The sequence below is a fragment of the Shewanella sedimentimangrovi genome, assembly GCF_017354965.1.
GTDB classification, from domain to species: Bacteria; Pseudomonadota; Gammaproteobacteria; order Enterobacterales; family Shewanellaceae; genus Shewanella; species Shewanella cyperi.
The window spans coordinates 2,061,673-2,177,015 of sequence record NZ_CP071502.1 but is presented as its reverse complement, the minus strand read 5'-3'; the positions used below and the strand labels follow the sequence as shown (position 1 = coordinate 2,177,015).

At 54.5% G+C, this 115,343-nt stretch carries 100 protein-coding genes and 5 tRNA genes (1 of these 105 running past the window's edge); 64 read left to right on the top strand and 41 right to left on the bottom strand.

Annotated features, from left to right (window positions below; genetic code table 11):
* Positions 1–20 precede the first annotated feature (20 nt).
* The 5 genes from JYB85_RS09450 (at position 21) to mdoH (ending at position 8,615) form a co-directional block, all read left to right on the top strand.
* Positions 21–1,577 carry a fumarate hydratase gene (locus tag JYB85_RS09450; RefSeq protein WP_207323919.1) on the top strand — a complete coding sequence of 519 codons (1,557 nt, stop codon included), beginning with the start codon at positions 21–23 and terminating at the stop codon, positions 1,575–1,577.
* 99 nt (positions 1,578–1,676) lie between these two features.
* Complete coding sequence (locus JYB85_RS09445) at positions 1,677–3,725, top strand: dipeptidyl-peptidase 5 (RefSeq protein WP_207379118.1); 2,049 nt, start codon at positions 1,677–1,679, stop codon at positions 3,723–3,725.
* Positions 3,726–3,843: 118 nt separating this feature from the next.
* Positions 3,844–4,494 carry a hypothetical protein gene (locus tag JYB85_RS09440; RefSeq protein WP_207379117.1) on the top strand — a complete coding sequence of 217 codons (651 nt, stop codon included), beginning with the start codon at positions 3,844–3,846 and terminating at the stop codon, positions 4,492–4,494.
* A gap of 280 nt (positions 4,495–4,774) precedes the next feature.
* Positions 4,775–6,421 carry a glucan biosynthesis protein G gene (locus JYB85_RS09435; protein ID WP_207379116.1) on the top strand — a complete coding sequence of 549 codons (1,647 nt, stop codon included), beginning with the start codon at positions 4,775–4,777 and terminating at the stop codon, positions 6,419–6,421.
* A gap of 13 nt (positions 6,422–6,434) precedes the next feature.
* Entirely contained in the window at positions 6,435–8,615 is a 2,181-nt protein-coding gene (mdoH, locus tag JYB85_RS09430; RefSeq protein ID WP_207379115.1) for a glucans biosynthesis glucosyltransferase MdoH, read from the top strand.
* Positions 8,616–8,700: 85 nt separating this feature from the next.
* Here the strand turns inward: mdoH and adhE are convergent, their stop codons facing one another.
* Positions 8,701–11,301, bottom strand: coding sequence for a bifunctional acetaldehyde-CoA/alcohol dehydrogenase (adhE, locus tag JYB85_RS09425; protein WP_207379114.1), 2,601 nt, complete (start codon positions 11,299–11,301; stop codon positions 8,701–8,703).
* Between the two features lie 348 nt (positions 11,302–11,649).
* Between adhE and JYB85_RS09420 the strand changes: the two genes are divergently transcribed.
* The 8 genes from JYB85_RS09420 (at position 11,650) to JYB85_RS09385 (ending at position 17,819) form a co-directional block, all read left to right on the top strand.
* Entirely contained in the window at positions 11,650–12,282 is a 633-nt protein-coding gene (locus JYB85_RS09420) for a YchE family NAAT transporter (protein ID WP_207379113.1), read from the top strand.
* Between the two features lie 717 nt (positions 12,283–12,999).
* A complete protein-coding gene (locus tag JYB85_RS09415; protein ID WP_207379112.1) occupies positions 13,000–13,680 on the top strand; it encodes a hypothetical protein in 681 nt (226 codons plus the stop codon).
* Between the two features lie 69 nt (positions 13,681–13,749).
* Positions 13,750–14,118, top strand: a complete 369-nt coding sequence (locus tag JYB85_RS09410; protein ID WP_207379111.1) for a hypothetical protein — start codon at positions 13,750–13,752, stop codon at positions 14,116–14,118.
* An 835-nt stretch (positions 14,119–14,953) separates the two neighbouring features.
* Positions 14,954–15,448 (top strand): hypothetical protein, encoded by a 495-nt coding sequence (locus JYB85_RS09405; protein ID WP_207379110.1) that lies wholly within the window; start codon positions 14,954–14,956, stop codon positions 15,446–15,448.
* A complete protein-coding gene (locus tag JYB85_RS09400; protein ID WP_207379109.1) occupies positions 15,441–16,103 on the top strand; it encodes a hypothetical protein in 663 nt (220 codons plus the stop codon). Before JYB85_RS09405 ends, JYB85_RS09400 begins: the two co-directional genes overlap by 8 nt.
* 82 nt (positions 16,104–16,185) lie before the next feature.
* Positions 16,186–16,812, top strand: a complete 627-nt coding sequence (locus JYB85_RS09395; protein WP_207379108.1) for a transposase — start codon at positions 16,186–16,188, stop codon at positions 16,810–16,812.
* Between the two features lie 127 nt (positions 16,813–16,939).
* Positions 16,940–17,281 carry a hypothetical protein gene (locus tag JYB85_RS09390; protein ID WP_207379107.1) on the top strand — a complete coding sequence of 114 codons (342 nt, stop codon included), beginning with the start codon at positions 16,940–16,942 and terminating at the stop codon, positions 17,279–17,281.
* A gap of 100 nt (positions 17,282–17,381) precedes the next feature.
* Positions 17,382–17,819 carry a hypothetical protein gene (locus tag JYB85_RS09385; protein WP_207379106.1) on the top strand — a complete coding sequence of 146 codons (438 nt, stop codon included), beginning with the start codon at positions 17,382–17,384 and terminating at the stop codon, positions 17,817–17,819.
* Positions 17,820–17,876: 57 nt separating this feature from the next.
* On the opposite strand, the gene JYB85_RS09380 is transcribed toward JYB85_RS09385, so the two are convergent.
* The 3 genes from JYB85_RS09380 to JYB85_RS09370 form a co-directional block, all read right to left on the bottom strand.
* Positions 17,877–19,205 (bottom strand): anti-phage deoxyguanosine triphosphatase, encoded by a 1,329-nt coding sequence (locus tag JYB85_RS09380; protein ID WP_207379105.1) that lies wholly within the window; start codon positions 19,203–19,205, stop codon positions 17,877–17,879.
* Positions 19,206–19,213: 8 nt separating this feature from the next.
* Positions 19,214–19,801: a 5'-deoxynucleotidase gene (gene yfbR, locus JYB85_RS09375; protein WP_207379104.1), complete on the bottom strand. Its 588-nt coding sequence runs from the start codon at positions 19,799–19,801 to the stop codon at positions 19,214–19,216.
* A gap of 347 nt (positions 19,802–20,148) precedes the next feature.
* Positions 20,149–21,363, bottom strand: coding sequence for a pyridoxal phosphate-dependent aminotransferase (locus tag JYB85_RS09370; protein WP_207379103.1), 1,215 nt, complete (start codon positions 21,361–21,363; stop codon positions 20,149–20,151).
* 610 nt (positions 21,364–21,973) lie between these two features.
* On the opposite strand from JYB85_RS09370, the gene JYB85_RS09365 reads away from it, so the two are divergent.
* Positions 21,974–23,353, top strand: coding sequence for a Na+/H+ antiporter NhaC family protein (locus JYB85_RS09365; RefSeq protein WP_207379102.1), 1,380 nt, complete (start codon positions 21,974–21,976; stop codon positions 23,351–23,353).
* 188 nt (positions 23,354–23,541) lie between these two features.
* A complete protein-coding gene (locus JYB85_RS09360) occupies positions 23,542–24,663 on the top strand; it encodes a GGDEF domain-containing protein (RefSeq protein WP_207379101.1) in 1,122 nt (373 codons plus the stop codon).
* A gap of 78 nt (positions 24,664–24,741) precedes the next feature.
* Here JYB85_RS09360 and efp read toward each other — a convergent pair whose 3' ends face one another.
* The 6 genes from efp to JYB85_RS09330 all read right to left on the bottom strand — a co-directional run bounded on the left by efp (position 24,742) and on the right by JYB85_RS09330 (position 28,595).
* Complete coding sequence (efp, locus tag JYB85_RS09355) at positions 24,742–25,305, bottom strand: elongation factor P (protein WP_207379100.1); 564 nt, start codon at positions 25,303–25,305, stop codon at positions 24,742–24,744.
* A gap of 39 nt (positions 25,306–25,344) precedes the next feature.
* Positions 25,345–26,502, bottom strand: a complete 1,158-nt coding sequence (earP, locus tag JYB85_RS09350; RefSeq protein WP_207379099.1) for an elongation factor P maturation arginine rhamnosyltransferase EarP — start codon at positions 26,500–26,502, stop codon at positions 25,345–25,347.
* 108 nt (positions 26,503–26,610) lie between these two features.
* Positions 26,611–27,138 (bottom strand): flavodoxin FldA, encoded by a 528-nt coding sequence (gene fldA / locus JYB85_RS09345; protein WP_207379098.1) that lies wholly within the window; start codon positions 27,136–27,138, stop codon positions 26,611–26,613.
* 54 nt (positions 27,139–27,192) lie between these two features.
* Positions 27,193–27,465 carry a LexA regulated protein gene (ybfE, locus tag JYB85_RS09340; RefSeq protein WP_207319806.1) on the bottom strand — a complete coding sequence of 91 codons (273 nt, stop codon included), beginning with the start codon at positions 27,463–27,465 and terminating at the stop codon, positions 27,193–27,195.
* Between the two features lie 9 nt (positions 27,466–27,474).
* Positions 27,475–27,696 carry a DUF2788 domain-containing protein gene (locus JYB85_RS09335; RefSeq protein ID WP_207379097.1) on the bottom strand — a complete coding sequence of 74 codons (222 nt, stop codon included), beginning with the start codon at positions 27,694–27,696 and terminating at the stop codon, positions 27,475–27,477.
* Between the two features lie 128 nt (positions 27,697–27,824).
* On the bottom strand, positions 27,825–28,595 hold the full coding sequence (locus JYB85_RS09330; protein ID WP_407695889.1) for an alpha/beta fold hydrolase: 771 nt from the start codon (positions 28,593–28,595) through the stop codon (positions 27,825–27,827).
* Positions 28,596–28,869: 274 nt separating this feature from the next.
* Here JYB85_RS09330 and seqA point away from each other — a divergent pair, with 274 nt between their 5' ends.
* A complete protein-coding gene (gene seqA, locus JYB85_RS09325; protein ID WP_207379095.1) occupies positions 28,870–29,409 on the top strand; it encodes a replication initiation negative regulator SeqA in 540 nt (179 codons plus the stop codon).
* 31 nt (positions 29,410–29,440) lie between these two features.
* Positions 29,441–31,087, top strand: a complete 1,647-nt coding sequence (pgm, locus tag JYB85_RS09320; RefSeq protein ID WP_207379094.1) for a phosphoglucomutase (alpha-D-glucose-1,6-bisphosphate-dependent) — start codon at positions 29,441–29,443, stop codon at positions 31,085–31,087.
* A gap of 93 nt (positions 31,088–31,180) precedes the next feature.
* Here pgm and msrA read toward each other — a convergent pair whose 3' ends face one another.
* A complete protein-coding gene (msrA, locus tag JYB85_RS09315) occupies positions 31,181–31,675 on the bottom strand; it encodes a peptide-methionine (S)-S-oxide reductase MsrA (RefSeq protein WP_207379093.1) in 495 nt (164 codons plus the stop codon).
* A 244-nt stretch (positions 31,676–31,919) separates the two neighbouring features.
* Between msrA and astE the strand changes: the two genes are divergently transcribed.
* From astE to JYB85_RS09280, 7 genes are all read left to right on the top strand, one after another.
* The gene (astE, locus tag JYB85_RS09310; RefSeq protein ID WP_207382022.1) at positions 31,920–32,954 is read left to right on the top strand and encodes a succinylglutamate desuccinylase; all 1,035 of its coding nucleotides are present in this window, start codon (positions 31,920–31,922) and stop codon (positions 32,952–32,954) included.
* Between the two features lie 154 nt (positions 32,955–33,108).
* The gene (locus tag JYB85_RS09305) at positions 33,109–34,287 is read left to right on the top strand and encodes a thiamine pyrophosphate-dependent dehydrogenase E1 component subunit alpha (RefSeq protein WP_207323909.1); all 1,179 of its coding nucleotides are present in this window, start codon (positions 33,109–33,111) and stop codon (positions 34,285–34,287) included.
* A gap of 3 nt (positions 34,288–34,290) precedes the next feature.
* The gene (locus JYB85_RS09300; RefSeq protein ID WP_207379092.1) at positions 34,291–35,268 is read left to right on the top strand and encodes an alpha-ketoacid dehydrogenase subunit beta; all 978 of its coding nucleotides are present in this window, start codon (positions 34,291–34,293) and stop codon (positions 35,266–35,268) included.
* Positions 35,269–35,277: 9 nt separating this feature from the next.
* The gene (locus JYB85_RS09295; protein WP_207379091.1) at positions 35,278–36,843 is read left to right on the top strand and encodes a dihydrolipoyllysine-residue acetyltransferase; all 1,566 of its coding nucleotides are present in this window, start codon (positions 35,278–35,280) and stop codon (positions 36,841–36,843) included.
* Positions 36,844–37,019: 176 nt separating this feature from the next.
* A complete protein-coding gene (gene nadA / locus JYB85_RS09290) occupies positions 37,020–38,087 on the top strand; it encodes a quinolinate synthase NadA (RefSeq protein ID WP_207379090.1) in 1,068 nt (355 codons plus the stop codon).
* Positions 38,088–38,215: 128 nt separating this feature from the next.
* Entirely contained in the window at positions 38,216–40,228 is a 2,013-nt protein-coding gene (locus JYB85_RS09285) for a methyl-accepting chemotaxis protein (RefSeq protein WP_207379089.1), read from the top strand.
* 134 nt (positions 40,229–40,362) lie between these two features.
* A tRNA-Ser gene (locus tag JYB85_RS09280) sits at positions 40,363–40,450 on the top strand.
* A 313-nt stretch (positions 40,451–40,763) separates the two neighbouring features.
* Here JYB85_RS09280 and JYB85_RS09275 read toward each other — a convergent pair.
* Both JYB85_RS09275 and JYB85_RS09270 read right to left on the bottom strand, forming a co-directional pair.
* Positions 40,764–41,378 (bottom strand): RES family NAD+ phosphorylase, encoded by a 615-nt coding sequence (locus JYB85_RS09275; RefSeq protein ID WP_207379088.1) that lies wholly within the window; start codon positions 41,376–41,378, stop codon positions 40,764–40,766.
* Between the two features lie 34 nt (positions 41,379–41,412).
* Positions 41,413–42,111 (bottom strand): hypothetical protein, encoded by a 699-nt coding sequence (locus JYB85_RS09270; protein WP_207379087.1) that lies wholly within the window; start codon positions 42,109–42,111, stop codon positions 41,413–41,415.
* Positions 42,112–42,458: 347 nt separating this feature from the next.
* Between JYB85_RS09270 and JYB85_RS09265 the strand changes: the two genes are divergently transcribed.
* The 4 genes from JYB85_RS09265 to JYB85_RS09250 all read left to right on the top strand — a co-directional run bounded on the left by JYB85_RS09265 (position 42,459) and on the right by JYB85_RS09250 (position 46,184).
* Positions 42,459–44,243, top strand: a complete 1,785-nt coding sequence (locus tag JYB85_RS09265) for a DUF885 domain-containing protein (RefSeq protein WP_207379086.1) — start codon at positions 42,459–42,461, stop codon at positions 44,241–44,243.
* A gap of 196 nt (positions 44,244–44,439) precedes the next feature.
* Positions 44,440–45,567 (top strand): M14 family metallopeptidase, encoded by a 1,128-nt coding sequence (locus JYB85_RS09260; RefSeq protein WP_207379085.1) that lies wholly within the window; start codon positions 44,440–44,442, stop codon positions 45,565–45,567.
* A gap of 9 nt (positions 45,568–45,576) precedes the next feature.
* A complete protein-coding gene (locus JYB85_RS09255) occupies positions 45,577–45,894 on the top strand; it encodes a zinc ribbon domain-containing protein (protein WP_207323903.1) in 318 nt (105 codons plus the stop codon).
* Positions 45,891–46,184 (top strand): YeaC family protein, encoded by a 294-nt coding sequence (locus tag JYB85_RS09250; protein ID WP_207379084.1) that lies wholly within the window; start codon positions 45,891–45,893, stop codon positions 46,182–46,184. The genes JYB85_RS09255 and JYB85_RS09250 overlap by 4 nt, the downstream gene beginning before the upstream one ends.
* A 52-nt stretch (positions 46,185–46,236) precedes the next feature.
* Here JYB85_RS09250 and ansA read toward each other — a convergent pair whose 3' ends face one another.
* Both ansA and sppA read right to left on the bottom strand, forming a co-directional pair.
* Positions 46,237–47,262: an asparaginase gene (ansA, locus tag JYB85_RS09245; protein ID WP_207379083.1), complete on the bottom strand. Its 1,026-nt coding sequence runs from the start codon at positions 47,260–47,262 to the stop codon at positions 46,237–46,239.
* Positions 47,263–47,380: 118 nt separating this feature from the next.
* Positions 47,381–49,234: a signal peptide peptidase SppA gene (sppA, locus tag JYB85_RS09240; protein ID WP_207379082.1), complete on the bottom strand. Its 1,854-nt coding sequence runs from the start codon at positions 49,232–49,234 to the stop codon at positions 47,381–47,383.
* 163 nt (positions 49,235–49,397) lie between these two features.
* On the opposite strand from sppA, the gene JYB85_RS09235 reads away from it, so the two are divergent.
* Entirely contained in the window at positions 49,398–51,416 is a 2,019-nt protein-coding gene (locus tag JYB85_RS09235) for an NADPH-dependent 2,4-dienoyl-CoA reductase (RefSeq protein WP_207379081.1), read from the top strand.
* A 100-nt stretch (positions 51,417–51,516) separates the two neighbouring features.
* Positions 51,517–51,981 (top strand): YciI family protein, encoded by a 465-nt coding sequence (locus tag JYB85_RS09230; protein ID WP_228730071.1) that lies wholly within the window; start codon positions 51,517–51,519, stop codon positions 51,979–51,981.
* 18 nt (positions 51,982–51,999) lie between these two features.
* Here the strand turns inward: JYB85_RS09230 and yfaE are convergent, their stop codons facing one another.
* From yfaE to ubiG, 5 genes are all read right to left on the bottom strand, one after another.
* Positions 52,000–52,359, bottom strand: a complete 360-nt coding sequence (yfaE, locus tag JYB85_RS09225) for a class I ribonucleotide reductase maintenance protein YfaE (protein WP_207319787.1) — start codon at positions 52,357–52,359, stop codon at positions 52,000–52,002.
* On the bottom strand, positions 52,328–53,458 hold the full coding sequence (nrdB, locus tag JYB85_RS09220) for a class Ia ribonucleoside-diphosphate reductase subunit beta (RefSeq protein WP_207379079.1): 1,131 nt from the start codon (positions 53,456–53,458) through the stop codon (positions 52,328–52,330). The genes yfaE and nrdB overlap by 32 nt, the downstream gene beginning before the upstream one ends.
* A 66-nt stretch (positions 53,459–53,524) precedes the next feature.
* On the bottom strand, positions 53,525–55,813 hold the full coding sequence (gene nrdA / locus JYB85_RS09215; RefSeq protein ID WP_207379078.1) for a class 1a ribonucleoside-diphosphate reductase subunit alpha: 2,289 nt from the start codon (positions 55,811–55,813) through the stop codon (positions 53,525–53,527).
* A 408-nt stretch (positions 55,814–56,221) separates the two neighbouring features.
* Positions 56,222–56,896 carry an HAD family hydrolase gene (locus JYB85_RS09210; RefSeq protein ID WP_207381933.1) on the bottom strand — a complete coding sequence of 225 codons (675 nt, stop codon included), beginning with the start codon at positions 56,894–56,896 and terminating at the stop codon, positions 56,222–56,224.
* On the bottom strand, positions 56,889–57,602 hold the full coding sequence (gene ubiG, locus JYB85_RS09205) for a bifunctional 2-polyprenyl-6-hydroxyphenol methylase/3-demethylubiquinol 3-O-methyltransferase UbiG (RefSeq protein WP_207381932.1): 714 nt from the start codon (positions 57,600–57,602) through the stop codon (positions 56,889–56,891). The genes JYB85_RS09210 and ubiG overlap by 8 nt, the downstream gene beginning before the upstream one ends.
* 409 nt (positions 57,603–58,011) lie before the next feature.
* On the opposite strand from ubiG, the gene gyrA reads away from it, so the two are divergent.
* Complete coding sequence (gyrA, locus tag JYB85_RS09200; protein WP_207382021.1) at positions 58,012–60,717, top strand: DNA topoisomerase (ATP-hydrolyzing) subunit A; 2,706 nt, start codon at positions 58,012–58,014, stop codon at positions 60,715–60,717.
* Positions 60,718–60,800: 83 nt separating this feature from the next.
* Complete coding sequence (gene serC / locus JYB85_RS09195) at positions 60,801–61,892, top strand: 3-phosphoserine/phosphohydroxythreonine transaminase (protein ID WP_207381931.1); 1,092 nt, start codon at positions 60,801–60,803, stop codon at positions 61,890–61,892.
* Between the two features lie 89 nt (positions 61,893–61,981).
* Here serC and JYB85_RS09190 read toward each other — a convergent pair whose 3' ends face one another.
* Positions 61,982–63,172: an amino acid aminotransferase gene (locus JYB85_RS09190; RefSeq protein WP_207381930.1), complete on the bottom strand. Its 1,191-nt coding sequence runs from the start codon at positions 63,170–63,172 to the stop codon at positions 61,982–61,984.
* Positions 63,173–63,593: 421 nt separating this feature from the next.
* Between JYB85_RS09190 and aroA the strand changes: the two genes are divergently transcribed.
* The 12 genes from aroA to JYB85_RS09130 all read left to right on the top strand — a co-directional run bounded on the left by aroA (position 63,594) and on the right by JYB85_RS09130 (position 76,123).
* Entirely contained in the window at positions 63,594–64,877 is a 1,284-nt protein-coding gene (aroA, locus tag JYB85_RS09185) for a 3-phosphoshikimate 1-carboxyvinyltransferase (protein ID WP_207381929.1), read from the top strand.
* A 156-nt stretch (positions 64,878–65,033) separates the two neighbouring features.
* Positions 65,034–65,729, top strand: a complete 696-nt coding sequence (gene cmk, locus JYB85_RS09180) for a (d)CMP kinase (RefSeq protein ID WP_207381928.1) — start codon at positions 65,034–65,036, stop codon at positions 65,727–65,729.
* Positions 65,730–65,831: 102 nt separating this feature from the next.
* The gene (gene rpsA, locus JYB85_RS09175) at positions 65,832–67,499 is read left to right on the top strand and encodes a 30S ribosomal protein S1 (protein ID WP_207323043.1); all 1,668 of its coding nucleotides are present in this window, start codon (positions 65,832–65,834) and stop codon (positions 67,497–67,499) included.
* A 75-nt stretch (positions 67,500–67,574) separates the two neighbouring features.
* The gene (gene ihfB, locus JYB85_RS09170) at positions 67,575–67,862 is read left to right on the top strand and encodes an integration host factor subunit beta (RefSeq protein WP_207323042.1); all 288 of its coding nucleotides are present in this window, start codon (positions 67,575–67,577) and stop codon (positions 67,860–67,862) included.
* 124 nt (positions 67,863–67,986) lie between these two features.
* A complete protein-coding gene (locus tag JYB85_RS09165) occupies positions 67,987–68,283 on the top strand; it encodes a LapA family protein (protein WP_207323041.1) in 297 nt (98 codons plus the stop codon).
* Between the two features lies 1 nt (position 68,284).
* Entirely contained in the window at positions 68,285–69,445 is a 1,161-nt protein-coding gene (gene lapB, locus JYB85_RS09160; protein ID WP_207323040.1) for a lipopolysaccharide assembly protein LapB, read from the top strand.
* Positions 69,446–69,485: 40 nt separating this feature from the next.
* On the top strand, positions 69,486–70,187 hold the full coding sequence (gene pyrF, locus JYB85_RS09155; RefSeq protein WP_207381927.1) for an orotidine-5'-phosphate decarboxylase: 702 nt from the start codon (positions 69,486–69,488) through the stop codon (positions 70,185–70,187).
* 65 nt (positions 70,188–70,252) lie between these two features.
* A complete protein-coding gene (locus tag JYB85_RS09150) occupies positions 70,253–71,047 on the top strand; it encodes an SDR family oxidoreductase (protein WP_207381926.1) in 795 nt (264 codons plus the stop codon).
* Between the two features lie 32 nt (positions 71,048–71,079).
* Positions 71,080–71,622, top strand: a complete 543-nt coding sequence (locus JYB85_RS09145; RefSeq protein WP_207381925.1) for a DUF2058 domain-containing protein — start codon at positions 71,080–71,082, stop codon at positions 71,620–71,622.
* Positions 71,623–71,811: 189 nt separating this feature from the next.
* Positions 71,812–73,566, top strand: a complete 1,755-nt coding sequence (locus tag JYB85_RS09140) for an acyl-CoA dehydrogenase C-terminal domain-containing protein (RefSeq protein ID WP_207381924.1) — start codon at positions 71,812–71,814, stop codon at positions 73,564–73,566.
* A gap of 292 nt (positions 73,567–73,858) precedes the next feature.
* The gene (pssA, locus tag JYB85_RS09135) at positions 73,859–75,172 is read left to right on the top strand and encodes a CDP-diacylglycerol--serine O-phosphatidyltransferase (protein WP_207381923.1); all 1,314 of its coding nucleotides are present in this window, start codon (positions 73,859–73,861) and stop codon (positions 75,170–75,172) included.
* 168 nt (positions 75,173–75,340) lie between these two features.
* Positions 75,341–76,123: a tRNA-uridine aminocarboxypropyltransferase gene (locus JYB85_RS09130; RefSeq protein WP_207381922.1), complete on the top strand. Its 783-nt coding sequence runs from the start codon at positions 75,341–75,343 to the stop codon at positions 76,121–76,123.
* Positions 76,124–76,125: 2 nt separating this feature from the next.
* Here JYB85_RS09130 and JYB85_RS09125 read toward each other — a convergent pair.
* Positions 76,126–76,202 (bottom strand) — tRNA-Pro (locus JYB85_RS09125).
* Positions 76,203–76,321: 119 nt separating this feature from the next.
* Positions 76,322–78,382, bottom strand: coding sequence for a PhoX family protein (locus JYB85_RS09120; RefSeq protein ID WP_207381921.1), 2,061 nt, complete (start codon positions 78,380–78,382; stop codon positions 76,322–76,324).
* 161 nt (positions 78,383–78,543) lie between these two features.
* On the opposite strand from JYB85_RS09120, the gene JYB85_RS09115 reads away from it, so the two are divergent.
* Positions 78,544–78,873 carry a hypothetical protein gene (locus JYB85_RS09115; RefSeq protein ID WP_207381920.1) on the top strand — a complete coding sequence of 110 codons (330 nt, stop codon included), beginning with the start codon at positions 78,544–78,546 and terminating at the stop codon, positions 78,871–78,873.
* A 6-nt stretch (positions 78,874–78,879) separates the two neighbouring features.
* On the opposite strand, the gene JYB85_RS09110 is transcribed toward JYB85_RS09115, so the two are convergent.
* The 4 genes from JYB85_RS09110 to eco all read right to left on the bottom strand — a co-directional run bounded on the left by JYB85_RS09110 (position 78,880) and on the right by eco (position 82,189).
* The gene (locus tag JYB85_RS09110) at positions 78,880–79,551 is read right to left on the bottom strand and encodes a chitosanase (protein ID WP_207381919.1); all 672 of its coding nucleotides are present in this window, start codon (positions 79,549–79,551) and stop codon (positions 78,880–78,882) included.
* 96 nt (positions 79,552–79,647) lie between these two features.
* On the bottom strand, positions 79,648–80,673 hold the full coding sequence (locus tag JYB85_RS09105; RefSeq protein WP_207381918.1) for a DUF3080 family protein: 1,026 nt from the start codon (positions 80,671–80,673) through the stop codon (positions 79,648–79,650).
* Positions 80,674–80,845: 172 nt separating this feature from the next.
* On the bottom strand, positions 80,846–81,550 hold the full coding sequence (locus JYB85_RS09100; RefSeq protein WP_207381917.1) for a tRNA/rRNA methyltransferase: 705 nt from the start codon (positions 81,548–81,550) through the stop codon (positions 80,846–80,848).
* Positions 81,551–81,622: 72 nt separating this feature from the next.
* Positions 81,623–82,189 carry a serine protease inhibitor ecotin gene (gene eco / locus JYB85_RS09095; protein WP_207381916.1) on the bottom strand — a complete coding sequence of 189 codons (567 nt, stop codon included), beginning with the start codon at positions 82,187–82,189 and terminating at the stop codon, positions 81,623–81,625.
* Positions 82,190–82,421: 232 nt separating this feature from the next.
* Between eco and dmeF the strand changes: the two genes are divergently transcribed.
* From dmeF to JYB85_RS09075, 4 genes are all read left to right on the top strand, one after another.
* Positions 82,422–83,447, top strand: coding sequence for a CDF family Co(II)/Ni(II) efflux transporter DmeF (gene dmeF / locus JYB85_RS09090; protein WP_207381915.1), 1,026 nt, complete (start codon positions 82,422–82,424; stop codon positions 83,445–83,447).
* The gene (locus JYB85_RS09085; protein WP_207381914.1) at positions 83,431–83,880 is read left to right on the top strand and encodes a MarR family winged helix-turn-helix transcriptional regulator; all 450 of its coding nucleotides are present in this window, start codon (positions 83,431–83,433) and stop codon (positions 83,878–83,880) included. Before dmeF ends, JYB85_RS09085 begins: the two co-directional genes overlap by 17 nt.
* Before the next feature lie 62 nt (positions 83,881–83,942).
* Positions 83,943–86,018: a prolyl oligopeptidase family serine peptidase gene (locus tag JYB85_RS09080; protein WP_207381913.1), complete on the top strand. Its 2,076-nt coding sequence runs from the start codon at positions 83,943–83,945 to the stop codon at positions 86,016–86,018.
* 185 nt (positions 86,019–86,203) lie between these two features.
* Positions 86,204–87,823, top strand: a complete 1,620-nt coding sequence (locus JYB85_RS09075) for a phosphoethanolamine transferase (RefSeq protein ID WP_207381912.1) — start codon at positions 86,204–86,206, stop codon at positions 87,821–87,823.
* Between the two features lie 64 nt (positions 87,824–87,887).
* Here JYB85_RS09075 and JYB85_RS09070 read toward each other — a convergent pair whose 3' ends face one another.
* The 5 genes from JYB85_RS09070 to JYB85_RS09050 all read right to left on the bottom strand — a co-directional run bounded on the left by JYB85_RS09070 (position 87,888) and on the right by JYB85_RS09050 (position 94,195).
* Positions 87,888–90,596, bottom strand: a complete 2,709-nt coding sequence (locus tag JYB85_RS09070; protein ID WP_207381911.1) for a bifunctional acetate--CoA ligase family protein/GNAT family N-acetyltransferase — start codon at positions 90,594–90,596, stop codon at positions 87,888–87,890.
* A gap of 126 nt (positions 90,597–90,722) precedes the next feature.
* Positions 90,723–92,354: a methyl-accepting chemotaxis protein gene (locus JYB85_RS09065; RefSeq protein ID WP_207381910.1), complete on the bottom strand. Its 1,632-nt coding sequence runs from the start codon at positions 92,352–92,354 to the stop codon at positions 90,723–90,725.
* Positions 92,355–92,495: 141 nt separating this feature from the next.
* A tRNA-Val gene (locus JYB85_RS09060) sits at positions 92,496–92,572 on the bottom strand.
* Positions 92,573–92,609: 37 nt separating this feature from the next.
* Positions 92,610–92,686, bottom strand: a tRNA-Val gene (locus JYB85_RS09055).
* Between the two features lie 141 nt (positions 92,687–92,827).
* Positions 92,828–94,195 (bottom strand): MATE family efflux transporter, encoded by a 1,368-nt coding sequence (locus JYB85_RS09050; protein ID WP_207381909.1) that lies wholly within the window; start codon positions 94,193–94,195, stop codon positions 92,828–92,830.
* 30 nt (positions 94,196–94,225) lie between these two features.
* On the opposite strand from JYB85_RS09050, the gene JYB85_RS09045 reads away from it, so the two are divergent.
* Positions 94,226–94,840, top strand: coding sequence for a riboflavin synthase subunit alpha (locus JYB85_RS09045; protein WP_207381908.1), 615 nt, complete (start codon positions 94,226–94,228; stop codon positions 94,838–94,840).
* Here JYB85_RS09045 and JYB85_RS09040 read toward each other — a convergent pair.
* Positions 94,834–95,034, bottom strand: a complete 201-nt coding sequence (locus tag JYB85_RS09040; RefSeq protein WP_207323161.1) for a CPXCG motif-containing cysteine-rich protein — start codon at positions 95,032–95,034, stop codon at positions 94,834–94,836. The genes JYB85_RS09045 and JYB85_RS09040 overlap by 7 nt on opposite strands.
* Positions 95,034–95,768, bottom strand: coding sequence for an SDR family oxidoreductase (locus JYB85_RS09035; RefSeq protein WP_207381907.1), 735 nt, complete (start codon positions 95,766–95,768; stop codon positions 95,034–95,036). The genes JYB85_RS09040 and JYB85_RS09035 overlap by 1 nt, the downstream gene beginning before the upstream one ends.
* A gap of 242 nt (positions 95,769–96,010) precedes the next feature.
* Between JYB85_RS09035 and thrS the strand changes: the two genes are divergently transcribed.
* The 4 genes from thrS (at position 96,011) to rplT (ending at position 99,139) form a co-directional block, all read left to right on the top strand.
* Positions 96,011–97,939: a threonine--tRNA ligase gene (gene thrS, locus JYB85_RS09030; RefSeq protein ID WP_207323019.1), complete on the top strand. Its 1,929-nt coding sequence runs from the start codon at positions 96,011–96,013 to the stop codon at positions 97,937–97,939.
* 3 nt (positions 97,940–97,942) lie between these two features.
* Positions 97,943–98,482 carry a translation initiation factor IF-3 gene (infC, locus tag JYB85_RS09025; protein ID WP_207323160.1) on the top strand — a complete coding sequence of 180 codons (540 nt, stop codon included), beginning with the start codon at positions 97,943–97,945 and terminating at the stop codon, positions 98,480–98,482.
* A gap of 85 nt (positions 98,483–98,567) precedes the next feature.
* Entirely contained in the window at positions 98,568–98,762 is a 195-nt protein-coding gene (gene rpmI / locus JYB85_RS09020; RefSeq protein WP_207323018.1) for a 50S ribosomal protein L35, read from the top strand.
* Positions 98,763–98,779: 17 nt separating this feature from the next.
* Entirely contained in the window at positions 98,780–99,139 is a 360-nt protein-coding gene (rplT, locus tag JYB85_RS09015; protein ID WP_011637486.1) for a 50S ribosomal protein L20, read from the top strand.
* Between the two features lie 126 nt (positions 99,140–99,265).
* Here the strand turns inward: rplT and trxB are convergent, their stop codons facing one another.
* Together trxB and ald are read right to left on the bottom strand one after the other, a co-directional pair.
* Positions 99,266–100,219 (bottom strand): thioredoxin-disulfide reductase, encoded by a 954-nt coding sequence (gene trxB / locus JYB85_RS09010; RefSeq protein WP_207381906.1) that lies wholly within the window; start codon positions 100,217–100,219, stop codon positions 99,266–99,268.
* Between the two features lie 164 nt (positions 100,220–100,383).
* Positions 100,384–101,496, bottom strand: coding sequence for an alanine dehydrogenase (gene ald, locus JYB85_RS09005; protein ID WP_207381905.1), 1,113 nt, complete (start codon positions 101,494–101,496; stop codon positions 100,384–100,386).
* Positions 101,497–101,675: 179 nt separating this feature from the next.
* On the opposite strand from ald, the gene lrp reads away from it, so the two are divergent.
* From lrp to serS, 6 genes are all read left to right on the top strand, one after another.
* Positions 101,676–102,179, top strand: a complete 504-nt coding sequence (gene lrp, locus JYB85_RS09000) for a leucine-responsive transcriptional regulator Lrp (RefSeq protein ID WP_207323015.1) — start codon at positions 101,676–101,678, stop codon at positions 102,177–102,179.
* 166 nt (positions 102,180–102,345) lie between these two features.
* Positions 102,346–104,883: a DNA translocase FtsK gene (locus JYB85_RS08995; protein ID WP_207381904.1), complete on the top strand. Its 2,538-nt coding sequence runs from the start codon at positions 102,346–102,348 to the stop codon at positions 104,881–104,883.
* An 18-nt stretch (positions 104,884–104,901) separates the two neighbouring features.
* Positions 104,902–105,513: an outer membrane lipoprotein chaperone LolA gene (gene lolA, locus JYB85_RS08990; protein WP_228730240.1), complete on the top strand. Its 612-nt coding sequence runs from the start codon at positions 104,902–104,904 to the stop codon at positions 105,511–105,513.
* A 47-nt stretch (positions 105,514–105,560) separates the two neighbouring features.
* The gene (locus tag JYB85_RS08985) at positions 105,561–106,838 is read left to right on the top strand and encodes a replication-associated recombination protein A (protein ID WP_207382019.1); all 1,278 of its coding nucleotides are present in this window, start codon (positions 105,561–105,563) and stop codon (positions 106,836–106,838) included.
* On the top strand, positions 106,831–107,205 hold the full coding sequence (gene crcB / locus JYB85_RS08980) for a fluoride efflux transporter CrcB (protein WP_207381903.1): 375 nt from the start codon (positions 106,831–106,833) through the stop codon (positions 107,203–107,205). The genes JYB85_RS08985 and crcB overlap by 8 nt, the downstream gene beginning before the upstream one ends.
* A gap of 17 nt (positions 107,206–107,222) precedes the next feature.
* Positions 107,223–108,509: a serine--tRNA ligase gene (gene serS / locus JYB85_RS08975; RefSeq protein ID WP_207381902.1), complete on the top strand. Its 1,287-nt coding sequence runs from the start codon at positions 107,223–107,225 to the stop codon at positions 108,507–108,509.
* Between the two features lie 256 nt (positions 108,510–108,765).
* On the opposite strand, the gene JYB85_RS08970 is transcribed toward serS, so the two are convergent.
* The 5 genes from JYB85_RS08970 to punR form a co-directional block, all read right to left on the bottom strand.
* A complete protein-coding gene (locus JYB85_RS08970) occupies positions 108,766–109,104 on the bottom strand; it encodes a TusE/DsrC/DsvC family sulfur relay protein (RefSeq protein WP_207323009.1) in 339 nt (112 codons plus the stop codon).
* On the bottom strand, positions 109,098–109,379 hold the full coding sequence (tusB, locus tag JYB85_RS08965) for a sulfurtransferase complex subunit TusB (protein WP_207381901.1): 282 nt from the start codon (positions 109,377–109,379) through the stop codon (positions 109,098–109,100). The genes JYB85_RS08970 and tusB overlap by 7 nt, the downstream gene beginning before the upstream one ends.
* Positions 109,379–109,750: a sulfurtransferase complex subunit TusC gene (gene tusC / locus JYB85_RS08960; RefSeq protein WP_207381900.1), complete on the bottom strand. Its 372-nt coding sequence runs from the start codon at positions 109,748–109,750 to the stop codon at positions 109,379–109,381. The genes tusB and tusC overlap by 1 nt, the downstream gene beginning before the upstream one ends.
* Positions 109,751–109,758: 8 nt before the next feature.
* A complete protein-coding gene (gene tusD, locus JYB85_RS08955; RefSeq protein WP_207381899.1) occupies positions 109,759–110,148 on the bottom strand; it encodes a sulfurtransferase complex subunit TusD in 390 nt (129 codons plus the stop codon).
* Positions 110,149–110,212: 64 nt separating this feature from the next.
* On the bottom strand, positions 110,213–111,115 hold the full coding sequence (gene punR / locus JYB85_RS08950) for a DNA-binding transcriptional activator PunR (RefSeq protein ID WP_207381898.1): 903 nt from the start codon (positions 111,113–111,115) through the stop codon (positions 110,213–110,215).
* A gap of 369 nt (positions 111,116–111,484) precedes the next feature.
* Between punR and JYB85_RS08945 the strand changes: the two genes are divergently transcribed.
* From JYB85_RS08945 to JYB85_RS08930, 4 genes are all read left to right on the top strand, one after another.
* Positions 111,485–111,575 (top strand) — tRNA-Ser (locus JYB85_RS08945).
* A gap of 219 nt (positions 111,576–111,794) precedes the next feature.
* Entirely contained in the window at positions 111,795–112,352 is a 558-nt protein-coding gene (locus tag JYB85_RS08940; RefSeq protein WP_207381897.1) for an NAD/FAD-utilizing enzyme, read from the top strand.
* A 249-nt stretch (positions 112,353–112,601) separates the two neighbouring features.
* Positions 112,602–114,014, top strand: coding sequence for a c-type cytochrome (locus JYB85_RS08935; protein WP_207381896.1), 1,413 nt, complete (start codon positions 112,602–112,604; stop codon positions 114,012–114,014).
* 2 nt (positions 114,015–114,016) lie between these two features.
* On the top strand, positions 114,017–115,343 hold the 5' portion of the coding sequence (locus tag JYB85_RS08930) for a cytochrome c oxidase subunit I (RefSeq protein WP_207381895.1). The gene runs 458 nt beyond the window's last position; only the first 1,327 of its 1,785 coding nucleotides appear in the window; its start codon is at positions 114,017–114,019; the stop codon falls past the right edge of the window.

The following is a 115,343-nucleotide window of genomic DNA, read 5'->3' as shown; positions in this document are numbered from 1 at the left end:
CGGGTACACCCATTCAATCAATGAAAGTGTCGGAGCAGAAAGTGTCAGAACATCAGTCAGCGGTCGTCATTAAACAGGCCGATTTCATCGAAAGTATTGCCGATGCCTTGCAATACATCTCCTACTACCATCCCAAAGATTTCGTTGATGCCATGGCCGAAGCCTACGAGCGCGAGCAAAGTGCCGCCGCCAAGGACGCCATAGCCCAGATCCTCATCAATTCGCGCATGTCGGCCGAAGGCCACCGCCCCCTGTGTCAGGACACTGGCATTGTCACCTGCTTCGTTAAAGTGGGCATGGCGGTGCAGTGGGACAAGACCGATATGACGGTGCAGCAGATGGTGGATGAAGGTGTGCGCCGCGCTTACAGCAATCCAGACAATCCGCTGCGGGCCTCCATAGTGGCCGATCCCGCCGGTGCCCGCACCAACACCAAGGATAACGCGCCCGCCGTGGTGCATATTGACATGGTGGCCGGTAACCATGTGGAAGTGGCCATTGCCGCCAAGGGCGGTGGCAGTGAGAACAAATCCAAGATGGTGATGCTGAACCCCTCAGACGATATCGCCGCCTGGGTAGAAAAGACCCTGCCCACCATGGGTGCCGGCTGGTGTCCTCCAGGCATGCTCGGCATAGGCATAGGTGGTACCGCCGAGAAAGCCGCGGTACTGGCCAAGGAATCCCTGATGGAGAGCGTGGACATCCACGAACTCAAGGCCCGTGGTGCTCAAACCGCCGAAGAAAAACTTCGTCTGGACATTTTTGAGCGCGCCAATGCCCTGGGTATAGGTGCCCAGGGTCTGGGTGGTCTCACCACAGTACTGGACGTGAAAATCAAGTCCGCGCCGACCCACGCCGCTTCCAAGCCTGTGGTGATGATCCCCAACTGTGCCGCCACCCGTCACGTGCATTTCCACCTGGACGGCACAGGTCCTGCGGATCTGACCCCGCCAAGCCTGGCCGACTGGCCCGAAATCACCTGGGAAGTGGGCGAGAACGTGCGCCGCGTTAACCTGGACACAGTGACCCAGGCCGAAATTGAAACCTGGAACAGCGGCGACACCCTGCTGCTGTCCGGCAAAATGCTCACCGGCCGTGATGCTGCCCACAAGCGCATCCAGACCCTGATCGAATCAGGCGAAGGCCTGCCGGCGGGCGTGGACTTCACCGGTAAGTTCATCTATTACGTGGGCCCGGTTGACCCCGTGGGGGATGAAGTGGTGGGACCTGCCGGCCCAACTACCGCCACCCGTATGGACAAGTTCACCGATCTGATGCTCGACAAGACAGGTCTGATGGGCATGATTGGCAAGGCCGAGCGTGGCCCGGCCACGGTTGAGTCCATCAAGCAGCACAAGGCCGTGTACCTGATGGCCGTTGGTGGCGCCGCCTACCTGGTGTCCAAGGCCATCAAGAAGGCCCGCGTGGTGGCCTTTGAAGATCTGGGTATGGAAGCCATCTACGAGTTTGATGTGCAGGACATGCCGGTGACAGTAGCAGTGGACTCCAAGGGCGTTAACGCCCACGAGACCGGCCCTGCCATCTGGAAGGTCAATATAGAAAAAGCCCGCGCCTAAGGGGTTAACGCCCGTCCGCCACTGGAAATACAGTGGGGACGGGCGGTTTTTCAGGAAATAACAATAACAAGTTCAACTCAACATCGGACGACAAGAATAATGAACAAGCATAACGCTTTGGCGCTCGCTCTGGCATTGGCCGGATTCAGCGCTTCCGCCTTGGCTGCACCTCAACCATTCAACGTGCAGCAACTGGTGAATCTCAACAAACTCCACTCCGCCACCTTGTCCAATGACGGTACCAAGCTGGTGTATGGCCTCAAGATTATCGACGATGCCGGCAAGGGCGAATCCGATCTCTACCTGCTGGATCTGACCTCAGACAAGGCCGCAGTTAAGCTGACCTCCGCCAAGGGCACAGAGCACGATGCCGCCTTCAGCCCCGATGGCAAGAGCCTGTATTTTATCGCCGCCCGTGACGGTTCCAGCCAGCTGTACCGCCTGCCGCTCAATGGCGGTGAAGCGCAGCAGATCTCCAACCTGCCGCTGGACATCGACGGCTTCAAGCTGTCCGCCGATGGCAAGCAGGTGGTCATGAGCATGCGGGTGTTCCCCGAGTGCGAGACCCTGGAGTGCTCCAAGGAAAAATTCGATGCCGAGGCCGCCCGCAAGAGCACCGGCCGCGAATACAGCCAGCTGATGGTGCGTCACTGGGACACCTGGTTCGATCACGCCCGCAATCACCTGTTTGTTGCTTCGCTGGACGAGGCCGGTTTGGGCACGCCGGTGGACATCACTGCCGGCCAGGATACCGAAACACCGCCCAAGCCATTTTCCGGCATGGAAGAGGTGACCTTCAGCCCCGATGGCAAGACTGTGGTTTACAGCGCCAAGGCGCCGTCAAAAGATCAGGCCTGGACCACCAACTATGATCTGTGGCAGGTGCCTGTGACCGGCGGCAAGGCGGTTAACCTGACCGAAAAGAACATTGCCTGGGACGCCCAGCCAACCTTCTCCGCCGATGGCCGTTACCTGGCCTATCTGGCGATGAAGAAGCCCGGTTTTGAAGCCGATCGCTACGCCATCATGATGCGCGATCTGGTGACCGGCCAGGAAAAGGAAGTGGCGCCCCTGTGGGACAGAAGCCCATCCTCACTGCAGTTCGGTGCCGATCATCGCACCCTGTACGTGACCGCCCAGGATCTGGGGCAGGTGTCGATTTTTGAAATCAACACCCAGTTCGGTGATGTGCGTCCCATCTACAACGATGGCAGTAACAGCCTGGTGGGTTTGGCCGGTGACAAGCTGGTGTTCAATCACAAGAGCCTGTCCGAGCCCGGTGACTTTTACAGCATAGGCCTTGACGGTGACAAGCTGACCCGCCTGACCGAGTCCAACAAGGACAAGCTGGCGGAAATTCAGTTCGGTGAATACCAGCAGTTCAGTTTCAAGGGCTGGAACAACGAAGAAGTCTATGGCTACTGGATCAAGCCCGCCAACTATGAAGAAGGCAAGAAGTACCCCGTGGCTTATCTGGTGCACGGTGGTCCTCAGGGCTCCTTTGGCAACAGCTTCAGTGGTCGCTGGAACGCCCAGCTGTGGGCCGGCGCCGGTTACGGCGTGGTCATGGTGGACTTCCACGGTTCCACCGGCTACGGTCAGGCCTTTACCGATTCCATTTCCCAGGACTGGGGCGGCAAGCCGCTGGAAGATCTGCAAAAGGGGCTGGCTGCCGTCGGTAAGCAACAGAAGTGGCTGGATGTGGACAACGCCTGCGCGCTCGGCGGTTCCTACGGCGGCTACATGATGAACTGGATCCAGGGTAACTGGAACACAGGTTTCAAGTGTCTGGTGAACCATGCCGGTCTGTTCGATATGCGCTCCATGTATCATGTGACCGAGGAACTCTGGTTCCCCGAGCATGAGTTCGGCGGCAGCTACCAGGAAGCCCAGAAGCTGTATGAGAAGTTCAATCCGGTCAACTACGTGGAAAACTGGAAGACGCCCATGTTGGTGATCCACGGGGAGAAGGATTTCCGCGTGCCCTACGATCAAGGGCTGGCGGCCTTCAGTTACATGCAGCGCAACAACATTCCTTCGGAACTGCTGATTTTCCCCGACGAGAATCACTGGATCCTCAATCCCGACAACCTGCAGCAATGGTATGCCAAGGTGCTGGGTTGGATGGATCGTTGGACCGCCAAGTAAGCGCTGAAAAGCAATCCCCGAAAAAGCCGGCCTATGCCGGCTTTTTTTATCTAAGATGTTGAATTCTTCACACCAGCTGCAATAGTAATAGCGTCTCTAACAGCAAAAGGAGCTTGCCATGACAGCCATTCAAATAGGTTACGAAGACGCCAGGGCGCGGATGCGGCCCGGTGACGTCATTGCCTTCGGCGGCAAGGCCGCATTTTCCAATCTGACCAAGTTCGCCACCCGCTCCCACGTGTCCCATGTGGGGGTGATACTGCAAACCAGGGTGGTCAATGACACGAGTGGCCGGTTCTTCAATCAGATCATTGAGTCCACCGAACTCAATGATTTCACAGGGGTGCAGATTTCCCGCTTCAGCGACCGGCTGGATTATGACGGTGAGATCTGGTGGCTGCCGCTGGATCCCGAATTGCGGGAAACCCGTTTCAACGAAGCGGCGTTTTACGAGTTCCTGTTCAACCAGGCCAAGGCGCGTAAACCCTTCGATGTGCCCCAGGCGCTGTTATCGGCCTTTGACCTGTTCGACGACTTCAACGGGCCGGGCTACAACCAGGAAGATTTTGCCAAATTCTTCTGCTCCGAGCTGGTGGCCGCGGGCTTTGAAGCGGCGGGTATGACGGGCACCATCAATTGCTCGGAAGTGACCCCCATAGACCTGTGTCGCTGGCGCATCTATCAGGACAACTACTACCAACTCAAGGGCGCACCTGACAAAGGCATCAGCCGCTTCAACAGTTTGGCACCTGCGCTTTGGGACAGATGATCCCGCGCCTTAATCCACTGAAATAAAAACGTTTCTGTCCCGGAATGGCGCTAAAATTCCGGGGCAGAAATTCGCCTTAAACTTTAGTTATAACCTTATACCTAAACGGTATAATTTTGTTTGCCCATAAGCACACATATCTTGTGCATTTTTTTACTGTTCTGCTATCTTTCGCGCAATGTGAGCCGCTAACTTTCCCGTCACGCCGTCCGGCAGACAAAGTTTAACGAAACTCCATAAAAAACATCCGTTTCTCTACTTTATTCAGGTCATCTCCACTATGGTTAGCTTTCTGAGTTGCCACCCCAATCGTTCAAAATTGGCCCCCTTGCTGGCGTCCGGGTTTGCCGCCGCGTCCTTGTTGTGCAGTGCTGCCGTCAATGCGGCCGACATCAAGGGCAGCGATGCCAAACCCGCCACCGAGGTCAAGCCCGCAGATATCCAGCCCAAGCCGGTCAAGACAGATACCCGGGCTCAGGTGCGCTTTGCCAGGAACGGCCAGTTTGATTCAGATACTGTGGTACGGATAGCCCGCAATCTGGCGCAAAAGCCCTATGTGGCCCTGAAAGATCCTTTGCCCGCCAGCCTGGCGAAGATCAACTACGACGAATACCGTGATATTCGTTTCAAACCGGAAGCGGCCATCTGGCGCAGCGAAGCCTTGCCTTACCAGATGCAACTGTTCCATCGTGGCTTTTACTTCCAGGATCTGATTGAAATCGCCCTGGTGGAAGGCAATAAGGCGACCCATTTGGCCTACGATCCCAATTTTTTCAGTGCCGGTGAGGTGCTCAGGGAAAAACTGCCGACCCAGGACATAGGTTACAGCGGCCTGCGGGTCCATTACCCGCTCAATACCGCCCAATACTTTGACGAACTGTTTGTGTTCCAGGGTGCCAGCTACTTCCGTGCCCTGGGCAAGGGCAATGCCTACGGTCTGTCCGCCCGCGGCCTGGCCATCAATACCGCCGAGCCTGCCGGTGAGGAATTCCCGGTGTTCCGCGCCTTCTGGATAGAAAAGCCTAACGCCGAAACCAACCTGATTGTGGTGCACGCGCTGCTGGACAGCCCCAGCGTGGCCGGTGCCTACCGCTTCTCCATCCGTCCCGGTGACAATACCCGCATGGACGTGGAAGCGACCCTGTTCCCGCGGGTTGAACTGGCCAAGGTGGGTCTGGCTCCCAGCACCAGTATGTATATGCACTCCGCCAACGGCCGCCAGAATGCCGATGACTTCAGGCCCTCGGTCCATGACTCCGACGGTTTGCTGATGATCAACGGTCGCGGCGAACGCCTGTGGCGCCCACTGGCCAACCCCAGCAACCTGCAGATCAGTGCCTTTATGGACAACTCGCCCCAAGGCTTTGGCCTGATGCAGCGCGAGCGCAATTTCGATGCCTATCAGGATCTGGAAGCCAATTACGAGCGTCGCCCCAGTCTGTGGGTGGAGCCGGTTGGCAATTGGGGCCCTGGCGCCGTGGTGCTGACCGAGATCCCGACCCAGTCCGAAATCCACGACAACATAGTGGCCTTTTGGAAACCCCGTCATCCGCTGGCGGCCGGCAGCGAGTTCCATTTCTCCTACCATCTGGTGTGGGGCGCCGAGCCAGTGAACAATGACAGGGCCGTTATCGTTAGCCGTACCGCCAGTGGCCGCGCCGATATTGCCAAGCCTACCGCCAGACGCCTGTTTGTGATTGACTATCAGGTCAAGGGTGACATGCCCCAGGGCCAGGCCGTTGCCAAGGTGGAATCCTCCGCCGGTACCATCAGCAACATAGTGGTGCGTGAGAACCCAAGAAGCCATGGCTACCGTCTGTCGTTCGAGTTCGATCCCCTGGAGGTCAACTTGGCAGAACTGAGGGCAGAGCTGAAGTTTGGCGATCAGCGTCAGGCCGAAACCTGGCTCTATCGTTGGACGCTCTGAGGAAATCCGTCCAATGACCGAAGCTTTGCTTAATGTCAGCGCCCCGGCGCTCGCCGGCGACAGTGCCATGCCGCCCGAGCGCCACAGCCCCATGCCGCCCCAGAGCCTCAAGGCCTTTGCCGAGGGTTTTCCCCGCGCAAGCGTCGCACCCCGGGGCGTGCGATCCCTGGCCCGGCGCCGGGTATTGGTGGTCGGCAGCGCCATAGCGCTGTCGGCCTTTGCCATCTATGAAATGGCCGGGGTATTCAGCGTCGGCGGTATTACACCGCTGGAATACCTGGTATTGCTGCTGTTTGCGGTCAACTTCTGCTGGATTGCATTGGCCTTTTGCAGCGGCGTGGCCGGCTTTATCCAGCTGCTGCGTCATCAGCAGGATGCCTTTGCCGAAGATGCGGTGCTGACCACCCGCACCGCTATCCTGATGCCGACCTACAATGAGGCGCCGGACAGGGTGTTTGCTGCGGTGGAAACCATGTCGCTGGCGCTCGCCGAGCGCAGTCAGGGCCACGCCTTTGACTGGTTTATCCTCAGCGATACCACGGATCCCAATGTGGCGCTCGCCGAGGAGCAGGCCTTTTGGCTGTTGCGTCAGGCCGTGGACGGCAGGGCGCGGGTCTATTACCGTCGCCGCCGTAAAAACATCGCCCGCAAGGCCGGTAACGTGGCCGACTTCTGTCGCCGCTGGGGTGCCAGCTATGATCATCTGCTGGTGCTTGATGCGGACTCCATTATGGAGACCCGCACCATGGTCAGCCTGGCGGCGAGAATGCAGGCCGATCCCGACTCCGGTCTTATTCAGACCATACCGGCGCTGATCAACGGCACCACACTGATGGCCAGGTTGCAGCAGTTTGCCGCCCGCATCTATGGTCCCGTTATAGGCACGGGTCTGGCCTGGTGGGTGCAGAAGGAAGGTAACTTCTGGGGCCACAACGCCATTATCCGCACCCAAGCCTTTATGCAGGCGGCGGGGTTGCCACACCTGTCGGGCAAGCCTCCCTTCGGCGGTCATATTCTCAGCCACGACTTTGTCGAGGCGGCGCTTATTCGCCGTGCAGGCTGGAGTGTGCAAATCGCTGCCGATCTTCACGGCTCCTACGAGGAATGCCCACCGTCCATCATAGATCTCGCGGTGCGGGACAGACGTTGGTGCCAGGGCAACCTGCAGCACTCGCGGGTATTGCCGGCCAAGGGGCTGCACTGGATCAATAGGTTGCATCTGCTGACCGGCATCATGGCCTATCTGTCATCGCCGTTCTGGCTGATGCTGATCCTGTCTGGTTTGCTGCTGGCCTTGCAGGCGCACTATATCCGTCCCGAGTACTTCACCGATCAGTTCTCCCTGTTTCCCACCTGGCCTGTGATGGACTCGGACCGCGCCCTGCGGCTGTTCTTTATCACCATGGGGGTGTTGTTTGGGCCCAAGATTTTCGGTTTGCTGCTGCTTATCAAGGATTCGCCCACCTGCCGCGCCCTCGGTGGCCGCTTGCGGGTGGGCTTAAGCGTTCTGGTGGAAGTGATACTGTCGGCCTTGATTGCTCCCATCATGATGCTTATCCACTGCGGCGCCGTGCTGTCGATTCTCTTTGGCCGCGACAGCGGCTGGTCGCCCCAGCGACGGGACGACGGCAGTTTGCCCTGGGCCGCGCTGATCTTCAGGCACAAGTGGCATATGGTGGCAGGCGCCTTGCTGGGCTATGCGGCCTGGCTCGACTCCCTGACCCTGTTGGCCTGGATGTCACCGGCCCTGGTGGGCTTGTGGTTGTCCGTGCCGCTGTCGGCATTTACTTCTTCCTGGGGCATAGGTGCCTGGTTTAAACGCCGCCGTATCATGGCGACACCGGAAGAGGTGGCCCAGCCACAGCTGGTGACCAAGGTGGCCGAGCGCCGCGAGCAGTATCAGGCCGATCTGACCGAAATCTGGACCATAGAGTCCCTGCTGCGAAGCCCCGAGCTGATGGAGCTGCATCTGGCCATGATGGACAAGCTGCCAACCCATACCCCGGGTGGCGCCGTCGAGCCTTTGGATGCCATCGCCAGGGTCAAGGTGCAGGAAGCCGTGTGCCGCAAGAGCCTGCTGGCGCTGCTGAGCAAGCAGGAGCTGGGTTATATTCTCGGAAATCCCTTGCTGCTGAAGCAGATGCAGAATCTGCCTGAGCAGTTTGTTGAGGACGATCTGGTCAGCATCTGCTGATGCAGTAAGTTACAGATAAAGCAACGGCGCCCTTGGGCGCCGTTGTTGTTTGTGCTGTTTTTGCTGTTTATGCCTGAGCCGCCACTCAGTTATCGCTGTAGGCCTTGCCGTAGAAGCTGTCCAGCAGCACTTGTTTCAGCTCGCTTATCAGCGGATAGCGCGGGTTGGCACCTGTGCACTGATCGTCAAAGGCGTCTTCGGCCAGCTCGTCGAGCCTGGCGAGGAAGTCTGCCTCGTTGACACCGGCTTCACGGATGGAGGCAGGGATCCCGAGCCTGGCTTTCAGCTCTTCCAGTTTCGCCAGCAGGGCGTCCACCTTGGCGGCGTCTGTTTTGCCGGGCAGCCCCAGGTGAGAGGCGATGGCGGCGTAACGGCACAGGGCCTTGGGCCTGTCGTACTGGCTGAACGCTGCCTGCTTGGTGGGCAGGTCGGTGGCGTTGAAACGAATGACGTTGCTGATCAGCAGCGCGTTCGCCAGACCGTGTGGCAGGTGGAACTCGGCTCCCAGCTTGTGGGCCATGGAGTGACAGATGCCAAGGAAGGCGTTGGCAAAGGCGATACCGGCTATGGTGGCGCCATTGTGGACCTTCTCCCTGGCAACCGGTGCCTGGGCGCCCTTGTCGTAGGCCTCTGGCAGGTGTTGGAACAACAGGGCGAGGGCCTGCAGTGCCTGACCGTCGCTGTACTCGTTGGCCATCACGCTGACATAGGCCTCCAGGGCGTGGGTCACAGCATCAATACCACCAAAGGCGGTCAGTGACTTGGGCATATCCATCACCAGATTGGGGTCGACAATGGCCATATTGGGTGTCAGCTCATAGTCGGCAATGGGGTACTTGGTACCTGTCTGCTCGTCGGTCACCACGGCAAAGGGGGTGACTTCCGAACCTGTGCCCGAGGTGGTGGGTATGGCCACCATCATGGCCTTGGCGCCGAGTTTGGGGAACTTGTAGATGCGCTTGCGGATATCCATAAAGCGCAGCGCCAGATCGGCAAAGTCTACTTCCGGATGCTCATACATAACCCAGATAATCTTGGCCGCATCCATGGGGGAGCCACCGCCGAGGGCGATGATCACATCGGGCTGGAAGCTCATGGCCACCCTGGCACCCTGGCGCACTATGGCGAGGGTGGGATCGGCTTCCACTTCGTAAAACACTTCGGTCTCCAGGCCCTGGGCCTTGAGGATACGTATGGTTTCGTCGCAATAGCCGTTGTTGAACAAGAACTTGTCGGTGACTATCAGGGCGCGTTTTTTACCTGCGAGTTCTTCCAGTGCAATCGGCAGGCTGCCACGACGGAAGTAGATGGACGAAGGCAGTTTGTGCCACAGCATGTTCTCGGCCCTCTTGGCGACGGTTTTCTTGTTGATCAAATGGCTGGGGCCGACGTTTTCCGAAATGGAGTTGCCGCCCCAGGAGCCGCAGCCCAGGGTGAGGGAGGGCGCCAGTTTGAAGTTGTACAGATCGCCGATGCCGCCCTGGGAGGCCGGGGTGTTGATCAGGATCCGCGCCGTCTTCATCCGGTAACCAAAGGTTTTCACCCGCTCTGTCTGGGTATCCTGATCTGTGTACAGGCCCGAGGTGTGACCGATACCGCCAAGGGCCACCAGGGCCTCGGCCTTGTCCAGCGCCTCCTCGAAGTTGGCGGCGCGGTACATACCCAAAAGCGGAGACAGCTTTTCATGGGCGAAGGCTTCGGCTTCGTTTATCTCGCTCACTTCGCCGATCAGTACCTTGGTGTGTGCCGGTACCTTGATATTGGCCATGGCGGCGATAGCAACGGCGCTCTGACCAACGATGTCGGCGTTGAGGGCACCGTTTTTCAAAATCACAGATTGCAGGGCGGCATTTTCCTTCTTGCTCAGCAGATAACCGCCGTGACTGGCAAAACGCTCCTTCACCTGGGCGTAGACGGCATCGACCACCACCACGGCCTGCTCGGAGGCACACACCACACCGTTGTCGAAGGTCTTGGACATCAGGATGGAGCTGACGGCGCGTTTGATATCGGCGGTTTCGTCGATAACAATCGGCGTATTACCTGCGCCCACGCCTATGGCGGGCTTACCTGAAGAGTAGGCGGCCTTCACCATGCCGGGGCCACCTGTGGCCAGGATCAAGTTTATCTTGGCGTGGGTCATCAGCTGGTTCGACAGGGCCACGCTGGGCTCGTCTATCCAGCCTATGATATCTTTGGGCGCACCGGCCGCCACTGCGGCTTCCAACACCAGACGGGCCGCCGTGGTGGTGGACTCCTTGGCCCTGGGGTGGGGCGAGAAGATGATGCCGTTACGGGTCTTGAGGCTGATCAGCGCCTTGAAGATGGCGGTGGAGGTGGGGTTGGTGGTCGGCACTATGCCGCAGATAAGCCCCACGGGCTCGGCAATGGTGATGGTGCCGAAGGTGTCATCCTCGGCCAGAATGCCGCAGGTCTTCTCGTCCTTGTACTTGTTGTAAATGTACTCGGAGGCGAAGTGGTTCTTGATCACCTTGTCTTCCAGCACCCCCATGCGGGTTTCGGTGGCCGCCATCTTGGCCAGCTTGATGCGGGCGTCGGCGGCGGCGAGGGCGGCGGCACGGAAAATGCTGTCCACCTGCTCCTGACTGTAAGTGGCGAATTGGGCCTGGGCCTTGGCGACCCGTTCGACCAGGGCGTCGAGCTCTTGGGTATTGGTGACTTTCATAATAGCCTTCCTTTAAAAATACTTGGCGAAATGCCGATTTGGCCAAGGATTCTTTGTGTAATAAAATTACAGTTATCGGCGGGCTTTTTCTGTGATCCCGACCCAATATCCGCGCTTATCTGTAACGGAATGACGTAAACTCCGCCAGGTTGCGCTAAAAATCGCCGCCCCCGAACAAGAGTTGCCGCTGGCCGAAAAATGTACCAATCATTAGCTAAACTAATTAAAAATCGGCCGTCTCGACAGAAAATCTCATTTCCGGGTTTTATGGCCTTAAGGTAGATTAGTTCATCGCCACGCAGTCGTTGTGATCTGGCGCCCAACCCTCTGTGTAAAGGAACAGCAAAAGTGGATTTGACCCTGTACGTTAAATTCTTTCTCGGCCTGGTGGCCATCATCAACCCGGTGGGCCTGCTGCCGGTGTTTGTCAGCCTCACCAGTCACCAGACTGAAGCCGAGCGCAATCACACCGGCAAGGTAGCCAACTTTGCCGTGGTGGTGATCCTGCTGGTCACCATAGTGGCGGGGCAGCACATACTGAACATGTTCAGCATTTCCCTGTCGGCGTTCCGCATCGCCGGCGGCAGCCTGATCGCCATCATCGCCATGTCCATGTTGCAGGGCAAACTGGGTGAGGTGAAACGCAACCAGGAAGAAGACCGCGAAGCCTCTGGCATGGAATCCGTGGCCGTAGTCCCCCTGGCACTGCCGTTGATGGCCGGCCCCGGCGCCATCAGCTCCGTGATAGTGTTCGCCGCCTCCCACAACACCCTGATGGACTTGGTTGCCATGTTCGTGACCGTGGTGCTGTTCGGCCTGCTCAGCTTCGGCCTGTTCCGCATGGCTCCGATGATCTACAAGGTACTCGGCAAAACCGGCATCAACGTCATCACCCGTCTGATGGGCCTGCTCATGCTCTCCATCGGCATTGAAGTCATCGCCGCCGGCTTCAAAGGAATGTTCCCGACCTTGTTGGGCTAGTCGCCCTACAACCCTCATTACAAAGCCCGCCCAACGCGGGCTTTGTTGTTTCTGTCTGTCACTCGTTAACCATTTGCTCTAGCAGTACCAATGTAGCTGTTTGGAGTTAACTCAGATGCCAAATTATTGCACCGTTACCCCGTTCCGACGCTGCCGAGGACGTTGCTGAAAATGGCGTGGCAAGGCATGGATGCCGAAGCAGCGCCAGTCGAATCATGGATGAGCGTCTGGCGCGTTAGCCAATTTTCAGCATAAGGCCGAGGGGTTGTCAGCGTCGGTGGGGCATCCTTTGGGATGCAAGGGGCTTTGGATGAGCAAAGCCCCTTGCCCGGAGGCGGGCTGGAAGGCCGCGATTTTATGCCGCTTGCAAAGCGGCTATCTCATGCTCCAACAGAAACTTCCAGCTTCAGTGCTATAAATCACCTGCGGTGCGCTTTCGCACTGCCACACCCGTGACACGCCGTGAATACGTCCATGTAGGCTCCCCTCGCCATCCATGGCTCGGACGGTCACTGGTGCGGCAGTGCTAATTTTTAGGTGTTCCCCTTTAGCACTCTCGCAGCTTCGGGCAAAAGGCTTGACACACATCATTTTTCCACTTGCCGAACAGAGAGAGTCTCTGCCAAGATGCCGAATCAAAGAGATAAAGAGAAGGCAGGTAGGTTTGCCGACCATGCCTATAACGCAAAGCGTCATACTTTTATAGGGAGATACTTAATGAACGAAAACGGATTTTTTAGGTTTGTTAACAGGTTCAATTCGATAGCTCTCATGCTCTTGCTTATCGCGGGGTTGGGAACATTTACTTATGTAAACCTACTATCGAACGAATGGGAAAATAAGCGAGCAGTAAAAATCGATAACAATGCTGAGGAAAGCGTCGAGCTTATTCTAGGCAGTATTGAAGGCGTTGCTGGCACAGACTCGTCATATGTAAGCCTTCGCGAAAGAGATAGCGGCACCTCATTCAGCTCAGGCGGTGCTTATGGAGCCCTGAGAAACGTTCTATTTGTAAAAGGACAAGACATCAACTCGACTTGGTTGCTAACGAGCAATAAATATCTGATTGACCAAATGCATGCCCTTAAAGTCGGCGGCTATAGCAGCAAAGAACCGGTGATGGCGTTCCTGTATTCAATTGTTTATAAAGATACCAATCACAACTCGAAGTTTGATAAAAATGACAAGTTGGCAATTTCGCTGTCCAAGCCTGATGGTACAGGCCTTAAAACCTTATTGTCTGATATTGATTCGCTCATAGACTATAAAGTAAGCGAAGATGGTGCTGAAATTTCGCTGATGTATCAGGTGAATGAGTCGGTTTTTATCGAAAAAATATCTGTTGCTGACTTTAGTTCGATTGCCAAGAAACAGCTGCTCCAAGTGACAAAGGCATAGTGGATGAACAAGACAAATGAAGACTAATCCGCGCATGCTGCGGCCACACTTTGCATCACGGCCTGAGTTATGAATTTCTCCTGTTTATCCAAGATCTTAAATCCCGAGCAGGATCTCGAATTATGCCTGACAAATCCAGATTGGGAGTTGGTGGGCGCCCAGATCTCTGTGGACCGTGGTTGGCTGAAAGAAGCCGAATTTAATCAGTGCCTTGGGCCTTTTATCGGGCAAGAGGTTTATGCCTTTGAAACCTTTGAGCGGGTGTACAAGGATACAAATACTCAAAAACGACTGGAAGAGTCATTTATTTTGAACTGGCCTAACTTCAAGCGCTTCCAGGAAACCACAGACATCCTTTTTGTCTACCTGGTTTCCGAACAGTTGAATTGGGTGTTCTACGCAAACAGAGATAACTGGAAGTTTGCTGTTCAACCCTGATTTACCCCTCATCAGGAAAGCCGCGACTTTGTCCGCAGGCACAGCGGCTATCTTGTGCTTTGTGCTGACATCCAGCGTTGGATGCAATTAATCACCTGCGGTGCGCTTTCGCACCGCCACCCCAGTAACACGCCGTGGATACTTCCATGTAGGCTCACCGGCGACATCCCTGTCGCCGATGGTCACTGGTGCGGCGGTGCTAATAAATGGGTGTTCCACTCTGGCACTGGCAGCATCATTGAATTTGTTTAACAGCGACTCAGATGCCGGACTGTTGCACCCGAATGTCCCCCCTTTGGAGCCGCCGAGGACGTTGCTGAAAATGGCGTGGCGAGGCATGGATGCCGAAGCAGCGCCAGTCGAATCAGGGATGAGCGTCTGGCGTGTTAGCCAATTTTCAGTACAAGGCCGAGGGGTTTTCGGCTCCGATCGGGGGGCGGCAGGGTGATCCAAGAGGGGCTTGCTGATGAGCCCCTCTTGGCCGGGTGTGGGTTGGAGACCCACGACTTTGTGCCGCTGGCACAGCGGCTATCTTATTTCTTCTGCAACGTCGGGCAGTGTTGCTTAAGGTAAAAGGCTTGATACACATCATTTTTCCACTTGCCGAACAGTAGCAACCTCTGCCAAGATGCTGATTACAAGGAGTAAAACGACAGAAATCATGCACATGTGCACTTTTCCCCTCGAATGATTTTTGTTAACGTAGAAATCAAATTTAAAAACAGTGTGTTGCAAGCAATTCACCAAGTGGTCAGAGGGCGGTAGCAGCTACGCGGGGAGATTATGCGCATGCGCACTATACAAATGTTATACATCTCAAGGTTCACCCAACGCTATGACCACAACCATCTCTGAATATATCGACGTTCGCAAGCGGATTGCCGACTTAGGCTGCTTCAGTCCAACTGGACTAACTTTGCTGCCTTCCAACTTTGATACGGCCTCCGATATTTCCAACTTTCGCCAAGTCTCTCAGAGTGCGACTGTCAGGACGCTATTGAGAACATCCAATATTCCATTGGACGAGCTGGTTTCCAAGGGGCAGCGCCCTCCATATATCCAAAACAATGCGTTCGAGTGGGTGGCCCCAACTCTGTTTGTGTCTGTTGGCGTGCTTTCGCAGAATGCCTCCTATTTATCCGTTGCGCTTAGTGTTATTGCAAACTATGCCACCGATTACTTTAAGGGTATGAGCGGCGAAAATGTGGTGCAGATGGATATTGTGGTGGAGCGATCAAAAAGCAAACTTTGCAAGAAGATAACTTACAAAGGCCCGCCAGAGGGATTGAAGGATCTGCCGGAAGTTATTAGGGCTGCTTCAGATGAATAACAATCTTCCTCCGTTTGTTTCCGCATTCAATGCGAAGGTTAAAGAGGCCGAAGTATTTCTCTCTATTGCCAGGGACAGCGTCCTGCAGCAGGAGGTTATTAATAATCTCTTGGCATTTCGTGAATCAATCGCCCTTGAAATGGCGACTGCTATCGAGAATGGAAATGAAGATTATGCAAACCTACTACTTGGGTGTGGTTGTGTCACATCAGCTTTAGTTGCAGAGTTAAAGATGTGGTTGTTATTAAAAGAAGACAAACCCGATGCCGCATGGGACGAATTGATTACTGCTCAGATGGCTTCGATTGATGCAGTTCGTGCTCACCCTGGTTTTGCACATCTCGCGAAACACAATAGGAAGCTAGAGGCGATAGAAAATCTTGTGTTTCCTCCTCAAGTGTTCGTTAGCTCTGGAATGATTGTGGGAAAGCAAGAATGCTCTATCTGCGGTACTGAATACGGTGACTGTGATCACTTGGTCGGCAGACCATACATGGGGCAGTTTTGCTACATCATTGCCAAAGATTTTTCTCTAGATCATGTGGCTATCGTAAAGCATCCTGCTGACAAGCGGTGTCGAGTTCAACATTTTGATGTGGAAGGCGGGACGCGTAATCGCATGACATGGAAAATTGAGCCCAAAAAAGATGCATAACAAGTCCGTCCAACCGGGCTGCCAAAAACCTGCTTTTTTCGTCTGCCGGTTACGCCCTGCGTTAGAAGTTTAGGAGAATATCGTGCACATTTTCGTAAGTCGACCAACTTGGGTATCTCCTGAGTTTGATGCTGGGTTGGAAGTGTTTTTAACCTTAATTCAAAATATAGGGCTAATTCCAAGAACTCTGGGAAGTAGTGATTACCCCAGTAAAGCCCCTCTTGATGAAGTCATTGAGATAATGGAAGAATGCAAAGGTGCAATTATCTTGGGTTTTCCTCAATTATTGATTACTGAGGGAAAAATCAAAGATCATGAAATTGAAGCAGAATTATCACTTCCAACAGAATGGAATCATATTGAAGCTGCATTAGCATACTCAAAAGGGTTACCTTTAATAATGTTTCATCATAAAGGTGTAACACGCGGTGTTTTTGACAGGGGCGTTATGAACGCATTCATTCATGAGGTAGACTTTACATCCGCTACATGGAGTATGGAACCGGCTTTAAATGGAGCTATCAAAAAATGGAAGGCAAACTGCGAATCCGGTAATTCAAACTTCGGAGTTACCGCAACAGTAGATCCAAATAAACCTACTTGCCCAAATTGCTCAAACAAATCTAAACCTATGTATTTGAGCCCCTTGCCTAGCAGCATGAAAAGGTTCGGTAGTTGGACGTGTTCAGCATGTAACTATAGGGAGTAATAAACTTTAGGGAGTAACAGACGTCTTAAAAGGAAATTATTAATGGGATGCAAAATGTTTGGCTTGCGTGCCTTCGTCACTAATTTATTTGCCCCATATTGCGGCGTTATATTCATCAGGATTATACATGGAAGCTAAAATTTTAATTCCTTTGATATCTGCGTTAGTAGGTGCGATTATTGGTGCTCTATCGTCGATTATTACTATAACTATCCAACAAAGATCGCAGTCGAAAAGAGAAAAAATGAAACTGGCATCTGAAATGGTGGAGAATGATCGCAAGTTTTCATATGAATTAGCAAAAGCTAAAGGAAAGCCATATTCATTACCGCCTGTAAGTGTATATCAACATTATCATTTTGAAATTCTCACAGCATTAGAGAAGGGTAATATTAAAGCCAGTGATATTGAAAGAATAACATTAAAAAATAAAGAATTAATTAATGCTGCTAGATTCGGGGGTAAATAAAATAAAGCAATTTTGTCGCTACTATTGTGACTGAGATGGCTAACGCTGCTCTAGACCCTCCCACAAATTTTGTATTAGGTACAATGGAGTCGTTTCTATAATGGATTTTCTTAAAAGAATCCCTGTTTATTTCTTTGAACACTCAAGGCCCGAGTTTCACGGTGCTGTTACCGTATTAATTTATGCAATCGTGTATTGGGTGCTGTTTTTAGTCGCAGATTTAGTATTAAGAATTTTTGATCGGCGATTCATTATAAACTACGAGTTGGCTGGCTATTTTGTTGGTTGCATTGGCACCGGAGAGTTAGTTAGAGGATTTACTAAAATCTACTTGGTTAAGTCCGAAAAACTTAAACCTGTATTGGGTTCGGCTTTAGCTGGGGCGTCGCTTGGTTTTGTCTTCGGTTTTCTTATTATGCTGAAATGGCGGGAGTTTGGAGCCGAAAGCCTGGTGTTGTGGGCTCTAGGTGGGGCAGCTTTTTACTTACTGCTACATTGGTTACTGTATTTAGAAGCCAAAAAACGGGGGCTCAGCTAACAAGCGCAGGCGGTGAGCCACCCAATCCCTTGGCTCCCCCCTCGGGAGCCAACCCCCTCATTCTGGTCCCAACTCATGCAACCCCCCAAGTCGGGGGCTGAACAATTGTTGGTGCATCCGCATGGCAAACTCATCCGTCATGCCGGAGATATAGTCGGCGATAACCCGCATGCTGTTGTGGCCCTGTTCGTGGGCCGCACGCCACCTGGCCTGGGTGTTGTGTGGCAACAGCCGCTCGGGGTCCGAGGCGAAGGCCTCAAACAACTGCATGACTATCTGCTGGCCCTTGTATTCCAGCATTTGCAACTCGGGTTTTTGCACCACGTGGCGCAGCACAAAGGCCTTGAGGGCGGCGAGCGCCGTATCAAATCCTGCATCCAGTTCGGCATTGCAGGCCAGCAGTGGCTCTTCGAAACCTTCCTTGTTGCGGATACTGATGGCGGTGACAAAGCCGTTCACCAGGGTGCCAATGGCGTCCTTGCGCAGGTGGTGTTCGCGGGAGAACAAATCCCGGTCGATTTGTGCCAGCTCGGTGCGGATCCAGTCATCTTCGTTGTTGCAAAGCACGGGGGCCACATCCTCCAGCCATTGGTCGCGACGGACTATGCCCATGACTATGGCGTCTTCCAGATCGTGGACCGCATAGGCTATGTCGTCCGCCAGCTCCATCAGGGTGGCATCCAGTGACTTGTGGCGGGTCTTGGAATGGCGGGCATCGGCGGGACGGAAGATCTCGCCGAGTTTGTTTCTGTCTTCATCACAAAGCGGCGCCAGCACCCACTCCAGCATGGTGGCATCATCATCAAAGACCGCCTTGACCGGCGGCCAGTCCTTGGCCCGCAGTTGGCGGTAGTGTGCCACCTGGGTGCTTGGCAGATCGCCGCTGAGTTTCGAGGCCAGGGCGGGGTACTTGAGAATGCCGAGCAGGGTGCGGCGGCACAGGTTCATGCCAAAGCCTGGGGTATAGGGCTCCAGTTTGGTGAGAATTCTGAAGGTCTGGCCGTTGCCCTCAAAGCCGCCGTGTTCGCGCATCATGTAGTTGAGCGCCACCTCGCCGCCGTGGCCAAAGGGGGGATGACCTATGTCGTGGGCCAGGCACAGGGATTCAATCAGGCTCATGGAATCCAGCAGTGGCGCGTACTCGGCATGTTTGCGTCTGAGCTGGGCGGCGATACCGGTGCCTATTTGCGACACCTCCAGCGAGTGGGTCAGGCGGGTGCGGTAAAAGTCGTTCATGCCGACGCCGAGCACCTGGGTTTTGGCCTGCAGGCGGCGAAAGGCGGCGCTGTGAAGGATCCTGGCCCTGTCCCGCTGGAAGGGACTGCGGTGGTCGTTGCGCCTGTGCTTGTCTTCGCCGTGAAAACGATCGTGCCAGAGAGACGTCATGGGTTCACCTATAGCATCTTGTTGATTTCATCCAGATCCAGCTGGAAGCTGGGCACATAGACATCGATGAAGAACTTGACCGCAGGATCCGTGTTGGCCCTGAGCATGGCCTCCAGCCGGGTGCGGGCGGTATTGAATTCGCGGTTGCCGGCCTTGATCTCTTCCAGGCATTTCAAATAGGCACACAGGGTGTCGGCGGATTTGACCAGGGCCTTGAGTGTGGGATCGGCGTCATCGGCCAACAGCAGCGGCCGGTAGATGTCCTTGAAGGCCTCGGGCACCAGTTCCAGCAAGCGCTGCTCGGCGATGGCCTCGATTTTCTTGTACTCGGCCTCGATTTCGCGGTTGAAGTATTTGACCGGGGTTGGCAGATCGCCGGTGAGGATTTCGCTGGCATCGTGAAAAATTGCCAGGGTGGCGGCCTTGTCGGCATCGAGATTTGTGCCGAATTCACTGTTGCTGATCACCGCCAGGGCGTGTGCAACCATGGCAACCTGCAGCGAATGCTCCTGAACATTTTCCCGACGCACGTTGTACATCAGGGGCCAGCGCTGGATAAGCTTCATCCGCGCCAGATGGGCAAAGAAATGACTCATACTTCCCTCGGCTCTGGTTCACCTTGGCAATACTTTACTTATGTCTCTTTAAGCAGTGCCACTTGTCACTCATTTAGCTTAACTAAACTTGGTTCCTCGTTTCGCGACTCTTTTCTCAAGTCTAAAACAGTGTCGCCAAGATGAACTGAATCTAATTACGAAACCTCAATACGCCTAAGCCACTTTACCCTAAGGGCATGAAAATGGGCAGTTAAATTACCCACCGCCGGACGCAAGCCGGATGCACGGCAAATAAAAAGGCTGCCCCTGGGGCAGCCTTGTCGCTTCTATTACATTCACCTGTTACCGGCGGCCAGATGCTATTGGCGAAAAGCTATTGACGATGGCTATTGACTATAAGTCTCAAGAAACTCGCCAAAGGCCAGCAGCGCCTTTTGCAGATCTTCCTTGTGGGGCAGGAACACCACCCGCAGGTGATCCGGTGCCGGCCAGTTAAAGGCCGTGCCCTGCACCAAGAGGATCTTCTTGTCCTTGAGCAAGTCGAGCACCAGGCGTTCATCATCCCTCAGGTTGAACTTCTTGGCATCCAGTTTCGGGAAGGCGTACAGGGCGCCCTTGGGTTTTTTGACGCTGACCCCGGGAATGGCGTTTAGCAACTCGACACAGGTATCGCGCTGCACAGTCAACCGGCCGCTTGGCAAGATGAGTTCATTGATGCTCTGGTAGCCGCCGAGGGCGGTTTGCACGGCATGCTGGTTGGGCACGTTGGCGCACAGGCGCATGGAGGACAGCATCTCCAGTCCTTCGATATAGCTCTTGGCCGCTTTTAGGTTACCGGACAGCATCATCCAGCCGACCCGAAAGCCGGCGGCGCGGTAGGCCTTGGACAGACCGTTGAAGGTGACTGTGAGTATGTCGTCGGAAAGCGAGGCGGCGGGGATATGCACTGCGCCATCGTACAGAATTTTGTCGTAAATCTCATCGGCAAACAGGATAAGCGAGTGCTGGCGGCAGATTTCCACTACTTCCAGCAACAGCTCGCGGCTGTACACGGCCCCCGTGGGGTTGTTGGGGTTGATCAGCACCAGGCCGCGGGTGCGCGGGGTGATTTTGGCGCGGATATCGTCAAGGTCGGGAAACCAGTCCGCCTCTTCATCGCAGTGGTAGTGCACCGCCTTGCCCCCGGCGAGGTTGGCGGCTGCGGTCCACAGCGGATAGTCGGGGGAGGGGATCAGCACCTCATCGTCGGTATTGAGCAGGCCCTGCAGCGCCATCATGATCAGTTCCGACACACCGTTGCCTATGTAGACGTCTTCGATGTCGACGCCAAAGATCCCCTGGGACTGGTAGTGCTGCACTATGGCCTTGCGGGCGGAGAACAGGCCCTTGGATTCGCAATAGCCCTGGGCCGTGGGCAGATTGAGGATCACGTCCCGCACTATTTCTTCCGGCGCTTCAAAACCGAAGGGAGCCGGGTTGCCTATGTTGAGCTTGAGGATCCTGTGGCCTTCGTCTTCCAGGCGGCGGGCTTCCTTGTGTACCGGGCCGCGAATGTCATAGCAAACACTGTCCAGTTTGTTGGATTTGATTATGGGGTACATCGCTACCTCTGATTTGCGAAATGCTGTGGCCCGGAGTAAGTCTAGGCACGATAACGAAAATTCAGGGGCACTGGAAGGGGATAAAGCTGAAATATTTCGGTATTTTGCAGCATTATTGTCTGGGAAAGCCGCTTGCTGACATACATAAAAGCATATAAAACTGTTTCATAGTGCCTTTAAGGTGGTATTGCGCTGTTTTGGCCCTGGCCGCAGCCAATTTAACCTGGACTTTTGACCGCCGGAAGTCGGCGTTTGTTTTTGCGTATTTTTTGCCGACTTTTTACCGACTTTTTGAAATTTGGTAGCCGGCAGGGGCAGTGCATTTTTATCCATAGTTTTTTTGTGTTTTCTATCGATAAATCACTTTGATTTTTTCAATATAAACATGAAGATGGAAGGGGTTTGCCGGGTATGTTGCAAAAAAGTGGCAACTGAATGGAATTTCTGGTTGACTCACTTGGGGTTGCGTTTTATTTTCTGCGCGATGTTTTACCCTGAGACTCGTATTTGTGCCGGATCGCAGGCCAACCTAAAGCAGAGCGGTGCCCGAAAGCTGGGGCACCTTGTATCCTTTTTCAGCCCTATGGGCGTTATTTGAGGACCTGAGTGCATGTCTGAACCGACGGCGTTGAGTCTAATTCCTCCGGCGGTGGTGCTGGTGCTGGCCGTATGGCTGCGTCGCCCCATTCTGTCTCTTATCGTGGGTGCGGTAGTGGGTCTGCTGCTGCTTGATCCCGCCGAAATGCTGAACAACTTCGCTGCTACCTCACTTAAGGTGATGGCCGATGAGACCATAGGCTGGCTTATTCTGGTGTGTGGCAGCTTCGGTGCCCTGATAGCCCTGCTGGTCCGCACCGGTGGCGCCCTGGCATTCGGCCACAAGGCCATTGCCCTGGCGAAGGGCCGGCGCTCATCCCTGTTTATGACCTTTATCCTGGGTCTGGTGATCTTTATCGACGATTACCTCAATGCCCTGACCGTGGGTGAAACCATGAAGCGGGTGACCGACAAGTACAAGGTGTCCCGCGAGATGCTGGCCTATGTGGTGGACTCCACCGCCGCCCCCGTGTGCGTGCTGGTGCCGGTATCCACCTGGGCGGTGTTCTTCGGTGGCCTGTTGGTGGACAACGGTGTGGCGGACGAGGGGCAGGGGATCAGCGTCTATATGTCGGCCATTCCTTACATGCTCTATGCCTGGTTTGCCGTGGCCATGGTGCTGTTGGTGGCGCTTGGGCTGGTACCGGCGCTGGGGCCCATGAAGCGCGCCGAACTCAAGGCGGCTGCGGTGGAAGAGCAGCACGACGCCAATATGCGTCATGTGCACACCTCGGATGATTATGCGGTGCAGGCCATGGAAGAAGAGTTCGAAACCGCCCATAAGGATGGCAAGCTGCATAACTTCCTGGTGCCGCTGCTGCTGATGGTCGGTTTCACCGTGTATTTCGATATCGACGTTTGGAAAGGCCTGCTGGCGACCCTGGTGGTCACCCTGCCTTACTATGCGGTGCAAAAGCTGATGCCACTGTCCGAGATGATGGAGCAGATGATCGATGGCTTTAAAAACATGCTGCCTGCCATAGGCACGGTTATCGCCGCCTTTATTTTCAAGGACGTCTGTGACAGCCTGCTGCTGCCCCAATACGTTATTGACACCCTGAGCCCCTTTATGACGGCGCAGTTGCTGCCTGCGGTGGTGTTCCTGGCCATGGCGGTACTGGCCTTTGCCACAGGCTCCAGCTGGGGTATTTTCGCCGTGACCATTCCCATTGTGATGCCCTTGGCCCATTCCGTCGGTGCTGACATCCCTCTGGTGATAGGTGCGCTGCTGTCGGCCTCGTCCTTTGGCAGCCAGGCCTGTTTCTACTCCGACTCCACCGTACTGGCGGCCCAGGGCTCGGGATGCGATCTGGTCAGCCATGCGGTGACCCAGTTGCCCTATGCCATGATAGCTGCGGCTCTGGCCTTTGTGGGGTTTGTGCTTATCGCCTGATTTCCTTCCATGAAAAGAAACCGGCCTCAGGCCGGTTTTTTTATGGCGTTTTTTTGCGCTTTATTGCGCCAGTGTTCGTATATTTGATGTTGCTCAAACAGAAAGTCATTAATTTAGGTTAGTTTAGGCTCAGATAACTAAGACAAATCGGTAGCTCCAGGGCCAGCCGTTGAATAACAAGGACAAACATGACCAAATCCCAGGTTTCGGCTCAAGCAGAGCCCATGCCACTGATAATGAGATGGCAACGCTTATTACAGTTCGGTGACCTGTTTTCCAATCGGGATCATACCAAGGATTTCGATGGCTCACGGGCCAGCCAAATACACCACAGGGTGCAGGCGCTGGCCGCCATTTACATGTTGGTGGCGCTGGGCTGGATGATTCTGGACTATATCAGTATGCCGCTGGCGCAGTTTCAGGCCATGGTACCGGCCAGGAGCTTTATGGCCGCGGGCTTTATGGGGCTGGTGTTCTGGCAGGGGCGCAGTTCCAGCCTGCTGATGGCGCGCATCAGATTGGCCTTGCTGGTACTTATTCCATCGGCGTTCTATGTCTACAGTGCCCAGCTGCTGGAGCAGAGCCAGCAGATCTATCAGTATTATCCTCTGATCACCGCCGTTCAGCTGGCGGTGTTTCCGCTGACCCTGATTGAAGGCATGGTGCTGGCGCTGCCAGTGTTTTTCAGCGTGCTGTTGGCCTCGCAGATGAGTGGTTATCAGATCCCCCAGGAGCTGATGATGACCCTGATCCTCTTGGTTGCGCTGACCCTGTGGGCCCAGATGTCGCAACTGTTTATGTTGGTGAGCCTGTATCGACAGGCAACCCGGGATCCGCTGACTGGCCTGTTTAACCGCCGCGCCCTGTTTGAACGTCTGCAGACCGAGGTGCTCAGGGCGGACAGATATTTGCGCAGCGTAACAGTGCTGCTGCTCGATCTGGACAGATTTAAGCGGGTTAACGATCAGTATGGTCACCTGGTGGGCGACAAGGTATTGCAAAGCTTTGCCGTGGCGGCCCAAAAGGCGGTACGCAACGTGGATTTGGTGGGCCGCTATGGCGGTGAAGAATTCCTGGTGATCCTGCCGGAAACCGACGCCAAGCATGCGCTTGATGTGGCTGAGCGGATCCGCGAGTCCTGCGAAGCCCTGCTGGTGACAACCGATGACGGCGAGGAAGTGCGCTTTACCACCAGTATCGGTTTGGCCCAGTGGCAGGGGCCGGAAGATCTGGCAGAATTGGTTGAAAGGGCCGATAACGCCCTGTATAGGGCCAAGACAGCCGGCCGCAACCGGGTAGAAGTTGCCTGACACCTTTGAGTGGAACGGAAATTAAAAAGGCCAGCAAATTGCTGGCCTTTTTATCAATTCGGGATTCAGCAGCGGGAATTACACGCGCTTCTTGAATTCACCGGTACGGGTATCGATTTCGATCTTGTCGCCTTCTTTAACGAAGTCGGCAACCATCAGCTCGATGTCGGTACCTACCAGTTTGGCTGGCTTCATAACCTTGCCGGAAGTGTCACCACGGGCAGAAGGCTCGGTGTAACCCACTTCACGTACGATAGTGGTTGGCAGTTCAACGCTGATGGCCTTACCTTCGTAGAAGGTAACCTGGCAGGTGTCTTCCATACCGTCAACGATAAACTTGGCGGCATCGCCCACGTTTTCGGCTTCTACGTCGTACTGGTTGTATTCAGCGTCCATGAATACGTACATAGGATCGGCAAAGTAGGAGTAGGTGCAATCCAGACGCTCCAGAACGATAACGTCCATCTTGTCTTCACCCTTGAAGGTGGTCTCGGTAGAAGAGTCGATCAGCACGTGCTTCAGCTTCATTTTAACGATGGCAGCGTTACGGCCTGAACGAGTAGTTTCAGTTTTTTGAACAACCCAAGGGGCGTCATTAAACATGATCACGTTACCGGGACGGATTTCATGAGCAGTTTTCATTACTAAATTTCCTATATCTTGGACGTTTTACTAAAGGCGCTATCTTAACGATTTTTTGACGAATTGCACTAGTCTTGTAGCCAGATCTGTCGTCTTAAGTGCATCGCCTGGCCATTGTCCGGCATGGGCCAGCAAGGGCTCGGCGAGCGAATCAATATGTCGCCAGTGCGTTTGCACTGCCGTCGCCTGCTGCTGATTGAACGCCAGGTTGAGGTTCCGCCAGCAATCTGCAATTTCAGAAGCCAGATTATCGCAGTAAAGTTGCATAAAAGCTTCTAATTTTACCAGGTGGTAATCTTCTTCCTGCTGATAAATGTGCCAAATGAAGGGTCTTGCGGCCCATTGGGCGCGCAAAAAGGAGTCTTCGCCGCGCACTATGTTGAAATCACAGCTCCACAGCAGGCGATCGTAGCCCTGCTGATCCGTCATCGGCAGCACATGCAGGGTCAGATTGCCGAGCTCAATCCGCTGCCCGGGTGTCAGGGCTTCCACCGGGCCGGGCAGCAAGGCTTTAAGACTGTTGAAACTGCGGCCCTTGGGGATGAGGGCATGGACCCGCTGCTGGCCTTCGGACCAGAGTTCGCACAGGGCAGGCAGGGCCTCGGTTTCATAGCTGAAGACGCTGATGACCTTATCCTCTGCCTGTATGCCGCCAAGGCCCAGCTGTTGGAACAGCGCCATCTTGTTGCTGCTGTCGGCCTGCCAGGCGGCCCTTGCCTCAAACAGTCCAGTCTCGCAGATAAGACCACCTGTGGCGGCGCTGAAGCCGGGCATATAAAAGTATTTGTTGATGCCACCGGGTTGGAAGGAGGGCAAGCCATGACAACCCTCGACCCAGTCTTCGGCGCTCAGGTATTCCAGATTGAGCCAGCAGGGCGCTGTGGCAGAGTCTTTCACCGCCTGTTTCACCTCGGCGGGCAACTCGCAGGCAAAGGCTTCGATCAGCACCTCTCCGGCAACATAGGGCAGGTCGAGTGGGGTATTCCATTGCAGAACCCTGATGCCTTCCACCATTTGGGAAGGGAGCTTGGGATCCAATGCCGGCAGGATATGTCCAAAGCTGTTAAGGTCATCGACCCAAAGATGCACCTCTATACCGTGTTCGCTGGCCAGTTGCCGGGCAAGGCGCCAGGTGACCCCTATGTCACCATAGTTGTCGACGACGGCACAAAAGATATCCCAGTGACTGTGTTGCATCTATTTGCTGTTCTCTTGACGTATAAATAAGGCGTACAAATAAGGCGCTTGAAAAACGCGAATAAAAAAGCGGCACCTATGGCCGCTTCAGTATTGATGTCCGGGGAATTAATCTTCCAGTTCGGCCAGACACATTTCTTCGTAAATTTGCTTCACCCAGGCGTCGACGCGCTCTTCGGTCAGCTCGGGTTGACGGTCTTCGTCAATGCCCAGACCCACGAAGTGGTCGTCATCCGCCAGACCCTTGGAGGCTTCAAAGTTGTAACCGGCAGTGGGCCAATGGCCGATGATGATACCGCCGCGGGCTTCCACTATGTCGCGTACCATGCCCATGGCATCAAGGAAATACTCGGCATAGTCTTCCTGATCGCCGCAACCGAAAATGGCCACCAGCTTGTCGGTAAAGTCTATCTGTTCCAGCTCGGGGAAGAAGTCGTCCCAATCACACTGGGCTTCACCATAATACCAGGTCGGGATCCCGAACAGCAGCAGGTCGTATTCGGCGATCTGCTCCTTGGTGCTCTTGGCGATGTCTTTGACATCCACCATGTTTTTGCCCAGTTTTTTCTGGATCATCTTGGCGACAGCTTCGGTGTTACCTGTGTCACTCCCGAAAAAAAGACCTACAGTAGCCATTGTCTTTCCTTTAATATGTAGTTCGCGATTGCAATCAATCGTTTAAAGCCGGATTCAACCGCCAAATTGTTCCTGCAATATGCATTCGATTAGCTGGCTGCGGCTGATGTTACTGGCCAAAGCTTTTTCGTTCAAGGCGTCATATAAATCTTGTGACACTTTTAACTCTATTCGCTTTAACCCCTTGGCACGATCCCGCTGGATCTGGTTACGCTTGTTGACCTTGAGCTGTTGCTCCCGAGAAAGGGGACTGCTGCGGGGACGACCGCGGCGTTTTTCGGAGGCAAAAAGGTCTATTGTTATTCTGTCTGTTGCTTCTTTTGCCATGATAGTCAATTAGCCGATGCCTGCACCTTCCCAGGCCACCTGGATAATTCCTTTTGCAATAAAACCGGCGCAGCCGAGAAAAAGTACCAACCACACAATAAAGCGGCCGAACTTGGGAACATTGCCCTGCTTCAGTACGTCGTAGATGGCCATACCGATAAAAAAGAAGATACTGGCAAAAAACAGATTGAGGCCTATGGTCTCTATCTGCTCCATGTACTGGGACAACATCGACTGCTTCTCCTGATTCCCGCTGCTAATCATTCCGGCTGCAGGGCCGCCGGGATTGGAAGAGGCGGGAATATATCACATAGATAAAGTGCCCGCTACCGCCTGCCAGAGCACAAGTTTCAGTTAACTCAGAGTGGCAGCGCCAGGCTGTCAACAAATCCTTTCACCAGACGATTGAACAGCTCGGGTTTCTGGGCATGCAGCCAGTGACCCGTGGCGGCGATGGATTTCAGCTGCACCGCTGGAAACTGGGCCAGAATGGCGTCCTTGTGCTCGGCTTTGACATAGTCGGAATCGCCGCCGCGGACAAACAGGGTGGGGCCGGAATAGCTGATCGTGTGGAACGGCCAGCCAATCAGGGCATCGTAATTGCGCTTGAGGCCATCAATATTCATCTTCCAGCCAAAGCCTGTGTCGGTGCGGCGAAAACTTTTCAGCAAAAATTGCGCCGTGGCCTCATCAACACCGGCATCTTTCATGTGCACCAGGGCCTGGCGGCGGTCACAGCTGCCATCCAGCGGCAAACTGGTCAGCGCCTGGAACACCAGCTGATGTCTGTGGGGATAAGCGACCGGCGAGATATCGGCAGCCACTACGCCACTGACGCGCTCGGGGTGGCACAGGGCCGTGGCCATGGCGATTTTGCCGCCCATGGAGTGACCGATAAACAGCGCCTTGTCCATACCTTCCTCATCCAGCATGGCTACCATGGCATCGGCCAGGGCGGGGTAGTCCATGGTGTCCCAATGGGGGCTGTTGCCGTGGTTGGGCACATCCACCCGTATGACCCTGTAATCGCTTTGCAAACTTTGTCCCAGCGACTTGAGGTTATCCAGATCGCCAAAAAGACCATGAATAAGCACTATTGCCGGCCCCTGGCCGCCGATGGCTCTGTTGATGTGCATGTGTGTGTTCCGCTGCTGCCGCCTTTTCAATGGTGCGCAATTGTGCATGGCGGACCCAAAGGGATCAAGTTGTCGGTAGCCGTGAACCGTTCGCTGGCTTTTTAAACTGTCATGGCCGCAAGGCAGTTAAAAGGCCACAAGTTTTGAATTAAGAGTGCTTTATCAAAGATTCATAACTGTCTACACTGGTGGCCTTACTCCCTTTGCCGGACACAGTGTTGGCTGTGGCCGTCAGTGACGAACCATAAGATTAAGGAACTCGAGGGTTATGAAATACATTGAAGTGGATGAAGAGCTTTATCGTTTTATCGCAGCAAAAACGGAAAGGATAGGCGAGAGTGCTTCAGACATTTTACGGCGCCTGCTGGGGCTGTCGGTGACCGAAGTGGTCAACACCGAACCCAAGCCCATCAGCCAGCCTGGCATGGAGGCGACCCTTGCCCCTCAAACTGACATAAATGCCGAATATGATTTCGAGCATCTGCTGTCTGAATCCCTGCTGGAGCAACAAAAGGGCGCGGTTGGCCGCTTCCTGTTTGTGCTTGAGAGCCTTCATCGGGCGAACCCGGCGGGTTTCTCCAAGGTACTGCAAATCCAGGGCCGCGATCGGCTTTATTTTGCGACCTCCAGGGATGCGCTGTTGCAGGCCAGCCAGTCGGCCAATCCCAAGGAAATCGGCAGCAGTGGTTTTTGGGTTACCACCAATAACAACACAGGTAAGAAGCGCATGATATTGCAGGAAGTGCTGGAGTGCTTTGGCTGCGATCCCGTGCGTGCTGCCAGTATCGGCGAGCGGGCGCTGGGTTAAGTCCGCAAGCGCAACACAAGGAGTAATGGTTTTGGCAATACACGAGCGCGCCGGTACCCCGGCACAGCAACAGGATCTGGTCAATATTCCCAAACTCATGAGCCACTATTTCCGCCTGGTGCCGGATGCCGGCAATCCGGCGGAGCGGGTGAGTTTTGGCACCTCGGGCCACAGGGGCTGTGCCTTTTTGAATAGCTTTAACGAGCGGCATATCCTGGCCATCACCCAGGCCGTGGTGGACTACCGCAAGCAGGCGGGTATTCAAGGGCCCCTTTATCTTGGTATGGATACCCACGCGCTGTCACAGGCCGCCTACGTTAGCGCAATCGAGGTGCTTGTGGCCAACCAGGTGTGTGTCATCGCCCAGGAAAATGACAGCTTTACCCCGACGCCCGTGGTGTCCCATGCCATTCTCAGTGCCAACAAAAGCGCCAACAGCAACGAATTGTCTGATGGCTTGATCATCACCCCGTCCCACAATCCGCCCCAGGACGGGGGCATCAAGTACAATCCGCCGCACGGCGGCCCCGCCGAAGGGGAGATCACCTCCTGGATTGAGACCCGTGCCAACCACTACCTGGCACACAACCTCGATGGCGTCAAACGGGTTAATTACAGCGTGGCCCGCGCAATGCCGCTGCTCAAACACAAGGATCTTATCGGCCCATACGTGGACGATCTGGCCCAGGTCATAGACATGGAGGCCATAGCCAGGGCCAAGGTACGCATAGGTGTTGACCCCCTGGGCGGCTCCGGCATCTATTACTGGGACAAAATCGCCAAGCGCTATGGTTTGGACATTACGGTCGTCAACAACAGGGTCGACCCGACCTTTGGTTTTATGACCCTGGATAAGGACGGCAAGATCCGTATGGACTGCTCTTCGCCCCATGCCATGGAGGGCCTGCTGGCCCACAAGGATGCCTTTGATATCTGTGTCGGCAACGACCCGGACTACGACCGCCATGGCATAGTCTGCCCCGGCAGCGGCCTGATGGACCCCAACCACTTCCTGGCGGTGGCCATAGATTACCTATTGGGTCACAGACCCGGCTGGGCCGAAAACCTCGCCATCGGCAAGACTTTGGTGTCAAGCGCCCTCATCGACAAGGTCTGCGCCGCCCATGGCCGGCCCTTGATGGAAGTGCCGGTGGGCTTCAAGTGGTTTGTGGATGGGCTGGCAAATGGCACCGTGGCCTTTGGCGGTGAAGAAAGTGCCGGTGCCGCCTTCCTGCGCCGTGATGGCGGTACCTGGTGTACCGACAAGGACGGCTTTATTCTGGCGCTGCTGGCGGCGGAAATTTTGGCTGTCACCGGCCAGACGCCCGCCGAGCGTTATGAGGCGCTGGCGGCCAAACATGGTCGCAGCTTCTATCGCCGTATTGACAGTCCGCTCAATGCCAAGATGAAGGCCAAGTTTGCCGGACTTAATGGCGACAGCCTTAATGCCAGCACCCTGGGCGGCGATGCCATACTCGAGGTGCTGACCCATGCACCGGGCAACGGTGCCGCCATCGGCGGGATCAAGATAGTCACGGCCAATGGCTGGATTGCAGCGCGCCCATCTGGCACAGAGCCATTGTTTAAGCTCTATGCCGAGAGTTTTGTCAGCGAAGTCCATCTGACAGAGCTGATAGCCGAGGCCCAGGCCTTGATTGGCGCCGCCCTTAAGGGCTGATAGGCTAATCATTAAGACATAAAAAAACGCGCCCTTGGGCGCGTTTTCTTTTACCTTGCTTTCGGCTTTTTGTACTTATGGTCGAAAAGCCAATCAGTATTCCAGGTGGCAGCTCGGCAGATTGTTCTTCTGGATATAGTCCTGATGGTATTCCTCGGCGCGGTGGAACCGCTGCAGCGGCACTATCTCGGTCACTATGTGGCGAATGCCCCATTTGCCGGAGCGGGCCAGCGCCAGTTTGGATGCTTCGGCTTCGGCCTTTTGCTGCTTGTCGTGAAAGAAAATGGTGCTGCGGTACTGGGTGCCTATGTCGCCACCCTGTTGATTGAGACTGGTGGGATTGTGGTTTTTCCAGAACACCTGCAGCAGCTCTTCATAGCTGACCTGAGTGGGATCGAATTCCACCTGCACCACTTCCGCATGGCCGGTTTTGCCTTTTTTAACCTCTTCATAGGTGGTGGTCTGGTTATTGCCACCCATGTAACCGCAGGTGGCATTAAGCACGCCGGGGACCTGGCGGAAGAAATATTCCACGCCCCAAAAGCAGCCGGCGCCGAAGGTGGCCAGGGAGGTTTGTTGTGCTGACATGAATCTCTCACAATAAATGGATGTCTGGATGGCTAAACATTGTGAGCAAATGCCAAGACAAATGCAAGAGCAATGCAAAAGGAAAAGCAAGCGTAGAAACATGCGTAGCAGCAGTAGGGCAGAAGTAAGACCTTGTCCTCATCCGGTAAGGCAGCGAAAGGGATAGCTGACACCTCAGCCACTTATGTTAGTATTAGTCCCGTTTGTGCCCACCGCCGTTACGGATGAACAAGGAGAATTCGCTGTGCTCGACACTTTGCTTAAAACCAAAGATTTCCTGGCCCTGACCCTGGCCAATCCCCAAAGCTTTCCCGAGCCCTTTGGCTTCGACATAGGCGAACATACCCGGGTTGATGTCTGGGACACGGGCGTGATCCTGTTTCAGCCACTGCAGCAAGTCGCCAATAAAGATGTGGTGCTGTCCTGCGGCGTTCACGGCAACGAAACCGCCCCCATAGAACTGTGCAACGGTCTTATTCGCGATCTGCTGGAAGACAAAATCCGGGTCGGCGAGCGCACCCTGTTTCTCATCGGCAATCCGGCCGCCATCAACAATGGCACCCGCATAGTGGATGAGAACATGAACCGTTTGTTCAGCGGTGAGCATTCCCGAGGACCCGGATTGGTGAATCCGGAGCGGATCCGCGCCCGTAAGCTGGAAACCTATGTGGATCGTTTCTTCAGTGCCCGTGAAGGGGCGCAGCGCATTCATTACGATCTGCATACCGCCATCCGGGGTTCCAAGCACGAAAAGTTTGCCATCTATCCCTACCGTCCGGGCCGCGCCTACAGCGCCGAACAGATCATGTTCCTCAAGGCCGCCGGGGTGGATACTGTGTTGTTCCATCATGAGCCGACCACCACCTTCAGCTATTTCTCTTCCGAGAATTATGGCGCCGATGCCTTCACCATAGAGCTGGGCAAGGTCTATCCCATGGGCCAGAACGACATGACCCGCTTTATTGCCACCCGCGAGATGCTGAGCCGACTGATTTGCGGCCGGGATCTGGAGCTGGAAAGCTATGGTCCGGAAAAGGTCAACCTGTATCAGGTGTGCCGGGTGATCAATAAGCAGGCCGAAGACTTTGAATTTACCTTTGCCTCCGATGTCGAGAACTTTACCTCTTTCCCCAAGGGCTTTGTGCTTGCAAGGGAAGGGGGCAAGGACATCAGGGTTGAACTCGACAGCGAGGCCGTGGTGTTTCCGAACGCCAAGGTCCCCGTGGGGCAGCGCACTGTGATCATGCTGACAGCGGCACAGGCGCCGGACGTACGCTAAGCTTGTAAACCAATTTATACATCCGATCCGGTCCTAAGTTGGCGCCGGACGGGTGCCAATGGTTGATAGGTAGTTTACGTTAACGTAATGTTCAGTCCGCGTTTTAGCAACTGGCAGGGCGTGCTGCGCCGGCCACCAATAACAAGAGCAAATTATGAGCAACGCAACAACGAATAGCGAAACGGTGCATCGCGTCGCCTTTCTGGACAGGGAGTCGCTTGCTATCCCTGTGTTGAAAATTCTCCAAGCCGACGGTACCACCTTTGAACAGGCCGTGCTGCCTCAAATCGATGAGGCTCTGGCCAAGCGTATCCACGATGCCTGTGTCTTTACCCGGGTTCTGGACGAGCGCATGCTCGGTGCCCAGCGTCAGGGACGGATCAGTTTCTACATGACCTGTACCGGTGAAGAAGCCGCCATCGTTGGCAGCGTCGCCGCACTGGATGATAACGACATCATCCTGGCCCAATACCGTGAGCATGCTGCGCTGCGCTATCGCGGTTTCAGCACCGAGCAGTTCATGAACCAGATGTTCAGCAACGAGAAAGATCTCGGCAAGGGTCGGCAGATGCCCATCCACTACGGCTGCGCCGCGCTGAACTATCAAACCATTTCTTCCCCCCTGGGCACGCAAATTCCCCAGGCCACGGGTGTGGGCTACAGCCTCAAACTGAAGGGCCAGCGCAATGTCGCCGTATGCTACTTCGGTGAAGGCGCGGCCTCGGAAGGGGACTTCCACGCCGGCCTGAACATGGCCGCCGTGTTGAAATCGCCAGTGATCTTCTTCTGTCGCAACAACGGCTACGCCATCTCCACCCCAACCGAAGAGCAGTTTGCCGGTAACGGTATTGCCAGCCGCGGTGTGGGTTATGGCATGCACACCATACGCGTCGACGGCAACGACATGCTGGCGGTGTTGGCCGCCACCCAACAGGCCCGTGCCTACGCGGTGGAAAACAATGCTCCTGTGCTGATTGAAGCCATGACCTACCGTTTGGGCGCTCACTCTTCTTCAGACGATCCATCCGGATACCGCTCCAAGGAAGAAGAAGCCAAGTGGCGTGAACATGATCCGGTCAAGCGCTTCAAGCTGTGGCTGATCAACAAGGGCTGGATGACTGAAGCCGAAGATGTTGCCCTGTACGAGAAGTACCGTGAAGAGGTGCTGGCGGCGGTGAAGGTTGCCGAAAAGGTGCCTGCGCCACTGCTTGAGGAAATCATTGAGGATGTGTACGACAAGCCGACACCGCTGCTGCAAAAGCAGCTGGATGCGCTGAAAGAGCATGTCAAAAAGTACCCTCAATCCTATCCAAAAACCTCTGGGAGGCTGTAAGCCGTGGCTGAAATGAATATGTTGCATGCCATCAACAGTGCCCTGCGCATTGCGATGGAAAAAGACTCCACCATGACGGTGTTCGGTGAGGACGTGGGCCACTTCGGTGGTGTATTCCGTGCCACATCCGGTCTGCAGGATACCTTCGGCCGCGCGCGTTGCTTCAACACGCCGCTGACCGAGCAAGGTATCGCCGGTTTTGCCAACGGTCTGGCCTCCAATGGCATGACTGTGGTGGCCGAGATCCAGTTCGCCGACTACATCTTCCCGGCGTTCGACCAGATAGTGAACGAGAGCGCCAAGTTCCGTTACCGCTCAGGTAACGAATTCAACGTCGGCGGTTTGACCTTCCGTACCCCTTACGGTGGCGGTATTGCCGGTGGTCATTACCACTCGCAATCCCCTGAAGCCTATTTCACCGGTACCCCGGGTCTCAAGGTTGTAGTGCCCCGTAACGCCTATCAGGCCAAGGGCTTGCTGCTGGCGTCCATCCGTGACCCCAACCCTGTGGTGTTCTTTGAACCCAAGCGTCTCTACCGCGCTTCCGTTGGCGAAGTGCCGGAAGGGGATTACGAAATCGAACTGGGCAAGGCCGAAGTTATCCAGCAGGGCAAAGACATCACCCTGCTGGGCTGGGGCGCCCAGATGGAAATCCTGGAGAAGGCCGCCGAAATGGCCGCTGCCGAAGGCATTTCCTGCGAGGTTATCGACCTGCGCACCCTGTCACCCTGGGATGTGGACACGGTTGCCGAGTCGGTGAAGAAAACCGGCCGTTTGCTGATTAACCACGAAGCGCCGCTGACCGGTGGTTTTGCCGGCGAAATCGCCGCCACCATACAGGAAGAATGCTTCCTGTATCTGGAATCACCCATAGCCCGTGTGTGTGGTCTGGATACCCCGTATCCGCTGATCCACGAAAAAGAATATATGCCCGATGCGCTCAAGACCTTTGAAGCCATCAAGGCCTGCGTCGCATTCTAGGAGTCCGGTATGATTAAAGATTTTATATTGCCGGATATCGGTGAGGGTGTGGTTGAGTGCGAACTGGTGGAGTGGCTGGTTGCCGAAGGTGACACTGTGGCCGAAGACCAGCCGGTTTGTGACGTGATGACCGACAAGGCCCTGGTGCAGATCCCGGCCCCCTTTGCCGGTGTGATCAGCAAGCTCTATTACGCCAAGGGCGATATTGCCAAGGTGCATGCGCCGCTGTACGCCGTGGATATCGGCGGTGAAGCCGAAGCCTCAGCTCCAGCCGCAGCCGTGCCAGCACCGGCTGCCGCTCCTGCGGTTGCGGCTAGCGGCGCCGCTGTGGAAGAATTCCTGCTGCCGGACATAGGTGAAGGCATAGTTGAATGTGAACTGGTGGAGTGGCTGGTTGCCGAAGGCGATATGGTGGTGGAAGACCAACCCATCGCCGACGTGATGACCGACAAGGCCCTGGTGCAAATCCCTGCCATCAAACCCGGCAAGATAGTCAAACTGCATTATCGCAAGGGCCAACTGGCCAAGGTGCATGCGCCCTTGTACGCCATCGAAGTGGAAGGTGCCGCCGGCGCTGTTGCCGCTTCTCAGGCTCAGGGAAGCGCACAAGCTGCGCCCCAGGCTGCGGCCTGCAATGCTGCCGTGACACCTGTCGCCCAGGGCAAGGCCCTGGCGAGCCCCGCGGTGCGCCGTCTTGCCCGCAGCCTGGATGTGGACCTGTCCAAGGTTCCCGGCAGTGGCAAACACGGCCGGGTGTACAAGGAAGATGTGCAGCGCTTTGTCTCTGGACAACCTGCTGTACAGGCTTCAGCCCAGCCGCAAACAGCGACTGCTCCTGTAGCCGCAGCTGCCGCTGTTGCACCAGCCGCAGCCGATACAGTCGTCGCTATCCGCGGTGTTCAGGCCGCCATGGCACGCCAGATGATGGACTCTGTGTCCAGCATCCCGCACTTCACCTACTGCGAAGAGATAGATTTGACCGATCTTATCGCCCTGCGTGAAGCCATGAAGACCAAGTACAGTTCCGATGAACTCAAGCTGACCATGATGCCTTTCTTTATGAAGTCCATGTCACTGGCGCTCAAGCAATTCCCCGTGCTGAACAGTCAGGTGAATGCCGATTGTACCGAGCTGACATTTAAGGCCAGCCACAACATCGGCATGGCGGTGGACTCCAAGGTGGGGTTGTTGGTGCCTAACGTCAAGGATGTACAGAACAAGTCCATCCTGGAAGTGGCTGCGGAAATCACCCGCCTGACCGACAGCGCCCGCAGTGGTCGCGTGGCGCCGGCGGATATCAAGGGTGGTACCATCTCCATCTCCAACATCGGTGCTCTGGGTGGTACCGTGGCAACCCCCATCATCAACAAGCCGGAAGTGGCCATTGTGGCCCTTGGCAAGGTGCAAACCCTGCCACGCTTTGCTGCCGATGGCAGCGTGCAGGCCCGCAAGATCATGCAGGTCAGCTGGTCCGGGGATCACAGGGTTATCGACGGCGGCACCATAGCCCGCTTCTGTAACCTGTGGAAACAGTACCTGGAAAACCCACAGGAGATGCTGCTGGCCATGCATTGATGGTCGGGCATCAAAAAAGGACGCTGCGGCGTCCTTTTTTATTGGCTCCCGTGCTCAGTTGGCACGCGGCGCGGCCGCCGAGCCGCGGGCTTTTTGGGCCCTCCACCATAAAATGGGTTAATCTTTGCGGCTCAATTTCGTATAATTCGCCCCAGTTGTCAGACGGTGGAACCAACATGAGTCAGCTTGCCCCAATTATCGAAAGCATTCAGTATCCATTTCCTCCCAAGCCTGTCCCCTTGAGCGATGCCGAAAAGGCCGACTACAAGGCCAGGATCAAGGCCTTGCTCAAGGAGCGCGATGCGGTATTGGTAGCACACTACTATACCGATCCCGAGATCCAGGCCCTGGCCGAGGAAACCGGTGGCTGCGTGTCAGATTCGCTGGAGATGGCGCGTTTTGGCCGCGATCATGCTGCCAAGACCTTGATTGTGGCCGGGGTGAAGTTCATGGGCGAAACCGCCAAGATCCTCAGCCCCGAAAAAACCGTGCTGATGCCCACCCTGGAAGCCACCTGTTCTTTGGATCTCGGTTGCCCCGAAGACGCCTTCAGCGCCTTCTGTGATGCCCATCCGGATCATACGGTGGTGGTGTATGCCAATACTTCGGCGGCCGTTAAGGCCCGCGCCGACTGGGTGGTGACCTCCAGCATAGCCCTGGAAATCGTCGAGCACCTGGACAGCGAAGGCAAGCAGATCATCTGGGGACCGGACAGACACCTTGGCAGCTATATTGCCAAGCAAACCGGCGCCGACATGTTGCTGTGGCAGGGCGAGTGTATAGTGCACGATGAATTTAAGGCCAAGGCCCTCCGTGAACTTAAGGCCCAGTATCCCGATGCGGCGGTACTGGTGCACCCAGAGTCGCCTGCGAGTGTGGTTGAGATGGCCGACGCCGTGGGCTCCACCAGTCAGCTGATCCGTGCCGCCCAGACCATGGACAATGACACCTTCATCGTTGCCACCGACAGGGGCATCTTCTACAAGATGCAGCAGGCGGCCCCGGGCAAGACACTGATTGAAGCACCCACAGGCGGTAACGGCGCCACCTGTCGCAGTTGCGCCCATTGCCCCTGGATGGCCATGAACGGCCTCAAGGCCATAGAGGCGGCACTGAGCGGCAGCGATATGGAAAACCACGAGATCCATGTGGATGAAAACCTGCGTCATAAGGCCTTGATCCCGCTGGATCGTATGCTGGATTTTGCCAAGGGACTGAACATGCAGCTCAAAGGTAATGCCTGAGTCCAGGCTACCGAAAAGCCCACCTGAAGGTGGGCTTTTTTTTGGCCAGTTACCCTACCAAAGGCGTATGTGGCGTCTAGACTTGCTGAGGTAGACTCGTCCACAACCGCATCAATAAAGGGATCTTTATGAACTGGCAATGGATAGGCAATCTCAGCCTCAAACAAAAACTTTTAATGGTGGTTATGCCCTCACTGCTTGGGTACTTGATCTACGGCAGTCTAATGCTCAGGGATGCCTGGCATGACAAACAGTCTCTGGCACAGGTGCAGCAGTTAACCGAACTTGCGGTGAGCAACAGTGCCCTGGTACACGAGCTGCAAAAAGAGCGTGGCATGAGTGCCGGTTTTCTCGGTTCATCGGGCAAAGCCTTTGCAAATCAACTGCCCGGACAGCGTCGTTTAACCGATGACAGGCGCAATGAGTTTCAACGCTTTATCGCGGGCAATGATTTCCCCGCCGGTGTGGCGGCGGACATCAACAGTGCAACACAGCAATTGGCCCGTCTGGCTGTCATGCGCAATCAGGTGGATGATCTGACTGTGGCGGTTCCTCAGGCGGTGGCCTATTACACCGAGGTCAATGCCTTGCTGCTGGGCATAGTGGATGAAAGTGTCAAGCAGGGACGGGATCAATCGCTGGCCGTGGCCCTGGCCTCATTCAGCGCCTATCTGCAGATGAAGGAACGCGCCGGGATTGAACGGGCGGTGCTGAGCTCCACCTTCGGTACCGAGGGCTTCAAGCCGGGAATGTTCAATCGCTTTATCAATCTGGTATCCGAACAGCGCACCTATGCGGAACGTTTCAATGCCCTGGCTCCCGATGCCTGGCAGGAAAGCTGGCGCCTACTGCAGAGCGGAGCCGAGTTCGCTCGGGTTGAGGCCGCCCGGGAACTAGCATTGTCGCAGGACAGCGCAAAAATCCGCGGCCAGTCGGCGGAGGAGTGGTTTTCCATGTCCACCGACAGAATTAACAGCCTGTATGCAACCGAAAAAATGCTTGCCAAGGAACTCGGCGACATGATGACCATTCGTATGGCCGCGGCCAATCAGGTGTTGATGTGGGTTGGCACCTCACTGGTGTTGGTCCTGGCCCTGGTGGTGGTACTGAGCCTGACCGTGATGCATTACCTGCATAAGACGGTGGATGGCATTGTCGGTCAGATCCGCCATGCCAGGGACAGGCACGATCTGACCACCCGCATAGGGCACCGCAGTGAGGATGAGTTTGGTCAATTGGCCAAGGCCTATAACGCTATGATGGAAGACTTCGAGCGGATCATTATCAGGGTCAACAGCAACAGTGCCCAGGTGGCTGAAGCGGTGCAGCAAATGGAGGCCTTCTCGCAGCAAATGCGCACCGATGTGGCTCAGGGCCACGACGAAGCGCAGCAGGTGGCCTCGGCCATGACCCAGATGACGGCCACGGTCAATGAAATAGCCTCCAGCGCGGTGGAGGCCAGCACAGCCTCCAACAAGGCCAGCGAAGAGGCCAACAAGGGGAGCCAGGAAGTACAGGAAACCGGCCGTTCCATCTCGGCTCTGGCCCATGACATAGATCTCGCTGCCGATGCCATCCACAGGCTTGATGTTGACATTCAGGGCATAGTCAGTGTGCTGGAGGTTATCAGCAGCATTGCCGAGCAAACCAATTTGTTGGCTCTGAATGCGGCCATAGAGGCGGCGCGGGCAGGGGAGATGGGCCGGGGTTTTGCCGTGGTGGCCGATGAGGTGCGTACCCTGGCACAGCGGGCCCAGGCATCCACCACGGATATACGTACCATGACAGAGCGGCTAAAGAACGGTGCCGTGGTGGCGGTTGATGCCATGCAACGCGGTCAGCAACAGGCGGGTTCCAGCGTTGCCGAGGCCGAGAAGGCCGGCAAGGAGCTGGAGCGTATCGCCAAACATGTGGGCGTCATAGACTCAATGAACGAGCAGATAGCAACGGCCACCCACGAACAATCTGCGGTAGCTGAAGAAGTGAACCGCAATGCGCTGCGGATAAGTGAGATCTATCAAAATACGCAAGCGGTTGCCGAATCGCTGGGCAGCCTGAATGACAAGCTGCTGGAGGAAGTGGAGCTGATGTCCAGGGAAGTGGCTAAATTCAAGCTGGGCAAAGGCAATATTGGCGCTTAAATCAGCGGTTTGCTTAGCAAGTGTGCAAACACATAATCCTTGTACTTTTTTGCTTGACCCTGCCTGGGCTTTTGCGTAAAGTACCGCTCCGTCGACAGGGGAAAGCGAGATGTGCGCCCGGTCGATGACAATATGGTGAGGTGTCCGAGTGGCCGAAGGAGCACGCCTGGAAAGTGTGTATACGGAAACGTATCGAGGGTTCGACTCCCTCCCTCACCGCCACATTTAAAGAACGGGAATCAGTAACTTACTGGTTCCCGTTTTTGCTTTGGGACCATTTTGGGACCAAAGCAGCGTTTTCCTGACAGCTTATGTCCGCGTCAAACCCCATCATTGCCGAAATCTTATCGGCCATCCTCTGCGAGTTTTTGGGGAGCCAAAGTCCATAGTGCTTCTTGATCATCGTGGTGTCACTGTGGCCCAGCTGTCGGGCAATACATTTCAGGAGTACCTAGTTGCCGAGGTACTGTGAAGCGAGAGGATGCGGAGAGCTGCAACGCTCCTAATAGGCGTGAATAGTGGGTTATTAGCGGCTCTAATCCTCAAACAGCGGGTTTTTGTGGAGTACGAGGTTCATTTCGTCAGCCAGTTCATTTATGGCATTAACTCCTTCCTCCGACTCTACAAGAATCTCAGAGTTTACTATGCCTAAATCAGACTCTTGAACGCGATCACCAAATAGCATGAACGCATGGCCATCACCTTGTTTAGATCTCCAAATGAGGCCATCCACTTTTGCGGGATCCGCATGAATGGCTTTGGACCATTCCCTTGTTTCATCGTACTGGGATGCATCGCTGTGGACCAGTTCTCCTTCTGTAATCCCTAAAGCCCGCAGCGCTGGGCCATAGCATTTAGCCAGAGTCAAGTCAGTATTGATTCGGACTGTGCTTAGCATCAGTCCGTTCAGGTTGTTCGCATCATATGATTTCGGCCCCGGAGTATGTGCCACGTCGTGGAATGCGGTCTCCATAAGTGCGCCTTGCGTGCTTTGCGCAGCGTACATCGTTGGTACCTCATGGAGGGCGTCAGAAACAGGGCTAAAACGAGACCATCCAAAACCAGGGTTAAAAGTGGTTGGGCCAAAGGCGCTAGCGTGAACCCTTTTAAGTTCCGTTCCAGCCGAAAGCGACTCAAGTTTGATGCTCAACTTTGGTCCTGGCTTTGGTAGCTTTTTGTCAGAATCATCCGTGGACAATTGGTTCTACCTCCATCTTCGCTGCCTTGATCACTTTTTCAGGATCCCTTCTTATTACATCCATCGGCTTGGCTCCGCTTAGCCAACTATTGTCATTGGCAAACCATGCTGCAACAGCTAAAGGAGTCTTTTGGCGACCAAATATCTCCAAGACTCTATGCATAGACTCGATTGGCTTCCCATCATCACCTAATGCATATCCAGGGAATAGGTCCTTTCCATTGTGGCGGATGGCAAAAATCCTTCGGTCATTTTTCCATCTATTCGGCATTGATGACTTGTTTACGTTTCTATAGCCAGCATGATCGCTAACCTCTTTCGCTTCAAACCAATTTCCGTCCTTCAACACCAATTGAAGAAGCGAGTCAGAGCTTGATAGCTTCAACCTGCTTGTGCTTGGAGCGCTTTCAATCTTATCGACCAACTCTTCAACTACGCTGTATAGCTCGGTAAATGAAATGAGCAAACCGTCAATGAGGTCATACATTGCAACTACTGTTTCTTTTGCAACTTCCGGACTTTTCTTTGCTGCTTCTTTAGTGCGTTCGAGCTGTCTATATCGCTCTCGAAGCTGTTTTACTCGGTCTTGTTGGAGTCTGTGCGTTCTAGCTATAAAGTGGTTCGAACCTTTCTCTTGCTTTTTTATAGCCGCTTTTGTCGGCGCTAAGCATGCTTCACTTTTCATAGTACCCTCCCTTACTGAGGATATACAGGATAGATTAAGAGTAACATATATCAGCGTGCCGCAAACACATTTCGCAATTCCCATTGCGAAATGCGGTGTGTATATTTTGGCGGGGAACTTCACCAAAAATCACTTAACAGATAACTTTCCACCGCCACATTTAGAGACGGGGATCAGCTTAGCTGGTCCCCGTTTTGTTTTTCAGCTGTTTATCTTTCCCGTCCACGCGTAACGCCGCTTTTGTTATTTTGGTAACAAAAGATGAATCCGGTCTTTTTCGTCTTAAGTTTTTGTTGCTGCCGTGTTTTACTGACGCCTTTGATGCCAAAACGACAACAAGGACAAGCATGAAAAAATCATTTCTCGTCATGGCGCTGGCCCTGGCCGGCGTGGGCTCCCTGACCGGCTGCAACCCTCAGGACAAGGTTGCACCGGAGGCGAGCGCGCCCCAGGCAGTGAGCCAGGTGCAGGACTTTGCCGCATTCAGTAACCGCTTTATCGATGCCCTGTGGCAAGTGGCGCCCACCTGGGCACTTTACAGTGGTGTCCACGACTATGACGGTTTTCTGCAGATCCCCAATGAACAGACCATGGCCCAGACCCTGGCCTTTGTCACCGCCCAACAAAAAGCGCTCAGCCAGTTTGATACCGGCAAGCTCAGCGCCGGCGAACTGATTGACTACCGCTTGATCGAAAACCTGCTTGCCAGCATGGCCTGGGAGCAACAGACCTTCAAATCCTGGCAGTGGGATCCGTCCGGTTACAATGTTGCCGGTGGTTTCGCCCAGCTGATTAACGAAGAGTATGCGTCACTGGATAGTCGATTGAAGAGCCTGGTGTCCCGCCTGGAAAATGTGCCGGCCTACTATGCAGCGGCCAGGGCGAACATAGTCAACCCAACCCTGGAACATACCGAGTTGGCACTGCAGCAAAACCAGGGGGCGTTTTCGGTACTCAATGATGAGCTGGTGGCCAAAGTTGCCGCCTCTGGACTCAGCGATGCCGATAAGGCCTTGTTCCAAACCCGCTATCAGGCGGCCGTTGATGCCATTAAGGAGCACAACAGCTGGCTGGAGCAATTGATTGCCAGTCTGAAACAGGACGGCGCCAAGGATTTCCGTATTGGCGAAGCCCTCTATGAGCAGAAGTTTGCCTACGACATCCAGTCTGGCATGACCGCCAATGAGCTGTATCAGAAGGCTCTCGCGGACAAGGACAGGGTGCAAGCCGAAATGGCCAAGCTCACTGCCCAAATCTGGGACAAGTACATCAGTGAGCCCATGCCTTCGGAGCCGAAAATTGCCATCCGCCAGATGATAGACAAGTTGTCGGCCAACCATGTGAAGCGTGATGACTTTGTCGCCGAGGTGAGGGCACAGATCCCAACCCTGGTGGAATTTGTCAATCAACACCAGTTGTTGACCCTCGACCCCAACAAACCTCTGGTGGTTCGGGAAACGCCCGAGTATATGCGTGGCTATGCCGGTGCCAGTGTCAGTGCCCCCGGCCCCTACGACAAGGGTGGCAATACCTATTACAACGTGACGCCCCTCGATGGCATGAGTGACGAGTCGGCCGAAAGCTATCTGCGGGAATACAATCACTGGATTTTGCAGGTGTTGAATATCCACGAAGCCATTCCCGGCCACTACACCCAATTGGTGTATTCCAACGAATCTCCGAGCCTGGTCAAGAGCCTGTTCGGCAACGGCGCCATGGTGGAGGGGTGGGCCGTTTATACCGAGCGTATGATGCTGGAGCAGGGCTACGGTAATTTTGAGCCTGAAATGTGGCTCATGTATTACAAGTGGAACCTGAGGGTGATAGTCAACACCATTCTGGACTACAGCATCCAGGTGAAGGGCATGGACAGGGATGAGGCCATTCGTCTGATGACAGAAGAGGCCTTCCAGCAGCAGGCCGAGGCCGAAGGCAAATGGCGCCGCGCCACCCTGAGCCAGGTGCAGCTCACCAGCTATTATGCCGGTTACCGTGAGATCTATGATTTCCGTGAACAGCTCAAGCAGGAGCAGGGCGACAAGTTTGATCTCAAGGCCTTCCACGAGCAGTTCCTCAGCTATGGCAGTGCGCCGGTCAAGTACATCAAATCCTTGATGAAAGAAGGTAAGTAATGCCAGGGGCCCCAGATGGGGCCCTTTTTTTGCCGTCGTGCTTACTGATAGGCGCAAACCGACCCATTTAGCCGCCTCAAAGTGCCGGGGGGCTTAGAATCCGGGCCAATTTGGTTTATCCTATGGCGCAAGAAAGGCGGCTCTTTTCCCTTCACCGGGCAGCGCCGTTACCGCAAACCCGATTCAGGAACAGACAATGCGCATCAGTGCCAATTTTGATGGTGGCAACATCCAGGTCATCAACCTAGACAACAAGGACGACATCCAACTGGCTATTCGCCCCGATGCCGGCGGCGAATTCTACCAATGGTTCAACTTCCGCTTTGAAGGTGAGGTGGGTAACCAATATCGGCTGAATATTATCAATGCCGGCACTGCCTCCTATCCCAAGGGCTGGGAAAACTACCAGGCGGCCGCCAGTTACGACCGTCAGCATTGGTTCCGTTTGCCAACCAGCTACGAGAATGGGGTCCTGTCCATCGCCGTTGAGCTGGATTGCAGCGCCATCCAGATTGCCTATTTCGCCCCCTACAGCTATGAGCGTCACTGGGATCTGCTCAGTGCGGTTCAGCGTCACCCTGACGTGGATCTGGAGCACCTGGGGCTGACCCTGGACGGCCGCGACATCACCCTGGTGAAAGTCGGTGATGAAGATCCCTCCAAGCGCAATATCTGGATCACTGCCCGTCAACATCCGGGTGAAACCATGGCCGAATGGCTGGTGGAAGGTTTGCTCAACCGCTTACTGGATCGCGAATGCGCTACCGCCAAGTCGCTGCTCGACAAGGCGAACTTTTACATAGTGCCCAACATGAACCCCGATGGCTCGGTGCGCGGTCACCTGCGTACCAACGCCGCAGGCGTCAATCTCAACCGCGAATGGCAGACCCCGAGTCTGGAGCGCAGCCCAGAGGTGTACCATGTGGTTAACAAGATGAAAGAAACCGGTGTGGACCTCTTCTACGATGTCCACGGCGATGAAGGTTTGCCCTATGTGTTCCTGGCGGGCAGTGAGGGCGTACCTGCCTGGGGTGAGCGTCTTGCCGGCCTGCAACAGGATTTCGTTGCCGCTCTGACCCTGGCCAGCGCCGATTTCCAGAGCCAGTTTGGTTACACCAAGGACGAGCCTGGCAAGGCCAACATGACTGTGGCCTCCAACTGGGTGGCCCAGGAATTTGATTGCCTGTCAAACACCCTGGAGATGCCATTCAAAGATAACGACAACCTGTCCGATCCCCTGGTGGGCTGGTCACCCGAGCGCTCGGTGTACCTGGGCGAAGCGTCACTGCTGGCCATGTTGGCCGTGGTCGACAAACTCAGATAAGGAGGCGCCATGGCACTGATCCAATGTCCCGTATGTGGCAAACGTATTTCCAGCAAGGCCAAGCAGTGTGCCCATTGCAGTACCGGCGTTGATGGCGATATGCATTCCAGAATGCGCATTGCCCACATCCAGAAAACCCAAAGACTGATGAACCAGAGTTTTGTGGCCATGACCCTGTTTATCGCCGGGGTGGTGATTTGGTTCTGGGGCGGCGAAGCTGCCGAGGGCATCAGGGTACAGGCAGGTGCCTTGTGTTTCAGTCTGGGGTTTATCGGTTATCTGATCACCCGGGTTCAAATTGTGTTACATAAGCGGAAAAGCATATGACGGATATTAATCGCATCATAGATGAAATGCCCCATGAGGTGTACGAGCGGATGCGCTCAGCGGTCGAGCTTGGCAAGTGGGAAGACGGCACTGTGCTCAGTGAAGAGCAGCGCGACAATACCCTGCAGGTGGTGATGTTGTACCAGGCGCGCCGTTTGCAGCAGGATCAACATCTGACCATAGGTGCCAATGGTGTATTCAACGATCTGTCCAAGCTGGAATTGAAAAAGCGCATGGCGCGGGATTTCGGTGGTGAGTCTATCGCCATCTTCGGTAACGACGAAATCTGAATTTCATGAATAAAAAAGCCGGTCGATGACCGGCTTTTTTATATCTGTTTTACTAATCCGGTGTCAGCTCGCCGGCAATATTCTGCTTCATTGCGGCCTTGATTTGCTCGCTGGAAAGGTGCTGCGACAGCAGGAAGTGCAACTTGGCCAGGCAGGCTTCTATGGTCATATCGCTGCCACCGATCACTCCGGCCCTGGCCAGGGCGTTGCCTGTGGCATAGCCTCCCATGTTCACCTTGCCCTGGAAGCACTGGGTCAGATTGACCAGCACTATGCCGCGCTCATCGGCTTCCTTGAGGGTCCTGAGCAGGCCTTCATCCTGGGGCGCATTGCCCACACCAAAGGTCAGCAGGATCAGCGCTTTCACCGGTTGCTGCAAAATATTGATAAAAATCTCGGTGGAGATCCCGGGGTAAAGTGTCACCACTCCTATGGGATGGGGCTCTATGGTGGCGACCCTGAGATTGCCATCGCTGGCAGTGCAGATTTTGCCGGCCTTGAGATTGATCTTAATCCCGGCTTCCAGCAACAAGGGGAAATTGGGCGAGGCAAAGGCATCAAAACCGTCGGCGTGAGCCTTGGTGGTGCGATTGCCGCGGAACAGCTTGTTGTTGAAAAACAAACACACTTCGGCCACCGGGTAGTTGGCGGCGATATACAGGGCGTTAAGCAGATTGGTTTGACCGTCTGAGCGCAGTTGGGCCAGGGGGATTTGCGATCCTGTGACTATCACCGGTTTGGTGAGGCCTTGCAGCATAAAGGACAGGGCCGAGGCGGTGTAGGCCATGGTGTCGGTGCCGTGCAGGATCACGAAACCGTCGTACTTGTCATAGTTGGCCTGGATATCATCGGCAATCATCTGCCAATGGGCCGGAGACATATTTGACGAGTCGATCAGCGGACAATATTCGTGGATGACGAATTCGGGCATTTCCTCGTGATAAAACTCGGGCATGGCTTGCACGCACTGGGTGAGAAAACCCGCCACCGGCACGAAACCGTTAACGGTTTTTTGCATGCCTATGGTACCGCCCGTGTAGGCAACATAAATGGAACGTTTTTGATTCTGCACCGACATCTGCACTGACTTAAAAGCTGGAGAGAGTGGCCCGATTATAAGGGCTTGACGCTGAAAAAGGTATTTAAGGCGTAAGAAAAGAAACAATAAAAAGCCCGGCGAACCGGGCGATTTAACTTTACTGGCTGCAAAGCTCGCAGTAGAGATACACATGGTTGGGATCGTCGAAGGCGGCGATTTCGGCCACGGCCCCGGACAATTGGCCCAGCATCTGCTCCAGCGGTGTGGATTGACGCACACTGATTGGCATCCAGGCGGCGACATGGGCAAACATTTCCTGAATGAACTTTTGCTCCGGTGTCAGTTCCTGCTCGATAAGCTCGGTATCGAAGGTGTCCAGCGACGCCAGTTCTGCAGCCTTGGCGATGGCCTCATCCATATCACCCATGGCATCGACCAGCCCCAGCTCCAGAGCTTTTTTACCACTCCATACCCGGCCCTGAGCTATGCTGTCCACTTGCTCGAGCGTCATATTGCGCTCCTTGGCCACCAGAGAGATAAACTCGTGGTAACCGCGCTCAATATGGCGCTGAATGACGGCCTCCAACTTGGGCGACAGGCTACGGGTGGCAGACATGCCCGCCCATTCGCTGGTCGCCACACCGTCGGTGTGGATCCCAAGGCTCGCCAGGGAGTCTTCGAAGGTGGTGATCATACCGAAAATACCAATTGACCCTGTAAGTGTGGTTGGAGTGGCATAGATATAGTCGGCGCTGGCGGAAATCCAGTAACCACCTGAGGCGGCCATGCTGCCCATGCTGACCACCACGGGCTTGCCGGCGGCTTGCAGTGCCAACAATTCCTGACGGATCTGCTCAGATGCAAAGGCGCTGCCGCCGGGGCTGTCTACCCTGAGCACCAGGGCTTTGACCTGCTTGTTGAAACGGGCCTTGCGCAGCAACTCGGATGTGCTTTCACCACCAATGTCGCCGGGAGCCTGGTAGCCATTGAGTATGGTGCCCTTGGCAACCACTATGGCCACACTGTCCATAGGGGCAAAAGAGGGGCTTGGCGCCACCAGCTTGGCATATTCATCGTAATGGATGGCAAGGAAGCCGTTGCCTTCTTTGGCCTTGCCAACCTTGTCTACCATGGCAACGCGGAATTCCTCGGCACTGGCCAAGGCATCGACCCAGCCCATGTCCAAGGCCAATTTGGCAGAATCACCCTCGGCGGCTTCCAGCTTGGCGAGATAGGTGTCACCGTCGAGTACCAGGTTCTCGGCTGGTATGCCACGGTTGTGGCTGACGGTGTCGGCAAAACTTTGCCAGATATCACCGAGCAGGGCGCCGCTGGCTTCCTTGGCTTCCTTGGACATGTCATCGCGGATGAAAGGCTCAACAGCTGATTTATAGGTGCCGACGCGGAACACGTGGGTCTTTATCTTGAGTTTTTCCAGTGCCGATTTGAAGAACATCCGGTAGCTGGCGAAACCGTCGAGGGATACCATGCCCTGGGGATTTAGATAAATGGTATCGGCATAGCTGGCCAGCAGATACTCTCCCTGACCGTACCAGTCACCTATGGCAACCACGGACTTGCCGGCTTCCTTGAATTTATTCAGGGCTGTGCCCACTGCCTCAAGTTTGCTGATGCCGCCGCCATGGAGGTTGGCCAGATCCAGCACTATGGTGCTTATTCTGTCGTCATGGCTTGCATTTTCAATAACATACAGAAGTTCAGACAGCAGTACTTCGGCATCTTCTCTGTCGCGCTTGTTCTGCATTAACAGACTTTCGATGGGATCCACAGGACGGGCCTGATCAACCAGGGTACCGTTGAGATCCAAAACCAGCGCCGAACCGGGCTCTACCCGGGTTTCTTCGCTGCTGCTGAGGGCTATGATAACGCCGATAAACAGCAGCAGGAAAACGGGGAAAAACACCAGGTTGATGATGAGCTTGCGAACAAAATTAATGGTGTTCCAGATAAGCGCTAAGGTATTGCGGGTTGTTAAGGGTTTACGGGCCATCTGCCACTCCTGAAATATGATCTGCCGTTATGTTACAGCAATTTAGCTATGCGGGCGACGCGCAATTGTAAAGGTTTTTAACATGCGGCCACAGGTGCCGGTTGAGCTTGGCGGGTTCTTTGGGTATGCTCCATTAAATCACCTGTTTTAAAAGGATGTTTGAATGCCGTTTCCACATCTGTTGCAACCCCTTGACCTGGGCTTTACCCAATTGAAAAACCGGGTATTAATGGGATCGATGCACACCGGTCTTGAAGAAGAAAAGGGCGGTTTTGAAAAATTGGCCGCGTTTTATCGTGAGCGTGCCGAGGGCGGTGTTGGTCTGATTGTGACCGGCGGTATTGCGCCCAATTTTCGTGGCCGTTTGGCTCCCCATGCCAGTCAGCTGAGCTTTTCCTGGCAGGTCAGGAAACACAAAATAGTAACGGATGCGGTGCACCAGGCCGGCGGCAAGATCTGTATGCAGATCCTGCACGCGGGCCGCTACGGCTACCATCCTTTTTCGCAGGCGCCGAGCAAGATAAAAGCTCCTATATCGCGCTTTACCCCGTCCGCCATGTCGCCACGTCAGGTTCGCTGCACCATTAAAGACTATGCTACCAGTGCTTCACTGGCTCGCAAGGCCGGTTACGATGGTGTCGAGGTGATGGGCTCAGAGGGTTACCTGATTAACCAGTTTATTTGCCAGCGCACCAATAAACGCACCGATGAATGGGGTGGCAGTTTTGACAACCGTGCCCGCTTCCCGTTGGAAATCGTTAAAGCCATAAGGGCCAAGGTCGGCAAAGACTTTATTATCATCTTCCGCCTGTCGATGCTGGATCTGGTGGAGCAGGGCTCCAGCTGGGATGAAGTAGTGCAATTGGCCAAGGCACTGGAGCAGGCGGGTGTCAGCATTATCAATACCGGTATCGGCTGGCATGAAGCCAGGGTGCCGACCATAGCCACCAGCGTGCCCCGGGCGGCGTTTTCCTGGGTGACCGAGAAGCTCAAGCGCGAGGTGAAGGTACCTTTGGTGGCGACCAACAGGATCAACACCCCGGAAATCGCTGAACAGATCCTGGCATCGGGCCAGGCGGACATGGTGTCCATGGCCAGGCCTTTCCTGGCGGATCCTGAATTCGTCAATAAAGCCGCGGCGGACCGAGCCGATCTGATTAACACCTGTATCGGCTGTAACCAGGCCTGTCTGGATCATACCTTTCAGCTCAAGCGCGCCACCTGTCTGGTGAACCCCAGGGCCTGTTATGAAACCGAGCTCAATCTGAGCAAAACAACGGCGCCCAAACGCATTGCCGTCATGGGCGCAGGCCCCGCGGGCTTGGCATTCTCCGTCAGTGCGGCTGCCAGAGGCCATAAGGTAGTGCTGTTTGAGGCGGCTTCCGAAGTCGGTGGCCAGTTTAATCTGGCTCGCAGGATCCCCGGCAAAGAAGAATTCAACGAGACCATCCGCTATTTCCTCACTCAACTCAAGGAAACCGGTGTAGAACTCAGGCTCAATACCCGTTTGGATGCGGACACGTTGAAGGCCGAAACCTTCGACGAAATTGTCATCGCCGCCGGTGTGGTACCGAGAAAAGTGAACTTACCGGGTTTTGACTCTCCCAAGGTGGTGACCTATCAACAGGTACTGCGCGGTGAAGTGCCGGTGGGTGAGCGGGTTGCCCTGATGGGGGCCGGTGGTATCGGGTTCGACATGGCCCACTTCCTCGGCGAAACATCCTCGGCGACCCTGGACAGGGACCGCTGGCTTAACGAGTGGGGGATAGACAAGGAATATCGCACCCCCGGCGGCCTGAAAGTCCCGGAAAAGGCCCACGGGCCCGAGCGTAAGCTTTACCTGTTGCAGCGCAAGACCTCCAAGATGGGCAAGGGCCTTGGCAAGACCACGGGCTGGATCCACAGGGCCGTGGTGAAACAGCACGGTGTGGTGGAAAAAACCGGTGTCAGCTACGAGAAGTTTGACGAGCAGGGACTGCATATCAAGGTGGGAGAGCAAAGCGAAATTCTGCCGGTGGACACCCTGGTGCTCTGTGCCGGTCAGGAGTCGAACCGTGAGCTGGTTGCCGCCATGGAGGCCACGGGCAAGCCGGTTCACCTGATAGGTGGCGTCGATGTGGCCGCCGAGTTGGACGCCAAGCGCGCTATCCGCCAGGGAACCGAATTGGCGGCACGAATTTAGTCACACGGTTTCACTGACAAACGCCCGCAGCCGCGGGCGTTTTGCTATGCTAAATTCACGTTTGGCTGATAAGAACAAGCAAGAAAACAAGGAGATGATAATGAGACATCTGATAGCGGTGTTAACGCTCGTAGTGCTCAATGGATTGCTGTCCATGCCCGCATTAGCCGGTGACAATTCACAGTACGATCCGGCCCTGGCAGAGCGCGCCGGTGCCGATGAGTACGGTATGAAGCAATATGTGCTGGCGTTTTTAAAGAAGGGGCCCAATCGTGACCGGTCCAAGGAAGAGGCGGAAAAGCTCCAGCGGGACCATCTGGATAACATAGGCCGCATGGCCAAGGCCGGTAAACTGGTGCTGGCGGGGCCTTTTTTGAATGATGGTGAGTTGCGGGGGATCTACATTTTCAACGTGCGAACCGTGGAAGAGGCCAAAGCCCTGACCGAAACCGATCCTGCCGTTCAGGCCGGAAGCCTGGTGATGGAACTCTTGCCCTGGTATGGCAGCGCGGCTTTGGTGGAGGTGAATGAACTGCACAAAAAAATGGCCAAAAAGGCCATCTGAGCCATTTGGTGTTGGCTATCAGTCGATGAGCAGATGTTCGGCCTGGGGATGCAAACTGACGGGGCGGTTGACCACGTCGGCCCCCTTGGCAGATAGGTCGAGATCCAAATCTTTACTGGGCACGCAGCAACAGGGCAGGCATTCGTCTTCGCCAAGCACGGCCAATGGTTCGGTCAGGTAGCGCACCGAACCACTGATCACCCGGGTCTTGCAGGCACCGCAGTAACCACTGCGGCACTCGGAAAACACCTTAATCTTTTTAACTTCAAGGGCCTGCAGCAAGGTGTGCTGCTGTCCATTAAACAGCAGCACCGGCTGGCCATTGAGGCTGACTATGGGTGCCTTGTTACAGGTCAAAGTCGAGGAACTCATTTTCATCAACTGCAGCATCAATCTGACCCACCAGATAGGAAGAGACTTCCACTTCCTGGGGCGCGACCTGTACCGCGTCGCTTTCAAGCCAGTTCTTCATCCAGGGCAGCGGGTTGGTCTGCTCACCGTAAGGTTGCGGCAGGTTAACCGACTTCATGCGCTGGTTGGTGATGAACTCCACGTATTGGCAGAGGATCTGCTCGTTGAGGCCGATCATTGAGCCATCTTTGAACAGATACTTGGCCCATTCCTTTTCCTGCTCGGCGGCACGGACAAACAAATCATAGGCCTGCTGCTGACACTCGATGGCAATTTCAGCCATTTCGGGATCGTCCTTGCCACCCTGCATCAGGTTGAGAATGTGCTGGGTTGAGTTGAGGTGCAGGGCCTCGTCACGGGCAATGAGGCGAATGATCTTGGCGTTGCCTTCCATCAGCTTGCGCTCGGCAAAGGCGAAGGAGCAGGCGAAGCTGACATAGAAGCGAATGGCTTCCAGGGCGTTGACCGACATCATGCACAGGTACAGGGCCTTTTTCAGCTCCCGCAATGTGACCTGAACCTCTTCACCGTCGATCATGTGGGTGCCTTCGCCCAGCAGTTCGTACACCTGGGTCAGCCTGATCAGTTTGTCGTAATAGGCGGCGATGTCGGTGGCGCGCTTGAGGATCTGCTCGTTGCCCACTATGTCGTTAAACACCACTGAGGGATCCGTGACTATGTTACGGATAATGTGAGTGTAAGAACGGCTGTGGATGGTCTCGGAGAAGGACCAGGTCTCAATCCAGGTTTCCAACTCCGGCAGCGACACCAGCGGCAGGAAGGCCACATTGGGTGAACGGCCCTGAATGGAGTCCAGCAGGGTCTGATACTTGAGGTTGGAAATAAAAATATGCTTCTCGTGATCGGGCAGAGCCGCATAGTCAATCTTGTCGCGGCTGACGTCCACTTCTTCCGGACGCCAGAAGAAGGACAGCTGCTTCTCGATTAACTTCTCGAATACTTCATAACGCTGTTGGTCGTAACGGGCGACGTTGACCGACTGACCGAAGAACATGGGTTCGCGGGTCGCGTCATTGGGGGTTTGACAAAATGTACTGTAAGCCATGGTTCGTATTCCGGGCAAAAGGGGGCAAAGGCCCCCGTTAACACCAAAGAGTTGTCTGACGGCGCATCAGATCTTGCAGGCGCCGCCGGCGCAGCCGTCATCTTCTTTTTCAACACTGGTGATGTCGTCGTGCTGATCGGTCGCACCATCACGGGTGTTATGGTAATAGAGCGTCTTGACGCCAAGCTTGTAGGCGGTCAGCAGGTCTTTGAGCAACAACTGCATCGGCACCTTACGACCTTCAAAGCGGGCAGGGTCATAGTTGGTGTTGGCCGAAATCGCCTGATCGACGAACTTCTGCATTATGCCCACCAATTGCAGGTAACCGTCGTTGCCTGGCATCTGCCACAGCAACTCATAGTTGTGCTTGAGGCTGTCAAAATCCGGTACCACTTGCTTGAGCTGACCGTCTTTACTGGCCTTGACCGAAATCAGACCACGGGGTGGCTCAATACCGTTGGTGGCGTTGGAGATCTGCGAAGAGGTCTCGGACGGCATCAGCGCCGACAGGGTGGAGTTACGCAGACCATAATGTTTGATATCGCTGCGCAGCGCTTCCCAATCCAGGTGCAGTGGTTCGTCACAAATCTTGTCCAGATCGCGCTTATAGGTGTCGATTGGCAGTATGCCCTGGGCGTAAGTGGTTTCATGGAACGCAGGGCAGGCACCTTTTTCCTTGGCCAGATTCATTGACGCCTTCAGCAGGTAGTACTGAATGGCTTCAAAGGTTTTGTGGGTCAGGTTGTTGGCGCTGCCATCGGAATACTTCATGCCGTTTTTCGCCAGGTAGTTGGCGAAGTTGATGACACCTATACCCAGGGTACGACGGTTCATGGAGGCTATGTGGGCCGCCTTGATGGGGTAGTCCTGGTAGTCCAGCAGGTTGTCGAGGGCACGTACCGCCAGATCCGCCAGGTTTTCCAGCTCTTCCAGATTGGCAATGGCGCCCAGGTTCAGTGCCGACAGGGTACAGAGGGCGATTTCACCATTGGTGTCATCGACACTTTCCAGCGGCTTGGTGGGCAGGGCAATTTCCAGACACAGGTTGGACTGGCGAATTGGGGCCACCTTGGCATCGAACGGGCTGTGGGTATTGCAGTGATCCACGTTCTGGATATAGATACGACCGGTTGAGGCACGTTCCTGCATCATCAGCGAGAAGAGTTCCACTGCCTTGAGGGTCTTCTTGCGGATGGCCGGATCCTGCTCATACATCTGGTACAGGCGCTCGAATTCATCCTGATCTTCAAAGAAGGCATCGTAGAGACCTGGTACGTCCGAGGGGCTGAACAGGGAGATGTTTTCACCCTTGATCAGGCGCTGATACATCAGTTTGTTCAACTGCACGCCGTAGTCCAGATGACGGACTCGGTTGTCTTCCACGCCGCGGTTGTTTTTCAGTACCAGCAGGGATTCCACTTCCAGGTGCCATATGGGGTAGAACAGGGTGGCCGCGCCACCACGGACACCGCCCTGGGAGCAGGACTTCACCGCGGTCTGGAAATACTTGTAGAAGGGCAAACAGCCTGTGTGGAAGGCTTCGCCGCCACGGATTGGGCTGCCCAGGGCACGAATACGACCGGCATTGACGCCGATACCGGCACGCTGACTGACGTACTTCACTATGGAAGAGGCAGTGGCGTTGATGGAATCCAGGCTGTCACCGCACTCGATCAGTACACAGGAGCTGAACTGGCGGGTTGGGGTGCGCACGCCTGACATAATGGGCGTGGGCAGAGAAATCTTGAAGGTCGACACCGCGTCGTAGAAGTCCTTGATGTACTTCAGGCGGGTTTCCTTCGGATAACCGGCAAACAGACAGGCGGCCACCAGGATATAGAGGAACTGGGCACTCTCATACACTTCGTGGGTCACGCGGTTCTGTACCAGGTACTTGCCTTCGAGCTGTTTAACCGCGGCATAGGAGAAGTCCATGTCACGCCAGTGGTCGATATAGCTGTCGAGTACGTCCAGCTCTTCCTTGCTGTAGTCGGCGAGGATGTGCTGATCGTATTTACCCATTTCCACCAGGCGTACCACATGGTCGTACAGCTTGGGCGGCTCGAATTGGCCAAAGGCCTTCTTGCGCAGGTGGAACACGGCCAGACGGGCCGCCAGGAATTGGTAATCCGGAGACTCGGGGGAGATCAGGTCCGCCGCGGCCTTGATAATGGTTTCATGTATGGCTTCGGTTGGAATGCCATCGAAGAATTGCAGATGTGAGCGCAGTTCTACTTCGGAAACGGAAACGTTTTTTAAGCCCTTGGCTGCCCAGGTAACGACGCGGTGGATCTTGTCGAGATTAATTGTCTCTCTTTCGCCACTGCGCTTTGTGACTGTCATGTTGCTGTTCATTGAAGATAGGCCTTGGTTCTTTTCACTGTAAATATGATTGGCGCCACCGTACGTATCCTTGTAAACAATCAATCTGGAATACCGTTAACCTACATCTGGCAGACAAGCTGTACTGGCTAAGCGGGGCATTTCTAGTGTGTCTGATTGCTGTCAATACACAAGATATGGTGCTTATTTAAATCTAAGATACAAGATAGTGAGGTGGGGGGCCATTTGCAAGTAAGAAATTGGTGTAGATCTTGTGGATATCTTGAGGATAAAAAAAACGTTAGTGGAAGCTAACTTCAGAGGGCAATTTTTCCCTGCGCTTAACATCGGCTGGCGATTATTTTGCCAGTTTGAGATCCGGTGCGATCGCTTTTTTAATGGGCGATCGCAATAAGATCGTCATAATTCTCTGTGGCGAATTTAGCCGCGATTGCGGATTAATTGCACCAACTCCAAGGGCGAATTCAGCCGATATTCCACTGGCCAACTGTCAATATCGTCTTGCTCGCCCAAATAGCCCCAAAGGGCGAGGACCGGCGCCATACCTGCGTTTACCGCGGCCTGCATATCACGCTCGGCGTCGCCCAAATACCAAATATCCGCCGGCGCCACCCCCAGTTGCTGCGCCGCCAGTAACATGGGCGCCGCATTGGGTTTGGCCATCAGAGTGCTGTCTCCGCACACTATGGACAACAGCGCGCTTTCTATTCCCAGGGATCCCATCAAGGGGCGGCAAAAGCGGGCGGCTTTATTGGTAACAACCCCAACAGGGATCCCTGACTGTTCGAGTTCTTTCAGCAGTTCGGCCATGCCTGCAAACAGCACGCAATGCTGGCCGTTGATACGGGCATAGTGGCGTAGCAGCGCATGTTGCAATTCGTATTTCATCGCCTGGGGCTGCATCGGCGCGCCGGCTTCAACCAGTGCCAGGCTGCCGTGGGAGGCCACATGACGCATTTGCGCCAGCGAAACCTCCGGTAAGCCGAAGTCACTTAACGCCAGGTTGAGTGCCTGCACCAGATCCGGTGCCGTATCCACCAGGGTGCCATCCACATCAAGCAGTACCCCCTGGGGGCGCAGTCGGAGATCAGTCAAGGGGTTTTACCGTGGCTATCATATAGTTGACATCCAGGTTCTGGGTGTAGCCGAACATGCCGCTCAACGGGTTGTAACGGATCCCCAGGGCGTCGCGATTGAGCAGGGCGGTATTGTCTACCATGGCCATCAATTCAGATGGCTTGATGAACTTGCCGTGGTCATGGGTGCCGACGGGTAACATCTTCAGCAGATACTCAGCGCCGAGTATGGTTTCCACATAGGAGCGCAGATTGCGATTGATGGTGGAAAAGAACACCCAGCCACCGGGTTTGACCATGTCGCAGCAGGCCTGGATCACTGACTGGGGATCGGGCACATGCTCCAGCATCTCCATGCAGGTGACCACGTCATAGCTTTCCCTGTGACTGTCTCTGTGTTCTTCGGCCGTCTGTTGTACATAGTCAATACTGACGCCGGCTTCCAGTGCATGCAGTCTGGCGACATCCAAAGGCTCTGCTCCCATATCCAGCCCTGTCACTCTGGCGCCGATACGGGCCATGCTTTCCGACAATATGCCGCCGCCACAGCCGACATCGAGTACTGCTTTGGCAAAGATGCCGCCGGCGGTCTTGTCTATATAGTTGAGCCGCAGGGGATTGAGTTGATGCAGTGGCTTGAACTCACCTTCAGGATCCCACCAGGTTGCAGCCATCTTTTCAAATTTGGCTATTTCATTGGCATCGACATTGGCGTGCTGAGACATATATAGAGTCCATTTTTTCGCAGATGGATAAGGATGCGCCCATTATAGCGATTTGCCCCCGGTTAAGAAGCCAAACTTTGCCCTTTATTGCCCGCTTAATTGGCATATTTGGCGCTTTAATGAGCAGGGAACATTGAAATTGGATACTTAATCTACAAACACCCCGGATTTATGGCGCGAACACTGTCGGTACTTAAAGGCAATTCCTTAAATATTCCGCTGAATTTATTAGTGAAAGTGTAATCCGGCCCCCTGATATCATGGACAATCCGAGCCCCATGTTACCAAGATGCAAAACAGGGGCTTCCGACAATAAATTACTGTGTTAGAATGCCAAATCACGTTTATTGGCTCGACAAAGACACGGAATGCCGGCTTGTCAGCTATTTTTCAGGGGATCGAGCAGTTTATGACTGATTTGGCTTCATCAATTTCGCCAATTAATATCGAAGACGAACTCAAGAATTCGTACCTGGATTACGCCATGAGCGTGATCGTGGGCCGGGCATTGCCGGATGTGCGTGACGGTTTGAAACCCGTGCATCGTCGCGTGCTGTTCGCCATGAGCGAGTTGAAGAACGACTGGAACAAGCCCTACAAAAAATCCGCCCGTGTGGTCGGTGACGTTATAGGTAAATACCACCCACACGGCGACAGTGCCGTGTACGACACCATAGTGCGGATGGCGCAACCTTTCTCCCTGCGCTACACACTGGTGGACGGTCAGGGTAACTTCGGTTCCATCGACGGTGACGCGGCAGCGGCCATGCGTTATACCGAAATCCGCATGGACAAGCTGGCTCATCAGCTGCTGGCCGATCTCGACAAAGAAACCGTCGACTATGTGCCCAACTATGACGGCACAGAACAAATTCCTGCGGTGCTGCCAACACGCATTCCCAACCTGCTGGTAAACGGTTCTTCCGGTATTGCCGTGGGTATGGCCACCAACATTCCGCCACACAACATCAATGAAATCATTCAGGGTTGTCTGGCGCTGATTGAAGATCCCGAGTTGCCGATTGAGCAACTGATGGAATACATCCCGGGTCCGGATTTCCCAACAGCCGCCATCATCAATGGCCGCAAGGGTATTGAAGAGGCTTATCGCACCGGCCGCGGCAAGGCCATCATGCGTGCCCGTGCCGAAGTCGAAACCGAAGACAGCGGTCGCGAGCGCATTATCGTTACCGAAATTCCTTACCAGGTAAACAAGGCTCGTCTGATAGAAAAGATTGCCGAGCTGGTGAAGGATAAGAAGCTGGAAGGCATCAGCGGTCTGCGTGACGAATCCGATAAAGACGGTATGCGTATCGTTATCGAGATTAAGCGCGGCGAAGTGGGCGAGGTGGTGCTGAACAACCTCTATGCCCATACCCAGATGCAGACCTCTTTTGGTATCAACATGGTGGCCCTGGCCAATGGCCAACCCAAGCTGTTTAACCTCAAGGAGATGCTGGAAGCCTTTATTCTGCATCGCCGTGAAGTCGTTACCCGCAGAACCGTATATGAACTGCGCAAGGCCCGCGACCGTGCCCACATTCTGGAAGCACTGGCGGTGGCCCTGGCCAACATTGACCCCATCATTGCGCTGATCAAGGCCTCTCCGAGTCCTGCGGAAGCCAAGGTACGTTTGATTGAAAACGGTTGGGCTTTGGGCAACGTGCAAGCCATGCTGGAAAAGGCCGGTGATGACGCCGCCCGTCCAGAGTGGCTGGAGCCCCAGTACGGTATCCGTGATGGCCTGTACTTCCTGACCGAGCAACAAGCCCAGGCGATTTTGGATCTGCGTTTGCACAAGCTAACCGGTCTGGAACACGAAAAGATCCTCCAGGAATACGAGGAACTGCTCGAAATCATCGCCGCTTTGCTGTTTATTCTGCGCAGCCCTGAGCGCCTGATGGAAGTGATTAAGGAAGAGCTGGAGGAGATCCTCGAGCAATTCGGCGATGCCCGCCGCACCGAAATCAATGCCTCGGCCGTCGACATCAGCCTGGAAGATCTTATCACCGAAGAAGACGTGGTGGTCACCCTGTCGCATCTTGGCTATGCCAAGTACCAGCCTCTGTCCGATTACCAGGCCCAGCGCCGTGGTGGTAAGGGCAAGGCGGCAACCAAGGTGAAGGACGAGGACTTCGTTGAGAAGCTGCTGGTTGCCAACACCCACGACACCATACTCTGCTTCTCGGATCTGGGTAAGCTGTACTGGCTCAAGGTATATCAATTGCCGCTTGCCAGCCGTCAGTCCCGCGGCAAGCCTATTATCAACCTGCTGCCGCTGTCCGAAGGCGAACGCATCACGGCTATTCTGCCGGTGCGTGAGTACGAAGAAGGCAAGTTCATCATCATGGCGACTTCTCACGGCACAGTGAAGAAAACCGCCTTGACCGAATACAGCCGTCCACGGGCCAACGGTATCATTGCCGTCAACCTGAAGGATGGTGATCAGCTGATCGGTGTGGATATCACAGATGGCAGCAACGAGATCATGTTGTTCTCTGACGCCGGCAAGGTTGTGCGCTTCAAGGAAGGAGAAGAAGTTGCCGTGGTTGATGAAAACGGCAACCCTGTGCTGGATGAAAACGGTCAGCCGCAAATTAACTTCAAGGGCGTGCGCCCCATGGGCCGTAACGCCACCGGCGTGCGCGGTATTGCCCTCGAAGATGGTCAGAAAGTAGTGTCCCTGATTGTGCCCAAGGGCGATGGTGCCATTTTGACCGTGACCGAAAATGGATACGGTAAGCGTACCGAGCTGATGGAATATCCGGCCAAGAGCCGCGCCACCAAGGGCGTAGTGTCCATCAAGGTCAGCGAGCGTAACGGTGCCGTAGTGGGTGCGGTTCAGGTAGGTGAGAATGACGAGATCATGCTCATCAGCGATAAGGGCACCCTGGTGCGTACGCCAGCCAATGGTGTGTCCATCATAGGTCGTAACACTCAGGGCGTGACCATTATCCGTACCGCCGAGGATGAAACCGTGGTCGGTCTGCAGCGGATTGATGAAATCCAGGGCGGCGACGAAGTCGAATACGACGAGAACGGTGAACCCATAGTGCCGGTGGTCGACGAGGCCGCAGACACAGAAGAGGCTGCGGGTGAAGACACCGAAGCATAATAACTGAAAAACGGGCGTCCATTGTGACGCTCGTTTTTTTGGTGGAAACAGAATTTTAAAAACAGTACCCGAGGAGATTGCGAGTGAGCGTTAAGTATAATTTCTGTGCCGGTCCAGCGATGTTGCCCCCACCCGTGATGGCAAAGGCGCAACAGGAATTGCTTGATTGGAATGGTCTGGGCGTGTCCGTGATGGAGATCAGCCATCGCAGCAGTGAATTCATTGCACTGGCGAAACAGGCCGAAGCCGATTTGCGCGAACTCATGTCGATACCCGACAACTACCACGTGTTGTTTATGCACGGCGGTGGTCGTGGCCAGTTTGCAGCGGTTGTGAATAATTTTCTCGGAGACAAAGGCCGTGCCCTGTATTTGGTCAGCGGTCAATGGTCAAAGTCGGCCATGGAAGAGGCCAGAAAGCTGGCGGGCGACAGCCAGATAGATGCGCTGAATATCGTTGAAAATATCAATGGTATCAATACAGTGGTAATGCCCGTATTGAAAGGCAATGGCGATGAATACCGCTATTTGCACTATTGCCCCAATGAGACGGTCGATGGTATCGAAATTTTTGATGAGATAACCAGTCCCTGGCCGATAGTGGCGGACCTGTCTTCCACCATCATGTCCCGTGTGCTGGATGTCAGTCGCTATGGCCTGATTTACGCCGGCGCCCAGAAAAACATAGGCCCGTCGGGTCTGGCGATAGTGATAGTGCGCAAAGACCTGCTGGCACTGCCACAGATGCCCCAGGCCTCCATCATGGACTATCGCCTCTGTGCCGAGCATGACTCCATGTTCAACACGCCACCGACCTTTGCCTGGTACCTGGCTGCAGAAGTCTTTAGCTGGCTCAAAGGCATAGGCGGCGTCAAAGCCATGGAAGCCATCAACAAGGAGAAGGCCGCCAGACTGTACGCTTGTATAGACAAGCTGGACTTCTACCGCAATGGGGTGGCGGTGGCAAACCGCTCCCGCATGAATGTCACTTTTCAGCTGGCCGATGACTCGCTTGACAAGGACTTCCTTACCGAGGCCGAAGCCCGGGGATTGCTGGCGCTCAAGGGCCACAGAATTGTAGGCGGCATGCGTGCCAGCCTCTATAACGCCATGCCACTGGACGGTGTGGATGCCCTGGTAACCTTTATGGAAGAGTTTGCCGCCAGGCACGCCTAAGCCAATAAAAAGGTTAAAAAGAACGCTATAAAGCGCATGAAAAAGGACTGCTTTGGCAGTCCTTTTTCATTGGCGCAACCTATGGGCTATCAGAGAATGGCAGCGATGGATTTGGCCAGATAATCCACGTTGTCTTCGCTTATGCCGGCGATGCTGATGCGGCTGGAGCCCACCATATAGATGCTGTAGTCCTGCATCAGGGTGGCGACCTGCTGCTCGTCAATGCCGAGGAAGGAGAACATGCCTTTCTGGCGGGCGATAAAGCTGAAGTCGCGGTCAACGCCGTTTTGCTTGAGTTTTTCCACCAAAATGGCGCGATTGCCATTGATGCGATCCCGCATCACCTTGAGCTCCTCCAGCCATTGGGCCTTGAGCTCGGCCGAACCCAGAATGGTTTCCACTATGGCGGCGCCGTGGGCCGGCGGCATGGAGTAATTGCAACGTACCACGTACAGCAGCACAGACAGAGCCACATCGGCCTGGGCACTGTCTTTGGCTATGATGGAGCAGGCGCCGATGCGCTCACGGTACAGACCAAAATTTTTTGAGCAGGAAGAAGCCAGCAGCATGTTGTCGACGGCGGCGGCCATGGCCCTGACGCCATAGGCATCTTCATCGACGCCGTCACCAAAGCCCTGGTATGCCATATCTATCATGGGCATAAAGCCGCAGTCCTTGGTGAGTGCAACCACTTGATCCCATTGATTCTGTGTCAGATCCTGACCGCTGGGGTTATGACAGCAGGCGTGCAGCAGCACCACATCGTCCTTGCCGACGGTTTTCAGGGTCGCCAGCATGTCATCAAATCTGAGCGTCTTGTTCTGGTAGTCGTAATAGGGATAGGTTTTAACCGTCAGACCGGCAGCCTGAAACAGACCTGTGTGGTTGGCCCAGGTAGGATCGCTCACCCAAATGGTGGCGCCGGGCTTACAGCGGGCGATGAAATCGGCGGCGACCCGGAGGGCTCCCGTACCACCCGGAGTGGATACGGTGCGGATGCGACCCGCGTTCAGGGCCGGATGCTCGCTGCCAAAGGCGAGGGCGGATGTGAGCTCGTTAAAGGAAGCAGAACCTGTGGGGCCGATATAGACCTTGGTGGTTTCGGTATCCAGCCTGAATTTTTCGGCGGTCTTGACGCAGGCCAGGATGGGGGTATTGCCCTGGGGATCTTTATACACACCGACACCCAGATCCACCTTTTGTGGATGACTGTCCTGACGATACTTGGTCAATAAGCCCAGAATGGGATCTGCCGGCATGGCGCTGAGATATTGAAACATCTTTCCTTTACCTTCTGCTGGTTTATCAGGCCAGTCTGGCCCTTTGGAATGAACACCTAGCATAGCCTGAATTGCACCGCAGTTAAACGCAAATACCAGCATCAAAAGCCTGAGCGAGACGGAAAAGCCCTGTGGGAATTGGCAACTTTTCTGGTCAAATCCGGTCTGGATTGGCTAAAACAAGGGCAATTTTTGTCATCTTGAACAAAAATCATTGAACAAAGGGCCGTTTGCGACAAAAAACGGTTGAAAGCCCGTGGCCATTGAGTATTTTTAGAAGCATGAAGACTCAAAACGGAATCATTCCTTCAGTAAACGTAACTAAAAGCTGACAGCCTGTAGCGTTGTCTTGCCAGTCAAGCTGCCATGGATACTCCTGACATTGGAGAACATGGCCACTCAAAAAGTTAAGTGAGAAACGATGAAGCAATTACGTCTTGAGCCAGTAAAAGGGTTCCGGGGAGAAGTGAACATTCCCGGATCCAAGAGCATTTCCAACCGGGCCCTGCTGCTCGCTACCCTGGCCGAGGGTGAAACCACCCTGGTCAACCTGCTGGATTCCGATGACATTCGCCATATGTTGGTGGCTCTGAAGCAATTGGGTATCGGTTTTAAATTGTCAGGCGACAAGCAAACCTGCGTTGTGCAAGGGCTGGGTGGCCCCATTAATGCGGCGCAGCCTCAGGAGCTGTTTCTTGGCAATGCCGGCACCGCCATGCGGCCTCTGTGCGCAGCTCTGACCCTGGGACAGGGCGCGTTTACTCTCACCGGTGAACCGCGGATGGAAGAGCGACCAATCGGCGATCTGGTGGACAGTCTTCAGGCCCTGGGTGCCGATATTCGCTATTTGAAGCAGCCAGGGTTTCCGCCACTGACCATTTCCGCCACCGGTCTCAAGGGAGGTGAAGTGGAAATCAGTGGAGAGCTTTCCAGTCAATTCCTCACCGCTTTGTTGATGGTGGCCCCACTTGCCAAAGACAGCGTGGTTATCAAGGTACGGGGCGAACTGGTATCCAAGCCCTATATCGACATCACCATAGCCCTGATGGCGCAGTTTGGCGTCAAGGTCATTAACCATGGCTATCGCTGTTTCGAGTTGGCCGCAGGTCAGAAATACCGCTCGCCCGGCAAGGTTCTGGTAGAAGGGGATGCGTCCTCGGCGTCCTATTTTCTCGCAGCAGGCGCCTTGGGCGGTGGCGAAGTGAAGGTGACGGGTGTTGGTAAGCTCAGCATTCAGGGCGATGTGCGCTTTGCCGATGCACTGGCGGCCATGGGTGCCGACATTGAATGGGGCGATGACTATATCATCGCCCGCGCGGCCAAATTGCACGGTATCGACATGGATATGAACCATATTCCCGATGCGGCCATGACCCTGGCCACCGCCGCCGTATTTGCCGAGGGTGAAACCTGCCTGCGCAATATCTACAACTGGCGTATCAAAGAAACTGACCGGCTCCATGCCATGGCCACCGAACTCAGAAAAATCGGTGCCGAGGTAGAGGAGGGCCACGACTTTATTCGTGTGGTGCCGCCGGCTGTGCCCAAGCATGCGGACATAGACACCTATAACGATCACCGCATGGCCATGTGTTTTTCGCTGCTGGCCTTTGCCGATTGCGGTGTCACCATCAATGATCCCGACTGCACCTCCAAAACCTTCCCGGATTACTTCAATCAATTCGAAAGGTTAACTCAAGCTTAAGGGAGTTTTATTTAAGGGGCCGCCATACGGTAGCCCCGTTAATTTCGCAAAATTCCCCGGATCTTTGCCTTCTATTGTTATATAATGCCGCGCGCTCATTTTCGGTGAACTCATTTGTGCATTCATGGAAGATGGTTTTTTATTGCGGAGGAATTTATGTCTGAACGGGCTCCTGTAGTCACAATCGACGGCCCAAGCGGTGCCGGTAAAGGGACCATTGCCCAGTTGCTTGCCAAACATTTCGGCTGGCAATTGCTCGACAGTGGTGCGATATACCGGGTACTGGCACTTGCAGCTATTCATCACAATGTAGAACTGGAGAATGAAGAAGCCCTTACCTTGCTGGCCGCACATCTGGATGTGCAGTTTCTGACCGGCAATGATAAAGACGCCATCAAGGTGGTGCTCGAAGGGGAAGATGTCACCGGTGCCATCCGTTCCCAGGAGTGCTCCAACGCCGCTTCAAAAGTGGCCGCTTTCCCACGGGTTCGTGAGGCGCTTTTGCGCCGCCAGCGTGCCTTTAATGTGGCTCCGGGACTTATCGCCGATGGTCGCGATATGGGCACTGTGGTTTTCCCCACGGCACCGGCAAAAATTTATTTGACCGCATCGGCCGAAGAGCGGGCTCAAAGACGCTATAATCAGTTGCGGGACAAGGGCTTCGATGTTAACATCGATCGCCTTTTAACCGAGATAATCGAGCGTGATGAGCGGGATATGAACCGCCCGGTTGCGCCCTTAATCCCGGCGGAGGATGCCCTGGTGATAGACACCACGGGTATAGCCATAGACGATGTACTGGCCAAGGCCATAGATTACATCGAGACCCAATTATCGGTTTCCGGTCAGTAGGCCGGCGCCAGATAGGTATCCGCATCAGGGAAGACGCGGGTTTGATTACTGACTCCAGGTCCAGGATGGATGCTGGTTTATTACTACTTAAAGTAACTTAACATGACTGAATCTTTTGCTGATCTGTTTGAACAATCCCTTCAACAACTGGAATTCCGTCCAGGTTCTATCGTTCGTGGTACTGTAGTTGCCATCGAAAACGGCCTGGTACTGGTTGACGCCGGTCTGAAATCCGAGAGCCCAATCCCAGCCGAGCAGTTCAAGAATGCCCAGGGCGTTCTGGAAATCGCCGTTGGTGACCAAGTTGACGTAGCTCTGGACAGCGTTGAAGACGGTTTCGGTGAGACTCAACTGTCTCGCGAAAAAGCCAAGCGCCACGAAGCCTGGATCGTTCTGGAAAAAGCTTACGAAGATGCTGAGACCGTTATCGGTATCATCAATGGCAAGGTTAAAGGCGGTTTCACCGTTGAACTGAACGGTATCCGTGCGTTCCTGCCTGGTTCTCTGGTTGACGTGCGTCCAGTACGCGACACTGGTCACCTGGAAAACAAAGAACTGGAATTCAAAGTTATCAAGCTGGACCAGAAGCGCAACAACGTTGTTGTTTCTCGTCGTGCAGTTATCGAGTCTGAGAGCAGCGCTGAGCGCGATGCTCTGCTGGAAAACCTGCAAGAAGGTCAAGCAGTTAAAGGTATCGTTAAGAACCTGACCGACTACGGCGCGTTCGTAGATCTGGGCGGTGTTGACGGCCTGCTGCACATCACCGATATGGCTTGGAAGCGCGTTAAGCACCCATCTGAGATCGTAAACGTTGGTGACGAAATCAACGTGAAAGTACTGAAGTACGATCGCGAGCGTACCCGCGTATCTCTGGGTCTGAAGCAACTGGGTGAAGATCCATGGCTGGAAATCAGCAAGCGCTACCCAGAAAACACCAAGCTGACCGGTCGCGTGACCAACCTGACTGACTACGGCTGCTTCGTTGAAATCGAAGAAGGCGTTGAAGGTCTGGTACACGTTTCTGAAATGGATTGGACCAACAAGAACATCCACCCATCCAAGGTTGTTAACCTGGGTGACGAAGTTGAAGTTCTGGTTCTGGACATCGATGAAGAGCGTCGTCGTATTTCTCTGGGTCTCAAGCAGTGCAAGACCAACCCATGGGAAGATTTCGCCAACCGTTACAACAAGGGCGACAAGGTTTCCGGTAAGATCAAGTCTATCACTGACTTCGGTATCTTCATCGGTCTGGACGGCGGTATCGACGGTCTGGTTCACCTGTCTGACATCTCTTGGAACGGCACCGGCGAAGACGCCGTTGGCGAATACAAGAAAGGCGACGAAATCCACGCCGTGGTTCTGTCTGTTGACCCAGAGCGCGAGCGTATCAGCCTGGGCGTGAAGCAGACTGAAGACGATCCATTCAACGCTTACCTGGCCGACAAGAAGAAAGGTACTATCGTTACCGGTACCGTGACTGCTGTTGATGCCAAAGGCGTAACCGTTGAGCTGGCCGACACTGTTGAAGGTTACATCCGTGTAGCTGACATCAGCCGTGAGCGCATCGAAGATGCATCTACCGTTTACAGCGTAGGTGACAGCGTAGAAGCCAAGTTCATGGGCGTTGACCGCAAGAACCGTTCTATCAGCCTGTCTATCAAAGCGAAAGACGAAGCTGATGAAAAAGAAGTTATGGCTAACTTGAACAAGCAAGAAGACGCTGTTATTAGTAATGCTATGGCTGAAGCCTTTAAGGCAGCTCGCAAGTAATTTCGCCTGCCATATGGGAGGGTTATCTCCCTCCCATAGGCGACTGTGTTTGGCTTGATATTAGGGGTAGCTAGGATGACTAAATCCGAACTGATCGAAAAACTCGCCACCAGGCAGTCGCAACTGTCGGCGAAAGAGGTGGAAGGCGCTGTAAAAGAGATGTTGGAGCAAATGGCAACAACATTGGAAACCGGTGATCGTATCGAGATCCGTGGCTTTGGCAGTTTCTCCCTTCATTACCGCGCTCCTCGCGTTGGCCGTAACCCAAAAACCGGGTCTTCGGTCGAACTGGATGGCAAGTACGTTCCGCACTTCAAGCCAGGCAAGGAATTGCGCGAGCGTGTTGACGCAGTCAACATGTGATTGTCTTAATGCTTAAAAAAGCCTCCTTTTGGAGGCTTTTTTGTATCCGGCCGGTTTCCGTGCTGGTCAGCGTGTTCAAATTCTTGGATAATCAGGCCATTGAACCGCGTTTAGGGAGTATAACGTGAAGGCATTTTTCGCGACCGTGATTGTCGCCTTGCTGTTCTTTCTGGCGCTGCTGCTGGGCGCGCGCAACGAGCAAATGGTTACCATCAGTTATTTTGTTGCCCAGGGTGAATTCAGATTGCCTGTGGTGCTGGCGAGCGTTTTCCTGGCGGGCTTCCTGCTGTGTTGGCTGTTTGCCATCTACCATATTACCCGCCTGAAGCTGGCACTCGCCAAAGCCAGACGTAAATTATCAAAGCTGGAGTCGGCCACGGTTGCCGGGACAGTAACCACAGAAGGTGAAGTGAAGTCCTGATATGCTGGAAATCCTGTTTCTGCTGCTGCCAATTGCCGCGGCCTATGGCTGGTACATGGGCAGGCGCAGTATTAGGCAACATCAGAGCAGTCGCAGCAAACAGCTCAGCCGGGACTACTTCACGGGCTTGAATTTTTTGTTGTCCAACGAGTCGGACAAGGCGGTGGATCTCTTCATCAGTCTGCTGGACGTGGACGATGAAACAATAGATACCCACATGTCCCTCGGCGCCTTATTTCGAAAACGCGGCGAGGTTGACCGCTCCATTCGCATCCACCAAAACCTGATTGCCCGTCCCAGCCTGACCACAGAGCAGCGGGATCTGGCTATGATGGAGCTGGGCAAGGACTACCAGGCAGCAGGTTTCTATGACAGGGCAGAGGAAATTTTCCTGACCTTGGTCAAACAGGAAGACCACAGCGAAGAAGCAGAAAATCAGCTGATAGCCATTTATCAGATCACCAAGGAATGGCAAAAGGCCATAGATATCACCAAGCGGCTGCCGCGCAAGCGCCAGCAGGCACTTAAGCCCACCATTGCCCATTTTTACTGTCAGTTGGCCGACGAGGCCATGGAGCCCGATGCCAAGATAAAACTGTTTGGCATGGCACTTAAGCAGCACGGCGGCTGTGGTAGAGCACTCCTGAGTTTGGCGCAGCTCTATTTGAAGCAGGACAATTATACCGAGGCCAAAAGAATGCTGGCCGAGCTTGCCACTGTGGATCTGCAGCTGCTGCCAGAAGCGCTTAAAATTGCTCGGCAAGTGTATGATGAGCTTAAAGATAAGGAGGGCTACCGCGATTTGCTGACCCAGGCCGTGGCCGATGGTGCCGGTGCTTCAGTGGTGGTGGCCCTAGCCGAGCATTTGATCGGCTCAGGAAAGACCAAGGATGCAGAGCGCCTGGTATTGGATGCCCTTTATCGGCATCCGACCATGCGGGGCTTTCAGCACCTGATGCAATTGCACATACGCCAGGCCGAGCCCGGACAGGCAAGAGACAGCCTTGCCATGCTGGAGCAACTGGTAGAACAACAAATTAAATTCCGTCCAAGTTACCGCTGCACTTCCTGCGGTTTCCCGTCACATACCCTGTATTGGCATTGCCCTTCCTGTAAATCCTGGGGCAGCATCAGCCGGATCAGGGGCTTAGACGGAGAATAGGACGGTGAGCACCTGTACCAAAGAAACATCGGGAGACAAGATGAGAGATACCCCCATTCTGGTCGCATTGGATTTTGATGATCGCAATGCCGCCCTGCAGCTGGTCGACAAACTGGATCCCGCTATGTGCCGTCTTAAGGTCGGCAAAGAAATGTTCACCCTGTTTGGACCCGAATTGGTCAGGGATTTTCAGGGACGCGGCTTTGAATTGTTCCTGGATTTGAAATTCCATGATATTCCCAATACGGTCGCCAAAGCGGTGGCCGCCGCCGCAGAGCTAGGCGTGTGGATGGTCAATGTGCACGCCGGCGGTGGACTCGCCATGATGGAAGCGGCCCGCAAGGCGCTGGAGCCCTACGGTGAGCAGGCGCCTTGGTTGATTGCGGTGACAGTGCTGACCTCCATGAGCGATGACGATCTCAAGTTGCTGGGCATCAATGTGCCTGCGGCAGAGCATGTCAAACGCCTGGCGGGCTTGACCAAGCAAGCGGGGCTGGACGGGGTGGTGTGTTCGGCCCAGGAAGCGACTATGCTCAAACAACAGTTGGGACAGGACTTCAAGTTAATCACTCCGGGTATTCGTCCCGCTGGCAGCGATGCGGGCGATCAGCACAGAATTATGACCCCCGCCAAGGCGCTGGAGGCCGGATCCGATTACCTGGTCATTGGCCGACCCATCACCAAGGCTGCGGATCCGCTGCAGGCGCTCAAGGATATCCACGCCTCTATTCAAGGCCTGTAACGGCCAAGGTTTGTAAGGGGCGAGGCTTGTAAGAGATAAGAACGGCATCATAAAGGAGTCAGGTTATGTTCAATTTTGATGGAAAGAAGGTCTTCGTTGTTGGGGGTACCAGTGGCATCAATCTCAGCATAGCCCTGGCGTTTGCCGGCCACGGTGCATCGGTTGCCGTGGGCAGTCGCGATCCGGATAAGGTCGCCCGCACAGTGGAAGCCCTGCATAAGGTCAACCCCCGGGGCCAACATCTGGGGGTTCGCTTTGATGTCCGTGATATGGAGGCACTCAGCGCCGGTTTTGCCGAGGTTGAACACGCCTTCGGTAAACTGGATGTGCTGATAAGTGGTGCTGCCGGCAATTTTCCTGCCAGCGCCAAAGATCTCAGCCCCAATGGCTTCAAGGCGGTGATGGACATAGATCTGCTGGGCAGCTTTCAGGTGCTCAAATGTGCCTATGGCCTGATGCAGCGGCCAGGCGCCATAGTGCAGATCTCCGCGCCCCAGGCCTTTGTGCCCATGCCGATGCAGGCCCATGTCTGTGCGGCCAAGGCCGGAGTCGACATGCTGACCCGCACCCTGGCGATGGAATGGGGTCCTGAAGGCATAAGGATCAATTCCATAGTGCCCGGGCCCATAGCCCATACCGAAGGTTTTAACCGCCTGGCGCCATCAGAGGAATTGCAGGCCAGGGTCGCCAAAAGCGTGCCTTTGGGACGCAATGGTGAAGGTGTGGACATAGCCAATGCGGCCATGTTCCTGGCCTCGCCACAGGCTGCGTATATAACAGGTATCGTCATGCCCGTTGATGGTGGCTGGTCCCTTGGTGGCGCCAGCATTGCCATGTCGGGCCTTGGCAAGATGGCATAAAGTAAAAGAACACGACAAGTTGAGAGTGAAAAATGGCTAACGCATTACAGGAGCAACTGCTGAAGGCAGGGCTTGCCAGCAAACAAAAGGTCAAGGACGTTAAAACCCAGAAGCGCCGTGACCGCAAGTCCAACGTGGACGACGGCTCAGCTACCCTGAAACAAAGTATCGCCGAGCAAAAGAAGCGCCAGGCTGAGCAGGACAGGGCACTCAATGAGCAGCGTTTCCAGGAAGCCCAGGCCCGGGGCCAGGTACGCAGCCTGGTAACTGAAGTCAAACGCTGTGCCATCAAACCGCCCGCTGGGGCTGAGCTTAAGTTCAACTACACACTGAACAACAAAATTTATCCCTTGTTTATCACAGAGCGGATCCAGGCCCAGTTACTGGGGGGCCAACTGGGTATCGTCAGGTTGGAAGACAGCAGCTTCATAGTGCCGCACAAATTGGCCGAACGGGTCAATCTGCTGGTGCCTGACTGGTGTGGTTACCTGTGGAAGCCGGAAGACAGCAACCCGGCATTGGAAGAAGAGGATCCCTACGCTGATTATGTGATCCCCGACGATCTTATGTGGTAGTTTTGTTCAGGCCCCTTCATTGAAGGGGCTTTTTATTTTAACCCAGCGGCTTTCCTGCGTTGCGCAAAGTCCCGGTTTGTTGGCAGCGACCGGAAAAAGCCCTTGGATAATACCCCTGTTGCCATTGTGTTCGGCAGTGAATCAGGCTAGATTAAAACAACTGTTTTAATCTAATGTTTGAGAGTCGCCATGTATCCCTATTCTGCTCCGCTTAATGAAATGCGCTTTTTGCTCGACAAGGTCTTCAAAGCACCTGCCATTTGGCAGCGTCTGCCGCAACTGGCTGAGACAGTCGACCTGGATACCGCCATGGCCATCCTCGAAGAGGCGGCCAAGCTTAATCGCGACATAGTGCAGCCCATCAACCGGGCTGGAGATGAGCAGGGAGTCAGGTTTGAAGACGGTACTGTGATCACCCCGGACGGCTACAAGGAGGCCTATCAGGCCTTTATGGAAGGTGGCTGGGTGGGCTTTTGTGGCGATCCTGAGTTTGGTGGTATGGGCATGCCGAAAATGCTTGGCGTGCTGGTTGATGAAATGGGCTACAGCGTCTGCAATGCCTTCAACCTGTACAGCTCTTTGACCGCAGGCGCCGCACTGGCTCTCAATGCCCACGGCAGCGACGAACTGAAGGATTTGTATTTGCCCAAGCTCTACAGCGGTGAGTGGGCTGGGGCCATGGACATGACCGAACCCCAGGCGGGCTCCGATCTGCGCGGTGTTCGCACCCGTGCCGAGCCCCGGGACGATGGCTCTTTCCTTATCAGCGGCAGTAAGATTTTTATCACCGGTGGCGATCAGGATCTCACCTCAAACGTGGTGCACCTGGTCTTGGCCAAGCTGGTCGGCAGCCAGTCATTGTCACTGTTTTTGGTCCCCAAACTCAAGGTCAATGACGATGGCAGTCTGGGCGAAAATAATGGCGTCAGCGTGGGTTCCATTGAGCACAAGATGGGCCTCAAGGGCTCGGCCACCTGCGTGATGAATTTCGACAATGCCCGTGGTTTTCTTATCGGCGAAGCCGATCGCGGTCTGGCCTGCATGTTTACCATGATGAACTACGAGCGCCTCGCCATTGGTATTCAGGGGCTGGGCAGTGCCCAGGCGGCATCGCAGATGGCCACAGACTACGCCAAGGAGCGTCTGCAGGGGCTGGCCGCCACGGGTTCAACTGCCGCGGCAGATCCTATTCTGGTCCATGGTGATGTGCGCCGCATGCTGCTTACCATCCGAAGCCTCACCGAAGCCGGACGAGCGCTCGCCGTCGACGCGGGCATGCAATTGGATCTGGCAAAGTTTTCCGAAGATGAAGCCGAGCGCGCAAAGGCCGCCCGCTTTGTGGGACTGCTGACTCCGGTTGCCAAAGCTTTCCTGACCGATCGTGGTCTGGACGCCTGCATCATGGCGCAGCAGGTATTTGGCGGCGCCGGTTATATTCGCGAGACAGGGATAGAGCAGTTTGTCCGCGATACCCGCATCGCGCAGATTTATGAGGGCACCAACGGTATTCAGGCGATTGATTTTCTGGGCCGCAAGGTTACCGGGGACAACCTCGCGACGCTGAATGAGTTTATCGCTGAATTGAAGACTGAGCTTGCTGCCTTGGCTCCAGAGTGGCAGGACAAGGCCGGCGAACTGCTGGCATTACTCGACGAACTGATTGCCAGCGCCGGCAAAATAAACGATGCCAAGCGCGAGCAACCGGCACTGATCAATAGCGTAGCGGTAGACTATCTTGATGCCTTCGGCTTCAGCCTCTACGGCTATTACTGGATTAAAATGGCCGCACTCGCCCAGGAAGAAGCGGATGAATCGTTTGCGCAGCAAAAAGCCGCATTCTGTCGCTTCTACCTGGAAAAATTGCTGCCAAGAGCCCGTTGGCACCTGAGTCAGGTGAATGCCGGCGCCGGATGTATCATGGAGCCGGGTACTGAGCTGTTCTAACGCAGTGCTCGGATAAAAGGCCTCCCATGGGAGGCCTTTTTTGAACCCTTGCCTTGAAAAGCAGCGCGCCAGGTCTCGGTCGTGATGTTTTTTCGAGCAAATTCAGCAGTCTTTTACACGGCCGGGCCAGAAAAAGGTTGCTGCCACCCGGTTAAGCCGGTAATTTCTACCCCCGGTTCTCTGTTGTCATGCAGCGGGAGCCTTACCAGAGCGTTACCCTGTTAAGAGGCGCTTTGGATCTGTATTGGAAGCCTCATCCTTGAGTGCCGCAACCAGCCCTAAGGAGGATACCTTGCTGGATAAGCTGGGTGGAATTGCCCTGCAGCCTGATCAAATGCAATGGCTGCTAACCCCGACCAATTTCAAGAACAGTTTGCTGGAGCGTATCGCTCAGGCAAGGCATTCGATATATCTGGCTGCCCTGTATCTGGAAGATGATGAAGCGGGCAGGGAAGTGTTGCAGGCGCTGATGGCTGCAAAGGCGCGTAATCCCGAACTCAAGGTCAAGGTTCTGGTCGATTTTCACCGTGCCCGTCGAGGTCTGATAGGACACACGGGTGACAGCGGCAACTATCTGATGTACCGCAGGGTAATGAGCGAAGCCGAGCACTGTATCGACATTCTCGGGGTGCCGGTAAAATCGCGCGAATTTATGGGTGTATTGCACCTCAAGGGTTTCGTCATTGATGATGCGGTGATTTACAGTGGCGCCAGTATCAACAACGTTTACCTGCAGCAACAGGGGCGCTACCGTTTTGATCGCTACCACCTGATTGAAAACGCCCAGTTGGCCGAGTCCATGCGCAGCTATATTGATGCGCACATTGTGGCCGATCCGGCGGTGTCGTCACTGACCCAGTGCGCCGAATCGGAAGTGCTGCCCGAGAAGACCGACATTCGCAGTTTCAAGCAGCGGCTTGCAGCCGGTCAATATCGATTTGAAGCCGTCACCCAAGGGGCGAGGATCACCCCCCTGGTTGGCCTTGGGCGCAAACACAATGCCCTGAACAAGACGGTGCTCGACTTGGTTGATGAGGCCAACGAACAGCTGTTTATTTGCACCCCTTATTTTAATCCGCCTTATCCTCTGGTGCGGGCCCTGGCGAAAAGACTGCGTCAGGGAATAAGAATCGACATAGTGGTCGGAGACAAAACAGCCAATGATTTTTATATTCCGCCGGAGCGCGAATTCAGCACCATTGGCGCCTTACCTTATTTGTATGAGCAGTCACTGCGCAAGTTCGTGAAACGTCAGCAGTGGGCCGTCGATGCCGGTCTGCTCAATGTGCACCTGTGGAAGCACGAAGACAACAGCTTCCATCTGAAGGGCATAAGTTGCGATGGCAAGCGGCATTTGATCACAGGGTCCAATCTCAATCCTCGCGCCTGGGCGCTGGATCTGGAGAATGGTTTGTTGCTCCATGACACCGAAGGTCAATGGCGGGCGCAATTCGAGGCAGAGCAACAGCATATATTGCTGCATACCAAAAGGCTGTACCATTACAGCCAGGTCGACACGCTGCAGAGCTACCCCAAGCCGGTGAAGAAGATCATGAACCGCATCAAGCGGCTCAAGGCGGATTTTCTGCTGCGTCGCATACTCTGACTTGCTGTTGATCCAACATCAGCCACGGATTCAAGCCCGTGGCTTTTTTGTATCTGCAGCCTCTTGCAGCGCCTGTTGGCTGCCGCTAGACTTGCGCTCCCCGGAAAATGTATCCGGTGTCCTTACCCATCACAGCGGAAGCCACAAATGTCACAGCCGGAACCCACTATGTCACTGCCGGAACAGCTATTGCCGGAACATGCGGTTCACAGGCTTTATCAATACCGCAAATCCATCTCCACCCGACCTTTTACCGCCAGGGGAAAGAGTCTCAAACGCTGTGGTCAGTGTCTGCTGTCGGAACGCTATTGCACCTGCGGTGCCCGTGCCTCGCTTAACAGCAACGCGGGCTTCCTGCTGTTGATGTACGATGATGAGGTGCTCAAACCCACCAACAGCGGCCGCTTGATTGCGGATCTGGTGCCGGATACCCATGCTTTTCTCTGGTCCCGAACCGAAGTCGCTCCGGAAGTGCTGGCCTTGTTGTCTGACCCGCGCTACCAACCGTTCGTGGTGTTTCCGGGAGAGTACGCCACCGAAGGTCAGCAGGTACTTGGGGAAATTGACAGTCAATCCATGTTCGCGCTTGGCAAGCGGCCGCTGTTCGTGATGCTCGATGGCAGTTGGCGCGAAGCGGTGAAAATGTTCCGTAAAAGCCCTTATCTGGCGGGTTTGCCCATGCTGTCATTTGATGCGGCAACCGTTGCCCGTTACGCCCTGCGCAAGGGGCAGCGGGATTTTCAGTTTGGCACTGCCGAGGTGGCTGCCATGGTATTGGATGCCATGGGGGAAAAAGGTAACGCCGAGGCGCTCGGAATGTGGTTTGATCTCTTCATTGAATGTTCGCTGCTGGGGCGCAGTCGCAGGCCCAGTACCGATATGAGTGTCCGTGACGACTTGTTGCAGCGCTTTGCAGAGCAAATGGCGGCTCTTTCCACCGAAAAAAACTGAATTGGTCGGAGCGACAAGATTCGAACTTGCGGCCCCTGCCTCCCGAAGGCAGTGCTCTACCTGACTGAGCTACGCTCCGAACTCACTCCAAGATATGTATGGTCTGGTTAAAATTCAAGCCTCTTAACTTGAAATTTACGTGGTAAATCACCCCATTAAGAACAAGGCCGGCATTTGCCGGCCTTGCTGTTTCTGCCATCAGACGCCGACTTCGGTGCCATCAAGCTTGCGGATCACCACGGTTGCAGCCCTTGGCCTGATGCGCTCGCCGGCCGGCGTGGCCTCAGTGGCATCGTTGGATACGGGCCAGTTATCCGGATGCTGGATATTGGCGAACACACTGCGATAGTCCGGGCTGATGGCAAAGCCCGTTACTTCGCAGCCATTGGGGCCAACAAAGAAGCGTCGCAGTTCGGTCTGATTTGCTTCACCTATGGTCTGTTGCTTACCGTCACCATCCGTCAGTGTGGAAGGGACAACGGCCAGCATCTGATCGTTGGTGTAGGAGGTAACTTCACTGGCACCGTTATCGGTTTGGATCCAGAGAATGCCGCGCTTGTCGAAGGACAATCCATCGGGGCTGGCGAACTGATTGAATTCACTCAGGTTTGACAGGTTATAATCGGCATTGTCTGTTGGGGCACCAAAGACAAAAATGTCCCAGTTGAATTCAGTATCCGAAGCGCCTTCGTCCCAGCGAATAATGTGACCGAAGTTGTTCTTAAGCCTGGGGTTAGCGGAGTTGGTTTCGGTGCGCTTGCTGTTATTGGTCAGGGTCAGATAGGCGCTGCCGGTGAAGGGGTCAACGGCACACCACTCGGGTCTGTCCATGGGGGTGGCCCCCAGAAGATCCGCCGCGCCAGGGGTATTGAGCAGTATGTCGGCCTGAGTGGCAAAATAGTCGGCAAGGGTTTTGCCATCCTGAGTGCTTGAACCGGGTTCCAGCGCCAGCCAGGTACCGCTGCCGTCTTCGTTAAAACGTGCCACATAGAGTACACCATCATCCATATACTTGGCGCCCGTGGCCAGGCGGTTGGCAGGCTTGGCATCTGCTTCGCTCCAGCTCGCCTTGGAGACAAACTTGTACAGGTATTCAAAGCGGGAATCGTGGCCCGAGTAAAACACCAGGCTTTTGCCTTCTTCCAGTTTACCGAAGGTACAGCCCTCATGGCGGAAACGACCAAGGGCGGTACGTTTCACGCCGCGGGCGTTGGGGCTGTAGGGGTCTATTTCCACAATGTAGCCATGACCGTTGGCTTCATTGCGATAGTCATAAAGGGCGCCGGCGCCGGTTGCGGTGACATCGAAGCGGGCAAATTCATCCACGCGCTCTTCTTCATGGCCGGCCAGATCGGCCCAGCCGTAGCGGGTTTTGCTGGTACCTATACCTATGCGTTTCTGGGACTCGGTCAGTTCTCCCTTGTTGACGAAATACTCGGGCCAGTTTTCTTCGCAGGTTAAATAGGTACCCCAGGGGGTGTACCCGTTGCCACAGTTGTTTAAGGTGCCGCGGGCTTGACTGCCATCGGGAGAGAAAGGCGTGACCAGGTGCTCGCTGTAGGCGACCGGGCCGGCGATATCTAAGGTGCTGGCACCGGTAATGCGGCGGTTATGGCTGTCGTTGGTCACCACGGTCCAGTTGCCCTCCACCAGACGGATACGCACAACAGTGATGCCATGGGCATTGATTTCCTTGCGCACTTCATCAATGACATTGCGCAGGCCGGTGTCGGCATCCAGGGTCGGGCCCATGGGATGCAGAGCATCTTGCTCTATGTATTCATGGTTGATACACAGCAGGCCGTCATCGGCAGCGTCATTTAAGGGAAAGAAGTGCATGCCATCGTGGTTTTGACCAACGGAATTGGCCTGATCCTCAGCTGTGTTGCTGCCGTCGGCCTTCCAGGGCGCGGCCTTGTCATTGAGCGGCGTACCCCAGGGAGCCAGGATCTGTGCCTTGTAACCTTCGGGGATGGTCACTGCATCGGTCAGGGAGCCGGGGATGGAATTGAATCCAAGAGAGACACTGCTCCTGGCCGGTGGCACCTGAGTGGGAGGCACGGGCTCAGTTGGGGTTGGCGTAGTCTTGTCATCCGAGTTGCAACCGGCAAGGCCAAAGCCGCCGAAGGCGGTGAGGGCGCCAAGGCCAAGGCCGCTCTTGACGAAATGACGGCGTGACAGGTGCTTGTCCAGCACCTCGGCAAAGGAAGTGTTATTGCTGTTGTTGTAACGAGTGGGGTCGAAAGTCGCCTTGCTCATGCTTGCTCCAGATGGCTGATTCTTTGTAAATGTTACTTTGGAAGTTGCCAACGAGCCTAGTGACGGAGTATGACAGATACATGCCAGTGAAATGACAAATCCACGACAGCGGCCAGTAGGATATACTCGAACAGAAAGCCAAAACCCTGGATGAAAGATCAATGAATGAACAACAAATGCAATTGACCCTGCTGGCCAGACTGGAGCCGGGTTGTCTGGGGCCTGACGGGCTGAGTCATATCGCGGCTTTTTGCGCTCTGGCGCAGCGATCGGTTCAGGCGCTTGCGCCGGGTGTATGCCAATGGCGCCTGGAACCCAGGCTTGATAAAACTCTGCCCGAACTGGAATTTTCTATCGCCAATCGTCAGCTTTCAAGGGAGCAGGCTGACCGTTATCTGGAACTGTTCGACTTGGAAATTGACAGCCTGGAAGAACGCTTTCATACCAAGATGGCGCAGCTTATCAACCAGTTTCTCGCCCGCCAGGGCTAAGCCTGCTTACCCGACCGGCACCCCTTCAACCACTATCGGTGTCTGGCTTAAGTCCCAATTTCCTCGTGCCATTTCAGCGCGGAACATCTGGGTATGGGCCGTGCCGGCGCGCAGTTCCCGGCGTTTGTGATATTTGAGCCATTGGTGCCGGGCCTCCACGTAGGCCGCCAGCCACTTATGCTCGTCTCCGCCCTTTGAGGGGGGCCTTTCACTGAAGCGCTTGCGCAGGAATAAGGGCACGCATCCGGACTGAACGAAGGAGTCGTAGATCACCAGCAAAGACAAGGGGCATATCAGGCCGTGGGCCTCGCACCAAGCCTTGGCCGGATCCCAGTAAAAGGTATCGAAGAAGGCGTCCTGGGTTTGGCGCATTATAGGGTCGTCGTTGGCGGCCTGTACCAACAGTTGATGAAAGCCCTCGTGACTGACCAGGGATTCAGTACCTATCCTGTCAAGGAAGGGAACAAAGTCATCACTGAAAACACCTTCGTTTTCAACATACATTTCAATAAGATATCTGAGCTTATCCTGCTCTTTGGCCTGGCAGCGACCATAGGTGATCTGAAAGCTGCCGTTGACGCCATCATCCTGGATTTTCAATGAATCGTAGCCAAGGGATTGATGCCCTTTGCCAAACTGGGTTTCTATCAATTGGATGAGGGTTTTAGGATCTGCCATGGCTGCTTCCGGATATCTGCGGGCCCCGAATGGCGCCGCACTGCAAAACTCTATATTGGCTGCTTGCGACAACACAATCCATGGCAGTTGGAAAATTTATTCCGTCGAAGTTGCTTGTTCGCCACCGGCACTGCCCGGAGCCAGCTCCATACGGCAGGATTGCTGCAATTGTTGCCACAGAGCTATGTGTTCTTTGATGGCCGCTTTCAGCCGGAACATTGCTGAGTCTGGCAACTCGCTAAAATAAAACTGTATTTGGGCTTCATAGGCTGTGCCTGTGTACAGGTCCAGCAGAGCCGGGCCCAATTCAAATTGTATTGTGTCAAGCGCCCCCAGAAAGGGGTGGATCCGGCCAATGAAAACCTTGTTGAGCACATTAAGCAGTATTTCCTGACGGTTTTTATTGCGTCCCGGTTGACATAAAAACCCCTTGGCCTGGGAGAGTCCCTTATTAATACGTTCAAGGGCGGTCAGACTCTGGGACAGGCTTAGCATATATCCGGCTATAAGGTCACTGCGGTGCAGCTCCCCCAGGGCCTGTTCCACTGACTCGGTGTTGAGCTGCTGCCAGTCTGCCCGCAAAATGGCTTGTTTGAGTGTAAGCAGCACATTGAATGCCAATTGGGTCTCGCTCAGGCCCCCTAGCGGTTGCTGACTGTCAAGGCCATGCCCCGGAATGAGGTTTTGCCTCAGAGTGCTGTCCTGCTCCAGCATAAAGTGCAAGTCCTGCATCGCGCTGCCTATCTTGGCCTCCCGTTCGGCTTGCAGCACGCTCCTCAGCCTGGCCTCGTTCGACTGTGCCCCATTGAGGGAGGTAATGCATTCGGGGGCAAGGCGAATAAAATTCAGCTGGTATGCCAGACGCTGGCTTGGCTGTGCGACCCTGCCAAGGCTGTTATTGTGCTCGGCAATCAATCGCCCCAATGGACACTGGGCAATATTGGCCAGTTGCAGCAGGGAAATGTTGACCTGAGCATCGGGCCAACGACGCTTTGGAGGCGAGGCAAAAACGGGCACGTCAGAGGGAGTGGTTTTTGAACTTAGACTTTGCTCCAGTACCCGCTCAAGGCGGTCCTGGTAGTCCAGCCAAAGATCCCCTGCATTGGGAGAGCAAGCACTCAAAAACAGCACCAGAGCCAGACAAAACGACAGGCCCGGCAGTTTAATGCTGCCGCCTTTTACTGGCCTAAGAGCGTGGAAAAGGCTGGCACTATTGCTGAAATTCATGACCTGAAGTGTAACAACCGCTGGTAGTTTCAATTATGGGTCAGCAGCAGTCCGGCGTCAGTGCCGTTTATCCCTGAGTATTCTGTTTGAGTTTCTCAAGCAAATCTCCCACCAGTTGATGGGCAAGGCGACAGTCCCTATCCGACAGTAACGACAAGCCCTCCATCAGCCAGGGCGTCAGCTTATCATTGGCGCTTAAAGGCAACTGGTCGAGCAAACTTTGGGTCTTGTGTTTGAGCGCCTGCAACTGCGGTGCCGGTGCTGCTGTGTTTTGCAGTCCCAGTCGTTTTTGCGCATCTGAGAGAGCGTAACAGTAGAGCATGGAGGCTTGCCCCAAATTCAATGACGGATATTCGCATTGCTGTGGCACATAGCTGAGCAGATCGCACAGGGCCAGCTCCTGATTATTCAGACCGCTGCTTTCGCGGCCAAAGACCAAGGCGGTCTTCTGGCTCGCTTTGGCAGCCAGGGTCTGTGCCAGTTCATCCGGTGCCAGGTAGTGCCTTGGGGAACCCCGCTCCCGGGCCGTGGTGCCTACCAGAAGATCAAACTCAGGGCGAACTGCCGCCAAACTGTCAACCACACGGGCCGATGCTAAAATCTCTGTGGCCCCATGAGCAACCCATTGGGCTTCGTCCTGCTGGTGACACTGGCTGTTGACCAGCACAAGCCGGGAGAAGCCCATGGTTTTCATGGCCCGGGCGCAGGCACCAACGTTGGCGGGTCTCGCCGGTTCAACCAAAACCAGTGTGGGCAAATGAAGTTGTGTCATAGCTGGGCGCCTTGAAAATAAAAGGGCACCTTTGTGCCCTAAAGCCAAACAAGATTCAAGCCCAAATTGCGGTTATGGCTTGGAACTCAGTGGATTTGATGTGCTGCGGAAATTATCCTGAGCCCGCCAGAGCCTGTATCTGAGCTCGGCGTTTTCCGGCAGGTAGAAAACGATTGGCATGCGGCTGTTATAGTTGAGCCTCAGGCTGCCGGGGAGGGCGACGAAGCCTTGCTTTTTTGCCAGTTCGAAACAGGCGCGCAGGGTACTGGGACCCTCACTGAGTTCATCCACCCGGTAATACGGGTAACCCCAGCCTTCCAGAGTCAGGGTTTTCAATTCGCCCTTCAGGCTGTGTTTGTTACAGTCCAGCCACTGGGTTTGGCCAATCTGGATTTCCACCATCCAGTCGACTTCATCCGTCAGCGCCGGCAAGGTTAGTACCCATTGCTTCATGCCGGCTTGCGGTGCTGGAAACATCTTGACCGGCTCGGCCGCGACAAAATCGCTGGTGCTTTGGATTGCCAAGTCTATTTGTGGGATGGATTGTTGTGGCATGGAGTGTTGAGGATCGGATTCGGTAGCCGCCAAGGTGGTCAGACTGGACAGGGCGAGTAGGGCGGCCATCAAATTATGCTTCATGGAGTCTCCTTGGGAATTGAGCTGTACCGGAATGGCTTCTATCTCAAACGGTATTTCTGCCTCAAAGGGTTATTTATCTTGCCCAGCGTCTTGGAAACGAGCAAGGGAAAGACATATTTATCTGTTTCCTGTCGACGGTAGGCGGCTAAATACTTTGATTGTCAAACTATATGGAGATCAAATATTATTCCCGGTACAGCACCAGTAAAAATTTTAATTTCCGGACGCAGTTATGGCCCTCAATTCTCCCTCAGCCAAGCCCCATTCCATTAAACGATGGCAGCATGCCCATGGTTTCCTGTCCCAGCAGGAATCGGCAGAACGCAGCACCCGCTACGTGCTTTATCTGACCTTTATCACCATGGTGGCGGAAATCGCCGCCGGTACTGTGTTCGGCTCCATGGCGTTGCTTGCCGATGGCTGGCACATGGCCACCCACGTTGCGGCTTTTGTGATCACACTGTTTGCCTATCACTATGCACGTAAGCACCGGGACAACCCGGCCTTTGCCTTTGGTACCGGCAAGGTAGGCGTACTGGGCGGATTTACCAGTGCCATCGCCCTGGGATTGGTGGCCTTGATGATGGTGGTGGAGTCCGGCAGTCGCCTGGTATCACCCCATGAAATCCATTTCAATGAAGCCATAGTGGTGGCCATGATAGGACTTGGTGTCAATTTGCTCAGCGCCTGGTTACTGAAAGATGCGCATCATCACCATCACCATCATGACCACAATCATGATCACAATCATGACCATAGCCATGAACACGATGAACATGGCGCCGAAGACCATCATCACCACGACCACAACCTCCATGCCGCCTATATGCATGTGCTCGCCGATGCGCTGACCTCTGTGCTGGCCATTGCCGCCTTGCTTGCCGGAAAGTATGCCGGTCTGAACTGGCTGGACCCTGTGATGGCCATAGTGGGTGCCGTGATTATCGGTCGCTGGGCCTGGGGCCTGGTTGTACATACCAGCCCGGTTCTGCTCGATGCCATGGAAGATGATGATGATGCCCGCCAGGCGAAACGATTGCTTGAGGCCTTGCCGGATCATCAGGTGGCCGATCTGCATGTGTGGCCGGTCAGCGCCAACCATAGTGCCCTGATGGTGAGCCTGGTTACCCACAGTCCCAGACCCACGGAGGAATACCATGAGTTGCTGGCCCGGGAACTGCACGTGGACCATATCACGGTTGAGGTCAACGTCTGTACCGCGATAGAATGCCGGAGTCACCATGGCCAACACCTCTGAGCTGCACTATCAACTTCTCGATTTCTATGAAAAATTTTCCGGTTGGGAGCACGATACCGTGGGTGACAGTGGTTTGCCGCTGCCATGGGTCCACACCATAGAAATGTTGGGGGTACACGGTCCCAGACGCATGACAGATCTGGCCAAACTCAATCACGTCACCCTGGGAACGCTCACCAGTCGCATTGATAAACTGGAAGCGCTTGGCCTGGTTGAGCGCCAGGCCAACCCTGAGGATCGGCGCTCCTTGCTGATAGCGCTCACCGATTCGGGGCGGGCGGTGTTCGATGAGCATGATCGCAAGCACAGGGCGCTGACATCGGCCCTGATGGCTAAACTCAGTCAAACTGAGCGTTTGCAGTTTGCTGATTTGCTAACCAGGGTGTCAGCCGCATTTGCCGAGGTAGACGGTTCAAATCCCGAAACAAATTAGTGGTTTGCTCCCGGCAGCTTTTGTTATAGCTTTGTGGTTTTATCTTCAGATGGAACTGCAACATGAAACACACCCTATTGCTGCTGTCATTGTTGGCGGCCAGCCAATCACTCAAAGCCGAGGAAGATGCCTTCCTTTGGCTTGAGGACGTTGAAGGCGCCAAGCCCATGTCCTGGGTCAAAAGCCACAATCAGCGCTCGGCCGAGGAAATCAAGGCCTATCCCGGATTTGACACCCTGGTCAGCAACAGCCTCGCCATACTCAATGACAAGGCCCGTATTCCGTACGCCTTCAGGATCAATGGCCAGCTTTACAACTTTTGGAAGGACGATGAACATCCACGGGGGATCTTGCGCACCACCAGCCGGGAGGAGTACGCCAAGGACAGCCCCAATTGGCACACTGTGCTGGATATAGATGCCCTGGGCCGGGATGAGGGCGTCAACTGGGTTTATAAAGGTTTCAATTGCCAGTATCCCAAAAACGAGCGCTGCTTTGTCAGCCTGTCCCGTGGCGGCGCCGATGCGGTTGAGGTGCGTGAATTCAACCTGACCGCCGGCAAGTTCGTCAGCGAAAACCAGTACTGGGTTCCCGAGGCCAAATCCGATTTGACCTGGCTGGACGAGAACAAGGTGTTTATCGGCACCGATTTCGGTCCGGGCTCCATGACGGACTCAGGTTATCCCAAGCAAGTTAAGCTCTGGCAGAGGGGGACGCCCCTCAAGGATGCCAAGCTTGTCTTCAGTGGCGAGCAGGCTTCGGTTGCCGTCGGCGCCCAGGTGCTGTACGACGGTATCAAACCCTTGGCACTTATCAGCGAATTCCCCACCTTTTTCACCTCCCGTCATCAGGTTTATCAGGATGGTAAACTCGCCGCGCTGAATGTACCGGAAGATGCGACCATCGCCGGTTACTATCAGGGCAAACTCTTCCTTGAACTCAAGAGTGAGCTGAAACAGGGCAAAGAGGCCTTCCCTCAGGGGGCAGTAGTTTATGCCGATGTCGACAGCCTGGTGTCTGCAACGCCGCACTTTGCACTGCTGGTCAGCCCGACGCCAACTGCTTCCATCAACCAGGTCAGCTTTACCCGCGCCGGTATCTTTGTTAACTGGCTGGATAATGTCAAAAACCGCCTGGAGCGCCTGCGTATGGATGCCAACGGCCAGTGGCAGGTCAGTGCGGTGGATTTTCCCAGCAATGGTAGCCTGACCCTGACCGATCCCCGTCAGGACAGCGACAGCTTCTTTGTCGACTACACCAGTTTCCTTGAGCCTCCCAGCCTGTACGAGGTGGATGGTGCCAGCTTGAAATTCAACAAGCTCAAGGCCATGCCCGAGGGTTTTGATGGCAGCAAGTTTGTCACCGAGCAGCACTTCGCCACGTCCAAAGACGGAACCCGGGTCCCTTACTTTGTGGTCATGGCTAAGGAAACCAAGCTTAACGGTGCCAATCCGACGCTGCTGTATGGCTATGGCGGCTTTGAGGTTTCACTGAGACCCAAGTACTCGGCCACCATAGGCAAAAACTGGTTGGAGCAGGGCGGTGTTTACGTACTGGCCAACATCCGTGGTGGTGGTGAATATGGACCGGCCTGGCATCAGGCGGCCTTGAAGCAAAATCGCCATAAAGCCTATGAAGATTTTGAAGCCATAGCCGAAGATCTGATTGCCCGCAAGATCACCTCCAGCCGCCACTTGGGGATCCAGGGTGGCAGCAACGGTGGTCTGTTGATGGGGGCCGCCTTTACCCGCCGTCCCGATCTGTACAATGCCGTGGTTTGTCAGGTTCCCTTGCTAGATATGAAGCGTTTCAATCAGTTGCTCGCAGGAGCCAGTTGGATGGGTGAATATGGCAACCCGGATGTGGCCGAACAATGGGACTACATCAAGGGGTATTCGCCTTACCACAATCTGGACAAGAACAAACGTTATCCCAAGGTGTTCTTCACCACGTCCACCCGTGATGACAGGGTACATCCGGGCCATGCCCGCAAGATGGTGGCCAAGATGGAATCCATGGGGATTGACGTGCTTTATTATGAAAATATCGAAGGCGGCCATGCCGGTGCTGCAGATAATCATCAAGCTGCGGAACTAAATAGCCTGGCGTTTGCCTACTTACTTACACAGCTGAAATAGCCGTAAGAAATTCCCTATAGGTTGGGGACACAAAGCGGCCGATATCTGCGGATCCGGCCGCTTTTCTTTGCTCTTTTTTGACCTGCTACCCCTAGCGGGCTGAAAAGGCTTCAACCTGTGGAGGCAAGGGCGTTATAATTGCTTGCCCTTTATTCAACATCAACTATTGATTAGCAGGTTTTTGCGTGTTCAAGACTCTATCCGCCAACAAATTTACCTTTTTGCTCGCCCTGTTTTATACCTGCGTTTTCAATATCCCGCTGTTTGAAATTGTTGCTCGCGGCGTACAAAAACAGGCCGATGTTAACTGGGTGTTTATTGCCAGTTTCCCGATCTTGCTCACCTGTCTGCTGAGCCTGATTTTTTCCCTGTTCAGCTTCCGTTTCCTGGCCAAGCCGTTCTTTATCCTGCTGACGCTGCTGTCATCCAGTGTGTTTTTTGGCATGTGGAAGTACGGCATAGTGTTTGACCGTCCCATGATGGAAAACATTTTTGAAACCAACCCCGCCGAGGCATCCATGTACCTCAACTGGGCGTCGGTGTTGAACATGCTGCTCACCGGCCTGCTGCCCGCCTGGCTTATCTTCAAGGCCCCCATTGAATATCGCAGTGCGGGTAAGGAGCTGTTGCACAAGTTGGGCTTTATGCTGGCCATGGTGCTCGTCAGTGGCGTTATTCTCGGGGTTTACTATCAGAATTATGTGGCCTTCGGCCGCAACAATGACGTGATGAAGCAATATATAGTGCCGACCTATTTTATTGGTTCGGCCGCCAAGTACGTCAATCAACACTATTTTGAAAAGCCCATTCCCTACACCCAGCTGGGTACGGATGCGAAACAAAAGCCTTCCGTGGCCGGTAAACCCAAGGTGACTGTGTTGGTCATAGGCGAGACCGCCCGGGCGATGAACTATCAATACTATGGCTATGGCAGAGAAACCAATGCCTATACCGCCAAGCTGGGTTTGGCCGTGTTTGGCAAAACCATTTCCTGCGGTACGGCAACCGCCCAATCCTTGCCCTGTATGTTGTCCCGCTTCGATCGTGATAACTATGATGTGCGCCGTGCCAAGGCCCAGGACAGCGTAATCGACGTTGCCAGCCATGCGGGACTGGCGGTCACCTGGATTGACAATGACAGCGGCTGCAAAGGTGCCTGCGACAGGGTTGAGCATGAATTGATTAAGCTGGATGCGGATCCGGCACTGTGTGATGGTGAATCCTGTTTCGATCAGATCCTGCTGCACCGTCTCGATGACAAGCTGGCAGCGCTCGACGGCCGTGACAGCCTGATAGTCCTGCACGTGATGGGCAGTCATGGCCCGACCTATTTCCGTCGTTATCCGGATGATCACAGATTCTTTACTCCGGATTGTCAGCGCAGCGATATTCAAAATTGCAGTGCCGAAGAGCTGATGAACACCTACGACAATACCATTCGCTACACAGACTATATCCTGGCAGAAGTTGTGTCGCGGTTACAGGCGGTATCGGACAAGGCCGACACCGCCATGATGTACATTTCCGATCATGGTGAGTCCCTGGGAGAAAAGGGCATGTATTTGCACGGTGCGCCCTATGCCTTTGCACCCAGTGAACAAATAGAAATCCCCTGGTTGCTGTGGCTGTCTGACAGCTTTGCCGCGACCACAGGCAAGGACAAAAATTGCCTCAAGACGTCTCTGGGCCGGGGGGAGTTCAGTCACGACTACCTGTTCGATACCTTGCTGGGCTTGTTGCATGTTGAAACATCCGTATATCGCCGCCAAACGGATGCGCTGGCCGAGTGCAATGTGCAGGTGTAATGGTTTCGAGAAATAAAAAAGGCGCCGGTGGCGCCTTTTTCATATACGTGATCCCGGGAATGGATCAGCCCTGAGAGCGTATCTGGGTTAAATCCATGTGCATTTTAATCAGATGCTCTTCCATATCAAAGGTTACGGTAAAGCCCAGGGATTTCGCCAGATTGGCCATGGCGCGATTTTCGAACATGGTGAATCCGGATAATACCTGGGTACCATTGTCCAGGTAATAATGGATCAGTTTTTCCAGCAGCAATTTGCCTAAACCTATCCCCTGAAAGTCACCGCGCACGGCCATGGCAAATTCGGCCTCGGTGTTATCGGGATCGATTGAGGCCCTTACCGCGCCCAGGGTCATATCCTCGCCGTTGGCTTCGCGGGTGGTGGCGATGAACGCCATTTCCCGTGCATAGTCTATCTGGGTCAGCACGGCCATTTCTTCATGGGTCATGCGCTGCCGCACCCCGAAATAGCGCTTGTACCTGTCTTCATCCGACAGGGAGTTGTCGAAGGCCAAATGCTTGGGCTCATCTTCCGGCAATATGGGTCTCAACCTCACCTGCAGCCCGTTTTTAAGTACCGCGGTTTCTTCAAGTTCCTTGGGGTAGGGCAAGATGGCGAGGCGATTGCTGTGATCGCCCCCGGGTGGTGCCAGTCCCAGGTTGATATCCAGCACACTTATCTGATCGCCAGCCGCCAGTACGGGATTGAGATCCAGCGTCTGAATTTCCGGGCAATCGATAATAAGGTGGGAAATCTTTACCAGCATCAGGCACAAGGCCTGCATGTCCAACCCCTTGGGCAGATGCCTGTCCCTGAGCTTATGGGTCTTGAGGGCCTGGATCACCATGTAGCGGGCCAGAGCCATGTTCAATGGCGGCAGGGCCACGGCGGCATCCCGGGTGGGGTGCCACTCGGACCCACCTTCACCAAGGCAGATTGCCGGACCAAACACAGGATCCTGGATCACAGCCACGCGGATTTCCTGGGCACCGGCGGTGAGTGCCATGCGCTGCACCGTCAATCCCTCAATGTTTATCTTGCCATCGGCCAGATGCACCCGCTCGGCCATGGCCGTGGCAGCGTGCCTGAGCTCGTCTGCCGAGGTCAGGTTAAGGGTCACCCCATGGACATCGGATTTATGGCGCAGGTCGCGGGATTGAATTTTCAGTGCCACAGGATAACCGGCGCGATCCGCCAGCTGCACAGCCTCGTCGACATCGGCAGCAAACCAGGTGGCTATGGTATCCAGACCATAGGCCGCCAGTATCGGCGCTGCCTCATGGGTTTCCAGGCTGCTACGGCCGGACGCTATCGCCTCTTTCAACAGCAAACGCGCCCGTGACGGCTCGCTTTGCACCTTGTCGGTAATGGACTGGGGCACCTCCTGCAGCAACTTCTGGTTACGCCGGTATTCCACCATGTGCATAAAGGCCCCCACGGCGCCACCGGGGGTGCGATAGGTCGGCACTCCGGCCCGGGAGAAGCGTTTTCTCGCCTGGTAGGCTGCATCTTCGCCACTCCAGTTGGTGAGGATATTCATGCGATTGCGTTTGGGATGGGTAGCAATGACCTCGATAAGCGCCTCTGCAATTTCAACGCTTTCGCCGAGGGCGGATGGTGAATGCATCACCAAAATGGCATCCACATCGTCACTGTCCATCATCTGCCGCAGGGCCTTGGCGTACCGCTCCGGTCCCGCGTCGCCTATGATGTCAACGGGGTTTTGCCCCGACCAGGTCGACGGCAACACAGAGTCCAGTTGCTTAACCGTATCTTCGCTAAGTTGGGCCAGCTTGCCGCCACGCAGAATCAGTTCATCTACCGCCAATACGGCCGGGCCGCCACCGTTGGAAATGATCCCCAGCCGTTCACCCATCAGTGGATTGGCGTGTGCCAGACTTTCCAGCGCCGCAAACATTTCAATAAGATCATTCACTCTGAGCATACCGGCCCGGCGGAATGCGGCCTCGTAGACAGCATCATTGCCGCTGACTCCGCCTGTGTGCAGCAAGGCAGCATCGGCCCCTTCAAGACTGCGGCCGGATTTAATCACCAAAATAGGCTTGTTGCGGGCGGCGGCGCGGGCGGCCGACAGAAAATGGCGCTTTTCATTTATTGAGTCGATGTAGAGCATGATGGCGCTGGTGCGACCGTCCCGTCCCAGATAATCCAGCAGCTCATCGAAGTCGATATCTGTGGCATCCCCGAGGGAAATGAAGGAAGAGAAACCTATTCCCCGATTATTGGCCCAATCCAATACCGTGGTGCAGATGGCCGCAGACTGGGAGACAAAAGCAATCTTTCCCGGTAACGCCGTGGTATGGGCCAGACTGGCATTCAGCCCCAAGGTTGGCAGCATCATCCCCAGACTGTTGGGCCCCAGGATCCGCATGCCATAACGGCGGGCATGGGCAAGAGTTTGCTCCAGCAGATTCTGATCGTCAGGCCCTTTTTCCTTGGCCATGCCCGATGCCAATATGATGGCGACCTTGCAGCCAAACTGGGCGAGGGTTTCAACTATGGCCGGCACCCGACTGCCGCGGGTACAAATGATGGCGATGTCGGGCTTTATCGGCAGGGATTCAATATTGGGATAGGCCAGTACCCCCATGACCGCCTGATACTTGGGAGTCACCGGCATGATGGGACCGGCAAAGCCACCGGATAAAAGGTGTTTCATCACCACGTTACCGGCCCGTTTGGCACCGTTGGAGGCGCCAATCACGGCGATGGAACTGGGTTTAAACAGGGTGCTCAGGGTACGTTGGCTCATAGCGGTCCATGTCTTAGCAGGCAATATGCCGAAAGCCTATGATTTCACAGCCAAGGGGGTAGGGGCAATATGACAAAAGTTGAGCTAAATCCGTTATCTGGAAATTAATTGCCCCGTCTTTCCCGCTCAGCGGATCTTGAATCTGGCCACCTGTTGCCTGAGCTGTTGCCCCAGGGTTCCGGCGCGGTTGGCGCTGGATTGACTGTCGTCCACCAGAGCGACGGTATTGTGACTCAACTCTGACAGTTCGCTCAGGTTGCGATTGATATCCTCTGTGACCTGACTTTGCTCTTCGGTGGCGGTTGCCGTATGGGCCGACATATCGCCAACACGCTCCGTGGCCTCACTGATTTGCGCCAGGGCACGCTTGGCCTCGTCACTCAGGCCAACGGTCTCTTCCACCAGGCCAGTGCCTTTACTTATCCCGGCAACGGCGCTGGTCACGCCGGCTTGCAAGGCGGCGATCATACGCTGAATGTCCTCGGTGGATTTTTCGGTGCGACTGGCGAGGGTTCTGACCTCATCGGCCACCACAGCAAAGCCGCGACCCTGCTCTCCGGCGCGGGCGGCTTCAATGGCCGCATTGAGTGCCAGCAGATTGGTTTGCTCGGCAATGTCGCGGATCACATGCAGCACTGAGGTTATGTTCTCCGAGGTGCTTTCAAGTTCACCTATGACCTTGGCGGCATGATTAATGGCGTCGGCCAACTGGCCTATTTTGGCGACGGAATGTTCCAGCACCTTCTGTCCTGCCTGGGTTTGACTCCGGACCTGATTCAATTCGGCAGCGGTTTGCAGTGCATTTTCCGCCACTTCGCGTACCGTGGCGCCCATTTGATTGACTGCCGTCGCCACCAATTCAATCGACTGTCCCTGCTTATGGGTCAGCTCAACCGTGTGGGCCGACACCTGGTCGAGGGTTTGCAGCTCATTTCCGAGGGTGTCGGCATTGGCCACCACAGCCGCCACCATCTGTTGCAGTTGCTCTATGAAGTCATCAATGGCCCGGGCCAGGGTGCCGATTTCATCCTGGCGGGCAATGCCAATTCTTTGGGTCAAATCGCCGTCACCACGTGCCAGGGAGTGCACCTTGTTCGTAATGGCCGCCAGGTTTTCAACCAGGTATTTGGGGCCCATGTAAGCAATTAACAGTGACAACAGGGCCAGGATTAAGGTGATGGTACGCGAAATCCAGCCGCTGCGCTCAGCACCGGCATTACCGGTCGCGGCGAGGTCCTGTGCCTGGTTGTCGGCAGCTTCTCCCGCGGCGTTGTATATGTCCCGCAGGGCTGAAAAGTTTTTCCCGGAAACGTCTTTATAGTGGGCCAGAGCCTCATCGATGGCGCCCTTTTCGGCCAGAGCTATGCTGGTATCGAGATCCTGCTGCCATTTCCGGAACGCTGCATCAAAGCCCCGGGTGGCCTGTTGCACCTCGGTAAATTCGCTCAGCAAAGTGCGGAATTGCTCCATCCGGTCGCGGGCCTGCTCCAGATTTTCCGCTATGCTGTCCAGCTGCTTTTGACGGGCATCGGCGCGCTGGGCAATGGTCATCAGTTGCAATTCCGCCAGGCGCGCCTGATACAAGTCTCGATCGGCATTGAGTACCGCCGAAATGGCCGGGTTGAACTGGCTGCCCAGGGCCGTTGCGAGTCGTGCGGTATGGTTGCTGCGCCACTCGTCTATGACGCTCAGTAACAGCAGGGACAGGGTCAGAACAATAAACAGCAGACTGAATCGGGCTCTGAGGCTGGTGAACATGATGTCATCTCATTTAACCATAAGACCTTAATTGTAGTCGCTTGGTCAACTCGGGAAGGTCTGGCGTAGGAAGTCAGGGATGGAGCAGGGCGAACGGCAGGAATTGCAGGCATAAAAAAACCTGCAATATGCAGGTTTGATTGGTACACCCGAGTGGACTCGAACCACCGACCCCTACCATGTCAAGGTAGTGCTCTAACCAGCTGAGCTACGGGTGTATCGTATGACTGTCATTTTTTGACTCTGTGAAGAGAGTGGTACACCCGAGTGGACTCGAACCACCGACCCCTACCATGTCAAGGTAGTGCTCTAACCAGCTGAGCTACGGGTGTACATTGTCGCCTTGGCAGCGAACGAGCGCTATATTAAGTGGCCCGGTGCCAGGCATGCAAGCAAAAATCATCAAAAATCGCTTAAATGGTGATTTGCTGTGCAACGGGGCGCCAATTGATTTCAAATTCAGCCGCAGACAGTCAGTGGCCGGAGGTGAATTCGAAACGTCTGCCGCTTTTTTGTATGGATCTCAAGCGAATAGCAAACAGTACTGCCGCAGTGGTCAAGCCGGCGATAAGGCCGGTCCAGAAACCATGGGCCCCCATTGCGGGAACCAGCAGGTCGGTATAGCCGAGCACATAGCCCAGGCTCATGCCAACGCCCCAATAGGAAATCAGGGTGATCCCAAAAGCGCTGCGGGTATCTTTATAACCACGAAGGGCTGCGGCAGCCACCACCTGCACCGAGTCTGACAACTGGTACAGGGCGGCCATCAACATCAGACTGCCGGCAAGGGCTACCACCTCGGGCTCGGAGTTGTACAACCGGGCGATATCAAATCGCAGCCACACAGTCATCACAGCGGTAAAGGCTGCCAATACAAACCCCAGCGTTAAACCAACCCTGGTGACCAGTACCGCGGTATCGGCCTGCTCGCGCCCCAGATAGTATCCAACCCGGATAGACACGGCGATACCGACCGACAAAGGCAACATAAACACCATGGCCGAAAAATTGAGGGCAATCTGATGACCTGCGACCACGATTGCCCCCAGTGGGGCAAGCAGCAGGGCGATTACGGCAAACAGACTGACTTCGAAGAACAGCGCCATGGCAATCGGCATACCCAGTTTGAGCATTTGCCACAGGGTCTTTCCGTGGGGCCGATGCCAACTTCCCAATGGCTTAACCTCGCCAAATTTGCGATGCACTTGCATGTAGACAGTCATGGCCAGCAACATGGCCCAGAACACCAGCGCGGTCGCGACTCCGCACCCGGCACCACCCATTGCCGGCATACCAAACTTGCCGTATATGAAGATGTAGTTGGCCGGGATATTCACCGCTAGGCCAACAAAGCCTATGACCATGGTTGGCAGGGTATAGGAAATCCCTTCACTGACACCGCGAAGCACCTGGTACAGCACATAGGCCGGGGCGCCCCAGAGAATGGCGTTGAGGTATCCTTCGGACTGTGCCTGCAACAGCGGCTCCAGGTCCATCTTGTCGAGCAATAAGGACGCAGACCCCAAAAACAGCATCACGCCAATGGCGCCAACTGTGGCAATATAGGCCGCCTGGAATGCCAGAGGACGAATGGATTTTGAATCGTCTGCGCCGTGGTAATGAGAAAACAGGGGTGTAAAGGCCATCAGCATGCCGTGCACAAAGAGAATGGCAGGCAACCACAGGCTGGTGCCGACAGCCACTGCGGCCATATCCGTGGCGCTGACGCGACCGGCCATCATGGTATCGATAAAGCCCATCATGGTTTGGGTTATTTGGGCAATGAACACGGGCAATGCCAGTTGAATAAGCTTTTTGGCCTGGAAGCCTGATTGATGCATGGGTTCGCCCTACAACGACAGAGTGAGAAAATGTTTACGGGTATAGTGCAAGCCACCTGCGATGTGGTGGACATTCAAAAGAAAGACAAACTTAACACCCTGGCAATCTCTTTACCGCCGGAATTGAGAAAAGATCTGAGTCTCGGTGCCAGCATTGCCACCAATGGCGTATGCCTGACGGTGACCGGATGGCAGGATGATAGGGTGTTTTTTGATGTGATGGAAGAGACGCTGAGCCTGACCAACCTGGCAGCACTGGTTCCGGGCAGCCGGGTAAATATTGAACGCTCGCTGACCTTCGGCAAGGAAATTGGCGGGCATCTGCTGTCCGGCCACATACATACCAAGGCCAGGGTGGTCGGGGTGCAGATGAATGGAATGCAGAAAGATCTCAGGCTTGAATTGGCGCCACAGTGGATGAAATACGTACTTTACAAGGGATTTATCGGCGTCAATGGCTGCAGCCTGACCGTGGGTGAGGTGACCCGGAACCAATTCCGGCTCCATTTAATCCCGGAAACCCTGAGGCTCACCAACCTGTCAGAGGTGAGCGAAGGCGACTGGCTCAATATCGAAATCGACAGTCAAACCCAGACCATAGTGGATACGGTCGAGCGGGTATTGGCGGCCCGCCAAGTTCAATAGAGCTGTTCGTCATCCCCATCGACAAAGAGTTCAATCTTGCGGTGCAGCTCGTCAATGTGCATACGCAGATGTATGGGGTTGCAACATATACGACAGTCGTCGTAGTAATCCTGATCGCCGCCACTGGCGTCAACATCAATGTGCTGATGATGGCCACAGTGGGGGCAACAGATGGTCTGGGTTTTCACCTTCATCATCCTGCTCCCTGGAAGCCACAGGCACTGCGGCCTCCATCCACTGCTATTACTTGCCCGCTGATATAGGGGGCCTCTACAAGGAAACGCACCGTTCGGGCGATATCTTCAGGCTCTCCCGCACGACTCAATGGAATTTGCCCCAACACCTGCTGTATCGCCTGTCCATCACTGGTTTCGGGCCACAATATTGCGCCCGGTGCCACGCCATTCACCCTCACGGAAGGGGCCAGCTCCTGGGCCAGAGACAGGGTCGCCATTTCCAGCGCTGCCTTTGATATAGAGTATAGGCCATGGCCCCTCAGCGGGCGACGGCCATGGATATCCAGCAGATTGATGACCACCCCCAGTTGCTGGGCCAACAGGGGGGCAAGAGCCGTTGCCATCGCATAGGGTGCCAGCAAGTTGGTATTCAGTATCGATGATGCCTGAGCCCGGGAAAAAGGCCGGGCGTCTGTGGTAAACACAGCTGCGTTGTTGACCAGTACCTTCAGCCCGGAGAGCTGCTTGACCTGATCGATAAGGCTGTCGAGCTCAGCGGCTTCGGCAAGGTCTGCACGAAATGTGCGACATGAGCCCTGGCGTATGCTGTTGAAGTGGGCGGCGAGGGCGGTCGCTTCCTCCGCCGACTCATGATAGTGGAGCGCCACATTGTAGCCGGCCCCATGGAGATTGCGCGCTATGGCAGCGCCGATGCGGCGACTGCCTCCGGTGATCAGTGCCCAATGCTGCATATAAATCTCCTAATCACAGATATTCAAAAACTTAAGTCGGGCAAGCTTACTCCGCACCCCTTAGACTCTCAAGCATAGCAAGCTGCCGGTTTGCTTGTGCCGATAGCGCCTATGCCGTAAACTTATCATTCAACATCCGGAAACGGCATCAAGGCTCCTGTACTGCCTTACCCTTCGGATGTTTTTCATTTTAATGCCCATGTGGCCCTGCGTGTGGGTCACCACTGGAAAAAGGACTATTCATGCCCGTAATTACACTTCCTGATGGCAGCCAACGTGTGTTTGCCAATCCCGTATCCACTCTGGATGTTGCCGCCGACATAGGCCCTGGTCTCGCAAAGGCCTGTATTGCCGGTCGCGTTAATGGCGAACTGAAAGATGCCTGTGATCTGATAACCGATGACGCCACCTTATCCATCATCACCACCAAGGATGAAGAGGGTCTGGAGATATTGCGCCACTCCTGTGCGCACTTGCTCGGTCATGCTATCAAGCAACTGTGGCCCGAAACCAAGATGGCCATTGGTCCTGTGATCGACAACGGCTTCTACTATGATGTGGATCTGGACCACAAGCTGCATCAGGATGATCTGGACGCGCTGGAAAAGCGCATGCTGGAACTGGCCAAGACAGATTACAACGTGATCAAACGCGTGGTGAGCTGGCAGGAAGCCCGTGACACCTTTGAAAGCCGCGGTGAGTCGTACAAGATGGCGATCCTGGACGAGAACATCGCCAAGGATGCTACCCCGGCCCTGTACCATCACGAAGAATACACAGACATGTGCCGTGGTCCCCACGTGCCAAATATGCGTTTCTGCCATCATTTCAAACTGATGAGTGTGGCCGGTGCCTACTGGCGCGGTAACTCCGACAACAAGATGCTGCAACGCATCTACGGTACCGCCTGGGGTGACAAGAAAGCCCTCAGTACCCACCTGGCCCGTCTGGAAGAAGCGGCCAAACGCGACCATCGTAAGATTGGCAAGCAGCTCGACCTGTACCATATGCAGGAAGAAGCACCGGGAATGGTGTTCTGGCACAACGATGGCTGGAGCATTTTCCGCGAATTGGAAACCTTCGTGCGTCACAAGCTCAATGAGTATGTGTATGACGAGGTAAAAGGTCCGTTCATGATGGACAGGGTGCTCTGGGAGCGTTCCGGTCACTGGGACAAATACGCTGATGCCATGTTCACCACCAGCAGTGAAGCCCGTGAATATGCCATCAAGCCGATGAACTGCCCGGGTCACGTGCAGATTTTCAACCAGGGGTTGAAGTCCTACCGCGATCTGCCGCTGCGTATGGCGGAATTCGGTTGCTGTCACCGCAATGAGCCATCAGGTTCGCTGCACGGCTTGATGCGGGTCCGTGGCTTTACCCAGGATGATGCCCATATCTTCTGTACCGAAGAGCAGGTGCAGACCGAGGTGAGCGCCTGTATCAAGATGGTCTATGACACTTACTCCACCTTTGGTTTCCAGAACATTGTGGTCAAGCTGTCTACCCGTCCGGAAAAGCGCATTGGTGACGATGCCATGTGGGACAGGGCTGAATCAGCCCTGATCGAAGCGCTCAATGCCAACGGCATCAGTTTCGAAATCCTGCCGGGCGAAGGAGCCTTCTACGGACCCAAGATTGAATTTACCCTGCACGACTGCCTCGACCGCGCCTGGCAGTGCGGCACAGTGCAACTGGATTACGCCTTGCCTGGTCGTTTGGGGGCCACCTATGTGGCCGAAGATAACAGTCGCCAGACACCTGTGATGATCCACCGTGCCATTTTGGGCTCTTTGGAGCGTTTTATCGGCATTCTCATAGAAGAATATGCTGGTCGCTTCCCAACCTGGCTGGCGCCTATGCAGGTTGTTGTGATGAACATAACGGACAAGCAGTCTGATTATGTTGAAGAAGTTGTCAAATTCTTCAAAGAACAGGGCATTCGTGCATCTAAAGACTTGAGGAATGAGAAAATTGGCTTTAAAATACGCGAGCACACCTTAAGGCGTGTCCCTTATCTGTTGGTGGTCGGTGACCAGGAAATGGAGAACAGGGAAATCGCGGTGCGAACCCGTGACGGGGTCGATCTTGGAAAGATGTCGATAGAGTTATTCGCTTCCAAGGTAAAAGAACAAATTTCGCATCGTAGTCTCAAATTGTTGGAGGATTAGGTCATAAAGATCAAAAAAGCAGGGCGTCAATCGGCCCCGAACAGAATCAATGAAGAAATTACCGGCGTACCTGAGGTGCGTTTAACCGGCATTGATGGTGAAGCTATTGGTGTAGTCAGCATCAGAGAAGCTCAAGAGTTGGCCGATGAAGCCGGAGTCGATCTCGTTGAGATCAGTCCAAATGCAGAACCTCCAGTCTGTCGTATAATGGACTACGGTAAATATCTGTTCGATAAGTCGAAAGCACAAAAAGAACAGAAGAAGAAGCAAAAGCAGGTCCAGGTTAAGGAAATCAAATTCCGTCCTGGAACTGACGAAAACGACTATCAGGTAAAACTACGCAACCTGATTCGTTTTCTTGAAGACGGTGACAAAGCGAAAATCACGCTGCGTTTCCGGGGTCGCGAAATGGCACACCAAAACCTGGGTATGGATCTGTTGAACCGTATCAAGGCCGATTTGGAAGAGTATGCGGTTGTCGAGTCCTTCCCGAAAATGGAAGGCCGCCAAGCCATCATGGTGCTGGCACCCAAAAAGAAATAGTAGGGCAAGTTGAAAGTAACAGGCCTTCCTCGGAAGGCCTGTTCGCCTTACGTTTTATTAACATCCCAATGCGGAGTTTGTAGTCATGCCAAAAATGAAAACTGACCGCGGCGTTGCGAAGCGTTTTAAGAAAACCGCCAATGGTTTCAAGCGCAAGCAAGCCCACCTGCGTCACATCCTGACCAAGAAGAGCACCAAGCGTAAGCGCCATCTGCGCGCCAAATGCCTGGTTGCCAAAGCCGACGTTCCAGCAATCGCGCGTCAACTGCCATACGCTTAATTTAGGAGAGATAGAAAATGCCAAGAGTTAAGCGTGGTGTTACCGCACGTGCTCGTCACAAGAAGGTTCTGAAGCTTGCCAAAGGTTACTACGGTGCCCGTTCGCGTACTTATCGCGTAGCGGTACAGGCAGTTACCAAGGCTGGTCAATATGCTTACCGTGACCGTCGTCAGAAGAAACGTCAATTCCGTCAACTGTGGATTGCACGTATCAATGCTGCCTCTCGTCAGAATGGTCTGTCTTACAGCCGTTTCATCAACGGTCTGAAGAAGGCTTCTATCGAGATCGATCGTAAGATCCTGGCCGACATCGCTGTATTCGACAAAGTTGTATTTGCAACTCTGGTTGAAAAGGCAAAAGAAGCTCTGACCAAGTAATTGGTTTGAGTGGAATTGAAAAAGGGACCTCTGGTCCCTTTTTTCGTTTTCGCTCTATCGCCGCCAGTCTCATGGTGGCAATAAAAAACCGGTGCATGGCACCGGTTTTTTTACCGCACACTGAAATCAGTGGCTGGCATCGAGGAAGCGCTCGGCATCCAGGGCTGCCATACAACCGGTACCGGCAGAGGTAATAGCCTGACGGTAGTGCTGATCCATAACATCGCCGGCAGCAAACACGCCGGGAATGCTGGTTTGGGTAGCATTGCCATTCAGACCGCTCTGCACCTTGAGATAACCGTTGTTCATTTCCAACTGGCCTTCGAAGATACCGGTATTGGGGCTGTGACCAATGGCCACGAACACGCCGGCTACGGCCAGTTCTTCAATGCTGTCATCCTTGGTGCTCTTGAGCTTAACGCCGGTCACACCCATGTTGTCACCTACCACTTCGTCCAGGGTCGCATCCAAATGCAGGACGATATTGCCGTTGGCTACCTTGTCCATCAGACGATCGATAAGGATTTTCTCGGAGCGGAAGGTATCGCGGCGATGTACCAGGTGCACTTCAGAGGCGATGTTGGACAGATACAGGGCTTCTTCAACCGCAGTGTTACCGCCACCAATCACGGCGACCTTCTGATTGCGATAGAAGAAGCCATCGCAGGTGGCACAGGCGGAGACGCCGCGTCCCATGAAAGCTTCTTCCGAGGGCAGTCCAAGATATCGGGCCGAAGCGCCGGTGGCGATGATCAGCGCATCACAGGTGTACTCACCGTTGTCGCCCTTGAGCTTGAAGGGGCGCTCGGTCAGGGTCACTTCGTTGATATGGTCGAAGATGATCTCGGTATCAAACTTTTCTGCATGTTTATGCATACGTTCCATCAGCAAAGGACCGGTCAGGTGATCTGCATCACCGGGCCAGTTTTCCACTTCAGTGGTAGTGGTCAGCTGACCACCTTGCTGCATACCCGTCACCATGACGGGCTTAAGGTTTGCGCGTGCAGCATAGACGGCTGCTGTGTAACCCGCTGGGCCTGAACCCAAAATCAATACGTTACAATGTTTGGCTTGGCTCATTATTCTCTCCGTGCCCAGATAAGTTGCTCGGATTGTAGGGAATTTACCGTCAAGGGTAAAGGGTATCCGCCAACAGAGATCCGATTGGGTCAATCTGTGCTGTCTATCACAGTTTCCACAAAAACAAAGGGAGCCCTGGGGCTCCCTTCATTCGACGGTCTGACTTACAGCAGAGTGCTTGGCGCTGCGTAAGGCAGGTTGTGGGCTTCAGCCACTTCCTTACAGGTCACTTTGCCGTGCATCACGTTCAAACCATTCAGCAGATGCTTGTCCGCCAGCAGGGCTTCGCGGTAACCCAGGTTCGCCAGTTTGATGATGTAGGGCAGGGTGGCGTTGTTCAACGCAAAGGTTGAAGTACGGGCCACGGCACCTGGCATGTTGGCTACGCAGTAGTGCACCACGTCATCAACTATGTAGGTAGGATCCTGGTGAGTAGTCGCGTGGGAAGTTTCCACACAGCCACCCTGGTCGATAGCCACGTCAACAATGGCAGAGCCTGGCTTCATGCGCTTGATCATGTCGGCGGTAACCAACTTGGGTGCAGCAGCACCTGGGATCAATACGCCGCCGATAACCAGATCGGCTTCCAGTACGTGACGCTCGATGGCATCGGCAGTGGAATACACAGCCTTAACCGCTGAACCGAACTGTACGTTCAGACGACGCAGGGCATCGATAGAACGGTCGAGTACCACAACATCGGCACCCATACCTACGGCCATTTGCGCAGCATTGGTACCCACCATGCCGCCACCTATGATGACAACCTTGGCAGGTTCAACGCCTGGGACACCACCGAGCAGCATACCGCGGCCACCGGCAGATTTTTCCAGCGCCATGGCACCGGCCTGGATAGACATACGACCGGCAACTTCAGACATGGGGGCCAACAAGGGCAAACCACCACGGTCGTCGGTTACGGTTTCGTAGGCGATACACACGGCACCGCTTTGCACCAGCTCTTCAGTCTGTGGCAAATCGGGAGCCAGGTGCAGATAGGTAAAGAGAATTTGGTCGTGGCGCAGCATGGCGCGCTCAACCGCTTGTGGCTCTTTAACCTTTACAATCATTTCAGCTTTGGCAAAGACTTCGGCTGCAGTGCCCAGAATGGCGGCGCCTGCATCGATATAATCCTGATCGGTGAAGCCAATTCCGTTACCGGCATTGGTTTCGACAAAAACCTGATGACCCTTGAGCGTCAGTTCACGAACGCTTGATGGAACCATACCAACACGATATTCATGGTTTTTGATTTCCTTTGGTACACCAATTATCATCTTCGAGCCTCAATTGCATAAAAACCCACTTAATGTGGGCGTAATTGTTATTTTATAGCGTCCTGAACGTGATTAATTCAGGGATATCTAGTATAGTATTCCCCCAGCAGTTTATGCTGCTGAACTTTCGACATACACAACATTTAATATTGTTTTAGCGATAAAACAAGGTCAGAAATATGGCTTATAATAAAAAGAATCCAGTAAAAGACTTGGATCGTATCGATCGCAACATCCTTAACGAGCTGCAAATTGACGGGCGCATTTCCAATGTTGAACTGTCAAAGCGGGTAGGACTTAGTCCAACTCCCTGTTTGGAAAGGGTTAAACGACTCGAGAAACAAGGCTACATCAACGGTTATACCGCATTGGTCAATCCCCATTTCCTGGGGGCATCACTGCTGGTATTCGTTGAGATCACGCTTAACCGCGATACGCCAGAAGTGTTTGACCGCTTTAACAGGGCAGTACAACTGCTTGATGATATCCAGGAATGCCATCTGGTTTCCGGTGATTTCGACTACCTGTTGAAGACCAGGGTGTCAGACATGTCAGCCTACCGTCGTTTACTCGGCGAAACCCTGTTAAAGCTGCCATCTGTTTCAGATACCCGTACCTACGTGGTGATGGAAGAGGTAAAGCAAACCAGCAAAGTGGCGCTGAACAACCTGCTAGACGCCTGATTTTTAAGGCTTGCAGTATAACAAAAGGGAGCTTCGGCTCCCTTTTTGCATTTTTCCTCCGGAAAGACGACTCGACTGCGCATAAAACCGGCTAATTCGCTGCACATTGTATGGGATTCTGGTATCTTAACTTCACCTGTTTTCATCGGCTTATGGACTGTTTCTTTTGTCACAGGCAAATCGCGTCAATACACTCAGCGGCTTACAACGACTCCTGGAAGGTGGACTGATTCTTTGTTGTATGACTGCCACTTACGTTCTGCTCGCACTGACCAGCTTCAATCCTGGCGATCCCGGCTGGAGTCAATCCAATTACCAGGGAAAGATAATCAATCTTGGCGGCGCCGTGGGGGCCTGGACTGCCGATGTGCTGCTGTACTTTTTTGGCTACAGCGCCTATCTGGTGCCTTTCATGATAGCCGGTACCGGCTGGCTGCTGTTTAAACGCGCCCACAGATTGTTGGAAGTGGATTACTTTTCCGTTGGCCTGCGCCTGATTGGTTTTTTGCTGATTGTCTTCGGCATGTCGTCCCTCGCCAGCATGAATGCCAATGATATTTTTGAATATTCTGCCGGCGGTGTTGCCGGCGATGTTATCGCTGCCGCCATGTTGCCCTATTTCAATCAACTGGGCACGACCCTGCTGCTGCTGTGCTTTGTCTGCGCCGGTTTTACCTTGCTTACGGGCATTAGCTGGATCCTGGTAGTGGAAATGCTGGGACGGGGTACCCTGTGGCTGGCACGCGGTTTGTACCGCCTGCCGAAGCGGATACAGGCACCGAGGGAAACCGAAGATACCCGTGGTTTTATGTCCCTTGTGGCGAACTTCAAAGCGAAACAGGATAAAGCGCGACAGTCTGAGGAAGATTCAGAGGATTATGCTGAAGTCGAGTCTTTGACTCCGGTAAAGCCCGTCACCCGTATTGCCAAGCGCCGGGTAGAGCCCTTGGTTGGCGCTGATGCCGAAGAGCAGGATGATGAGCTGTCTGCCCCATTCGTTCCTGTGGCAGGCGTCGAGCCGATGGTAAACATTGACGATGACGAAGACATGCCCCCTTGGGACGACGATATAGACTTCGATACCAAAGCATCTTCCGGCGCCGTTGCCGTCAAGACCCGCAAGGCGAAGGAGCAGGAAAAAGCCAAAATTGTCGACGGCATAGTCATATTACCGGGACAGGATGAAAACGTTGTGCAGCGTCCTATGGATCCGCTGCCCAGCATCAGCCTGCTGGATGTGCCCAACCGCAAGGCCAATCCCATCAGTGAAGAAGAGCTGGAACAGGTCGCCAGATTGGTTGAGGCCAAACTCGCGGACTTCAACATAGTTGCCAATGTGGTCGGGGTTTATCCCGGCCCTGTGATCACCCGTTTTGAGCTTGAACTCGCACCAGGGGTTAAGGCATCGAAGATTTCCAATCTGTCGAGCGATCTCGCCCGTTCATTGTTGGCCGAGCGGGTGAGGGTGGTGGAAGTGATCCCGGGCAAGGCCTACGTGGGTCTTGAGCTGCCGAACAAATTCCGCGAAACCGTATTTATGCGTGACGTGCTCGACTGCGACGCGTTCAAGAACAGTCCCTCCAGCCTGTCTATGGTACTGGGCCAGGACATTGCCGGTGAACCCGTGGTGGTGGACCTTGGTAAGATGCCGCACCTTCTGGTGGCCGGTACCACAGGTTCGGGTAAGTCCGTCGGGGTCAACGTGATGATCACCAGTTTGCTTTACAAATCCAGCCCCGAAGATGTGCGCTTTATCATGATAGACCCCAAGATGTTGGAGCTTTCCGTTTATGAAGGTATTCCACACTTGCTGTGTGAAGTGGTCACCGACATGAAGGAAGCGTCCAACGCCCTGCGCTGGTGTGTGGGTGAAATGGAGCGGCGCTACAAGCTGATGTCAGCGCTCGGGGTCAGAAACCTCAAGGGCTATAATGCCAAGATTGCCGAGGCCAAGGCCAACGGCGAAGAGATTACCGATCCCCTGTGGAAAGCGTCCGACAGTTTCGAAGAGGAAGCGCCGGCGCTGGATAAACTGCCGTCCATTGTCGTGGTGGTGGACGAATTTGCCGACATGATGATGATAGTCGGCAAAAAAGTGGAAGAGCTGATTGCCCGTATTGCCCAAAAGGCCCGTGCTGCCGGTATTCATTTGATCCTGGCCACCCAAAGACCCTCGGTGGATGTGATAACCGGTCTTATCAAGGCCAACATCCCAACCCGCATTGCGTTCCAGGTGTCATCCCGCATTGACTCTCGCACCATTCTCGATCAACAGGGGGCTGAAACCCTGCTGGGTATGGGCGACATGCTGTATATGCCGCCCGGTACCGGGGTACCTGTACGGGTTCACGGCGCCTTTATTGACGATCATGAAGTGCACAAGGTGGTTGCCGATTGGCATGCCCGCGGCAAACCACAATATATAGAGGAAATTCTCCAGGGGGCCAGTGAGGGTGAGCAGGTGTTGTTGCCCGGTGAAGCCCCCGAGGGCGGTGACGATGAATATGATCCTCTCTATGACGAGGCTGTGGCGTTTGTGACCGAGACCCGTCGCGGTTCCATCTCAAGCGTACAGCGAAAATTTAAAATAGGTTACAACCGCGCGGCACGGATAATCGAGCAAATGGAAATGGCGGGTGTGGTCAGCAGTCAGGGCCACAATGGCAACCGTGAAGTGTTGGCGCCACCTCCGCCGCGCAACTGATCCCATAAGGAACCGATAGTGAAATACCTTTCTTTATTACTATTGTTGGCCGGACCTGTGCTGGCCGACGATGCCGAAGCACTGCGTCAGCGCCTGGCTGGACTGGAGAGCCTCAAGGCCAACTTTTCCCAGCAAGTGACAGACGTAAACCAAAAACAAATCCAGCAGGGCGAAGGCCTGCTGGCCCTTGGCTTTCCCAACCGCTTTTATTGGCATCTGACAGAGCCCGACGAATCCCTGATTGTGGCGGCCAAAGAAACCGTGTGGATATACAACCCCTTTGCCGAAGAAGTCACCGCCCTCGACATGGCCGATGTGCTTGAGGCATCGCCAATGGCACTGCTGGTGCAGCAGGACAAGGCAAGCTGGGACAAGTACGACATTAACGCCAAGGGTGATTGTTACGCTATCAGCCCAAAAGACAAAGCCCAGGGCACTGTGGTGGATGTCACCGTCTGTTTTAAGGATGAGATTTTAACCAGCCTCAGCCTCACCGACGAGCAACACAACCTGAGCCATTTTGAACTGAGTGGCGTAACCAAGCTTTCCGAAAGCGATTTTTCCCTGTTTCACTTTGACTTGCCCGAGGGTGTCACCCTCGACGATCAGCGCAAGGGTTCCGCCAAGTGAGTTTGAGCTTTGACTTTGCGCCCGACTTTTCTCCTCTGGCGGCCAGAATGCGGCCCCGCAGTGTTGAGGAGTATGTCGGCCAACATCATTTGCTTGCCGAAGGCAAACCCCTGCGCCAGGCGCTGCTGGCGGGCAGGGCGCATTCCATGCTTTTGTGGGGCCCACCCGGCACCGGTAAAACCACCCTGGCTGAACTGATTGCCCGCTACACCAATGCCCATGTGGAACGCATTTCTGCGGTTACCTCCGGGGTCAAGGAAATCCGCCAGGCCATAGAACAAGCCAAGGCCGTGGCTCAGTCCAGGGGCCAACGCACCTTGCTGTTTGTCGATGAAGTACACAGATTCAACAAAAGCCAGCAAGACGCATTTCTGCCCTTTATTGAAGATGGCACAGTGATTTTTATCGGTGCCACCACGGAAAATCCCTCCTTTGAAGTCAACAATGCGCTCCTGTCGCGCTGCCGGGTATACCTGATAAAGCGGCTGGATGAGGCGGAGCTGTGCACCATACTGAACCAGGCGCTGGCGGATGAAGACCGGGGACTGGGAAAAAGGCAACTGCAACTGCCACAGGAATTGGCGCAGGCGATGGCGCGCTTTTGCGATGGTGATGCCCGCAAGGCCCTGAACCTGCTCGAACTGATGGCCGACATGGTGGCCGATGGTGCCACCCTTGATGCCGATATGTTCAATGAAGTGGCCGGGCACAGGGCGGCCAGTTATGACAAGGGCGGCGATGAGTTTTACGATCTGATTTCAGCCGTCCATAAATCGGTGCGCGGTTCGTCCCCCGATGGCGCCCTGTACTGGTATTGCCGCATTCTGACTGCCGGAGGCGACCCGCTGCAGGTGGCCAGGCGGTTATTGGCCATTGCCTCTGAGGACATAGGCAATGCCGATCCCAATGCCATGACTGTGGCACTGAACGCCTGGGATTGTTTCCATCGCGTTGGTCCTGCCGAGGGCGAGCGGGCCATAGCCCAGGCGTTGGTTTATTTGGCATCCGCGCCCAAAAGCAATGCCGTATACCTGGCCTTCAAGGAAGGTAAACGCCTTGCCGCCGAAACCTGCGATCAAGCGGTTCCCATGCACCTTCGCAATGCCCCCACCAAGCTGATGGCCGAGCTTGGCCACGGTGCCGGCTACCGTTATGCCCACGATGAGGCCGGAGCCTTTGCAGCCGGCGAAAACTATTTCCCACCAAGTCTCAGCGATACCCGCTTATACCATCCAAGCAACCGCGGATTTGAGAAGCGGATCCAGGAAAAACTGGCCCAGTTGGATATGCTGAACCAGCAGAGTTCGGAGCGCCGCTATGACTAATCTGATGTTTGTCGGTCTCGGCGGCGCCATAGGTGCCATAAGCCGTTATCTGATCTCGATTTTGATGTTGCAGCTCTTTGGCCCCGGCTTCCCTTTTGGTACACTGGCGGTCAATGTTATCGGCTCGTTTTTTATGGGCCTGGTGTACGGCCTGGGCCAGGTCAGCCACATTAGTCCGGAATTCAAATCCCTGGTTGGGATAGGGCTACTGGGGGCATTGACCACCTTCTCCACTTTCTCCAATGAGACCTTGCTGTTAATGCAGCAGGGCCACTGGCTGAAGGCCGGACTGAATGTCGCGCTGAACCTGTGTATTTGCCTGTTTATGGTGTACATTGGCCAGCAAATTGTATTTTCCCGCGTTTAACAATAAAGAAACTAACCATGCTAGATCCCAAATATCTTAGAAATGAACTGGAAACCACGGCTGAACGTCTCGCTACGCGCGGCTTTATTTTGGATGTTGCCAAGCTCAATGCTCTGGAAGAGCAGCGCAAGTCCTTGCAGGTCGCCACAGAAGAACTGCAAGCCAAGCGCAATGCCATTTCCAAGTCCATTGGTCAAGCCAAGTCCCGCGGTGAAGATGTTGCTCCTATCATGGCTCAGGTTGGATCCCTCGGCGAAGAGCTGGATGCCAAGAAGCAGGAGTTGAGTGCACTGCTGGAAGAGCTCAACGGCATTGCCATGGCCATTCCCAACTTGCCGGACGAATCTGTGCCTGTGGGTGCCGATGAAACCGAAAACGTGGAAGTACGCCGTTGGGGCACCCCACGCAGCTTTGATTTTGACGTCAAAGATCATGTGGATCTGGGTGAGGGCCTGGGTGGCCTGGACTTCAAGAGCGCAGTCAAGGTAACAGGTTCGCGCTTTATCGTGATGAAGGGCCAGATTGCCCGTATGCACCGCGCACTGGCGCAATTCATGCTGGATTTGCACACCACAGAGCACGGTTACACAGAAGCCTACGTGCCTTATCTGGTGAACGCTGACAGTTTGCTTGGCACAGGTCAGCTGCCGAAGTTCGGTGAAGATCTGTTTCACACCAAACCGGCCACCGAAGAAGGTCAGGGCTTGAGCCTGATCCCCACCGCCGAAGTACCACTGACCAACCTGGCCCGCGACAGCATTTTGGACGAAGACGAGCTGCCGGTAAAATTCACGGCCCATACGCCTTGCTTCCGCAGTGAAGCCGGCTCCTACGGCAAAGACACCCGCGGTCTCATCCGTCAGCATCAATTCGACAAGGTTGAAATGGTGCAACTGGTGAAGCCGGAAGATTCCATGGATGCCCTCGAGGCCATGACAGGGCATGCCGAAAAAGTGCTGCAGCGTCTGGGGCTGCCTTATCGTACCGTTGCCCTGTGCACCGGCGATATGGGCTTCGGTGCCGCCAAGACCTATGACATTGAAGTCTGGTTGCCGGCGCAGAACACCTACAGGGAAATTTCTTCCTGCTCCAACGTGAAGGATTTCCAGGCACGTCGTATGCAGGCCCGCTATCGCGCCAAGGCGGATAACAAACCCGTTCTGCTGCATACGCTCAACGGTTCGGGTTTGGCGGTTGGTCGTACCTTGGTGGCCATTCTGGAAAACTACCAGAACAGCGACGGCACTGTGACCGTGCCTGAGGCGCTGCGGCCATACATGGGTGGCCTGGAAAAACTGGGATAAAAATCCCGGTTACAAACCGGGATTAAGCTCAATAGCCTGATGTATAGGATGCAATGGACAACGGTCAACAACGCTATTTACGTTGGCTTTCCTATATGGCGATCATCGCTGTATTTGCAGGTATCCTGCTGACAACACTGGGAAAAGCCGTTTTTATTGTGCTGGACAATGCGAGATAGTCTCGCCAGATAAGCAAGCCAGTTAAAAAAAGACCCCGTCATTGAACGGGGTCTTTTTTATCGGCATTACGCCGGATTTAAATACATTTTGCCGGCTTGGGCAGTCCGGCTATCTTGGTGGCTTGTTTGGCGGGCCCCACAGGAAACAGGGTATAGAGATATTTGGAGTTGCCTTTTTCGGCCCCCAGTTTCAATCCCATGGCCTTGACCAGGGCGCGGATGGCGGGACTGGTGTTGAATTCCATATAGAAATCCCGCACAAAATGCACCACCTCCCAATGGGCTGCGGTCATCTCTATTTGCTCCCGGGCGGCAATGATGAGTGCTATTTCTTCATTCCAGTCGGCCACATGTTTCAGATAGCCCTGGGCATCCGTTTCTATCAATTTGCCGTTAAATTCCAGTTGTTCTACCAAGTGATCACCTTTTGATACTGCAACGACAACTCTACCCAACGCTCGTAACTCACCTGGGTGTATTTGCCAAGATGCCCGCCGAGCCCTCGGGCGATGACATCATCTTCGAGTAAAAATACCTTATAGGGCGACAACGCCATGGACCATTGCCGCACCATGGGCGCCGTGACCGCATCGCCACTGAGCAGCAAGGCATCGTCCTTGGCGATATAACGCAGGCACAATCTCAGCGCGCCATCCTGGGAGGGAGACTTTTGAATATGATGTAAAATCATCAGTAAACCACCACTTCATCGACTGATTGCAGGTGTGCCGTAATGGCCTCGCTATCGAGGATCTGCAACTCTCCGCTTAAGCCATTTTTGTTCAAACCATTTTTGTTCAAACCATAGTCCACCAGGGATTGCTTGCACACCAATTGGATTTCCACATCATAAAAGGGCAGGGCCTTGAAGGTAGAAATATAGTCACGGCAACCTATGTGCTCAGGATTTTGATCTTGCAGTAAATGCAGCACACCCTCGTCGCAAAAGAGCAGACTCACTTCAAGATCAAAGCTCGCCGCAAGCATGGCCAAATCCAAGGCCTCACGACCGTGAGCCGTGCCATGGGGGCCGCGTCTGAAAACCACACACAGTTTTTTCATATCGGCTCCTAGAAACACACCAGCCGGTCGGCCTTGACCAAACCGGTTACCAGTTCACCCAGGCCTCCCATCACTACGGTTGGGGCCACGTTCCAATGGTCCAGGCCCTGTTCCCGTGCTTCAACATCGGATAACATGCCACGCCGCAGTGCTGCCGACACACAGTTAACCAACTCAAGCCCATGGCGCTCTGCCAGGTCGAGCCACGCACGGTAAAGATTGAATTCATCGGATGCCGGCGCCCCCAGGCTGGAGCTGTTGAAAACACCGTCCTGATAGAAGAATACCCTCAGCACGCTGTGACCGGCCTGAATGGCGGCCTCGGTAAACTTAAGCGCGTGAAAGGCTGCACTGTCGCCATAGGCGCTGCCGTTAACTTGAATAATAAAAGTGCTCATAACGTATCTACAGACTCAGACCGGGCGCCATTTTAACGTATTTTGGCAAAATAGGGAGTCAGGCTCAGGAGAGCCAATCCGACTGCAGCTTGTCACCATGGCCAAGATAATCCAACAACCAGGTTAAGGCCGGTGAAGTGTTGGCGCCGTTCCATGCAAGGCAACAGGGGGTTGGTGCCTGGGGTCGGGCCAAGGACTTCTCTATCAAGGCGCCGGCGCGGACAAAAGGCGTTGCCAGGTGGGCAGGCATATAGCCCACGCCCAATCCCTCACGGAAACAGTTGATGGCTCGGATCCAGTCCGGCACCAAAATACGCCTTTGGTTGTCGAGCAGCGGTGACTGGCGTTTTGGGATCTCCCGTGCCGTGTCTTCGACCGTAATGGCGGCAAAGGGTCGGATATCCTCGTCTTCCAGCGGACGGTCCAATTGAGCCAGGGGATGATTGCGGGACACCAGGAATTGCCAACCTATGTGGCCCATGTCCCGATACTGATAAATGCCGCCAACCGGGATGGCCGTGGTGGCGCCTATGGCCAATTGACTGTGGCCCAGGGTCAAGGATTCCCACACACCGTTGAATACCTGGGTGCTGACCACCAATTCCACATCATCAAAATGGCGGTAGAAATCAGCTATCAACAGACTGACGCGGTCGGCCCTGACCAGGGTGTCCACGGCGATACCAAGCCTGGGTTGCCAGCCATTGGCGACCTGCTGGGTACCGCGCTTGATGGCGTCGAGTTGTTTGAGAATAGCCCGGGCCTCAGCCACGAAATGCTCACCCGCCAACGTCAGGCTGACGCTGCGATGGTGCCGGTTGAACAAGGCAACACCCAACTCGTCTTCTATCTGTTTGATAGCATAACTGATGGCCGAAGGCACCTTGTTGAGTTTGGCCGCGGCCGCGGTAAAACTGCCCACCTGGGCCACGGTATCCACCAATTGCAGCGCTTGTTCAGAAAGCATTTACTATCCCCAAACGGTTTATCATTTAATAGCTTAGGCAGGAAGCACACTAAGACTTGAATTATTATCCGGCAACAAGCCCAATCCAATACCAACAGTTGCTCATTGCAAAGCAGAAAGATAACAGGAAATATTCAAAAATTTGCCGTTGCAGTGAAAAAATTTGCAAGCCAGAAAAGGCTACTCCTATCGACCCAAGGGATCAAGTGTGCCTGCCCCTCAAAGGCCATTCCCCAAGCTTTATTGATAACGTTATTGGCAAAAAATGAGCGCAGAACAAACCCTGTGCGCATTTAATCATCACTCGGCATGCGCTTGATATAAAAAGCTTTACAGCAAGCTTCGCCTCACTTATATTGCCGTCCATCCGGAGGGGTGGCAGAGTGGTTTAATGCACCGGTCTTGAAAACCGGCGTGGGTTTATAGCCCACCCAGGGTTCAAATCCCTGCTCCTCCGCCATATTCAAAAAGCCCGCTTATCTAAGCGGGCTTTTTACTTTTCATTTTCCTCAGTCTATTCAACCAAGCGGCGCACAGGCGCCTCCAGGCCCACGTCCCGATTTCTGTCAACTGCTATAATTTAGGATAGGCCGATATACCCGAAGTTTGCACTTGGGTTATCGATAGTGGGTTCCAAGCAGGGCAGATACGTTGCCCGGGTAACATCTGGGAGGTTGTCATGGTAAGGCATTACTACGCAACCGCAGATCTTGATGATCTTGAGCAAGTTGAACATGAACTTGAGGCCAACGGCATTACCGAACCACAAATCCATGTGCTCAGTGAACAGGATGGAGCGGTAGAGTCACATCATTTACACGAGGTTGAGCCGGTATTGAAACAGGATGTCGTGCACTCAACTGAAATAGGCGCCTTCGTAGGAATACTTGTAGCCTGTGCCGTGCTGGTAATTGGCTACCTTATGGGGCTGACGGAAGGTCCCGGAGGCTGGGTGCCACTGGTATTCCTTGCCATTGTGCTGCTGGGTTTTTGTACCTGGGAAGGCGGCTTTATCGGGATCCAGGTACCCAATGTGAATTTCAAACGATTCCAGGGGTTGCTGCATCGGGGCCGGCACGTATTTTTTGTGGACATTGAACAGGAGCAGGAAGGCCTTTTGTCCAGGGTCATCATGAGTCACCCAAGATTGCATGCGGTCGGTACAGGTGAGGCCACACCCAGCTGGGTAGTCCATAGCCAGGATAACTTCAAACGCTTTATGAAGTTTATGCCCTGACATATATAGGTGCATCGCTATCCTGCCGATGCACCTTGCCACTTCAATCTTTCCTACCTCTATGTGAAATCTTCTCGCCCATTTCGGGGGCAGAACAATAAAAGCCCCCCCTTGGCAAACGCCAGCCCAGTCAACTGGGACTATACTTACGCTTTGATAAGCTTTCGCATTCGCAAGACGCGGTTCAGTCCGGCATTTTATGTAAAGGCCCTGTACTGACACCGTGGTTTCCCGCATAGGGACAAGACTATGGCTCTGGTAGTTGCCCTGGTGATATTGATTATTGCCACCCTGATTTTCCATTTCACCAGCCCCTGGTGGTTTACCCCGCTTGCGTCGAATTGGCAGACGATAGACGACACCATCAACATCACCTTTTGGGTCACGGGCCTGGTGTTCATCGCGGTAAACAGTTTCCTCGCTTTTGCCCTGTTTCGCTACCGCTTCAACCGCAATCGCAGGGCGGATTACGAACCGGAAAACAAGAAGCTGGAAACCTGGCTGGTGATAGCCACCAGTCTGGGTATCGCCGCCATGCTGGCACCCGGTTTATTCGTTTGGAATTCCTTTATTAAGGTGCCCAAGGAGGCCCATCTGGTCGAAGCGGTTGGTCAGCAATGGAGCTGGAGTTTCAGGCTTCCCGGCGCTGACGGCCAATTTGGCCAAAGTGCGGTTGAACTTATCACAGAGCAAAACCCCTTCGGGATTAACCCGGATGATGTCAATGGCCTGGACGATGTGCTTATCGAGGGCAATGAAATGCATCTGCTGCAGGGACAGGCTATCAAACTGCAGTTGCGCTCAAAGGATGTGCTGCACAGCTTTTCGGTACCGCAGTTTCGGGTGAAAATGGATCTGGTGCCCGGCTTGACCTCCTACATGTGGTTTACTCCCACCAAGGCCGGTCGATTTGAACTCCTGTGCCAGGAGTTATGCGGCATGGCCCATTACACCATGCGGGGCATTATTCAGGTGGACCCACCGACCGAGTATCAAACCTGGCTTGCCAGCCAGCCCACGTTTTCACAAACCCAGCAGCAACCCCAAGCCGATATTGTTGCTGGAAAAGGTCTGTATCAGAGCTGCAGCGCCTGCCACGGACAGGCAGGTGAGGGCAATGTTGCGCTTGACGCGCCGGCCCTGGCCGGGCAAGGGGCCTGGTACCTGGAGCGCCAGCTGCAATATTTTCAGCAAGGGATCCGCGGCGCCCACAAGGATGATATCCAGGGGCAGCAAATGGCCGCCATGGCCAGAATGCTCGCCAATAATGAGGCCATTCGCCAGATCTCGGCCTATATAGCTACCTTGTCACCAAAGTCAGCCACAGCCAGCGGTGATGTCCGTAAGGGTAAAGCCCTGTACCACAATTGCAGTTTTTGCCACGGTGAAGCGGGAGAGGGTAACTACAACCAGAATGCGCCCCGATTGGCCGGTCAACATGATTGGTATCTGCGCCGACAACTTGAGCACTTCAAACAAGGGATCCGCGGCGCCCATCAACAGGACTTGTTTGGCAAGCAGATGATCATGATGTCGCGCCTGCTGCAGTCCCCCCAGGCCATCGACGACGTGGTGGCCTATATCACAGCGTTACCGGGCGCTGTGGAGACGATTGAGGAGCCGCGTCAAACTCTGACTGCACAAACGGCGGAGCAGGAGTGAGCATGAAACATATCGCCATTGCCGAGCAACAGGATAGCTCCCATCAGCCCACAGGTTTCCTGAGCCGCTATGTTTGGAGCCAGGATCACAAGGTCATCGCCATTCAGTATGCCTGCACCGCGATTTTGGTCGGCCTGGTGGCCTTGGTGTTGTCGGCGTTGATGCGATTGCAACTGGGGTTTCCCGATTCCTTTTCCTTTATCGATCCCAGCGCCTACCTGCAATTTGTCACCATGCACGGCATGATCATGGTTATCTATCTGTTGACGGCCTTGCTGTTGGGCGGGTTCGGCAACTACCTGATCCCCCTGATGATAGGTGCCAGGGACATGGTATTTCCATTTCTCAACATGTTGAGTTACTGGACCTACTTGCTTGCGGTTATCATCTTGCTGAGCAGCTTTGCTGTTATGGGCGGGCCCACAGGCGCCGGTTGGACCTTGTATCCTCCCCAGGCCATATTGGCGGGCACGCCGGGCAAGGATTGGGGCATAGTGCTGATGCTCTTGTCTCTGGCGGTATTCATAGTGGCCTTCACCATGGGTGGTCTTAACTATGTCACCACTATCCTGCAGGCCCGCGCCCGCGGTATGACCCTGATGCGTATGCCTTTAACCATCTGGGGGATTTTTGTTGCCACAGTGCTCGGCTTGCTGGCATTCCCCGCACTGCTGGTCAGTGCCATCATGATGTTACTCGACAAGCTGGTCGGCACCAGTTTCTTTATGCCGGCTATCCTGTCCCTGGGAGAAAGCCTGGACTACAGTGGCGGCAGCCCTGTGCTGTTTCAGCATCTGTTCTGGTTTTTCGGCCACCCCGAGGTCTACATAGTGGCCTTACCGGCTTTCGGCATGGTGTCGGATGTAATAGCGACCCACGCCCGCAAGAATATCTTCGGCTATCGCATGATGGTCTGGGCCATAGTCGCCATTGGTGGTTTGAGCTTCATCGTCTGGGCTCACCACATGTATGTCAGTGGCATGAACCCGTACTTCGGTTTCTTTTTTGCCACCACCACGCTCATCATCGCGGTGCCAACGGCCCTCAAGGTTTATAACTGGGTGCTGACCCTGTGGCGAGGCAACATTCATATGACGGTGCCGATGATGTTTGCCATAGGCTTTATCTTTACCTTTACCCACGGCGGGCTGACGGGCTTGTTTCTCGGCAATGTAGTGGTGGATTTACCCTTGTCGGACACCTATTTTGTGGTGGCCCATTTTCACATGGTGATGGGTGTGTCGCCCATCATGGTACTGTTTGCGGCCATCTACCATTGGTATCCAAAGATGAGCGGCCGATTTCTGCATCAGGGACTCGGGAAACTGC

Excerpts from the sequence above, each read along its gene's own strand:
- JYB85_RS09450 (WP_207323919.1), top strand. The coding sequence starts at position 21 with ATGAAAGTGTCGGAGCAGAAAGTGTCAGAACATCAGTCAGCGGTCGTC.
- JYB85_RS09445 (WP_207379118.1), top strand. The coding sequence starts at position 1,677 with ATGAACAAGCATAACGCTTTGGCGCTCGCTCTGGCATTGGCCGGATTC.
- JYB85_RS09440 (WP_207379117.1), top strand. The coding sequence starts at position 3,844 with ATGACAGCCATTCAAATAGGTTACGAAGACGCCAGGGCGCGGATGCGG.
- JYB85_RS09435 (WP_207379116.1), top strand. The coding sequence starts at position 4,775 with ATGGTTAGCTTTCTGAGTTGCCACCCCAATCGTTCAAAATTGGCCCCC.
- mdoH (WP_207379115.1), top strand. The coding sequence starts at position 6,435 with ATGACCGAAGCTTTGCTTAATGTCAGCGCCCCGGCGCTCGCCGGCGAC.
- adhE (WP_207379114.1), bottom strand. The coding sequence starts at position 11,301 with ATGAAAGTCACCAATACCCAAGAGCTCGACGCCCTGGTCGAACGGGTC.
- JYB85_RS09415 (WP_207379112.1), top strand. The coding sequence starts at position 13,000 with ATGAACGAAAACGGATTTTTTAGGTTTGTTAACAGGTTCAATTCGATA.
- JYB85_RS09410 (WP_207379111.1), top strand. The coding sequence starts at position 13,750 with ATGAATTTCTCCTGTTTATCCAAGATCTTAAATCCCGAGCAGGATCTC.
- JYB85_RS09405 (WP_207379110.1), top strand. The coding sequence starts at position 14,954 with ATGACCACAACCATCTCTGAATATATCGACGTTCGCAAGCGGATTGCC.
- JYB85_RS09400 (WP_207379109.1), top strand. The coding sequence starts at position 15,441 with ATGAATAACAATCTTCCTCCGTTTGTTTCCGCATTCAATGCGAAGGTT.
- JYB85_RS09390 (WP_207379107.1), top strand. The coding sequence starts at position 16,940 with ATGGAAGCTAAAATTTTAATTCCTTTGATATCTGCGTTAGTAGGTGCG.
- JYB85_RS09385 (WP_207379106.1), top strand. The coding sequence starts at position 17,382 with ATGGATTTTCTTAAAAGAATCCCTGTTTATTTCTTTGAACACTCAAGG.
- JYB85_RS09380 (WP_207379105.1), bottom strand. The coding sequence starts at position 19,205 with ATGACGTCTCTCTGGCACGATCGTTTTCACGGCGAAGACAAGCACAGG.
- yfbR (WP_207379104.1), bottom strand. The coding sequence starts at position 19,801 with ATGAGTCATTTCTTTGCCCATCTGGCGCGGATGAAGCTTATCCAGCGC.
- JYB85_RS09370 (WP_207379103.1), bottom strand. The coding sequence starts at position 21,363 with ATGTACCCCATAATCAAATCCAACAAACTGGACAGTGTTTGCTATGAC.
- JYB85_RS09365 (WP_207379102.1), top strand. The coding sequence starts at position 21,974 with ATGTCTGAACCGACGGCGTTGAGTCTAATTCCTCCGGCGGTGGTGCTG.
- JYB85_RS09360 (WP_207379101.1), top strand. The coding sequence starts at position 23,542 with ATGACCAAATCCCAGGTTTCGGCTCAAGCAGAGCCCATGCCACTGATA.
- efp (WP_207379100.1), bottom strand. The coding sequence starts at position 25,305 with ATGAAAACTGCTCATGAAATCCGTCCCGGTAACGTGATCATGTTTAAT.
- earP (WP_207379099.1), bottom strand. The coding sequence starts at position 26,502 with ATGCAACACAGTCACTGGGATATCTTTTGTGCCGTCGTCGACAACTAT.
- fldA (WP_207379098.1), bottom strand. The coding sequence starts at position 27,138 with ATGGCTACTGTAGGTCTTTTTTTCGGGAGTGACACAGGTAACACCGAA.
- ybfE (WP_207319806.1), bottom strand. The coding sequence starts at position 27,465 with ATGGCAAAAGAAGCAACAGACAGAATAACAATAGACCTTTTTGCCTCC.
- JYB85_RS09335 (WP_207379097.1), bottom strand. The coding sequence starts at position 27,696 with ATGTTGTCCCAGTACATGGAGCAGATAGAGACCATAGGCCTCAATCTG.
- seqA (WP_207379095.1), top strand. The coding sequence starts at position 28,870 with ATGAAATACATTGAAGTGGATGAAGAGCTTTATCGTTTTATCGCAGCA.
- msrA (WP_207379093.1), bottom strand. The coding sequence starts at position 31,675 with ATGTCAGCACAACAAACCTCCCTGGCCACCTTCGGCGCCGGCTGCTTT.
- JYB85_RS09305 (WP_207323909.1), top strand. The coding sequence starts at position 33,109 with ATGAGCAACGCAACAACGAATAGCGAAACGGTGCATCGCGTCGCCTTT.
- JYB85_RS09295 (WP_207379091.1), top strand. The coding sequence starts at position 35,278 with ATGATTAAAGATTTTATATTGCCGGATATCGGTGAGGGTGTGGTTGAG.
- nadA (WP_207379090.1), top strand. The coding sequence starts at position 37,020 with ATGAGTCAGCTTGCCCCAATTATCGAAAGCATTCAGTATCCATTTCCT.
- JYB85_RS09285 (WP_207379089.1), top strand. The coding sequence starts at position 38,216 with ATGAACTGGCAATGGATAGGCAATCTCAGCCTCAAACAAAAACTTTTA.
- JYB85_RS09270 (WP_207379087.1), bottom strand. The coding sequence starts at position 42,111 with ATGAAAAGTGAAGCATGCTTAGCGCCGACAAAAGCGGCTATAAAAAAG.
- JYB85_RS09265 (WP_207379086.1), top strand. The coding sequence starts at position 42,459 with ATGAAAAAATCATTTCTCGTCATGGCGCTGGCCCTGGCCGGCGTGGGC.
- JYB85_RS09260 (WP_207379085.1), top strand. The coding sequence starts at position 44,440 with ATGCGCATCAGTGCCAATTTTGATGGTGGCAACATCCAGGTCATCAAC.
- JYB85_RS09255 (WP_207323903.1), top strand. The coding sequence starts at position 45,577 with ATGGCACTGATCCAATGTCCCGTATGTGGCAAACGTATTTCCAGCAAG.
- JYB85_RS09250 (WP_207379084.1), top strand. The coding sequence starts at position 45,891 with ATGACGGATATTAATCGCATCATAGATGAAATGCCCCATGAGGTGTAC.
- ansA (WP_207379083.1), bottom strand. The coding sequence starts at position 47,262 with ATGTCGGTGCAGAATCAAAAACGTTCCATTTATGTTGCCTACACGGGC.
- sppA (WP_207379082.1), bottom strand. The coding sequence starts at position 49,234 with ATGGCCCGTAAACCCTTAACAACCCGCAATACCTTAGCGCTTATCTGG.
- JYB85_RS09235 (WP_207379081.1), top strand. The coding sequence starts at position 49,398 with ATGCCGTTTCCACATCTGTTGCAACCCCTTGACCTGGGCTTTACCCAA.
- JYB85_RS09230 (WP_228730071.1), top strand. The coding sequence starts at position 51,517 with ATGAGACATCTGATAGCGGTGTTAACGCTCGTAGTGCTCAATGGATTG.
- yfaE (WP_207319787.1), bottom strand. The coding sequence starts at position 52,359 with ATGAAAATGAGTTCCTCGACTTTGACCTGTAACAAGGCACCCATAGTC.
- nrdB (WP_207379079.1), bottom strand. The coding sequence starts at position 53,458 with ATGGCTTACAGTACATTTTGTCAAACCCCCAATGACGCGACCCGCGAA.
- nrdA (WP_207379078.1), bottom strand. The coding sequence starts at position 55,813 with ATGAACAGCAACATGACAGTCACAAAGCGCAGTGGCGAAAGAGAGACA.
- ubiG (WP_207381932.1), bottom strand. The coding sequence starts at position 57,602 with ATGTCTCAGCACGCCAATGTCGATGCCAATGAAATAGCCAAATTTGAA.
- gyrA (WP_207382021.1), top strand. The coding sequence starts at position 58,012 with ATGACTGATTTGGCTTCATCAATTTCGCCAATTAATATCGAAGACGAA.
- JYB85_RS09190 (WP_207381930.1), bottom strand. The coding sequence starts at position 63,172 with ATGTTTCAATATCTCAGCGCCATGCCGGCAGATCCCATTCTGGGCTTA.
- aroA (WP_207381929.1), top strand. The coding sequence starts at position 63,594 with ATGAAGCAATTACGTCTTGAGCCAGTAAAAGGGTTCCGGGGAGAAGTG.
- cmk (WP_207381928.1), top strand. The coding sequence starts at position 65,034 with ATGTCTGAACGGGCTCCTGTAGTCACAATCGACGGCCCAAGCGGTGCC.
- rpsA (WP_207323043.1), top strand. The coding sequence starts at position 65,832 with ATGACTGAATCTTTTGCTGATCTGTTTGAACAATCCCTTCAACAACTG.
- ihfB (WP_207323042.1), top strand. The coding sequence starts at position 67,575 with ATGACTAAATCCGAACTGATCGAAAAACTCGCCACCAGGCAGTCGCAA.
- lapB (WP_207323040.1), top strand. The coding sequence starts at position 68,285 with ATGCTGGAAATCCTGTTTCTGCTGCTGCCAATTGCCGCGGCCTATGGC.
- pyrF (WP_207381927.1), top strand. The coding sequence starts at position 69,486 with ATGAGAGATACCCCCATTCTGGTCGCATTGGATTTTGATGATCGCAAT.
- JYB85_RS09150 (WP_207381926.1), top strand. The coding sequence starts at position 70,253 with ATGTTCAATTTTGATGGAAAGAAGGTCTTCGTTGTTGGGGGTACCAGT.
- JYB85_RS09145 (WP_207381925.1), top strand. The coding sequence starts at position 71,080 with ATGGCTAACGCATTACAGGAGCAACTGCTGAAGGCAGGGCTTGCCAGC.
- JYB85_RS09140 (WP_207381924.1), top strand. The coding sequence starts at position 71,812 with ATGTATCCCTATTCTGCTCCGCTTAATGAAATGCGCTTTTTGCTCGAC.
- JYB85_RS09130 (WP_207381922.1), top strand. The coding sequence starts at position 75,341 with ATGTCACTGCCGGAACAGCTATTGCCGGAACATGCGGTTCACAGGCTT.
- JYB85_RS09120 (WP_207381921.1), bottom strand. The coding sequence starts at position 78,382 with ATGAGCAAGGCGACTTTCGACCCCACTCGTTACAACAACAGCAATAAC.
- JYB85_RS09115 (WP_207381920.1), top strand. The coding sequence starts at position 78,544 with ATGAATGAACAACAAATGCAATTGACCCTGCTGGCCAGACTGGAGCCG.
- JYB85_RS09110 (WP_207381919.1), bottom strand. The coding sequence starts at position 79,551 with ATGGCAGATCCTAAAACCCTCATCCAATTGATAGAAACCCAGTTTGGC.
- JYB85_RS09100 (WP_207381917.1), bottom strand. The coding sequence starts at position 81,550 with ATGACACAACTTCATTTGCCCACACTGGTTTTGGTTGAACCGGCGAGA.
- eco (WP_207381916.1), bottom strand. The coding sequence starts at position 82,189 with ATGAAGCATAATTTGATGGCCGCCCTACTCGCCCTGTCCAGTCTGACC.
- dmeF (WP_207381915.1), top strand. The coding sequence starts at position 82,422 with ATGGCCCTCAATTCTCCCTCAGCCAAGCCCCATTCCATTAAACGATGG.
- JYB85_RS09085 (WP_207381914.1), top strand. The coding sequence starts at position 83,431 with ATGGCCAACACCTCTGAGCTGCACTATCAACTTCTCGATTTCTATGAA.
- JYB85_RS09080 (WP_207381913.1), top strand. The coding sequence starts at position 83,943 with ATGAAACACACCCTATTGCTGCTGTCATTGTTGGCGGCCAGCCAATCA.
- JYB85_RS09070 (WP_207381911.1), bottom strand. The coding sequence starts at position 90,596 with ATGAGCCAACGTACCCTGAGCACCCTGTTTAAACCCAGTTCCATCGCC.
- JYB85_RS09065 (WP_207381910.1), bottom strand. The coding sequence starts at position 92,354 with ATGTTCACCAGCCTCAGAGCCCGATTCAGTCTGCTGTTTATTGTTCTG.
- JYB85_RS09050 (WP_207381909.1), bottom strand. The coding sequence starts at position 94,195 with ATGCATCAATCAGGCTTCCAGGCCAAAAAGCTTATTCAACTGGCATTG.
- JYB85_RS09045 (WP_207381908.1), top strand. The coding sequence starts at position 94,226 with ATGTTTACGGGTATAGTGCAAGCCACCTGCGATGTGGTGGACATTCAA.
- JYB85_RS09040 (WP_207323161.1), bottom strand. The coding sequence starts at position 95,034 with ATGAAGGTGAAAACCCAGACCATCTGTTGCCCCCACTGTGGCCATCAT.
- JYB85_RS09035 (WP_207381907.1), bottom strand. The coding sequence starts at position 95,768 with ATGCAGCATTGGGCACTGATCACCGGAGGCAGTCGCCGCATCGGCGCT.
- thrS (WP_207323019.1), top strand. The coding sequence starts at position 96,011 with ATGCCCGTAATTACACTTCCTGATGGCAGCCAACGTGTGTTTGCCAAT.
- rpmI (WP_207323018.1), top strand. The coding sequence starts at position 98,568 with ATGCCAAAAATGAAAACTGACCGCGGCGTTGCGAAGCGTTTTAAGAAA.
- rplT (WP_011637486.1), top strand. The coding sequence starts at position 98,780 with ATGCCAAGAGTTAAGCGTGGTGTTACCGCACGTGCTCGTCACAAGAAG.
- trxB (WP_207381906.1), bottom strand. The coding sequence starts at position 100,219 with ATGAGCCAAGCCAAACATTGTAACGTATTGATTTTGGGTTCAGGCCCA.
- ald (WP_207381905.1), bottom strand. The coding sequence starts at position 101,496 with ATGATAATTGGTGTACCAAAGGAAATCAAAAACCATGAATATCGTGTT.
- lrp (WP_207323015.1), top strand. The coding sequence starts at position 101,676 with ATGGCTTATAATAAAAAGAATCCAGTAAAAGACTTGGATCGTATCGAT.
- JYB85_RS08985 (WP_207382019.1), top strand. The coding sequence starts at position 105,561 with ATGCGGCCCCGCAGTGTTGAGGAGTATGTCGGCCAACATCATTTGCTT.
- crcB (WP_207381903.1), top strand. The coding sequence starts at position 106,831 with ATGACTAATCTGATGTTTGTCGGTCTCGGCGGCGCCATAGGTGCCATA.
- serS (WP_207381902.1), top strand. The coding sequence starts at position 107,223 with ATGCTAGATCCCAAATATCTTAGAAATGAACTGGAAACCACGGCTGAA.
- tusB (WP_207381901.1), bottom strand. The coding sequence starts at position 109,379 with ATGATTTTACATCATATTCAAAAGTCTCCCTCCCAGGATGGCGCGCTG.
- tusC (WP_207381900.1), bottom strand. The coding sequence starts at position 109,750 with ATGAAAAAACTGTGTGTGGTTTTCAGACGCGGCCCCCATGGCACGGCT.
- tusD (WP_207381899.1), bottom strand. The coding sequence starts at position 110,148 with ATGAGCACTTTTATTATTCAAGTTAACGGCAGCGCCTATGGCGACAGT.
- punR (WP_207381898.1), bottom strand. The coding sequence starts at position 111,115 with ATGCTTTCTGAACAAGCGCTGCAATTGGTGGATACCGTGGCCCAGGTG.
- JYB85_RS08940 (WP_207381897.1), top strand. The coding sequence starts at position 111,795 with ATGGTAAGGCATTACTACGCAACCGCAGATCTTGATGATCTTGAGCAA.
- JYB85_RS08935 (WP_207381896.1), top strand. The coding sequence starts at position 112,602 with ATGGCTCTGGTAGTTGCCCTGGTGATATTGATTATTGCCACCCTGATT.